The organism is Pseudoxanthomonas sp. PXM02 (assembly GCF_014851805.1).
Lineage (GTDB): Bacteria > Pseudomonadota > Gammaproteobacteria > Xanthomonadales > Xanthomonadaceae > Pseudoxanthomonas_A.
The window spans coordinates 455,614-568,573 of sequence record NZ_JACVAK010000001.1 but is presented as its reverse complement, the minus strand read 5'-3'; the positions used below and the strand labels follow the sequence as shown (position 1 = coordinate 568,573).

At 67.5% G+C, this 112,960-nt stretch carries 107 protein-coding genes, 2 tRNA genes and 1 pseudogene (2 of these 110 running past the window's edge); 69 read left to right on the top strand and 41 right to left on the bottom strand.

Annotated elements, in window-relative coordinates; all coding sequences use genetic code 11:
• The 3 genes in view from IB225_RS02580 to IB225_RS02570 are tightly spaced (at most 37 nt apart) and all read left to right on the top strand, a layout consistent with a single transcriptional unit that may run on beyond the window.
• Nucleotides 1-518: the 3' portion of a hypothetical protein gene (locus IB225_RS02580; protein WP_192309489.1), read on the top strand. It extends 283 nt beyond the left edge of the window; 518 of the gene's 801 nt are visible here — the last part of the coding sequence; its start codon lies beyond the left edge, outside the window; the stop codon is at nucleotides 516-518.
• Nucleotide 519: 1 nt separating this feature from the next.
• Nucleotides 520-825, top strand: a complete 306-nt coding sequence (locus IB225_RS02575) for a hypothetical protein (protein WP_192309487.1) — start codon at nucleotides 520-522, stop codon at nucleotides 823-825.
• A 37-nt stretch (nucleotides 826-862) separates the two neighbouring features.
• A complete protein-coding gene (locus IB225_RS02570) occupies nucleotides 863-1,282 on the top strand; it encodes a hypothetical protein (RefSeq protein WP_192309485.1) in 420 nt (139 codons plus the stop codon).
• Nucleotides 1,283-1,409: 127 nt separating this feature from the next.
• On the opposite strand, the gene IB225_RS02565 is transcribed toward IB225_RS02570, so the two are convergent.
• The 4 genes from IB225_RS02565 to IB225_RS02550 form a co-directional block, all read right to left on the bottom strand.
• A complete protein-coding gene (locus tag IB225_RS02565; RefSeq protein ID WP_192309483.1) occupies nucleotides 1,410-1,976 on the bottom strand; it encodes an ATP/GTP-binding protein in 567 nt (188 codons plus the stop codon).
• Nucleotides 1,969-2,946, bottom strand: coding sequence for a hypothetical protein (locus IB225_RS02560; protein ID WP_192309481.1), 978 nt, complete (start codon nucleotides 2,944-2,946; stop codon nucleotides 1,969-1,971). The genes IB225_RS02565 and IB225_RS02560 overlap by 8 nt, the downstream gene beginning before the upstream one ends.
• A gap of 83 nt (nucleotides 2,947-3,029) precedes the next feature.
• A complete protein-coding gene (locus IB225_RS02555) occupies nucleotides 3,030-3,389 on the bottom strand; it encodes a roadblock/LC7 domain-containing protein (RefSeq protein ID WP_192309480.1) in 360 nt (119 codons plus the stop codon).
• Nucleotides 3,390-3,457: 68 nt separating this feature from the next.
• On the bottom strand, nucleotides 3,458-3,898 hold the full coding sequence (locus tag IB225_RS02550) for a roadblock/LC7 domain-containing protein (protein WP_225583214.1): 441 nt from the start codon (nucleotides 3,896-3,898) through the stop codon (nucleotides 3,458-3,460).
• Between the two features lie 309 nt (nucleotides 3,899-4,207).
• Here IB225_RS02550 and IB225_RS02545 point away from each other — a divergent pair, with 309 nt between their 5' ends.
• The 3 genes from IB225_RS02545 (at nucleotide 4,208) to IB225_RS02535 (ending at nucleotide 6,876) form a co-directional block, all read left to right on the top strand.
• The gene (locus tag IB225_RS02545) at nucleotides 4,208-4,462 is read left to right on the top strand and encodes a hypothetical protein (protein ID WP_192309478.1); all 255 of its coding nucleotides are present in this window, start codon (nucleotides 4,208-4,210) and stop codon (nucleotides 4,460-4,462) included.
• A gap of 97 nt (nucleotides 4,463-4,559) precedes the next feature.
• The gene (locus IB225_RS02540; protein ID WP_192309476.1) at nucleotides 4,560-5,093 is read left to right on the top strand and encodes a GNAT family N-acetyltransferase; all 534 of its coding nucleotides are present in this window, start codon (nucleotides 4,560-4,562) and stop codon (nucleotides 5,091-5,093) included.
• 91 nt (nucleotides 5,094-5,184) lie between these two features.
• Entirely contained in the window at nucleotides 5,185-6,876 is a 1,692-nt protein-coding gene (locus IB225_RS02535; protein WP_192309474.1) for a hypothetical protein, read from the top strand.
• Between the two features lie 22 nt (nucleotides 6,877-6,898).
• On the opposite strand, the gene IB225_RS02530 is transcribed toward IB225_RS02535, so the two are convergent.
• Entirely contained in the window at nucleotides 6,899-8,962 is a 2,064-nt protein-coding gene (locus IB225_RS02530; RefSeq protein ID WP_192309473.1) for a 3-hydroxyacyl-CoA dehydrogenase NAD-binding domain-containing protein, read from the bottom strand.
• Between the two features lie 240 nt (nucleotides 8,963-9,202).
• On the opposite strand from IB225_RS02530, the gene rpoE reads away from it, so the two are divergent.
• The 9 genes from rpoE to recO all read left to right on the top strand — a co-directional run bounded on the left by rpoE (nucleotide 9,203) and on the right by recO (nucleotide 17,933).
• Nucleotides 9,203-9,823 (top strand): RNA polymerase sigma factor RpoE, encoded by a 621-nt coding sequence (gene rpoE / locus IB225_RS02525; RefSeq protein WP_192309471.1) that lies wholly within the window; start codon nucleotides 9,203-9,205, stop codon nucleotides 9,821-9,823.
• A complete protein-coding gene (locus tag IB225_RS02520; protein ID WP_192309469.1) occupies nucleotides 9,820-10,722 on the top strand; it encodes a sigma-E factor negative regulatory protein in 903 nt (300 codons plus the stop codon). Before rpoE ends, IB225_RS02520 begins: the two co-directional genes overlap by 4 nt.
• A gap of 72 nt (nucleotides 10,723-10,794) precedes the next feature.
• A complete protein-coding gene (locus tag IB225_RS02515; RefSeq protein ID WP_192309467.1) occupies nucleotides 10,795-12,303 on the top strand; it encodes a Do family serine endopeptidase in 1,509 nt (502 codons plus the stop codon).
• Nucleotides 12,304-12,450: 147 nt separating this feature from the next.
• The gene (gene lepA / locus IB225_RS02510) at nucleotides 12,451-14,259 is read left to right on the top strand and encodes a translation elongation factor 4 (RefSeq protein ID WP_225583211.1); all 1,809 of its coding nucleotides are present in this window, start codon (nucleotides 12,451-12,453) and stop codon (nucleotides 14,257-14,259) included.
• Between the two features lie 84 nt (nucleotides 14,260-14,343).
• Complete coding sequence (gene lepB, locus IB225_RS02505) at nucleotides 14,344-15,144, top strand: signal peptidase I (protein ID WP_192310825.1); 801 nt, start codon at nucleotides 14,344-14,346, stop codon at nucleotides 15,142-15,144.
• A gap of 37 nt (nucleotides 15,145-15,181) precedes the next feature.
• Nucleotides 15,182-15,559, top strand: a complete 378-nt coding sequence (locus IB225_RS02500; protein ID WP_192309465.1) for a DUF4845 domain-containing protein — start codon at nucleotides 15,182-15,184, stop codon at nucleotides 15,557-15,559.
• A gap of 4 nt (nucleotides 15,560-15,563) precedes the next feature.
• Nucleotides 15,564-16,226, top strand: a complete 663-nt coding sequence (rnc, locus tag IB225_RS02495) for a ribonuclease III (protein WP_192309463.1) — start codon at nucleotides 15,564-15,566, stop codon at nucleotides 16,224-16,226.
• A gap of 8 nt (nucleotides 16,227-16,234) precedes the next feature.
• Nucleotides 16,235-17,173, top strand: coding sequence for a GTPase Era (era, locus tag IB225_RS02490; protein ID WP_192309461.1), 939 nt, complete (start codon nucleotides 16,235-16,237; stop codon nucleotides 17,171-17,173).
• Between the two features lie 22 nt (nucleotides 17,174-17,195).
• Nucleotides 17,196-17,933, top strand: a complete 738-nt coding sequence (recO, locus tag IB225_RS02485) for a DNA repair protein RecO (protein WP_192309459.1) — start codon at nucleotides 17,196-17,198, stop codon at nucleotides 17,931-17,933.
• Between the two features lie 5 nt (nucleotides 17,934-17,938).
• On the opposite strand, the gene IB225_RS02480 is transcribed toward recO, so the two are convergent.
• Complete coding sequence (locus tag IB225_RS02480; protein ID WP_192309457.1) at nucleotides 17,939-18,643, bottom strand: response regulator; 705 nt, start codon at nucleotides 18,641-18,643, stop codon at nucleotides 17,939-17,941.
• 101 nt (nucleotides 18,644-18,744) lie between these two features.
• Between IB225_RS02480 and rlmD the strand changes: the two genes are divergently transcribed.
• The 9 genes from rlmD (at nucleotide 18,745) to IB225_RS02435 (ending at nucleotide 26,747) form a co-directional block, all read left to right on the top strand.
• Nucleotides 18,745-20,088: a 23S rRNA (uracil(1939)-C(5))-methyltransferase RlmD gene (gene rlmD, locus IB225_RS02475; RefSeq protein ID WP_192309455.1), complete on the top strand. Its 1,344-nt coding sequence runs from the start codon at nucleotides 18,745-18,747 to the stop codon at nucleotides 20,086-20,088.
• Nucleotides 20,088-20,606, top strand: a complete 519-nt coding sequence (locus IB225_RS02470) for a CYTH domain-containing protein (RefSeq protein WP_192309448.1) — start codon at nucleotides 20,088-20,090, stop codon at nucleotides 20,604-20,606. The genes rlmD and IB225_RS02470 overlap by 1 nt, the downstream gene beginning before the upstream one ends.
• 12 nt (nucleotides 20,607-20,618) lie before the next feature.
• A complete protein-coding gene (gene nagZ / locus IB225_RS02465) occupies nucleotides 20,619-21,626 on the top strand; it encodes a beta-N-acetylhexosaminidase (RefSeq protein WP_192309446.1) in 1,008 nt (335 codons plus the stop codon).
• Nucleotides 21,626-22,195 (top strand): hypoxanthine-guanine phosphoribosyltransferase, encoded by a 570-nt coding sequence (locus tag IB225_RS02460; protein WP_192309444.1) that lies wholly within the window; start codon nucleotides 21,626-21,628, stop codon nucleotides 22,193-22,195. The genes nagZ and IB225_RS02460 overlap by 1 nt, the downstream gene beginning before the upstream one ends.
• The gene (locus IB225_RS02455; RefSeq protein WP_192309442.1) at nucleotides 22,192-22,944 is read left to right on the top strand and encodes an S-methyl-5'-thioinosine phosphorylase; all 753 of its coding nucleotides are present in this window, start codon (nucleotides 22,192-22,194) and stop codon (nucleotides 22,942-22,944) included. Before IB225_RS02460 ends, IB225_RS02455 begins: the two co-directional genes overlap by 4 nt.
• A gap of 90 nt (nucleotides 22,945-23,034) precedes the next feature.
• Nucleotides 23,035-23,241 carry a cold-shock protein gene (locus IB225_RS02450; RefSeq protein ID WP_055942196.1) on the top strand — a complete coding sequence of 69 codons (207 nt, stop codon included), beginning with the start codon at nucleotides 23,035-23,037 and terminating at the stop codon, nucleotides 23,239-23,241.
• A gap of 98 nt (nucleotides 23,242-23,339) precedes the next feature.
• A complete protein-coding gene (locus tag IB225_RS02445) occupies nucleotides 23,340-24,554 on the top strand; it encodes an NAD(P)/FAD-dependent oxidoreductase (protein ID WP_192309440.1) in 1,215 nt (404 codons plus the stop codon).
• Between the two features lie 61 nt (nucleotides 24,555-24,615).
• Nucleotides 24,616-26,244: an acyl-CoA dehydrogenase family protein gene (locus IB225_RS02440; RefSeq protein ID WP_192309438.1), complete on the top strand. Its 1,629-nt coding sequence runs from the start codon at nucleotides 24,616-24,618 to the stop codon at nucleotides 26,242-26,244.
• A complete protein-coding gene (locus IB225_RS02435; RefSeq protein ID WP_192309436.1) occupies nucleotides 26,241-26,747 on the top strand; it encodes a L,D-transpeptidase family protein in 507 nt (168 codons plus the stop codon). Before IB225_RS02440 ends, IB225_RS02435 begins: the two co-directional genes overlap by 4 nt.
• A gap of 12 nt (nucleotides 26,748-26,759) precedes the next feature.
• On the opposite strand, the gene fabR is transcribed toward IB225_RS02435, so the two are convergent.
• Nucleotides 26,760-27,416 (bottom strand): HTH-type transcriptional repressor FabR, encoded by a 657-nt coding sequence (gene fabR, locus IB225_RS02430; protein WP_345776588.1) that lies wholly within the window; start codon nucleotides 27,414-27,416, stop codon nucleotides 26,760-26,762.
• A 102-nt stretch (nucleotides 27,417-27,518) separates the two neighbouring features.
• On the opposite strand from fabR, the gene IB225_RS02425 reads away from it, so the two are divergent.
• Both IB225_RS02425 and IB225_RS02420 read left to right on the top strand, forming a co-directional pair.
• On the top strand, nucleotides 27,519-28,622 hold the full coding sequence (locus IB225_RS02425; RefSeq protein ID WP_192309434.1) for a ferredoxin reductase: 1,104 nt from the start codon (nucleotides 27,519-27,521) through the stop codon (nucleotides 28,620-28,622).
• Nucleotides 28,622-29,773 carry an acyl-CoA desaturase gene (locus IB225_RS02420; RefSeq protein WP_192309432.1) on the top strand — a complete coding sequence of 384 codons (1,152 nt, stop codon included), beginning with the start codon at nucleotides 28,622-28,624 and terminating at the stop codon, nucleotides 29,771-29,773. The genes IB225_RS02425 and IB225_RS02420 overlap by 1 nt, the downstream gene beginning before the upstream one ends.
• A gap of 4 nt (nucleotides 29,774-29,777) precedes the next feature.
• Here the strand turns inward: IB225_RS02420 and IB225_RS02415 are convergent, their stop codons facing one another.
• The 5 genes from IB225_RS02415 to IB225_RS02400 all read right to left on the bottom strand — a co-directional run bounded on the left by IB225_RS02415 (nucleotide 29,778) and on the right by IB225_RS02400 (nucleotide 34,409).
• A complete protein-coding gene (locus IB225_RS02415; RefSeq protein ID WP_192309430.1) occupies nucleotides 29,778-30,158 on the bottom strand; it encodes a hypothetical protein in 381 nt (126 codons plus the stop codon).
• A gap of 77 nt (nucleotides 30,159-30,235) precedes the next feature.
• On the bottom strand, nucleotides 30,236-32,014 hold the full coding sequence (locus IB225_RS02410; RefSeq protein ID WP_192309428.1) for an ABC transporter transmembrane domain-containing protein: 1,779 nt from the start codon (nucleotides 32,012-32,014) through the stop codon (nucleotides 30,236-30,238).
• Between the two features lie 111 nt (nucleotides 32,015-32,125).
• A complete protein-coding gene (locus tag IB225_RS02405; RefSeq protein WP_345776560.1) occupies nucleotides 32,126-32,713 on the bottom strand; it encodes a YigZ family protein in 588 nt (195 codons plus the stop codon).
• Complete coding sequence (locus IB225_RS20295) at nucleotides 32,710-33,852, bottom strand: hypothetical protein (RefSeq protein WP_225583208.1); 1,143 nt, start codon at nucleotides 33,850-33,852, stop codon at nucleotides 32,710-32,712. The genes IB225_RS02405 and IB225_RS20295 overlap by 4 nt, the downstream gene beginning before the upstream one ends.
• A gap of 2 nt (nucleotides 33,853-33,854) precedes the next feature.
• Nucleotides 33,855-34,409, bottom strand: a complete 555-nt coding sequence (locus IB225_RS02400) for an RNA polymerase sigma factor (protein WP_192310823.1) — start codon at nucleotides 34,407-34,409, stop codon at nucleotides 33,855-33,857.
• A gap of 264 nt (nucleotides 34,410-34,673) precedes the next feature.
• Here IB225_RS02400 and IB225_RS02395 point away from each other — a divergent pair, with 264 nt between their 5' ends.
• Nucleotides 34,674-37,580, top strand: a complete 2,907-nt coding sequence (locus tag IB225_RS02395) for an EAL domain-containing protein (protein ID WP_192309420.1) — start codon at nucleotides 34,674-34,676, stop codon at nucleotides 37,578-37,580.
• Between the two features lie 21 nt (nucleotides 37,581-37,601).
• Here the strand turns inward: IB225_RS02395 and IB225_RS02390 are convergent, their stop codons facing one another.
• The 4 genes from IB225_RS02390 to xseA all read right to left on the bottom strand — a co-directional run bounded on the left by IB225_RS02390 (nucleotide 37,602) and on the right by xseA (nucleotide 41,670).
• A complete protein-coding gene (locus IB225_RS02390; RefSeq protein ID WP_192309418.1) occupies nucleotides 37,602-37,985 on the bottom strand; it encodes a hypothetical protein in 384 nt (127 codons plus the stop codon).
• A 69-nt stretch (nucleotides 37,986-38,054) separates the two neighbouring features.
• Entirely contained in the window at nucleotides 38,055-39,836 is a 1,782-nt protein-coding gene (locus tag IB225_RS02385) for a VWA domain-containing protein (RefSeq protein WP_192309416.1), read from the bottom strand.
• Nucleotides 39,837-39,932: 96 nt separating this feature from the next.
• Nucleotides 39,933-40,277: a ribonuclease E inhibitor RraB gene (locus IB225_RS02380; RefSeq protein ID WP_192309414.1), complete on the bottom strand. Its 345-nt coding sequence runs from the start codon at nucleotides 40,275-40,277 to the stop codon at nucleotides 39,933-39,935.
• A gap of 64 nt (nucleotides 40,278-40,341) precedes the next feature.
• On the bottom strand, nucleotides 40,342-41,670 hold the full coding sequence (gene xseA, locus IB225_RS02375) for an exodeoxyribonuclease VII large subunit (protein ID WP_192309412.1): 1,329 nt from the start codon (nucleotides 41,668-41,670) through the stop codon (nucleotides 40,342-40,344).
• A 161-nt stretch (nucleotides 41,671-41,831) separates the two neighbouring features.
• Between xseA and IB225_RS02370 the strand changes: the two genes are divergently transcribed.
• The 4 genes from IB225_RS02370 (at nucleotide 41,832) to IB225_RS02355 (ending at nucleotide 46,594) form a co-directional block, all read left to right on the top strand.
• Nucleotides 41,832-43,103, top strand: a complete 1,272-nt coding sequence (locus IB225_RS02370) for a hypothetical protein (RefSeq protein ID WP_192309410.1) — start codon at nucleotides 41,832-41,834, stop codon at nucleotides 43,101-43,103.
• Nucleotides 43,104-43,166: 63 nt separating this feature from the next.
• Entirely contained in the window at nucleotides 43,167-43,568 is a 402-nt protein-coding gene (locus IB225_RS02365) for a DUF2946 family protein (RefSeq protein WP_192309408.1), read from the top strand.
• A gap of 62 nt (nucleotides 43,569-43,630) precedes the next feature.
• Entirely contained in the window at nucleotides 43,631-45,832 is a 2,202-nt protein-coding gene (locus IB225_RS02360; RefSeq protein ID WP_225583203.1) for a TonB-dependent receptor, read from the top strand.
• Nucleotides 45,833-45,901: 69 nt separating this feature from the next.
• Nucleotides 45,902-46,594, top strand: a complete 693-nt coding sequence (locus IB225_RS02355; RefSeq protein ID WP_192309406.1) for a hypothetical protein — start codon at nucleotides 45,902-45,904, stop codon at nucleotides 46,592-46,594.
• 3 nt (nucleotides 46,595-46,597) lie between these two features.
• On the opposite strand, the gene IB225_RS02350 is transcribed toward IB225_RS02355, so the two are convergent.
• Together IB225_RS02350 and IB225_RS02345 are read right to left on the bottom strand one after the other, a co-directional pair.
• The gene (locus IB225_RS02350; protein ID WP_192309404.1) at nucleotides 46,598-47,149 is read right to left on the bottom strand and encodes a response regulator transcription factor; all 552 of its coding nucleotides are present in this window, start codon (nucleotides 47,147-47,149) and stop codon (nucleotides 46,598-46,600) included.
• Between the two features lie 13 nt (nucleotides 47,150-47,162).
• Nucleotides 47,163-48,398, bottom strand: coding sequence for an ATP-binding protein (locus tag IB225_RS02345; protein WP_192309402.1), 1,236 nt, complete (start codon nucleotides 48,396-48,398; stop codon nucleotides 47,163-47,165).
• Nucleotides 48,399-48,482: 84 nt separating this feature from the next.
• Here IB225_RS02345 and ispG point away from each other — a divergent pair, with 84 nt between their 5' ends.
• On the top strand, nucleotides 48,483-49,748 hold the full coding sequence (gene ispG / locus IB225_RS02340; protein WP_192309400.1) for a flavodoxin-dependent (E)-4-hydroxy-3-methylbut-2-enyl-diphosphate synthase: 1,266 nt from the start codon (nucleotides 48,483-48,485) through the stop codon (nucleotides 49,746-49,748).
• A gap of 22 nt (nucleotides 49,749-49,770) precedes the next feature.
• Complete coding sequence (locus IB225_RS02335; protein WP_225583202.1) at nucleotides 49,771-50,427, top strand: phosphatase PAP2 family protein; 657 nt, start codon at nucleotides 49,771-49,773, stop codon at nucleotides 50,425-50,427.
• Nucleotides 50,428-50,526: 99 nt separating this feature from the next.
• Here the strand turns inward: IB225_RS02335 and IB225_RS02330 are convergent, their stop codons facing one another.
• Nucleotides 50,527-51,135, bottom strand: coding sequence for a hypothetical protein (locus IB225_RS02330; RefSeq protein ID WP_192309398.1), 609 nt, complete (start codon nucleotides 51,133-51,135; stop codon nucleotides 50,527-50,529).
• Nucleotides 51,136-51,187: 52 nt separating this feature from the next.
• Nucleotides 51,188-52,603 carry a pectin acetylesterase-family hydrolase gene (locus tag IB225_RS02325; protein WP_192309396.1) on the bottom strand — a complete coding sequence of 472 codons (1,416 nt, stop codon included), beginning with the start codon at nucleotides 52,601-52,603 and terminating at the stop codon, nucleotides 51,188-51,190.
• A 384-nt stretch (nucleotides 52,604-52,987) separates the two neighbouring features.
• On the opposite strand from IB225_RS02325, the gene IB225_RS02320 reads away from it, so the two are divergent.
• Complete coding sequence (locus IB225_RS02320) at nucleotides 52,988-53,929, top strand: DedA family protein/thiosulfate sulfurtransferase GlpE (RefSeq protein WP_192309394.1); 942 nt, start codon at nucleotides 52,988-52,990, stop codon at nucleotides 53,927-53,929.
• A 12-nt stretch (nucleotides 53,930-53,941) separates the two neighbouring features.
• Here the strand turns inward: IB225_RS02320 and IB225_RS02315 are convergent, their stop codons facing one another.
• Nucleotides 53,942-54,838, bottom strand: a complete 897-nt coding sequence (locus IB225_RS02315; RefSeq protein WP_192309392.1) for a GGDEF domain-containing protein — start codon at nucleotides 54,836-54,838, stop codon at nucleotides 53,942-53,944.
• 95 nt (nucleotides 54,839-54,933) lie between these two features.
• Between IB225_RS02315 and IB225_RS02310 the strand changes: the two genes are divergently transcribed.
• A complete protein-coding gene (locus IB225_RS02310; RefSeq protein ID WP_192309390.1) occupies nucleotides 54,934-57,675 on the top strand; it encodes a serine/threonine-protein kinase in 2,742 nt (913 codons plus the stop codon).
• Nucleotides 57,676-57,690: 15 nt separating this feature from the next.
• Here IB225_RS02310 and IB225_RS02305 read toward each other — a convergent pair whose 3' ends face one another.
• The 6 genes from IB225_RS02305 to IB225_RS02280 form a co-directional block, all read right to left on the bottom strand.
• Nucleotides 57,691-58,599, bottom strand: a complete 909-nt coding sequence (locus IB225_RS02305; RefSeq protein ID WP_192309388.1) for a DMT family transporter — start codon at nucleotides 58,597-58,599, stop codon at nucleotides 57,691-57,693.
• 231 nt (nucleotides 58,600-58,830) lie between these two features.
• Nucleotides 58,831-59,871, bottom strand: coding sequence for a UDP-N-acetylmuramate dehydrogenase (gene murB, locus IB225_RS02300; protein WP_192309386.1), 1,041 nt, complete (start codon nucleotides 59,869-59,871; stop codon nucleotides 58,831-58,833).
• Nucleotides 59,868-60,923 carry a quinone-dependent dihydroorotate dehydrogenase gene (locus IB225_RS02295; protein ID WP_192309378.1) on the bottom strand — a complete coding sequence of 352 codons (1,056 nt, stop codon included), beginning with the start codon at nucleotides 60,921-60,923 and terminating at the stop codon, nucleotides 59,868-59,870. The genes murB and IB225_RS02295 overlap by 4 nt, the downstream gene beginning before the upstream one ends.
• A 14-nt stretch (nucleotides 60,924-60,937) precedes the next feature.
• Nucleotides 60,938-61,216, bottom strand: coding sequence for a DUF4190 domain-containing protein (locus IB225_RS02290; protein ID WP_192309376.1), 279 nt, complete (start codon nucleotides 61,214-61,216; stop codon nucleotides 60,938-60,940).
• Nucleotides 61,217-61,363: 147 nt separating this feature from the next.
• Nucleotides 61,364-62,896 carry an aldehyde dehydrogenase family protein gene (locus IB225_RS02285; RefSeq protein WP_192309374.1) on the bottom strand — a complete coding sequence of 511 codons (1,533 nt, stop codon included), beginning with the start codon at nucleotides 62,894-62,896 and terminating at the stop codon, nucleotides 61,364-61,366.
• A gap of 258 nt (nucleotides 62,897-63,154) precedes the next feature.
• Nucleotides 63,155-63,231: transfer RNA gene (locus IB225_RS02280), tRNA-Arg, on the bottom strand.
• Nucleotides 63,232-63,425: 194 nt separating this feature from the next.
• On the opposite strand from IB225_RS02280, the gene IB225_RS02275 reads away from it, so the two are divergent.
• The 6 genes from IB225_RS02275 (at nucleotide 63,426) to IB225_RS02250 (ending at nucleotide 71,045) form a co-directional block, all read left to right on the top strand.
• Complete coding sequence (locus IB225_RS02275; RefSeq protein ID WP_192309372.1) at nucleotides 63,426-64,046, top strand: hypothetical protein; 621 nt, start codon at nucleotides 63,426-63,428, stop codon at nucleotides 64,044-64,046.
• 347 nt (nucleotides 64,047-64,393) lie between these two features.
• Nucleotides 64,394-66,886 (top strand): bifunctional aspartate kinase/homoserine dehydrogenase I, encoded by a 2,493-nt coding sequence (gene thrA, locus IB225_RS02270; RefSeq protein WP_192309370.1) that lies wholly within the window; start codon nucleotides 64,394-64,396, stop codon nucleotides 66,884-66,886.
• A 31-nt stretch (nucleotides 66,887-66,917) separates the two neighbouring features.
• Nucleotides 66,918-67,847 (top strand): homoserine kinase, encoded by a 930-nt coding sequence (locus IB225_RS02265; RefSeq protein WP_192309368.1) that lies wholly within the window; start codon nucleotides 66,918-66,920, stop codon nucleotides 67,845-67,847.
• 55 nt (nucleotides 67,848-67,902) lie between these two features.
• Nucleotides 67,903-69,198, top strand: a complete 1,296-nt coding sequence (gene thrC / locus IB225_RS02260; RefSeq protein ID WP_192309366.1) for a threonine synthase — start codon at nucleotides 67,903-67,905, stop codon at nucleotides 69,196-69,198.
• 9 nt (nucleotides 69,199-69,207) lie between these two features.
• Complete coding sequence (locus IB225_RS02255) at nucleotides 69,208-70,245, top strand: L,D-transpeptidase (RefSeq protein ID WP_192309364.1); 1,038 nt, start codon at nucleotides 69,208-69,210, stop codon at nucleotides 70,243-70,245.
• Between the two features lie 113 nt (nucleotides 70,246-70,358).
• Nucleotides 70,359-71,045 carry a murein L,D-transpeptidase catalytic domain family protein gene (locus IB225_RS02250; protein ID WP_192309362.1) on the top strand — a complete coding sequence of 229 codons (687 nt, stop codon included), beginning with the start codon at nucleotides 70,359-70,361 and terminating at the stop codon, nucleotides 71,043-71,045.
• A 7-nt stretch (nucleotides 71,046-71,052) separates the two neighbouring features.
• Here IB225_RS02250 and IB225_RS02245 read toward each other — a convergent pair whose 3' ends face one another.
• Nucleotides 71,053-71,913, bottom strand: a complete 861-nt coding sequence (locus IB225_RS02245) for an MBL fold metallo-hydrolase (RefSeq protein WP_192309360.1) — start codon at nucleotides 71,911-71,913, stop codon at nucleotides 71,053-71,055.
• A gap of 109 nt (nucleotides 71,914-72,022) precedes the next feature.
• Between IB225_RS02245 and IB225_RS02240 the strand changes: the two genes are divergently transcribed.
• The 7 genes from IB225_RS02240 (at nucleotide 72,023) to IB225_RS02210 (ending at nucleotide 79,447) form a co-directional block, all read left to right on the top strand.
• Nucleotides 72,023-72,505 (top strand): OsmC family protein, encoded by a 483-nt coding sequence (locus IB225_RS02240; RefSeq protein WP_192309358.1) that lies wholly within the window; start codon nucleotides 72,023-72,025, stop codon nucleotides 72,503-72,505.
• Nucleotides 72,506-72,691: 186 nt separating this feature from the next.
• Nucleotides 72,692-73,726, top strand: coding sequence for a LacI family DNA-binding transcriptional regulator (locus tag IB225_RS02235; RefSeq protein ID WP_345776587.1), 1,035 nt, complete (start codon nucleotides 72,692-72,694; stop codon nucleotides 73,724-73,726).
• Between the two features lie 129 nt (nucleotides 73,727-73,855).
• Entirely contained in the window at nucleotides 73,856-75,961 is a 2,106-nt protein-coding gene (locus IB225_RS02230; RefSeq protein WP_192309356.1) for a TonB-dependent siderophore receptor, read from the top strand.
• Nucleotides 75,962-76,014: 53 nt separating this feature from the next.
• Nucleotides 76,015-77,280, top strand: coding sequence for an MFS transporter (locus IB225_RS02225; protein ID WP_192309354.1), 1,266 nt, complete (start codon nucleotides 76,015-76,017; stop codon nucleotides 77,278-77,280).
• 28 nt (nucleotides 77,281-77,308) lie between these two features.
• Nucleotides 77,309-77,593, top strand: coding sequence for a hypothetical protein (locus tag IB225_RS02220; protein WP_192309351.1), 285 nt, complete (start codon nucleotides 77,309-77,311; stop codon nucleotides 77,591-77,593).
• Nucleotides 77,593-77,856: a hypothetical protein gene (locus tag IB225_RS02215; protein WP_192309349.1), complete on the top strand. Its 264-nt coding sequence runs from the start codon at nucleotides 77,593-77,595 to the stop codon at nucleotides 77,854-77,856. The genes IB225_RS02220 and IB225_RS02215 overlap by 1 nt, the downstream gene beginning before the upstream one ends.
• A 10-nt stretch (nucleotides 77,857-77,866) precedes the next feature.
• Complete coding sequence (locus IB225_RS02210) at nucleotides 77,867-79,447, top strand: PepSY-associated TM helix domain-containing protein (protein WP_192309347.1); 1,581 nt, start codon at nucleotides 77,867-77,869, stop codon at nucleotides 79,445-79,447.
• 3 nt (nucleotides 79,448-79,450) lie between these two features.
• Here IB225_RS02210 and IB225_RS02205 read toward each other — a convergent pair whose 3' ends face one another.
• Both IB225_RS02205 and IB225_RS02200 read right to left on the bottom strand, forming a co-directional pair.
• Nucleotides 79,451-81,130 carry an alpha-amylase family glycosyl hydrolase gene (locus IB225_RS02205; RefSeq protein ID WP_192309345.1) on the bottom strand — a complete coding sequence of 560 codons (1,680 nt, stop codon included), beginning with the start codon at nucleotides 81,128-81,130 and terminating at the stop codon, nucleotides 79,451-79,453.
• Nucleotides 81,130-82,515: an MFS transporter gene (locus IB225_RS02200; protein WP_192309343.1), complete on the bottom strand. Its 1,386-nt coding sequence runs from the start codon at nucleotides 82,513-82,515 to the stop codon at nucleotides 81,130-81,132. Before IB225_RS02200 ends, IB225_RS02205 begins: the two co-directional genes overlap by 1 nt.
• Before the next feature lie 373 nt (nucleotides 82,516-82,888).
• On the opposite strand from IB225_RS02200, the gene IB225_RS02195 reads away from it, so the two are divergent.
• Nucleotides 82,889-84,505: an alpha-glucosidase family protein gene (locus IB225_RS02195; RefSeq protein WP_192309341.1), complete on the top strand. Its 1,617-nt coding sequence runs from the start codon at nucleotides 82,889-82,891 to the stop codon at nucleotides 84,503-84,505.
• Nucleotides 84,506-84,825: 320 nt separating this feature from the next.
• Nucleotides 84,826-87,585, top strand: a complete 2,760-nt coding sequence (locus tag IB225_RS02190) for a TonB-dependent receptor (RefSeq protein ID WP_192309340.1) — start codon at nucleotides 84,826-84,828, stop codon at nucleotides 87,583-87,585.
• Nucleotides 87,586-87,705: 120 nt separating this feature from the next.
• Here IB225_RS02190 and IB225_RS02185 read toward each other — a convergent pair.
• A tRNA-Ala gene (locus IB225_RS02185) sits at nucleotides 87,706-87,781 on the bottom strand.
• 17 nt (nucleotides 87,782-87,798) lie between these two features.
• Nucleotides 87,799-88,908, bottom strand: coding sequence for a ribonuclease D (gene rnd / locus IB225_RS02180; RefSeq protein ID WP_192309338.1), 1,110 nt, complete (start codon nucleotides 88,906-88,908; stop codon nucleotides 87,799-87,801).
• Between the two features lie 217 nt (nucleotides 88,909-89,125).
• Here rnd and IB225_RS02175 point away from each other — a divergent pair, with 217 nt between their 5' ends.
• From IB225_RS02175 to IB225_RS02135, 9 genes are all read left to right on the top strand, one after another.
• Nucleotides 89,126-90,856, top strand: coding sequence for a formylglycine-generating enzyme family protein (locus IB225_RS02175; protein ID WP_192310819.1), 1,731 nt, complete (start codon nucleotides 89,126-89,128; stop codon nucleotides 90,854-90,856).
• 17 nt (nucleotides 90,857-90,873) lie between these two features.
• Nucleotides 90,874-91,788, top strand: coding sequence for a M48 family metallopeptidase (locus tag IB225_RS02170; RefSeq protein ID WP_192309336.1), 915 nt, complete (start codon nucleotides 90,874-90,876; stop codon nucleotides 91,786-91,788).
• On the top strand, nucleotides 91,785-92,330 hold the full coding sequence (locus IB225_RS02165; RefSeq protein ID WP_192309334.1) for an SRPBCC domain-containing protein: 546 nt from the start codon (nucleotides 91,785-91,787) through the stop codon (nucleotides 92,328-92,330). Before IB225_RS02170 ends, IB225_RS02165 begins: the two co-directional genes overlap by 4 nt.
• A 34-nt stretch (nucleotides 92,331-92,364) precedes the next feature.
• Nucleotides 92,365-92,604 carry a hypothetical protein gene (locus IB225_RS02160; protein WP_192268770.1) on the top strand — a complete coding sequence of 80 codons (240 nt, stop codon included), beginning with the start codon at nucleotides 92,365-92,367 and terminating at the stop codon, nucleotides 92,602-92,604.
• Between the two features lie 226 nt (nucleotides 92,605-92,830).
• Nucleotides 92,831-93,202 (top strand): hypothetical protein, encoded by a 372-nt coding sequence (locus tag IB225_RS02155; RefSeq protein ID WP_192309332.1) that lies wholly within the window; start codon nucleotides 92,831-92,833, stop codon nucleotides 93,200-93,202.
• Between the two features lie 178 nt (nucleotides 93,203-93,380).
• Nucleotides 93,381-93,743, top strand: a complete 363-nt coding sequence (locus IB225_RS02150) for a hypothetical protein (protein ID WP_192309330.1) — start codon at nucleotides 93,381-93,383, stop codon at nucleotides 93,741-93,743.
• A gap of 21 nt (nucleotides 93,744-93,764) precedes the next feature.
• Nucleotides 93,765-94,247, top strand: coding sequence for a hypothetical protein (locus IB225_RS02145; protein WP_192309328.1), 483 nt, complete (start codon nucleotides 93,765-93,767; stop codon nucleotides 94,245-94,247).
• A 6-nt stretch (nucleotides 94,248-94,253) separates the two neighbouring features.
• Nucleotides 94,254-94,604: a VOC family protein gene (locus IB225_RS02140; protein ID WP_192309326.1), complete on the top strand. Its 351-nt coding sequence runs from the start codon at nucleotides 94,254-94,256 to the stop codon at nucleotides 94,602-94,604.
• A 583-nt stretch (nucleotides 94,605-95,187) separates the two neighbouring features.
• Nucleotides 95,188-95,637, top strand: a complete 450-nt coding sequence (locus IB225_RS02135) for a phage tail protein (protein ID WP_192309325.1) — start codon at nucleotides 95,188-95,190, stop codon at nucleotides 95,635-95,637.
• Nucleotides 95,638-95,711: 74 nt separating this feature from the next.
• Here the strand turns inward: IB225_RS02135 and IB225_RS02130 are convergent, their stop codons facing one another.
• The 5 genes from IB225_RS02130 to gluQRS all read right to left on the bottom strand — a co-directional run bounded on the left by IB225_RS02130 (nucleotide 95,712) and on the right by gluQRS (nucleotide 99,124).
• Entirely contained in the window at nucleotides 95,712-95,882 is a 171-nt protein-coding gene (locus IB225_RS02130) for a hypothetical protein (RefSeq protein WP_192309323.1), read from the bottom strand.
• Between the two features lie 44 nt (nucleotides 95,883-95,926).
• Nucleotides 95,927-96,667: an acetoacetyl-CoA reductase gene (gene phbB / locus IB225_RS02125; RefSeq protein ID WP_192309321.1), complete on the bottom strand. Its 741-nt coding sequence runs from the start codon at nucleotides 96,665-96,667 to the stop codon at nucleotides 95,927-95,929.
• Between the two features lie 74 nt (nucleotides 96,668-96,741).
• Nucleotides 96,742-97,245, bottom strand: coding sequence for a polyhydroxyalkanoate synthesis repressor PhaR (gene phaR, locus IB225_RS02120; RefSeq protein WP_192309319.1), 504 nt, complete (start codon nucleotides 97,243-97,245; stop codon nucleotides 96,742-96,744).
• 175 nt (nucleotides 97,246-97,420) lie between these two features.
• Nucleotides 97,421-98,161, bottom strand: coding sequence for a beta-ketoacyl-ACP reductase (locus tag IB225_RS02115; RefSeq protein WP_192268750.1), 741 nt, complete (start codon nucleotides 98,159-98,161; stop codon nucleotides 97,421-97,423).
• A gap of 45 nt (nucleotides 98,162-98,206) precedes the next feature.
• The gene (gluQRS, locus tag IB225_RS02110; protein ID WP_192309317.1) at nucleotides 98,207-99,124 is read right to left on the bottom strand and encodes a tRNA glutamyl-Q(34) synthetase GluQRS; all 918 of its coding nucleotides are present in this window, start codon (nucleotides 99,122-99,124) and stop codon (nucleotides 98,207-98,209) included.
• 122 nt (nucleotides 99,125-99,246) lie between these two features.
• Here gluQRS and htpX point away from each other — a divergent pair, with 122 nt between their 5' ends.
• Nucleotides 99,247-100,128 carry a protease HtpX gene (htpX, locus tag IB225_RS02105; RefSeq protein ID WP_192309315.1) on the top strand — a complete coding sequence of 294 codons (882 nt, stop codon included), beginning with the start codon at nucleotides 99,247-99,249 and terminating at the stop codon, nucleotides 100,126-100,128.
• Between the two features lie 73 nt (nucleotides 100,129-100,201).
• Here htpX and IB225_RS02100 read toward each other — a convergent pair whose 3' ends face one another.
• Nucleotides 100,202-102,277, bottom strand: a complete 2,076-nt coding sequence (locus tag IB225_RS02100) for an EAL domain-containing protein (protein WP_192309314.1) — start codon at nucleotides 102,275-102,277, stop codon at nucleotides 100,202-100,204.
• 97 nt (nucleotides 102,278-102,374) lie between these two features.
• On the bottom strand, nucleotides 102,375-103,394 hold the full coding sequence (gene epmB / locus IB225_RS02095) for an EF-P beta-lysylation protein EpmB (protein WP_192309312.1): 1,020 nt from the start codon (nucleotides 103,392-103,394) through the stop codon (nucleotides 102,375-102,377).
• A 103-nt stretch (nucleotides 103,395-103,497) separates the two neighbouring features.
• Between epmB and efp the strand changes: the two genes are divergently transcribed.
• The 9 genes from efp (at nucleotide 103,498) to IB225_RS02050 (ending at nucleotide 111,686) form a co-directional block, all read left to right on the top strand.
• Nucleotides 103,498-104,064 carry an elongation factor P gene (efp, locus tag IB225_RS02090; protein ID WP_192309310.1) on the top strand — a complete coding sequence of 189 codons (567 nt, stop codon included), beginning with the start codon at nucleotides 103,498-103,500 and terminating at the stop codon, nucleotides 104,062-104,064.
• Entirely contained in the window at nucleotides 104,064-104,273 is a 210-nt protein-coding gene (locus tag IB225_RS02085) for a hypothetical protein (protein WP_192309308.1), read from the top strand. The genes efp and IB225_RS02085 overlap by 1 nt, the downstream gene beginning before the upstream one ends.
• A gap of 11 nt (nucleotides 104,274-104,284) precedes the next feature.
• Complete coding sequence (locus tag IB225_RS02080; RefSeq protein WP_192309306.1) at nucleotides 104,285-105,625, top strand: TRZ/ATZ family hydrolase; 1,341 nt, start codon at nucleotides 104,285-104,287, stop codon at nucleotides 105,623-105,625.
• Between the two features lie 147 nt (nucleotides 105,626-105,772).
• Entirely contained in the window at nucleotides 105,773-106,492 is a 720-nt protein-coding gene (ubiG, locus tag IB225_RS02075) for a bifunctional 2-polyprenyl-6-hydroxyphenol methylase/3-demethylubiquinol 3-O-methyltransferase UbiG (RefSeq protein WP_192309304.1), read from the top strand.
• The gene (locus IB225_RS02070) at nucleotides 106,489-107,184 is read left to right on the top strand and encodes a phosphoglycolate phosphatase (protein ID WP_192309302.1); all 696 of its coding nucleotides are present in this window, start codon (nucleotides 106,489-106,491) and stop codon (nucleotides 107,182-107,184) included. The genes ubiG and IB225_RS02070 overlap by 4 nt, the downstream gene beginning before the upstream one ends.
• 102 nt (nucleotides 107,185-107,286) lie before the next feature.
• A complete protein-coding gene (locus tag IB225_RS02065) occupies nucleotides 107,287-107,988 on the top strand; it encodes a squalene/phytoene synthase family protein (RefSeq protein ID WP_192309300.1) in 702 nt (233 codons plus the stop codon).
• A gap of 112 nt (nucleotides 107,989-108,100) precedes the next feature.
• A complete protein-coding gene (gene folE2 / locus IB225_RS02060) occupies nucleotides 108,101-109,033 on the top strand; it encodes a GTP cyclohydrolase FolE2 (protein ID WP_225583201.1) in 933 nt (310 codons plus the stop codon).
• 133 nt (nucleotides 109,034-109,166) lie between these two features.
• Nucleotides 109,167-110,771: a diguanylate cyclase gene (locus IB225_RS02055; RefSeq protein WP_192309296.1), complete on the top strand. Its 1,605-nt coding sequence runs from the start codon at nucleotides 109,167-109,169 to the stop codon at nucleotides 110,769-110,771.
• Nucleotides 110,772-111,686: a hypothetical protein gene (locus IB225_RS02050; protein WP_192309294.1), complete on the top strand. Its 915-nt coding sequence runs from the start codon at nucleotides 110,772-110,774 to the stop codon at nucleotides 111,684-111,686.
• 133 nt (nucleotides 111,687-111,819) lie between these two features.
• On the opposite strand, the pseudogene IB225_RS02045 reads toward IB225_RS02050, so the two are convergent.
• Nucleotides 111,820-112,566 (bottom strand): annotated as a pseudogene (locus IB225_RS02045) (M23 family metallopeptidase); the annotation flags it as partial.
• 104 nt (nucleotides 112,567-112,670) lie between these two features.
• Nucleotides 112,671-112,960: the 3' portion of a dihydroorotase gene (locus tag IB225_RS02040; RefSeq protein ID WP_192309292.1), read on the bottom strand. The gene runs 1,057 nt beyond the window's last position; 290 of the gene's 1,347 nt are visible here — the last part of the coding sequence; its start codon lies beyond the right edge, outside the window; its stop codon occupies nucleotides 112,671-112,673.

Here is a 112,960-nt window from a genome sequence, read left to right as displayed (position 1 = left end):
CGCCCATCGCCACATGGGCGGGCCAGCAGTCGCGGGTGGTCTATGCCGACGAGTTCCAGCGCCCCGCACTGTTGCAGGACGAACGGGGGCGCCTGCAGGCGATCCATGACGGCACTGCCGACGTCGGACGGTTGCGCCTGAACGTCAACGCGCGGTTCGGCGAGTACGACAGTGCACGCGGCGGCTACTACCTGGATGCCTTCATGCCGGGCAGCGTGTTCCATTTCAACGCGCAGCCGTCGCCCGCCGAACGCCAGCAACGCGTCAGCCTGCAGATCGACAACCCGGAAGAGCTCAACTTCTGGCCGCTCGATGCGGCCGCCGCGCAGGACGTACTGGCGCGAAACAGCGGACTGCGCGACGTCACGCTGGACAGCCGCCTGCGCATCACCGGCGTCAACCGCCGCAGCGATGGTCCGGTGATCACCGCGCGCCTGGAGGGCTACAGCATCGGCAGCGACCGCTACGGGAGACCGGTGTCGCTGGGCGATCGGCAGTTCGGCGCAGGAGGACCATGACATGGCGATCGCGCGAATCGTCCCGCTGGCGTGCCTGGTGTTGCTGCTGGCCGCCTGCGGCAGCGGCATGCAGGGCACCTACGAAGATGCGATGGGACTGAGCCAGCTGCGATTCGACCGCGACGGCTCGGTGGTGCAGTCCGCGGCGCTGGGCGGCGTGGAGGTGCGGTTGCGCTACGAGGTGGATGACGACCGCGTGCGTCTGTCCCATCCCGAAGTCGACGGCGCGGCGCTGGTGCTCACGCGCGTGGACGACAACACGCTGTCCGGTCCGATGGGCGTCATCTACCGGCGGGTGGCGGACTGAGCGTCGACGACCGGATCAGGATCCAGCCAGGCGCGACATGCCTGCCGGGATCGAACGCTTCGCCGTTGCCGGAGCCGTCGCGGCGCTACCGGGAGGCATGCGTGGAGGAGCGAGCAGTGCGCTGGGCATCAACAGTGGCGTTGGAAAACAACCGGGTTCAATCAGAAACAGGGGGTTCATCGTGGGCGCATGGATATTTCTGATCTTCTGCATCCTGCTAATGGCTGTCGGATTTCGATTCGTCGTCAAGGCATCGAAAGCGAAGCGCGATCTGATGAAGTACGAGTTCGACAACAGGACGGATGGCGGCGTGGTGAGGTTCGCTGATCATGAAGCCAGCCTTGTCCATGGGAGAAGGCACTTCTTCATAGGATGGCTCCTCAAGACGGGCGCGTTCATGGTGGGCATAGGCGCCATCCTGCTGCCGTTCGCCTTGATCGGGATTTTCTCCACGTGACGACCCTGGGGCGTTCCGTCCAAGGTCGAACAGACCTGCAGGAAGTACGCAGGCAACAGATCGCTCGATCGCAGTGCATCTCCCGCTGTGTGCGTCGCCGTCACCGCAGGGATGCGGTGCGGCGGTGTCAGCGTGCGCCGGTGGTTGCCAGGTTCAGCTGTGAGCCTGCGTGCTGGTAGGACAGGAGCGTCCTGATCAGGAACTCGACCTGGGTGGTCACGCGTGCGTCGACCTTCATGACCGGCACCTGGTAGCCGCTGGCGTTGAGCGCATCGCGGAACACGGGCAGCTGGAACTCAGGGGCCAGGTCGCTCTTGGTCACGCCGACTACGAAGCTTGCCTCCGGCGCGAGCTCGCCGAAATCGCGGAGCAGTTCGGCGGTGCTGTCGACCGCATCGTTCTGGCAGGCATTGACCAGCACGATGATGCCGATCGCGCCGGTGCAGACCATCGGCCACATGAAGTTGAGGTACTTCTGTCCGGGCACGCCGTACACGTGCAGCAGCTCGCCTTCGTCCAGATCCACGCTGCTGTAGTCCAGCGCCACCGTGGTGAGGGACTTCTCTTCCGTGGCATCGGTGCTCAGCGGCATGTCGGTGCTCACCGGCTCAGTATCGGAGATGGCGCGGATGGCGGTGGTCTTGCCCGCGCCCATGCCACCGACGAAGACGAGTTTGTTGCCGTAGTTATCCATGGGCCTTCCCCAACAGTGTCAGGCCGAAGCGCTTGGCCATTCTCAACAGCGTGCCGGCATGCTGCGCGGCGGTCGCCCGCACGCTGGCAGGCGATTGTGACGGTGCGGCTTCCAGACCGCTCAGGCGGACCAGGGCCATCACGCGCTGGACCTCGTGCGCAGACACGCCGGTGGCGGACGCCAGCTCGTGTGCGCGCCACGATCTGCCCCCGAGATGGGCCAGCACCAACGGCCACGCGGCCGGCGTGGCGGCTACATCGAGATCGGGCCATGCGCGCAGGCGCTGGGTATCGGTCACGCGCGGCAGTTCGTCACCCGCAAGATGCGGCAGCAGTCGCCACCACAGGCTCTCGATCGCGTGGCTGCCGGTGACATCGGGCAGGAAGGTGGTCTGCCAGTCTTTCTCCGAAAGCTCGGTGATGCGCCAGTCCGGCTTCAGCGCGCGCTCCAGCAGGTCGTCCAGTGGCATCCGCCGCAGCATGTGCAGCCGGCCGGCGAGCGGTTCGCTGATCACGCGGAACAGGCCGAGTTCGATCAATACCCGTCCCGGTCGACGACGGTCCAGGCGGAGCTGTTCCAGCAAGGGCTGCGCGAGAGGCACATCCCATCCCGAGGGCGTGTCGGTCGGCGGAGCGTTCGTGCCGGCTTGCAGGCAGGCTTTCAGCGCGTCGACGAAATCGCGGACGGTCGCCAGCTTCGGCAGGGCCGGCATCGGATCGGTCGCGCGTGGCACACCGTTGAGACGGATAGCCGGCACCTGGTCGTGTCGCGCGGAATCGATCGCGTGGCGGCCCGCGTAACTGGTCTCGTCCGCCACCAGCAGGGACGCCGGTTCGGCGCCCCATTCGACCAGGCGGACCGTCACGCGGTCAGCGGCCAGCAGCGAGCACGCGACTTTCAGGCGCGTGACCGGCAGCAGGTCGAGGCCGGCCATCGCGACGGTGACATCGGAGGGAGAGGAAGGCTGCATCAGGCGACGGGGGAGCGGGGGAGGTGGTCGACAGTCGTATGCCGCCGGTCGCGGCGACGACCGGCGGGCGACGGTAGGCAGGATCAGCTGAAGTCGAGCGTCTTCTCGAAGCTCTTCAGTTCGTGGCGCGCCATGGCCAGGTTCGCGCGCGCGCGGTCCAGCACCACGTAGAGGAACAGCGCGGGGTTGCTCTCCAGCGGGCGGATGATGTGGTACTGCTTGCTCAGCGAGATCAGGATGTCCTCGATGGTGTCGTCCAGCGACAGCTGCTGCGCGACGCGACGCTTGCTGCGCACGACATCGCTGTTGCCGGCAGCCGCCACTTCCAGATCCATGCCGCCGCCGCCCAGCGTGGCCATGGCCATGCCGCTGTCGCTGTCGACCAGCGCAACGCCCACAAAACCGGTGATCTGATTCAGACCTTCAAGATTCAGCTTCGACATCGTTCTTCTTTCCTTGGGGTGATGAGAGGTGTTGCCGCGTGCGGGCGCGATCGTGCGGTGGAAGGGGACTAGCGCTGCAGCTGGGCGGCGATGCGCTGGGCGCATTCGCGTGCGGCGAACAGCACCACCGCGACATTGGTGTCGAAGGTGCCCAGGGCCGCCAGCGTCATCGGCTTGGCGCTGTCCATGCGGATCAGCACCATGTTTCCCTGGCGCGTGGCGATGGTGGCGTAGTCGGCCGACGCCAGGCCGAGCTCCTTCACCACGGTTTCGCCCAGGGTGAGGAACGAGTTGGTCATGGCGGCCAGACGGCGCGGATCGCAGTCGACGTCGCTCAATTCGGCGAGCGCGCGGCCATCGGCGGTCGTCAGCAGCAGCATCGAGATGCCGGGCGTGCGTTCCTTGGCGCGCCGGAACTCTGCCAGCAACGCGTCCTGATCCATCTGCAGGGCTTCACGGCTTCGGTCGCCCATGACGCTCAGAACCTTCTCTACGGTGGCGGTATGCAAGGCGCACTCTCCTGATGATTCCCAGGTCAGTAGGAACCATGCCAAGTAATTGGATTTACATTTCTAGGGTGCCGCGGCGGTGTGACAGTGATGCAGCACGGCCTCGAATGACGCTCTGCGTCACATTTCCGCCCTCAGTTCACACAATGGACCTGCGGCCGTCACCCGGGGTGGGCGGTCTGGTGGGGAGCGCCACCCACGGTCCCACGGCCCCGCCGCACCGTAACCGGGTTCACAGAACCGGACCGGTCGTCGGAAATGGAGGCTTGATGTCACACATGCGGCACATGCGCGGCTTAGGCTCGTGGCATGGACTCCTTGGCTGACATCCGGGCCGTCCTGGCCGCCGCGGGGCAGCGCATCGAACTCGGTGCGCTGCGGGAGGATCCGCGTGTGTTCATGGACACGTTGTGGCGGCAGGTCTACGACCGGGCGCCCGACGACCTGCAGCCCTATGTCTGGGCGCGGCTCACCGATTTCTCCGCGCAGCTCGGGGTGCGGGGCGACATCGCCGCCGATCGCAGCCCGGTGCGTGCACCGCCGGATGTGTACGCGCGCCGCTGACGGCAGTCTGCTCATCTCACTTTGACTGGCGCCATGACCTGCGCACGGCGCGGGCTGCGTTGTGTCGATCAGGAACACGAGACCCTCCGATCACCGCATGAGCTCTGGCACCACGATCCGTCCCGCCCGCCTGTCCGAGGCGGCCGCCCTGTCCGACCTGATGCGCCGCACCTTCGTGGCGGCCAACGGCCACTGCAGCACGCCTGCGAACGTGGCCGCGTTCCTCGATACGGTCTACACCCCCGAACGGCAGGCGCAGGAAATCCGCGACCCCGACACGCTGACGTTGATCGTCGAACAGGACGGGGCCTGGGCCGGCTTCGCGCAGCTGCGCTGGGGCACGGTGCCACCGGCCGAGGTGACGTTGCGGCCGGCGGTGGAGCTGGGTCGCATCTATCTGGACGCCGCCTTCCACGGCAAAGGCATCGCGGCGTTGCTGGTGACGCACCTGCTGGCGGCGGCGCGATTGCGCCATTCGCGTTCGGTCTGGCTCAACGTCTGGCAGGAGTCGGAGCAGGCCATCCGCTTCTACCGCAAGCACGGGTTCCAGATCGTCGGACGCTCGGTGTTCCGCGTCGGCGACGATCCCAAGGACGACTGGGTGATGACGCAGGCTTTGCCCGCCGACTGACGGCGACGCGCCTGCCGTCGGCGGGTGTCCCCGGTTGGCCGCTGTCCGCGCACCGCCGCGTTGGCGTGGGTGTCCACACCGGGAGACCGCCATGCGCATTCGGCACCTCGTCGCCTTGTCGTTCGGCATCACGGTCCTGGCCTGTGGAGGATGCCGGCAACCCGCGCCGCCACCGGAGGCGGCCGTTTCCCCGCCGGAAATGGCCCTGGTGGGCGCGCACCTGCTCGATGGCCTGGGCAGCTACCGTTTCCCGGTGACCTCGAAACACCCCGACGTCCAACGCTGGTTCGACCAAGGGCTGATGCTGGCGTACGGCTTCAACCACGATGCCGCGGAGCGCTCGTTCCTCAAGGCGACCGAACTCGATCCCGACTGCGCCATGTGCTGGTGGGGCGCGTCGCTGGTGCTGGGGCCGCACGTGAACGCGGGCATGGATCCCGCCGACAACGCGGACGCCTGGCAGCGTCTGCAGCGCGCGCGTGCGCTGGCGTCGAAGGCGACGCCGCGCGAGCAGGCGTTCATCACGGCGCTGTCGGCGCGGTATGCGGAGCAGCCACCGGAAAATCGCCGTCCGCTGGATGAAGCCTATGCGGACGCCACGCGCGCGATGGTGAAGCAGCTTCCTGGGGATCCCGATGCGGCGGTGCTGCATGCCGAAGCGATGATGGACCTGCAGCCGTGGGACTACTACGACGCTGACCTACGTCCGAAGGGCCATACCGCCGACGTCGTGTCGGTGCTGGAGTCGGTGATGGCGAAGAACCCGGACCATGCCGGCGCGCTGCATCTGTACGTGCATGCGGTCGAGGCATCGGCGGATCCGCAACGCGGCGTGGCCGCGGCGGACCGGTTGCGCGAACTGATTCCCGGATCGGGACACCTGGTCCACATGCCGGCGCATATCTATGCGCGGGTCGGGCGCTGGCATGACGCGGTGATCGCCAACCAGCGCGCGGTCGAGGCAGACGATGCCTATCTCGCCGTCTGCCGCGGCAACACGCAGGGCGTGTATCCGTTGGGCTACGTGCCGCATAACCACCATTTCCTGTGGTTCGCCGCCAGCATGCAGGGCAGCGGCGCGCTGGCGCACGACGCGGCGCTTAAGACCGCCGAGCGCACCGACCTGCCGGAGCTGATGCGGCAACCGGGCTTCGCCGGCCTGCAGCACTACTGGATGACGCCGTGGTTCGAGCGCGTGCGTTTCGGGCGGTGGGACGAGATCGTCGCGGGCAAGAATCCCGCGGAGGATCTGCCTTACGTCACCGCGATCTGGCACTACGCGCAGGGCATGGCCGCGATCCGCCAGTCCCGGCTGGAGGATGCCGAGCGCCACCTTGCGGCGCTGCGTCCGATCGCCGCCGATCCGAAGATGGATACGTTGATGGTGTGGGACCGGTATCCGCTCACGCACGCGACGAAGATCGCCGAACGCACCGTCACGGCGGAGCTGGCATCCGCCCGCGGCGATCACGATGCCGCGGTGGCGGCGTTGCGCGAGGCAGTGAAGATCGAGGACGGCATTCCCTATGACGAGCCACCCGGCTGGCACGCGCCGGTCCGCCATTCACTGGGCGCGATCCTGCTGGCGGCGAATCGGTCGGCGGAAGCGGAGCAGGCTTACCGCGAGGAACTGCAGCGCAATCCCGACAACGGCTGGTCGCTGTATGGTCTGGCGCAGAGCCTGAAAGTGCAGGGCAAGGCGCGTGACGCGGCGGAGGTGGAACGTCGCTTCACCGCCGCCTGGGAGAACGCCGACATCACGCTGTCGGCGTCACGCCTGTAACGTCGCCGCGGGGACGCCGCGGTTACACCGTCGCCTGGCGCAGCACCGGGTTGTCCCAGCCCGGGCGCGGCGCGAAGCGGTCGCCGTGGCGGGCCTGCAGCGCTTTGAGTTTTTCCAGCAGCGCGTCGGGGCCGACGGCCTTGACGTGTTCGATCGGGCCGCCCCGGAACGGCGCGAAGCCGGTGCCGAAAATCACGCCGGCATCCAGCAGATCGCTGTCGGCGACCACGCCATCGTGCAGGCAGGCGACGGCTTCGTTGAGCAGCGGCAGGATCAGGCGGTCTTCCAGATCGTCGGGCGCCTTGTAGTCGGACGGCACCTGCGGTTTCACCGGCTTGCCGTTCTCCCACTTGTACAGGCCCTGGCCGTCCTTCTTGCCGCGCTTGCCGGGTTCCACCGTCGCCAGTGCGGCGGGCAGCGTCAGGCCGAGGAAGGGCGAGAGTTCCGCCCCAACACCTTGCGCGACGTCGAGGCCGACGGTGTCGATCAGTTCAATCGGACCCATCGGCATGCCGAACTTCACCGCCGCCTTGTCAATCATCGGGCCGGGGATGCCTTCGGCGTAGGCCGTCGCGGCTTCCAGCATGTACGGGAACAGCACGCGGTTGACCAGGAAGCCCGGCGTGCCGGCCACCGGCACCGGGAACTTGTCCAGCGCCTTGCAGAACGCGGCCAGGCGACGGACGTTGGCGTCATCCAGCGCGTCGTGCTGCACGATCTCCACCAGCGGCATCAGTGCGACCGGGTTGAAGTAGTGCAGGCCGGCAAACTGGGCGGGACGCTGGATGTGTTCGCGCAGTTCGGTCAGCGGGATCGACGAGGTATTGGTGGTCAGCAGCGCGTCGGCCTTCAGGCGCGGCTCGACGGTCTGGTAGAGATCGCGCTTGGCTTCCGGGTTCTCGATGATCGCTTCGATCACCAGGTCGGCCTGCGGCACGCCATCACCGGCCAGGTCGCCCTTCAGGCGCGCGGCCACGGCCGGGCGCTTGCTTTCGTCTCTCACCTTCTTGGCGAACAGCTCCTGCGCGCGCGTCAAAGCGCCGTCGATGAACCGCTGCTCACGGTCCTGCAGGGTGACGTTGAAGCCCTTGTAGGCGGACCATGCGGCGATGTCGCCACCCATCACGCCGGCGCCGACGACATGCACGTTCGCAATGCCATGGTCCTTGCCGCCGAGACCCTTCAGCCGCTCGGTCAGGAAGAAGATGCGGATCAGATTGCGCGCGGTCGGCGTGCCGGCGAGTTTCACCACCGCCTTGCGTTCGGCGTCCAGGCGGCCCTGGATGCCCTTGCCGCCGGCGGTCTTCCACACGTTGATCAGTGCGTACGGTGCGGGGTAGTGCGCCTTCGGCGCCTTGCGCACGACCTGCTTGGTCATCTGTGGCGCCAGCAGCTGGCGGGCGAGCCAGCTGTTGCTGATCCAGCCGGTGAAGCGTTGCTTGAAGGCGCGCTTCGTGCGCGAGGCGATCAGGGCAACCGCGGCGTCGACCAGCACGGCCGGCTCAGCGATCTTGTCGACCAGGCCCATGGCCTTGGCCGAACTGGCCGACAGCGTGCGGCCGGTCAACATCATGTCCATCGCCTTCGGCGCGCCGACCAGGCGCGGCAGGCGCGCGCTGCCGCCCCAGCCGGGGAAGATGCCCAGCTTCACTTCCGGCAGGCCGATGCGGGTGGACGGGTCGCTGCTGGCCACGCGGTAGTCGCAGGCCAGCGAAATCTCGGTACCGCCGCCCATGCAGAAGCCGTGGATCGCCGAGACCGTGGGGCAGGGCAGTTCGGCCAGCTTCTGGAACACGGCCTGGCCGCGACGGATCGCGTCGTTGACGGTGCCCTTGCGGTCGAACTCCTGGAATTCCTTCAGATCGGCGCCGGCAATGAAGCCGCTGGCCTTGGCCGAGCGCAGCACCACGCCCTTCGGCGGATCGATGGCCAGGCGTTCGATGATGTCGGCCAGTTCGATCAGCACGTCCTGGGAGAACGCGTTGACGCTGGCGCCCTGGCGATCGAACGACAGCACGACGATGCCGTCGTCGCGTACCTCGGTCTGCCAGTGGCTGAATCTCAGCCCATCGAAGTTTGCGGCCATGCGGGGGACCATCCGTTCACGTATGGATAAGGCCGCTATCATCCCGAGGTTGTTTCATCCCCGTCAAATCCACATATGAGTGGGAACGTCGTCACGGGCGTGACCGGCAGCAGGGGGATGTTCCCGTTGCGCCGGTTAAATTCTTGATAGGGCAACGGTTTGGACAAGGCGTTGAACTTTCCCCCGCTAGCGCGGTCACAGGGCCCGGCCACCGCCGAGCCGACAGGAGTGCGGCCCGGCATGGCCGAAGTAGATCCAACCCAGGAGCTGGACCTCGAGCTGGTCAGACGCGTGCAACGCGGCGACAGCGCGGCCTTCGACCTGCTGGTGCGCAAGTACCAGCATCGCGTGGTGGCACTGATCGGGCGTTACATCCATGACTGGAGCGAGTGCCAGGACGTGGCCCAGGAAACCTTCCTGCGTGCATATCGCGCGCTGGGCAACTTCCGGGGCGATTCCCAGTTCTATACGTGGCTGCACCGTATCGCCGTGAACACCGCCAAGAACCACCTGGTCGCGCACAACCGTCGTCCGCCCACCGCGGACGTCGATGCCGCCGACGCCGAGCAGTACGACATCGGCACGCGGCTGCGCGACACCGACACCCCCGAGCGCGAACTGATGCGCCAGGAGATGGAGGCGACGGTGATGAAGGCGGTTGACGGCCTGCCCGAGGAACTGCGGACCGCGATCACCCTGCGCGAGGTCGATGGCCTCAGCTACGAGGAGATCGCGCAGAAGATGGACTGCCCGATCGGCACCGTGCGTTCCCGAATTTTCCGGGCGCGTGAGGCGATCGACGAACAACTGCGTCCCCTGCTGGACGTGGACAGCAAACCCCGGGAGCGTGCCCGCTCATGACCGCCCGCAACGAGACACCGATCATCGACAAGCTCGACATCCACCATCGCCAGCAGCTCTCCGCCCTGATGGACGGTGACCTGGCGGCCGACGAGGCGCGCTTCCTGCTACGCCGCGTGCAGCACGATCAGGAACTGGCCGGCTGCTGGGAGCGCTGGCAGCTGTGTGGCGACGTGCTGCGCGGCCAGGGTCGAGCACCGGCACCTGCCGGCTTTGCCGAGCGCGTGGCGCAGGCGATCGCGGCCGAAGCTACCCCTTCCGCAACGGCAGCGCCGCAGGCGTCGCGTCCGCGCAGTCTGCTCGCACGCTGGGGTGGCGGGGCGCTGGCAGCCTCGGTCGCACTGGTCGCCTTGTTCATGGCGCGCCAGCAGTCGCCGCAGGACGTGCCGGTGGGAGAAGGCGCGCAGGTGGCATCGGCCCAGGCGACATCGCCTGCCGTGTTGCCGGAATCTCCGTCTGCGCCAGCGCCCGACGCCGAAGCGTATGCAGCAGCGGCGGTTGCCGTGGCGGCATCCGTGCCGCGGCGGCAGGATAGTGCGCGCCGCAGCGCGACCCGTAGCCAGCAGGCCGCGCGCAGTGCGCAGCGTGTGGCGAGGGCTGAGGCGCCCGTGCGTGCGAACGGCACGACACAGGGCACGCCGTTGGAAGCGGTTGCCACGATGACGGCCTCCGCGAATATGCATGCGGCGTCCAATCCGTTCTCGCACCGCGCGCAGGATGCGGGTGCCGTTGCATCACGCCCTTGGCCACGCTCCGCACTGTCGGCGTATCCCTCGGCCAGCGGCGGCCTGACTACGGGCTACAGTTCGGATGCAGCGGCGAGCACGTTCTATCCGTTCGATCCCCGACTGCCGTCCAGTGCGCCGGTAGCGGCCCCCGTCGACGCCCCGCGCGACTGACACTCTCCGCGTCCGGACGCGTTCCGGGCGAAGGCGACATCCTGGTTCCCTTCTTATCGAGGCATGCATTCGATGACCCCACACGCCCGTCATAACCTGCTGGCCCTGCTGATGCTCACCGCGCCGCTGGCCGCGTGCGCACAGCAGGCGGATGCACCACCGGCACCGGTCGCCGCTGCAGCCCCCGCCGTGGCGCAGTCGGCCGCGCCGCAACTCGTCACCGGACTGCCGGACTTCACCCAATTGGTGGAGCAGGTGGGGCCGGGCGTGGTGAACGTCGAGGCCACGGTGGGCTCGCGCCGTACGGCACAGGCAGAGGAGGAGGCCGATATCCCCGAGATCTTCCGGCGCATGTTGCCGCCGGGCTTCCAGATTCCGGGCGGCCCCGGCCAGCAGGGCCCGCAGCGCCGCGGCACCTCGATGGGCTCGGGTTTCATCATTTCGGCCGATGGTTACGTGCTGACCAACCACCACGTCGTGGACGGTGCCGACGAGGTCAAGGTGACTCTCCCGGACCGCCGCGAGCTGACCGCCAAGGTGGTCGGTAGCGACCAGCAGTACGACGTGGCGTTGCTGAAGGTGGAGGCCAAGGGCTTGCCGACGGTGCGTATCGGCAACTCGGCCACGCTGAAGCCGGGCCAGTGGGTCGTGGCGATCGGCTCGCCGCTGGGGCTGGACCATTCGGTCACCGCCGGCATCGTCAGTGCCGTTGGCCGCAGCGCGTCGGCGGAACAGCGCTACGTGCCGTTCATCCAGACCGACGTGGCGATCAACCAGGGCAACTCCGGCGGTCCTCTGCTCAACACGCGGGGCGAAGTGGTCGGCATCAATTCGCAGATCTTTTCGGTGTCCGGTGGCTACATGGGCATCAGCTTCGCGATCCCGATCGACCTGGCGATGGGCGCGGTGGACCAGTTGAAGGCGACCGGTCGCGTCAGCCGCGGACAGTTGGGCGTCCAGGTCGGTGCGGTGACGTCCGACGCGGTGAAGGGCTTTGGTCTTCCCGACAATCGCGGTGCGCTGGTCAATGACGTGGTCAGTGGCAGTCCCGCCGCCAAGGCCGGCATCGGCCCAGGCGACGTGATCCGCTCGGTCAACGGCCGTGCGATCAATGATTCGAGCGACCTGCCGCCGATCATCGGTGCGATGGCGCCCGGCAGCAAAGTGACGCTGAACCTGCTGCGCGACGGCAGGGCCCGCGATGTGTCGGTGACGTTGAGCGAACTGGACGAAGGCGAGTCCGTGGCGCGCAGCGCGCCAGCGGCACCCGATGCCCCGGCGGCTCCGGCCGGTCGCAACGTGCTGGGCATCCAGACTCAGGCGTTGGACGCGAACAGCCGCAAGCAGCTGGGCCTGGAATCCGGCGACGGCGTGCTCGTCAGCCGGGTGGAAAACGCGGCCGCCCGCGAGGCCGGCCTGTCTCCCGGCATGGTCATCCTGCAGGTCGGCCGCAACAAGGTGAACAGTCCGGCGGCGCTGGACCGCGAACTGGCGGCCGCCAAGCCCGGCGATACCGTCATGCTGCTGGTCCGCAACCGCGGCGTGACGCGCTTCCTGGCAGTCACCGTCGAAAAGGGCTGATCCGCCCAGGCTCCATGCCCGACATCGCCCCGCAGAGCCGGGGCGATGTCGTTTCCGACCCATCGGCCGGCCGGGTGGGCGAGGCCGGCCCCCGGCCGTGCGATAATCGCCCGTTACCCCTGACGACGGCACAGGCCGCCGCCCCCCATGTCTTCTGATTCCATGCGGAACATCCGCAACTTCTCCATCATCGCGCACGTCGACCACGGCAAGTCCACGCTGGCCGACCGCATCATCCAGCTTTGCGGTGGCCTCGAGGCCCGCGAGATGGAAGCGCAGGTGCTCGACTCCAATCCGATCGAGCGCGAGCGCGGCATCACGATCAAGGCACAGTCCGTGTCCCTGCCGTACAAGGCGAAGGACGGGCAGGTCTATCAGCTCAACTTCATCGACACTCCCGGCCACGTCGACTTCTCCTACGAAGTCAGCCGCTCGCTGGCCGCCTGCGAGGGCGCGCTGCTGGTGGTGGACGCCGCCCAGGGCGTCGAGGCGCAGTCCGTCGCCAACTGCTACACCGCAGTGGAGCAAGGGCTGGAAGTGGTGCCGGTGCTGAACAAGATCGACCTGCCGACCGCCGACACCGATCGCGCCAAGGCCGAGATCGAGGCCGTCATCGGCATCGACGCCGACGACGCCGTCGCGGTCAGCGCCAAGACCGGCCTTAACGTCGATCTGGTGCTGGAAGCCATCGTCCAGCGCATTCCGCCGCCGAAGCCGCGTGACACCGACAAGCTGCAGGCGCTGATCATCGACTCGTGGTTCGACAACTACCTGGGCGTGGTTTCGCTGGTGCGCGTGATGCAGGGCGAGATCGGCCCGAAGAGCAAGATCCTGGTGATGTCCACCGGCCGCACCCACGAGGTGGACAAGGTCGGCGTGTTCACCCCCAAGCGCAAGGAGCTGAAGAAGCTCGGTGCGGGCGAGGTGGGCTGGATCACCGCGTCGATCAAGGACGTCCACGGCGCCCCGGTCGGCGACACGCTGACCCTGGCCGGCGATCCCGCCCCGGGTCCTCTGCCCGGCTTCCAGGAGATGCAGCCGCGCGTGTTCGCCGGTCTGTTCCCGGTCAATGCCGAGGACTACCCGGCACTGCGCGAGGCGCTGGAGAAGCTGCGCCTGAACGATGCCGCGTTGCGTTTCGAACCGGAAAGCTCCGAGGCGATGGGCTTCGGTTTCCGCTGCGGCTTCCTCGGCATGCTGCACATGGAGATCGTGCAGGAGCGCCTGGAGCGCGAGTACGACCTGGACCTGATCACCACCGCGCCGACCGTTGTGTATGAAGTCCTCAAGACCGATGGCACGGTGCTTACGCTGGACAATCCGGCCAAACTGCCGCAGTCCAACCTGATCGACGAGGTGCGCGAACCGATCATCCGCGCCAACATCCTGACGCCCGAGGCCTACATCGGCGCGATCATCAAGCTGTGCGAGGAGAAGCGCGGCGTGCAGATCGGCATCCAGTACCTGGCCAGCCAGGTGCAGATCAGCTACGAGCTACCGATGGCTGAAGTGGTGCTGGATTTCTTCGACAAGTTGAAGTCGGTCAGCCGCGGCTACGCCTCGCTTGACTATTCGTTCCTCCGCTTCCAGCCGGGTCCGTTCGTCCGGTTGGATACGCTGATCAACGGCGACAAGGTCGACGCACTCAGCCTGATCGTGCACCGCAGTCACGCCGACCGGCGCGGACGCGAACTGTGCGAGAAGATGAAGGACCTGATCCCCCGGCAGATGTTCGACGTCGCCATCCAGGCCGCGGTCGGCTCGCAGATCATCGCGCGCAGCACGGTCAAGGCCATGCGCAAGAACGTGTTGGCCAAGTGCTATGGTGGCGACATCACCCGCAAGAAGAAGCTCCTCGAGAAACAGAAAGAGGGCAAGAAGCGGATGAAGCAGGTCGGCCGCGTGGAGATCCCGCAGGAGGCCTTCCTCGCGGTGCTGCAGGTGGACAGCAAGTAATCCAGTGACACGTAGTAGAGGCATGGCTGCGGTGGCGACGCCACCGGCAGCCCGACGCAATCCAAAGGATGCTCAATGAGTTTGATGACCTGGTTCGAAACGCTGCTCGTGACGGCCACCCTGGCCAGCGGCTTCATCTGGCTGGTGGACGCGCTGTTCTTCGCCAAGCGCCGCAAGGCCAAGGGCGGTCTGCTCGACGAGGAGCCGGTGCTGGTCGATTACTCGCGGGCGTTCTTCCCGGTGCTGGCCGTGGTGCTGATCCTGCGCAGCTTCATCGCCGAGCCGTACAAGATCCCGTCCAGCTCGATGATGCCGAACCTGCTGATCGGCGATTTCATCCTGGTCAACAAGTTCTCCTACGGCCTGCGCCTGCCGATCACCAACCAGAAGTTCCTGGCCATCGGCGAGCCCAAGCGCGGCGACGTGGTGGTGTTCAAACCGCCGCACGATCCCGAGAACAACTGGATCAAGCGCGTGATCGGCCTGCCGGGCGACAAGGTGGGCTTCCACGGCGATACCGTCTATCTGAATGGCCAGCCGCTGAAGTACCAGACCCTGGGTGAGTACCCCGGTGCGGGCGACAATGCCGAGGCATTCGGCGCCACCCTGCTGCGCGAGGACCTGCCGGGCCGGCCGCACACCATCCTGGAAGGCGTGGGCCTGACCCCGAACGGAGGGGGCGAGGGTGATTGGGTCGTGCCGCCGGGGCACTATTTCGTGATGGGCGACAATCGCGACAACAGCCTGGACGGCCGCTTCTGGGACTACCATTTCCTGCCGGAGCAGAATCTGCGCGGGAAGGCCTTCCTGGTCTGGCTGAACTGCAAGGGCTGGGTCTGCAAGAATGGCTTCGATGGCTCGCGCATCGGCAACGGCATCGAGTGATCAACCAACGCTAACGGGGACGGACGGGGGAATGGCAATGAAGCGCAATCAGAGTGGCATGACGTTGTTGAGCTTTGTGATCGTGCTGGCCGTGGTCGGCTTTGCCGCCTACATCGCCATGCGTCTGTTCCCGATGTACCAGGAGTTCTACGCGGTCAAGTCCTCGATGAAGGGACTGGCCAACGAGGCGGGCGTGGGCGACATGGATCCCGGTCGCATCAACGAGCTGTTCTTCCGCCGCCTGGACATCAACTACGCCACCAACATCAAGCCGACGCACGTGAAGATCGAGCGCATGGAAGGTGGCTGGAACATGAAGGTGAACTACGAAGTGCGCCGTCCGCTGGTGGGCAACCTCGATGTGGTCGGCAACTTCAACGCCGAGCAGGCGCTGACGCGCCACGGCGCGGACTAAGGATTTGGCGGTTGACCGCATCGGCCATGCCTTTGCCGACCAGGGCCTGCTCGCGCAGGCCCTGACGCATCGGAGCGCAGGCGCGCCGCATAACGAGCGGCTCGAATTCCTGGGCGACAGCGTGGTCAACCTGCTGGTCGCCGAGACGCTGTTCCAGCGCTGGCCCAAGGCCGACGAAGGTGCACTGACGCGTGCCCGCGCCGAACTGGTACGCGAAGCCTCGCTCGCGACCATCGCGCGCGACCTGCAACTGGGCGAACGCCTGACCATGGGGCCGGGCGAGATGAAGTCCGGTGGCCACCGTCGCGACTCCATCCTCGCCGATGCGCTGGAAGCCGTGGTCGCGGCCATCTACCTGGATTCGGGCTTCGAATCCTGCCGTACCGTGGTGCTGCCATGGTTCGAGACGTCGCTCGCGGCGTTGCCGGTGGGGCGTCCCGAGAAGGATCCGAAGACGCGGCTGCAGGAATGGCTGCAGGGACGGCAACGCCCGCTTCCCGTCTACGAACTGGTCTCTGAAAGCGGCGACGACCACGCCAAACTCTTCCTTGCGCGCTGTACCACGCTGGATCCGCCGCTGACGGCGGACGGCGAAGGTACGTCGCGCCGTAACGCCGAGCAGGTCGCCGCGGCAGCGTTGCTCGACAGGCTCGACATTTCGAAGTGAGTACCCCGGTGAGTGCATCCTCCTCCTACCGCAGCGGCAGTGTTGCCGTCATCGGTCGCCCCAACGTGGGCAAGTCCACCCTGACCAATGCCCTGGTGGGTGCCAAGGTCAGCATTACCTCCAACCGTCCGCAGACCACGCGGCACCGTCTGCTCGGCATCGCGACGTTTACGGCGGGCAAGGACCGGCCGGCGGGCCAGATCGTGCTGGTGGATACGCCCGGCCTGCACAAGCAGCAGGGCAAGTTCTCGGCCTCGGCGATGAGCCGGGTGATGAACCGTGCGGCGCGCGGTGCGCTGGAGGAAGTCGACGCCGCGCTGATGGTGATCGAGGCCGGTCGCTGGGACGAGGAAGACTCGCTGGCCTACAACGTGCTGCGCGATGCCGGCATCCCGGTGGTGCTGGTGGTCAACAAGATCGATCGGATCAAGGAGAAGGCGGCCATGCTGCCCTTCCTGGCCGAGGTCGGGCAGGAGCGCGAGTTCGCGGCCGTGCATCTGGTGTCGGCCTTGAAACGCAATGGCCTCGACGTGCTGGTGAAGGATGTCCTCGCCCTGCTGCCGGAGCAGCCGCCCATGTTCGGCGAGGACGAGATCACCGATCGCAGCGAGCGCTTCCTTGCGGCCGAGCTGATCCGCGAGCAACTGATGCGCCAGCTCGGTGCGGAGCTGCCGTACGCCACGACCGTCGAGATCGAGAACTTCACCACCGAGGACTCGCCGAAGGGCGAGCTGGCCCGCATCGGTGCGGTGATCTGGGTGGAACGCGAGAGCCAGAAGGCCATCGTGATCGGCAAGGGCGGCGCACGGTTGAAGGACATCGGCAGCAAGTCGCGCCAGCAGATGGAGCACCTGTTCGGCCGCAAGGTGTTCCTGGAAACATGGGTGCGCGTGCGCGAAGGCTGGTCCGACGACGAGACCGCGCTGAAGGCCTTCGGTTACGAGTGAGGCGCCGGCGACGTCCGGTTCCATGCGACTGAGCGACACCGCCTTCGTCCTGCATACACGCCCGTGGCGCGAAACCAGCCTGCTGGTCGAAGTGCTGGGTCGCGAACAGGGCCGGCTCGGCCTGATCGCACGCGGTGTGCAGGGGCCGAAGAAGCACGTGCTGCGTGCGGCGCTGCAGCCGCTGCAACTCATCCGCATCGAGGGCGATCAGCGGGGCGAACTGGCAAGGCTGGTGAGCGCGGAAGCGCTCGACGCAGCGCCGCAGCCTGCGGGCGATGCGATGCTGGCGGCGTTCTACCTCAACGAACTGGTGCTGCGGTTGGCGCCCCGCCACGACCCGTTGCCCGACCTGTTCGACGCCTACGCCCGCACGCGGGAACAACTCCGCCAGCGCGAGGGACTGACGTGGGCGTTGCGGCGCTTCGAACGCGACCTGGTGGAGGCACTGGGTTTCGGCTTCGCGCTTGACTGCGATGGCGATGGCGAGCCCATCGATCCCGCGGCGCGCTACCGGCTGGATCCTGAGCACGGACCGCGTCGCCTGCTGAGTGACCGAGGTCATGGCGAGCGCAATCAGGCGGCCACCGGCCGCGCGCTGCTGGCATTGGCGGAAGATGCCGTGCCCTCTCCTGACGATCTGGCCAGCCTGCGCCTGCCGATGCGCTCGGTGTTGGCGCACCACCTGGGCCCCCGCGGGCTGAAATCCTGGGAAATGATCGGTGAGCTGGGACGGCTGAAGCGCGGCGCCGCCGTCGACTGACGTCGTCAGTACGTCGTCGCGAGCAGGCGTTCGCTGGTCGCCAAGAACGCATCGCGGAAACCGACATCGGCAGGCGCGGCATGCCAGCGCGAGGCGATGTCCGCCAGTGCGGCAGCCCCTGCGAAACCGCAGCTGGCCTGCAGCCGGTGGAGGTGGGCGCGCAGTGCCGCTTCATCGGCACGGGCGAATGCCTCCAGGCAGGCCTTGCGCGCGGCCGGCAGTTCGGAGAGGAACAGCTGCCGCAACGTCGCGACATGCTCTCGGTTGCCGGCAAGGGCGGCGAGGGCGCGCGCGTCGTCCCAGTCCTGGTATGTCGACGCCGTGGCGCTGCTCCCTGCATTCCCCAGCACCGTGCGAACGGTGTCCAGCAGCGTCTGTGCCGACAGCGGCTTGATCAGGACATCCGTAAAGCCAGACTGCAGAAGACGGTCTCGCATCGCCGGCGTCGTATCGGCCGTATGCGCCAGCGCAAGCGCGAGGTTGTCGCGCATGCGCAGATGCTGCAGCAGGACGGTGCCGCTGCCGTCGGGCAGGTTGGCGTCGATCAGCCACACATCGAACGGGCCGCCGGCGGCCAGCGCCTGCGCGCAGTCCTCGGCGACCCGCACGTGGGCGGGCAGTGTTTCCAGTGCCGCACTCAGGAACAGGGCACTGACGGGGTCGTCTTCCACCAGCAATATCGAGGGCATCGTGCCTGGGGGGAGGGGCATGGCCGGGCTTCCTGCGGACTCGCCCCATCTTAGCCCCGCCGGGCGCGTCGGGCGGCCATGCGACAATGCCGCCCCGCCAAACACACGCAGCCTGACGCCACGTGGCCCGTACCCGCTCTCCCCGCATCGACAAGACCCCCTTTGAAGCCTCCATCACCGACCTGACCCACGACGGGCGCGGTGTCGCCCGCCGTGACGGCAAGGCGGTATTCGTGTCGGGGGCGCTGCCCGGTGAGCGCGTGATGGCGGAACAGACGGCGAAGAACCGTCATTTCGACGAGGCCCGGACGCTGGACGTCCTGGAGGCCTCGTCCGATCGCGTCGCACCCCGTTGCCCCCATTTCGGCACCTGCGGCGGCTGCGTGCTGCAGCACCTGGACGAGAACCGCCAGATCGAGGCCAAGCAGCGCGTGTTGCTGGAGAACCTGGAGCGCATCGGCCACGTCTCGCCCGGCATGGTGCTGCCGTCGCTGACCGGCGCCAACTGGGGCTACCGCCGCAAGGGACGCTTCTCGGTGCGCCGGGTCAACAAGAAGGACAAGACGCTGGTCGGATTCCGCGAACAGGACCCGCGCTTCGTCGCCGACCTGTCCGAGTGCCATACCGTCATTCCCGAGATCGGTGGCAAGGTCGCCGACTTCGCCGCGCTCGTTGAAAGCCTGGACGTGCGTGAGCACATTCCGCAGATCGAATTCATTGCCGGCGACGCGACGGCCGATTTCGACGGCGTCGCGCTGGTATTCCGGCACCTGCAGCCGCTCGGCGATGCCGACCTTGCCCGTCTGGTGGCGTTCGGTGAGGCGCACCGCTTCGCGATCTTCCTGCAGCCCGCGGGCGTGGAGAGCGTGCATCCCCTGTGGCCGGAGGCGCCGCAACTGGCGTTCGGACTGTCGCCGTGGGACATCTCGCTCGCGTTCCGACCGCTGGATTTCATCCAGGTCAATGCGGCGCTCAACGAGAAGATGATCGCGCATACCTTCAGCCTGCTCGACCTGCAGGCGACGGACCGCGTGCTCGACCTGTTCTGCGGCCTCGGCAATTTCACCCTGCCGATGGCGCGCCTGGTGCGCGAGGTGGTCGGCGTGGAAGGCGACGCCGGGCTCGTGGCGCGTGCCCGCGAGAATGCGGGGCGCAACGCGCTGGGAAATGCGCAGTTCCACGCGGCCGACCTGACCCAGGACCAGCGCAATGCGCCATGGATGCGGCAGGGCTTCGACAAGCTGCTGCTGGATCCGCCGCGCTCGGGCGCGATCGAGGTGTTGCAGCAGCTGCCGCTGAAACAGTTCGATCGCATCGTCTACGTGAGCTGTCATCCCGGTTCGCTGGCGCGTGACGCCGGCTATCTGGTCAATGAGCAGGGCTACACGCTGGTGTCGGCGGGCGCCATGGACATGTTCCCGCATACGGCACACGTCGAATCGATCGCCCTGTTCGAGAAGCGCTGATGGGCATCGAGATCGAGCGCAAATTCCTGGTCGCCGGCGATAGCTGGCGCGAGGCTGCGCACGAGGTCGTGCCGATGGCGCAGGGCTACATCAACGACATGGGCGCGATGGACCGCGGAGAACAGAAGGCCTCGGTGCGCGTGCGCATCCAGGGCGATGCGGCATACCTCAACCTGAAATCGCGCGAGCTGGGCGCCACCCGGCAGGAATTCGACTACGCCATCCCCGTCGCCGATGCGCGAGCGCTGCTGGCGCTGTGCGTGGGCGGGGTGATCGACAAGCGCCGGCACTACGTCCGCCACGAGGGCCATCTGTGGGAAGTCGACGAGTTCCTCGGCGACAACGCCGGCCTGGTGGTGGCGGAGATCGAACTGGACCACGCCGATGAAGCCTTCGTGAAACCGGCCTGGGCCGGCAAACAGGTCACCGACGCCGCGCGCTATTACAATCTGGCCCTGGCGTCGCGGCCGTACACGCAGTGGTCGGACGACGAACGCGCCGCCACCGATATCTCCTGAGGACTTTCCGAAATGCTCGTCATCGGCATCGCCGGCACCGAACTCACCGCGCAGGAGCGCGACTGGCTGCAGCATGACGCCGTCGCCGGCGTCATCCTGTTCACCCGCAACTTCGCCTCGCGCGCCCAGGTGGCGGAACTGTCGCAAGCCATCCGTGCCGCCGCGCCGCGCCCGCAGCTGGTCTGCGTGGACCAGGAAGGCGGCCGGGTGCAGCGCTTTCGCGACGGCTACAGCGACCTGCCGGCGCTGGAGGTGTTCGGCAAGCTGTATGCGCAGGACCCGCAGGCCGCGCTGCCGCGTGCCGAAGAACACGCCTGGCTGATGGCCAGCGAGATCATTGCCAGCGGCGTCGACCTGAGCTTCGCTCCCGTCGTTGACCTGGCGCGTGGCAACCGCGCCATCGGCAACCGCGCCTTCGATGCCGATCCGCAGATCGTGGCGGAGTTCACCCGTGCCTACGTGCGCGGCATGCACAGCGCCGGCATGGCGGCCACGCTGAAGCATTTCCCCGGCCACGGCACCGTGCTGGAAGACACGCACTTCGACGATGCCGTCGATCCGCGTTCGCTGGACGTGCTGCGCGCCGAGGACCTGATTCCGTTCGTCGCCGGCATCGAGGCCAAGGCCGATGCGGTGATGATGGGGCACGTGAAGTATCCCGCCGTCGCGCCCGAACCGGCGGGCTACTCGCCGTTCTGGATCCAGAAGATCCTGCGAGAGGAAATGGGCTTCCGTGGCGTGGTGTTCTCCGACGACATCGGCATGGCGGCGGCGTTCTCGGCCGGTGGCGTGAAGCAGCGCATCCACGATCACCTGGACGCCGGCTGCGACGTGGTGCTGGTCTGCTCGCCGAAGCTGGTGGACGAGTCGCTGAAGGCGGTGGAAGGCCGTGCCTTGAACACCGCTGCCGTGCTCGGCGTGCTGGGCCGCGGCGCGCTGGGATGGGATGGCCTGATCGCCGATGCGCGCTACGGCGACGCACAGACGCACGTGATCGACAACTTGAAGGGAGTGGTTTGATGGAATCGCTGGGCAATCCGCGACCGAAGCTGGCCGATGCGCTGGCCAATGCCGACCTGCTGGTCGACCGCGCGACGATCGATCGCGCCATCGCGCAGATGGCGGCGCCGATCGCGCGCGACTATGCCGGGGAAGTGCCTGTCTACCTCACCATCATGCACGGCGCGCTGCCGTTCGCCGGCCAGCTGTCGCTGGAACTGGGGGCGCTGGGGCTGGATCTGGAATTCGACTATCTGCACGCCACCCGCTACCGCGGCGAGACCACCGGCGGCGAACTGGTGTGGAAGCACCGGCCGGCGACGGCGCTGTACGGCCGTCGTGTGCTGCTGGTGGACGACATCCTGGACGAGGGCCACACGCTGCTCGCCGTGAAGCAATGGTGCCTGGAACAGGGCGCCACCGACGTGCGTATCGCCGCGCTGACCATCAAGCAGCACGACCGCTGCGTGGCGGGCATCTGCGCCGACTACGTGGGCCTGGAGGTGGCGGACCGCTACGTGTTCGGCTTCGGCATGGACTACCACGAGCAGGGGCGCAACCTGCCGGGCATCTACGCACTGAAGGAATGACGATGTCCGATATCGCGCTCGCCGTCATCGGCGGCACCGGCGTCTACAAGCTGGCCGACCTGCAGGATGTGGAAGCCCGCGAACTGGATACGCGCTTCGGTGCGCCCTCGGGTCCCGTCCGTATCGGCACCCTCGGCGGCCGGCGCGTGGCCTTCCTCGCGCGCCATGGCGAGGGCCACTCGGTGCCGCCGCACCAGGTCAATTACCGCGCCAACCTGCAGGCGCTGAAGGACCTGGGTGCCACCCGTGTGCTGGCGCTCAACACCGTCGGCGGCATCACCGACGCCTGCGGTCCACGCGTGCTGGCCTGCCCGGACCAGCTGATCGACTACACCTGGGGTCGCATCTCGACGATCTGCGAAGAGCCGGGTACTGAGGTGCTGCATGTCGACTTCGGCGACCCGTACACGCATTTACTTCGCCAGCAGATCCTCGCGGCGGCCCGCGAGGCGAACGTCGAGGTGCTCGATGGCGGGTGCTATGGCGCCACCCAAGGGCCACGACTCGAGACGCGTGCGGAGATTCGCCGGATGCGCCGTGACGGCTGCGATCTGGTCGGCATGACCGGCATGCCGGAAGCGGGCCTGGCGCGGGAAATGGGCCTGGAATATGCCTGCCTGGCCATCGTCGCCAACTGGGCGGCGGGCTGCGGTACCGACGAGGAGATCACCATGGACGAAGTGCTGGCCAATGTGGCTGCCGCCTCTTCCGGGATCCCGTCCCTCGTGGCCGCGTTGGCGCGAGGGTGATTGTCAACGCGCGTCAGGCTTTGCATACTCGGCGGGTGTGACGTCACGCCACACATTCCACCCGCATCCAGAAAAGGAAATACAAGCGCTATGCCGTACGGTACCGTGAAATGGTTCAACGATGCCAAGGGCTTCGGATTCATCGCGCCAGAAGATGGCAGCGCCGATGTCTTTGCGCACCACACCGCCATCAACAGCAAGGGCTTCCGCAGCCTGCAGGAAGGCCAGCGCGTCAGCTATGAGCTGACCCAGGGCCCGAAGGGTGCACAGGCGTCCAACATCACGCCGGCAGCCTAATCCAAGACGATTTTCTTGAACCCCGCTCCGGCGGGGTTTTTTAACGCCTGTCGTTTCCGCTACACCGGTTTACGCACCCCGAAGGACCGCCACGCGCCATGGATGCCCAGCACATCGCGATCATCGGCTACGGCACCGCCGGGCAGGCGGCGGCACTGCTGCTGTCGCGCGACGGGCACCGGGTGGAGGTGTTCGAACGTGCGCCGGAACTCGGTCCGGTCGGTGCCGGCTTCCTGCTGCAGCCGACGGGCTTGCAGGTGTTGTGGGAACTGGGCCTGCTGCGCGACGTGCTGACGCATGGCCGTCGCGTCAACCGTCTGTACGGCGAGACGCCTTGCGGTCGTGCAGTGATGGACATGCGCTATGCGGGCCTGGATGCGCGCCTGTTCGGCCTGGGCATGCAGCGCGGCGCCCTGTTCTCGCTGCTGGCGGAGGCCTGGGCCGAGCACGGTGAGGTGCATCGTGGCCACACCATCGAGGAAGTCAGCGAAGACACACGCCGCATCCGCGACCAGCATGGGCGCTGGCATGGTCCGTTCGATCTGGTGATCGCGGCGGACGGGTCAGCGTCGAAGCTGCGCGGTGCCACCGGCGCGGTGAAGCGCGAGGCTGTCTATCCGTGGGGCGCGCTGTGGCGACTGGTACCGCAGGACGACTGGGCGTGGGGCGACGAACTGCGCCAGCGCTATGTGGCCGCGCGCAAGATGATCGGATTGCTGCCGGTCGGGACGCGACCCGGCGACGACACGCCGCGGCTCAGCTTCTTCTGGAGCCTGCCCATCGCCGATTTCGATGCATGGCGGCAGCGTGGTCTTCCGGCGTGGCGCGATGAGGTCGCCCGCCTGTGGCCCGAGGCGGATGCCTGCCTGGCCGATACCCTCGATGCGGACCAGCTGGCGCGCGCCAGCTATCGTGACGTCACGTTGCGTCACTGGCATCGCGATCGGCTCGTCGTGCTGGGCGATGCAGCGCATGGCATGAGTCCGCAGCTGGGGCAGGGCGTCAACATGGCGTTGATGGACGCGATGGCGCTGCGCGACGCACTCCGCGCGCAGTCCGATGTCGCGATCTCACTGAATGCCTACCAGCGCGAGCGCCAAGCGCATGTCGGGGTCTACCAGTTCTGGAGCCGCTGGCTGACGCCGATCTTCCAGTCCGATCTCGACTGGGTCGCCTACGCACGCGATGTCGGTTTCCTGCCCGCGGGTCGCCTGCCCGGTGGGCGCGGTCACATGCTGCGGGTACTCAGCGGCACGCAGCACGGATTCTTCGGGACGTTGAAGCTGAAGCCCGATTTCCTCTCGGCGCTCTAGTCCCGGCGCACCCCGATCCTCGGGCACAATCGGCATCGACAGCCTGTTGCGGGAGCCGGTGATGGACGACCTTCCTCCATTCGAAACGCATCGCGTGGACAACCAGCCGCCACCGTTCGAGCCGCGCGACCTGTGGGGCGACGATGTCGTATTGCGCGACGCCGTCGAGCGGGAAGGGGCGGCTGCGTTCGTATCGCGGGTGGCGACCTATGGCGCACTGGCCGGCGATGAGCTTTACCGGTTCGGCTTCGACGCCAACCGTGACCGCCCGCGGCTGCGCACGCATGACCGCACGGGGCAGCGCATCGACCTGGTCGAGTTCCATCCCGCCTATCACCGGTTGATGGACGTGGCGAAGTCGCACGGCGTCGCCGGGCTGTCATGGCACGAGCCCGCACCGGGCGCGCATGTCGCGCGCGCGGCGTTGAGCTATCTGCACCATCAGGCGGAGGCGGGCACCAGCTGCCCGCTGACGATGACACACGCCGCCGTACCCGTCCTGCAACGCGAACCCGGCCTCCGCGCATGGGCGGCGAAAGCCTCCGCGCCGCACTACGATCCGCGCGATGTGCCCATCGCCGACAAGGCTGGCATCACGCTGGGCATGGGCATGACGGAGAAGCAGGGCGGCTCCGACGTGCGCGCCAACGCCACCACCGCAACGCCGCACGGTGACGGCACGTACGCGCTGGTCGGCCACAAGTGGTTCTTCTCGGCACCGATGTGCGATGGCTTCCTGGTGCTGGCGCAGGCGGAAGGTGGCCTGACCTGCTTCCTGATGCCGCGCCGCCTGGATGACGGCGGAAAGAATGCTCTCCGGCTGATGCGGCTGAAGGACAAGCTGGGCGACTGGGCGAACGCCTCCAGCGAAGTCGAGTTCATCGGTGCGCACGCCTGGCGCGTGGGCGAGGAAGGGCGCGGCGTGGCGAGCATCATCGAGATGGTGATGTTGACGCGGCTGGACTGCATGCTGGGGTCCGCTGCGGAAATGCGCATGGCACTCGCGCAGGCGCTGCACCATGCGCGCCATCGCATGACGTTCGGCAAGCCGCTGGTCGACCATGCCTTGATGCGCAATGTGCTGGCCGATCTCGCGCTGGAATCCGAAGCGGCCACCGCGTTTGCTTTGAGGGTGGCGCGGGCGGTGGATGCAGCGTCGCGCGATCCGCACGAAGCGACGTTCGCGCGGATCGCCACGGCGGTGGGCAAGTACTGGATCTGCAAGCGCGCACCGACGTTCGTCAACGAAGCGCAGGAATGCCTGGGCGGCGCCGGTTATGTGGAGGAATCGATCCTGCCGCGGCTGTACCGGCAGGCGCCACTCAACTCGATCTGGGAAGGCAGCGGCAACATCCAGTGCCTCGATGTGTTGCGGGCGCTGTCGCGTGAGTCCGGCACGCGCGAGTCGGTGGCTGTCGAACTCGCGTCGGCCTCGGGCAGGGATGCGATCTACGACGCGTTCGTCGATCGCCTGCGGACGGACTTGTCGTCGGCGAGCGAGGCCGGTACGCGCATGCTGGTCGAACGGCTGGCGTTGGCACTGCAGGCAGCGGTGCTGCTGCGTGCAGGCAGTCCGGCAGCCGCGCTGTTCGTGCGCAGCCGGCTGGGCGGCGAGCATGGGCTTGCATTCGGCACACTGCCCGATGATGCGGACGTCGGTGCATTGCTGTCACGGGCGTTGCCGGCATGAGCCGCTGGCGCTGGCCGATCCTGCTGCTCGCCGCCCTCGGCCTGTCGTCGCAGGCGCGCGAACCGACACGATGGCCGCCGCCCTTGCTGCCTGCCGCTCAGCAGGCGGACGCGATCCATGTCTACAAGACGCAGCGGAAGATGGATCTGTTGCGCGGTGGCCGCGTCATCGCAACCTACCGCATCGTGCTGGGCGGTGCGCCGATAGGGCACAAGCGGCAGCAGGGCGACCAGCGCACGCCGGAAGGCGACTACCGCATCACGTATCGCAACGACCGCAGCCGCTTCCACCTGTCATTGCGTGTGTCCTATCCGAATGAGGCCGATCGCCGGCAGGCCGTGGCGCGAGGCGTCGACCCGGGCGGTGACATCATGATCCATGGCGCCACGCCGCCGGGATCGCAATCGGACTGGACGGAAGGCTGCATCGCCGTGACCAACGCCGAGATCGAGGCGATCTGGCAGCGCGTGCCGGTGGGCACGCCGATCCGCATCACGCCCTGACGGAATCGCCGGTCAGCGGCCGCCGCCGCGCGAGGCGAGGGCACGCGAGCCGGTGATGATCAGGCGGACCATTTCCGAGAGCTGTTCGATCAGTTCCGGATCCTTTTCCGGAGGCAGGTCCATTGCGGTGGCGCCCATCGCGAACACCAGGCGGGTGATCGCCTTGGAGACCAGTGCAGGTTCGTGCAGCGGCGCGTTGTCGCGCGCGGCCAGCCGGATGAGGTCGATGCACAGCTCTTCCTCGAAGAACTGCAGTTCGCGTTCCACCGCATGCTTGAACGCGTCCGAGCCGACGTTGCCTTCGCGCAGCAGCACGTGCAGCAGCTTGTCGTCGGCGCGCAGCTGCTCCATGAACGCTTCCACCGAGCCGCGCACCACGCTGCGGTCGCTGCTGGTGGCGCGGTGTCGCGCTTCACCGATGATCTTGCGCAGCGAGCGGCCGGCCAGGTCGATCAGCGCCACCGCCAGTTCGTCCATGTCGCGGAACTGGCGGTAGAAACTGTTGGGTGCGATGCCAGCCTCTCGGGCCACTTCGCGCAGGCTCAGGGTCGAGACGCTGCGGTGCGGGCCCACCAGTTTCAGGGCGGCCGCCATCAGGTCTTCGCGTGAAATGGACGCCTTGCGGCCGGGGCCGTGGTCGTCCTGGAGCTGCGGTTGCGGGTTGGGAATCACGCGGAGAGACCGGGCATACGGGGTGGTAGGGGCATCATAGCCCCGTAAATTAATATACAAGTGTATACACAAGCGTCTTCACGGCGGTATAGTGAGGCCATGAACGCCCAGATCCGTCCGACCCCCCGCCGGCCCGGTCCCCTGAAACGCCTCATCCGGCCGTTGGTGAAGCCGGATATCTTCGATTTCTGGGCCACCCGTTTCCACCGCACCTGGACCTGGGAGCGGCCGCTGGCCCGCCTGGTCGCTCGCGAAACCGCGTCGACCGACGCCGTGACCCTGCTGTTCAAGCCGAACCGGCACTGGGCCGGCCATCGCGCCGGCCAGCATGTGAACCTGGGCGTCGAGATTGATGGCGCCCGCGTGACCCGCAGCTACAGCCTGACCGAGCCGCCGCGTGCCGACGGCCTGCTGCCGATCACCGTCAAGGCGATCGAGGGCGGCAAGGTCAGCCGCTACCTGTGCGAAGGCGCCCGCATCGGCGACATCGTCGAACTGGGCCAGGCCTTCGGCGAGATGACGCTTCCCGCGTCCCCGGATAACGCGCTGCTGTTGCTGGCCGCCGGCAGCGGCATCACCCCGCTGATGGCGCTGGTCCGCGAACTGGCCGGGCAGGGCATGCCGGTCGATCTGACCCTACTGTACTGGGTGCGTCGCCGCGAGGAAGCCTGCTTCCTCGACGAACTGCGCGCGCTCGCATCCGCACATCCGCGGTTCCGCTTCCGCCTACTGCTGACGCGCGAAGCCGCCTCCGCCGGCGACGAAGCCGCAGGTCGCATCGACGATGCGCTGCTGGCCGCGCATGCGGGTGACTTGTCCGTGCAGCAGGTGATGGCCTGCGGTCCGGGTGGCTTCGTCGAAACCGCCCGCGGGTTGCTCGCGTCACGTGTCGCTGCCTTCCAGGCCGAAGCGTTCACTGCGCCGCCGGTGACGGTGGTGGACGAAGGCGAAGTCGACATCCGCCTGCAACGCAGCGGGCGCACCCTGCGTGTGGCGCGCGGAACGTCGTTGCTGGACGCGCTGGAGGCGCAGGGTCTGAAGCCGCCGTCGGGCTGCCGCATGGGCATCTGCAACACCTGCGCCTGCGGCAAGTCCGCGGGCAGCACCCGCCACCTGCCCAGTGGCGACCTTGCGCACGAACCCACCCAGGCGCTGAAGCTGTGCATCCACAGCGCCGCCACCGACCTCGAGCTGGATCTCTGATGGCCTCTTCCCGCAACCGCAAGCTCAGCACCGACGAACTGGACCGTTTCGGCGAGGAACTCGACGCCCTGCGCGCGCAGACCGTCGCCACGCTGGGCGCCCGCGACGCACGCTACATCCGCAACGTGGTGAAGGCGGTGCGCTACACCAACCTGATCGGCCGCGTGCTGCTGTTCTCCGCCGCGGTCGCCGGCGGCCTGTGGCTGGCCGACAGCGCGGTGGGCTGGCTGTTCTGGGTGCTGTGGGCGCTGGGTGCGTTCTCGCTGGGCCTGGGCAAGATCCTGGACAACATGGAGCTGGGCCACAACGTCATCCACGGCCAGTACGACTTCCTGGGTGATCCGCAGCTCAACGGCAAGACCTACGACTGGGACATCGTCGCCACCAGCGACAACTGGCGGCACACCCACAATTTCCGCCACCACACCTATACCAACGTGCGCGGGCTGGACGACGACATCGGCTACGGCCTGCTGCGCATCTTCCCCGAGCAGAAGTGGCGCCCGTTCTACCTGGTGCAGCCGTTCGTCGCGGTGGTGTTCGCGCTGCTGTTCCAGTGGGGCATCGCCATCCAGGACCTGAAACTGGGCCGCTGGTGGAGCGGCAAGATGACCAACAAGCAGCTGCGCCGCAAATCCGCGCCGGTGGTGCGCAAGATGGGCAGGCAGCTGGCGAAGGATTACGTGATCTATCCGGCGTTGGCCGGTCCGTTCTTCCTGCCGGTCCTGCTCGGCAACATGGTCGCCAACGGCCTGCGCAACGTGTGGACCTACGTGATCATCTTCTGCGGCCACTTCACCGCCAACGCGGAGACGTTCCCGAAGGAATGCATCAAGAACGAGTCGCGCGGCCACTGGTACCTGCGCCAGCTGCGTGGCTCGTCGAACCTGCGTGGCGGCTTCCTGATGAACGTGATGTCGGGCAACCTGAGCCACCAGATCGAGCACCACTTCTTCCCCGATATCCCTGCCAACCGCTATGCAGAAATGGCCAAGGAAGTCCGTGCCATCTGCGCCCGCTACGGCCAGCACTACAACACCGGCACGCTGTTCACGCAGTTCGGCCAGGTCTGCTGGCGCATCGTGCGGCATGCCTTCCCCAGCCGTCCGCGCCGCGTGCCGGCGCTGGTGCAGGCCGACGCGGTGGCCTGATCCGTCAGGGCGCGTTGGGCGCCACCGCCCGCGCTGCGCGGGCGACCTCGCGCTTGAGTCGCCACTCGGCGAAGAACGATGCCGCGATCAGGCCGGTGCCGAGCAGGCCCAGCCACTGGAACCACGGGTTCTCGAAGACATCGTCGGCCAGGTCGTTGCCCTGCAGTTGCAGGCGAAGCAGGCGGACTTCGGTGGCGAGCGCGTCGGCGCCGGTTTCGCCGTGGTGCATGGCTTCTTCCGCCTTGACCGCCAGTTGCGTCATCGCGGCGAGTGCGACGGCATCGTCATCCGCTCTCCGCTCCACCACGACCACCAGCGCGCTGGTCAGCAGGATCAGGGCGGTACCGAGTCCGCGCAGCAGCGGCGGCAACGAGTCGGGAATCATGCACGGACTCCGGCGGGCAACCGCCGCATCCTAGACCACGGGATGCGCGGCCGTCATCGGTGCGCCCAGGCGGCGGATCAGTCGAGGAACTGCAGCCGCGCCAGTTCGGCGTACAGGCCGTCCTGCGCCAGCAGTTCCGCATGGGTGCCCTGCGCGACGATGCGGCCGCGATCCATGACCACGATGCGGTCGGCCTTCTGCACGGTCGCCAAGCGGTGTGCGATGACCAGCGTGGTACGCCCGTCCATGAGTCGCTCCAGTGCGTTCTGCACGGCCCGCTCGCTCTGCGCATCCAGCGCGCTGGTGGCTTCGTCGAGCAGCAGGATGGGGGCATCCTTCAACAGGGCGCGCGCGATGGCGATGCGCTGCTGCTGGCCACCGGACAGGCGAGCGCCGCGCTCGCCCAGTTGGCTGTCGAAGCCGCCAGGCAGTTCGCGGATGAAGTCGTCGGCTTCTGCGGCTTCCGCGGCGGCCTGCAACTCGGCGTCGGTGGCGTCCAGCTTGCCGTAGCGGATGTTCTCGGCCGCGCTGGCGGCGAAGATCGTCGGCTGCTGCGGCACCAGCGCAATGTGCTCGCGCAGGTCGGACGGTGCCAGTTCGCGCAGGTCGACGCCATCGACGCGCACGCTGCCGGTCTGCGCGTCGTGGAAGCGCAGCAGCATCGAGAACACGGTGCTCTTGCCGGCGCCGGACGGGCCGACGAGCGCGACGGTCTCGCCCGGATGCACGGTCAGGTCGAAGTCGTCGAGCGCGGGCAGGTCGGGGCGGGACGGATAGTGGAAGGAGACGTTGTCGAAACGGATCTCACCCTTCACCGGTGCGGCCAGCGCGTGCGGCGTGGCAGGTGCGCGGATCGCCGGGGTTTCGCCCAGCAGTTCGGCGATGCGGCCCATGCCGCCGGCCGCGCGCTGCAGTTCGTTCCAGACCTCGGCCAGGGCGCCGACGGAGCCACCGCCGATCAGGGCATACAGGACGAACTGGCCGAGGGTGCCTGCGCTCATCGTGCCGTCGATGACGTCATGCGCGCCGGACCACAGCACCAGTGTGATGGCGCCGAAGATCAGCGTGATCGCGGCAGCAGTGACCCATGCCTGCGCGCGGATGCGGCGACGCGCGGTCTCCACGGCGGTCGCGATGGCAGCGCCGAAGCGACCTCGCTCGTACGGTTCACGCGCATGCGCCTGCACGGTGCGCACGGCGCCGAGGGTTTCGCTGGCCAGCGTATTGGCGTCGGCCACACGGTCCTGGCTGGCGCGCGATGCTTTTTCCAGCCGGCGTGCCCCCAGCACGATCGGCAATACGGCCAGCGGGATGCCGATCAGCGCGAACGCCGCCAGGCGCGGGCTGGTGACGAACAGCATGGCCAGGCTGCCGATGACGGTGACGCTGCTGCGCAGTGCGACCGACATGCTGGTGGCCACCACGGTGCGCAGCAGTTCGCTGTCTGCCGACAGTCGCGACACCAGTTCGCCGCTGCGGGTGCGGTCGTGGAATTCCGCATCCAGTCCGATCAGATGGCCATACAACTGGCCGCGCAGGTCGGCAACGACCTTCTCGCCCAGCAACGACACGAAGTAGAAGCGTGCCGCGCTCGCCAATGCCAGCACCACGGCCACCACGAACAGGAACAGGAAGGCGCGATTGATATTGGCGCCGTCGGTGAACCCGTTGTCGATCATCTGACGGAACGCGACCGGCAGGCTCAGTGTCGCCGCCGAGGCCAGTGCCAGCGCCAGCAACCAGGCGGTGAACAGACCGCCGTGCATGCGCACGAACGGCCACAAGGCGCGCAGGGTGCCCAGCTTGGCCTTGGGTTTTGCGGCAGCGTCGGCCGGCGTCTCGATCTGGGCGCTCATGCGGAATCCATGTTCAAAGCGGTTGTGGAAGAGGCTTCAGCCCCGACCAGGCCGCCATGCTTCCGTCGTACCGGAAGCCCCTTCCACAAACACCTGCCGGTTTCCGGACGACTATGCCGGCTCGATGAAGCGCACCCGGTTACGGGTGGCGTCGCGCAGCTGCGATTTCAAGGCATCCACGCGATCCGCGGGCAGTTGCACGCGCAGGTGTGCTCCGGTCTCGTCGAAGCCTTCGTCCAGCTTTACCGCCTTGTGGGCGGTCAGGGCGGCATGCACGTGCCCAAGATCGTCGAACGGGCAGGTCAGCGCCAGCGTCGCCAGGGCTATCAGCGGCTCACGGGGCGCCAGCCGCAGGCACTCCGCAGCAGCGCCGCCATAGGCCCTCACCAGTCCGCCCGCGCCCAGCTTGATGCCGCCGTACCAGCGCGTCACCACCACCATCACGCGATCGAAGCCCTGGCCGTCGATCGCGGCCAGGATCGGCCTGCCGGCCGTTCCCGCAGGCTCGCCATCGTCGCTGGAGCGGTAGTCCTGGCCGATCCGGTACGCCCAGCAATTGTGGGTCGCCGCGGGATCGCCGATCTCGCGCAGGAACGCGAGCGCTTCGTCGGCGTTGCCGACGGGCGCTGCCTGGGCGAGGAAACGGCTGTGCTTCACCTCCAGCAACTGCGAGGCGCGTGCGGCGAGGGTGTCGCTCACGGGTTGCCGAGCAGGGGGCGCAAGTCGTCCGGCACGCGCTGGAAAGGATGTTCCTGCACGAACAGCTGAAGGCTGCGCAGCGCATTGGCGTCGTCGCCCAGGTCGCGGCGCAACCGGATGCGCTCCAGCCATTCGTCGGGTGTCAGCCGCGTGTCCGCATCGACCGGTACCTGCAGATCGGTGCGGCGCAACGCATTGCGTGCAGCACTGGGCTGGACACTGCCTGCACTCGCGGCAGGCGGTGGCGGGGGAGGCGGGGCCATGGCGGGCGCCGGCGCGGGTGCCGAGACGACGTCCTGTGCCTTGGAGCGGCGTTCCCGCGACTTCACCCGGTTGCCGGTGACGGCGATGGTGTCGAGCGTTCGGTTGTCTTCGGCTTTGGCCGCTGCTTCAGCCGCTGCTTCCCGCCGGTACTCGACCTGCCGCGCCCGTTGCTCCTGCTCCTGCTGGGCGCCGATACGCTGCTGTACCTGTTCGCGCAACGCGGCCTCCGACGCCGCTGTCGCGGCCGGGGCAGGTGCCGAATACGAATAGCTGTCGGCCTCCGCGGGAAACGCCTGTGGTGCTGGCTCGGGCGCGGGAGGCGCAGGCGGGCTCGCGGGCACCGGGATCAGCGCCAGGGGACCGCGTTTCGGCGCGGGTTCCTGCCGGGCGGCCGCTTCCGCATTCTGGCGGGCAGGTCCGGGTGTCGGGGGCGTCTGTGCGACAGCGGGCGGCGGCGATATCTTGGCCGCCATCGGGGTGGGCGCTTCTTCCACCGCGATGGCGGCGGGCGGCGGCACATCGGCGATCGGCATCGCAGCGGCGGCGGCGTCGGCAGCCTGGGGTTCCGCGTCCACGCCGGCTGACCGCTCCGCGTCCATCGGTGCTTCGCTGGCGATCGGCATTTCGTGCATCGGACGAAGCTGCCAGGCGATACCGGCCGCGAGCAGCATCGACGCCGCCACCCCCATGCCCAGGGGCCAGCGACGGCGTGCAGGCCGCACCTGTTCCGTCGTCGCCGTGGACGGCTGCACGGCAGCACGCGCCGCGCCGAGGATGCGTGCATCCAGGTCGGGCGACGGGCCGCCGTGCGGTCCCAGCCGGGACAGCGACTGCGCGAGGGCGCGCTCTTCGGGGGTCAGGGGCTCGTGGGGCATGCTCATTCGTTCAATCTCGTCCGCAACCGGTCCATCGCATACCGCAGGCGCGACTTCACGGTTTCCCGGCCCACGCCGGTGATCTCGCCGATCTCCTCCAGGGTCAGTTCCTGCTCCAGCCGCAGCAGCAGCACTTCGCGCTGCTCGGCTGGCAATTCGTCCATGGCCAGTTGCAACCGCCGACGCTGCTCGAACTCGGACAGCTGCCGCTCCGGCGTGTCCGGATCCGGCACGCGTGCCGTGCGTTCATCCGCATCGTCCGGTGCGGCGGGGCGATGCTTCGATGCGCGCCAGTGGTCGTTCAGGCGATTGTGCGCGATCCGGTACAGCCAGGTCCCGAACGCCGCTTCCGGTTTCCAGCCCTGGCGCGCGCTGATCACGCGCTGCCAGGTGTCCTGGAAGAACTCGTCGGCCAGCGCGGCGTCGCGCAGGTGCCGCAGCAGGAACCGGTACAGCGGGCCGCGGTGGCGCGCATAGAGCTGCTCGAAGGCCGACGCGTCGCCCGCGGCGTAAGCCAGCATCAGGGTCTCGTCGGCGGGTTCGGCAAGGTCGTTCACCAGCGCCAGCGTAAGCGCTCGCTGCGCGCCCGTGAAGCTGGGGCAAGGGCCGGAGCCCGTCATGTTCATCCTCGGCCGGGCTTGCGGAAGCACGGCCGGGGCAGCGAGAGCGGCGGGAGCAGGGAAAGCAGGCACATGCATGGCAAACGGCCGAAGACCGGCGGCGGGGTTGTGTACGCGGTTTCCGTTCAGGGGGTGGCAGGCGGTATGCTCGCCGCCGGGGGACTTCCAGATACTGCACACCGACTCGGTCGGACCACGGGCATGCCTACGCCATCGATCAGCGCCGACAACCCAGCCAGCGCGGACGCCTCCCCGGCGGAACGGATCGCGAGGGTCCTGCGTGGGTTGCTGCCGGAGGGCGCTGAACTGGCGGTCTGCTGGCGCGACTGGGCTTTGGGCAACGGCAGCGGTGCCACACCGGGCGCGTCCAGCGCACTGCGGCGACGCGCCGAACATGCCCTGGCCGAAGCCATCGTCGAGCACGACGGGCCCGAATCACGCGCGTATGCCTGGGACAACGCCGACGGCAATGCCCGCGTTGCGCTGGCGCTGGCGCTGCCGGCGCCGTTGGCGGAGGCCGAGGAGGCCTCGTGGGTCCTGCTGGCGCGCACGCTGCTGGTGACGTCGCTGGATGCCTCGCGGGCGCAGGCCCGCGTGGTGTCGCTGGAAAAGTCCAAGCGCCTGCAGCAGGCGCTCTACGAGATCGCCGACCTCGCCGGCGCCGACCTCGAAATGCCGGAGATGCTCCGCCGCATCCATGCGGTGGTGAACTCGCTGATGTACGCGGAGAACTGCTACATCGTCCTGTACGACGACCAGCGCCGGACCGTTCGCTTCCTCTACTTCGCCGACCAGCGCGACCCCTATATCGCCGAACCCGAGCGGGAGTTTGGCGAGGAGGAAATGGTCAACAGCATGACGTTCGCGCTGTTGCGTCACGGACAACCGCTGCGCGGACCCTCGGCGGTGATCCGGCAGAAGCTGGGCGTGGTCCGCGATCCTTCGCATGGCCCGGACAGCCTGGACTGGCTAGGCGTACCGATGCGTCGCGACGACCATGTCTGCGGCGCCATCGTCGTGCAGAGCTACGACGCCCCGGCCAGTTACGCGGACGAAGACCGCGCGCTGCTGGGCTACGTCGCCCAGCACATCCTCACCGCGCTCGACCGCAAGCACGCCCATGTCGAACTGGAACACCGCGTGGCGGTGCGCACGCATGAGTTGCAGCGCGCCAACCGCGAGCTGCAGGCCGAGATCATGGAACGCAAACGCGCGGAGAAGCTGCAGCGTGCGCTGTTCCGCATCACCGACCTGGCCATCACGTCGGAGAGCCTGGAACGCTTCTATGCCGACGTGCACACGGTCGTCGACGAACTGATCAATGCGCGCAACTTCTATATCGCGCTGGTCTCCGACGACGGCGGGCAGTTGAACTTCCCGTACTCGATCGACGAGCGCGACCCCATGCGCAAGTCGCGCCGCATGACCAATGGCCTGACCGAGTACGTCATCGAAACCGGCCGGCCGCTGCTGGCCGACCGCGAGGTGATCGGCCAGCTGGCGGAAGCCGGCAAGGTGCTGCAGCACGGACCGCCCGCCCACAGCTGGCTGGGCGTGCCGCTGTTCCGCGGCGAAGACGTCGTGGGGACGGTGGTGGTGCAGAGCTACTCCGACGACGTGAAGTTCACCCCGCACGACCAGAACCTGCTGACCTTCGTGGCCCACCATATTGGCAACGGTCTGGATCGCCAGCGCGCGCAGGAGCGCCTGCGCAGTGCGCATGCCGAGCTGGAGCGCCGCGTCGACGAACGTACGCGCGAGCTGGCCGAGGCGAACCACCAGTTGCGGTCCCAGATCGGCGAGCGCCTGCGCGTCGAACAGCAGCTGACCCACCAGGCCACGCATGACGCGCTGACCGGGTTGCCGAATCGCCCGCATCTTCTGGATCGCCTGTCGGCCGCGATCGAGCGCGCGCGGCATGGCGATGGTCAGGCCTTCGCCGTGCTGTTCCTCGACCTGGACCGGTTCAAGCTGGTCAACGACAGCATGGGTCACGCCGCTGGCGACGAACTGCTGGTGGAGGTCGCGCGCCGCATCACCATGAGCGTGCGCGACGAGGACGTGGTGTCGCGCCTGGGCGGCGACGAATTCGCGCTGCTGGTGGAATACGCTGAAGGCGTCGAGAACGTGCGCGACTTCGCCCAGCGCCTGCTCGCCGTGCTCGGCCTGCCGATGTGGGTGGCCGGGCGCGAACTGTTCCCGTCGGCTAGTCTCGGCATCGCGGTCTGGCACCCCCGTTACCGCAATGGCGAAGAACTGCTGCGCGACGCGGACGCGGCGATGTACCGCGCGAAGGAGCAGGGGCGCGACCGCTGCGCGATGTTCGACGAGGCCATGCGCGAAGCCGCCGTGCAGAGCCTGGATCTCGAAGCCGACCTACGCCGCGCGATCAACCATCGCGATTTCCTGCCGTTCTACCAGCCGATCCGGCGCATGGACGACGGTCGCGTCATCGGCCACGAAGCGCTGCTGCGCTGGCAGCACGAGCGACGTGGCCTGCTGCTGCCGGCAGAGTTCATCGGCCTGGGCGAGCACAGCGGCCTGATCGAACAGGTCGACTGGCTGCTGTACGAACAGGTGGTGAGGCAGATCGCGCGTGGCGTCGAAGGCTATATCTCCGTCAACGTCTCGCCGCGGCATTTCCGTTCGCCCGATTTCGGCGACCGCCTGCTGGCGATGTTCGAGGCGCAGGGCGCCGATCCGTCGCGCCTGCGTCTGGAAATCACCGAGGTCGCGCTGCTCGACGACGCGCCGCGGACGCTGCGCATCCTGCGCACGCTGCGCCAGCACGGCATCCTCGCGCAGCTGGACGATTTCGGTACGGGATTCTCGGCGCTGTCCTACCTGCACCGGTTCCCGATCTCGGTACTGAAGATCGACCGCAGTTTCGTGTCAGGCCTGGGCAACGAGGCACGTCCGGAAAGCCTGGCACTGGTACGGGCCATCCTGGCGCTCGCCAGCACGCTGGGCATCGAGACGATCGCCGAAGGCGTGGAGACGGAAGAGCAGCGCCAGTCGTTGATCGAACTGGGCTGCCATCTCGGCCAGGGCTACCTGTTGGGCCGGCCTGCGGCGCAGATGGAAACGGTGGTGGTCGACGCCGCCTGAGCGTGCGCCACGCCTGCCGCGCTAACGGATGTCGATGGACTGTCCGTCGTGGGGCCGCAGTTGCCCCGACCTCGTGGCTTCACCCGCGACGGGAACGGTCCGCCAGTTGAGCCAGAAGTCGCCCACGCAGAGCCGGCGGAATCGCACCTCGACGGCTTCGCCAGCGGGAACATCGACCTGTTCCAGTGACGAGAGATAAGGCGGTACGTCGTCGCCGTAGACAGGCGTATCGAAGTCCTCTGGCGATGGCGCCGGAAGCATCCGATCCATATGGAAACTCTTCAACTGCACCGTGATGCCGTGCGCACGATGATTGACGACCATGATGTGGATCCCGCAGCTTGTCGCGAACGACGAAGCGGGACAGAGCAGGGCGAGAAGCAAGGCAACTTTGCGAACCAACATGGCGGCTGAGCTACTGTGTCAGAGGGAAAACATGGCGGGGTCCATCCCTGGACCCGCGCCACGCCAGGTTCACTCGCCGGCAATGGCCGGCGCCTCGTCCTTCACGGCGACCAACCGGTGCGCCTGCTCGATCATGCCGACGAATTCCGCCTTCAGGCCGTAAGGATCACGCCCTGCCGATGCACGTGCGGTGCGGGCGACATCATTCCAGTTCCAGCCATCGATGCGCTGTCCGCCACGCAGCAGATCGGCATAGGCCGCCACGGCGCTGGCGAAGCGGAATGCGTCGCTGGGCTGTGTCGTCAGCGACGTCCGCGCGATCGGGGTTTCGATCAGGCGGCTGCTGTCCTGGCCCGGCAGCTTGTAGCGCAGGCGGACGTGGGCGACCTCGGTGGTGGAGGCACCCGCGGCGACCTGCTTGCTGCCATAGCGCAGCGCAGGCAGGCGATCGGCACCGCTGCCGACCGGCGTGATCTCGTACAGCGCGGTGACTTCGTGGCCCGCGCCGATGTCGCCGGCGTCGACCTTGTCGTTGGCGAAGTCCTCGTTGGCGAGCACGCGGTTCTCATAGCCGATCAGGCGGTACTCCGACACGACGGCGGGATTGAACTCCACCTGGATCTTCACGTCGCGGGCGATGGTCATCAGCGTGGACTGCATCTCGTCCACCAGCACCTTGCGGCCTTCCTGCAGCGTATCGATGTAGGCATGGTTGCCGTCGCCGACATCGGCCAGCTTCTCGGCCAGTGCATCGTTGTAGTTGCCGGTGCCGAAGCCCAGCGTGGTCAGCGCGATGCCCGACGCCCGCTGGTCGGCCACCATCGTTTCCAGTGCGTCCTGGCTGACGGTGCCGACGTTGAAGTCGCCGTCGGTGGCCAGGATCACCCGGTTCACGCCCTCCTTGACGAAGGCCTGCCTGGCCATCGCGTACGCCAGCCGGATGCCGTCGCCGCCATTCGTACTGCCGCCCGCCTGCAGGCGGTCGAGTGCGGCAAGGATCTCGTCATGCCGGTCGCCGGGCGTTGGCGGCAACACCAGGCCTGCCGAGCCTGCGTAGACGACGATGCTGACGCGGTCCTGCGCACGCAGCTGCGGGATGAGCTGGGCGAACGACTGCTTTAACAGCGGCAGCTTGTCCGGCGACTCCATCGAGCCGGACGTGTCCAGCAGGAACACCAGGTTGGACGGCGGCAGTGTCGCTTTCGGCACGTCGTAGCCCTTGATGCCGACCATCAGCAACTGGCGCTTGGCGTTCCACGGCGCAGGCGCGAGTTCCGTGGTCACGGCGAACGGCCGACTGCGATCGGCCGGCACCGTATGGCCGTAGCGGAAGTAGTTGATGAATTCCTCCGCGCGCACCGCGTCGGCGGGCGGACGCTGGCCTTCGCGCAGCATGCGGCGCACGTTGCTGTAGCTGCCGGTGTCCACGTCGACGGAGAAAGTCGAGACCGGCTGGTCCAGCGTGCGATGCACCGGGTTGTCGTCGCGCTCGGCGTACTTCTCGGTGGTGGCCGGCGGCGCCTGCGGGGCGACGGCGATGTTGGCCGCCCGGTATTCCATCAGCATCGCGGGGGCGGCCGGGGGCGGCGGCGCGGGCGCGTAGGCGGCGCCCGTGGCCATCGCGGCCTTGGCCTGCTGGCTGCGCAAGCGGTTGCCGGTAACGACGACGCTGTCGAGCGTGGCCTGCTCGCGCCGTGCTGCTTCCGCATCCTGGCGTGCGTAGGTATCGACGGCGGCGGCCGCATCGGCAGCGGTCGAGTCGGCTTCGGGCGAAGTCTGGGCGGTGGGGTTGGACTGGCAGGCGGCCAGCAGCGCGGCGGCCAGCAGGGTGACGGTCAGACGGTGCGACATGGCGTGACTCCGTGTGTGGGACAGGGAGTCGAACGCGCGGGCTGAAGGAATGGGGTTGGACGGCGTCAGATCCCGGATGCGGGACCGGGGGCGGGCTCAGTCGATGGCGCCGACATCCATGCCGTCATAGGCATCCAGGCCATGCTCGTCGGCGAAGCGGTACAGCGCCTGGTTGCGCTCGTGCAGGCTGTCCGGCGTATGCACTTCGGTTTTCTCGACATGCAGCCACCACAAGTCCGGATCCTTGCGGCTGTCCTTCTCTTCCAGGTACAGCGCGATCACCCGGTAGCCCTGGTCCTGCAGCAGCGGCACGACCGTTTCCAGCGGTGGTCGCGTGCTATGGGTGAAGAAGTAGCCCCACACTAGCGGCTTGCGCAGGTCCCAGGGCGTCTCCTTGGCCATGTTGTCGAACATCTCGACCAGTTGTTCGCGGGTGATCATGTCGTGCTCCGGAATAAGGCAATTGTCGTTCGGGTGCTGAGGTAAGTCGCTCGCTGTCGCGTCGCTATTCCGCCCGCAGTTTCAGTCGGCCATCGCCGATCTGGGCATCGACACGTTCGCCTGGCTGCACCTGCGCCACCGAGCGCACCAGCGTGCCGTCTTCCTTAGTCACCAGGGCGTAGCCGCGGGCGACGGTGGCGAGGGGGCTGACGGCTTCCAGTGAACGGGCGAGAGCGCGCAGGCGCAGGGCGTCGCGTTGCAGGGTGCGGGCGACGGCGGCTTGAGGGCGTGGCGCGAGCGCCAGCAGGCGGGCGCGCAGTTGTTCGAGGCGACGCTGCGGCGCGTGCGCACGCAGGATGGCATCGGCATGGCGAAGCGCGGCTGCACGCCGCGCCTGCTGGTCACGCCACAGGGCGTGCAGCCGGCGTGCCGCGTCTTCCTGGCGGCGTCGCAGCATCTCGAGGCGTGCCTGCGGTCGCAGCGCGTTGAGTCGCAGCGCAGCGCGGTCGGCGCGCTGCATGGCATTGCGCAACCGATGCGCCTGGGTGGTGGCCAGCCGACGCTGCAAGCCCTGCACGCGGGCCAGCAGGTCGCGGCGATCCGGCACCAGCAGTTCGGCCGCAACGGAGGGCGTGGGCGCGCGCAGGTCGGCAGCGAAGTCGGCGAGGGTGAAGTCGGTCTCGTGGCCGATAGCCGACACCACGGGAATCGGCGATGCCGCGATAGCGCGCGCCAAACGCTCGTCGTTGAAGGCCCAGAGATCTTCCAGCGAGCCGCCACCGCGGGCGACCAGCAGCACGTCGTAACGGCCACTGCGCGCTGCGCGCTGCAGCATGTCCACGATCTGCGCGGCGGCTGTTTCGCCCTGCACCTGCACGGGCAGTACGTCGACTTCGAGTAGCGGGAAGCGCCGCTGCAACACGCTCAGCACGTCGCGCACGGCGGCACCGGTCGGGGAGGTCAGCACGGCAAGCCGCTGCACGTGGGCGGGCAGGGGACGCTTGCGGGTTTCGTCGAACAGGCCTTCTGCGGCGAGCCTGGCGCGCAGCTCCTCGAACGCACGCCGTAACGCGCCTTCACCGGCTTCCTCCAGGCTGTCGATCACCAACTGGTAATCGCCACGCGCCTCGTACAGGGTCAGCCGGCCGCGTGCGAGCACACGCAGGCCTTCGCGCGGGGCGAACTTCAGCCACTGGCTCTTGGGCTTGAACATGGCGCAGCGCACCTGTGCGCGCGCGTCCTTGAGCGTGAAGTACAGATGCCCCGAGGCCGGACGGGTGACGTTGCCCAGCTCGCCTTCCACCCAGACCAGCGGGAAAGCACCTTCCAGCAGGTCGCGGGCCAGCGTGTTCAGCTGGGTAGGCGTGAGGATGTCGCGCGCGGTGTCCGTCATGGTGCAAGGATAAACGCTGGGGCTGATTCGCGCCGCGAAGACACCTGCGTCAGCCGGTCGCAGTCGGCCGGGTGGATTCCGTGATGGAATGTCGGCTCCCCGCGAACGGATATCCCGCGATGCCAGTGGCCTCTGTTTCCCGCGCGACGACATGCCGAAGCATGCTGGCGCTGCTCGCCATGGCCTCGATGGTCGCCTGCACGCCCTCGAACAAGGACGCGGGGGGAACGACACCTGCGACCGCGTCCCCGGTCGTCGAGACGTGGACGCTGCCGGCACCGGCGGGGGCAGCGCAACCGGATCTCGTCGCGACGCCGGAAGGAACGCTGCTGTTGAGCTGGCTGGAGCCTGCCGGCGAAGAAGCGTTGCGGTTCCGGCTGAGCCAGTGGAAGGCCAGCGCCGCGACGCCCGCCTGGTCGCCGCCCGTCACCATCGCCGAAGGCAAGGATTTCTTCCGCAACTGGGCGGACACGCCGCATGTGTATGCGCTGGAAGATGGTTCGCTGTGGGCGCACTGGCTGCGCAGCACGGGGCCTTCGCGGATGGACTACGGCATCGACCTGGTGCGTTCCGGTGACGGCGGCGCGACGTGGACGTCCCCGCAGCTGGTGCATCCCGCCGGCACGCCGGGTGACCATGGCTTCGTGACGTTCTGGCCGCAGTCGCGCGATCGACTCGGCATCGCCTGGCTCGACAGCCGGCAGAAAGCCGCCGCCGGGCATACGGGCCACGACGAAGGTGGGCACGACCACACAGGCGGCGCTGCGATGATGCTGCGCGCCGCGGTGTACGACCCGCAGGCGACGCAGGCGGGCGAGTGGCCGCTGGATGTGTCCACCTGCGACTGCTGCACCACGTCGTCCGCGGTCACGGATCGTGGCGTGGTCGTCGTCTATCGGGGGCGCGGTCACGGCGAGATCCGCGATACGCGCATCGTCCGCTTCGATGGCGAGCGGTGGACCGCGCCACGCGACGTGCATGCGGACGGCTGGCAGATCGCCGGATGTCCGGTCAACGGTCCGGTGGTGGTGGCCAGCGGTCGCCGCGTCTGGGTCGCCTGGTACACCGAGGCAGATGGCGAGCCGGAGCTGCGTGCTGCGCGCTCCGATGATGCAGGCGATACGTTCGGTGCGCCGGTGACGCTGGCGAGGGGCACGCAGGTGCTCGGTCGCCTGGGCCTGGCGTTGGCGGGCGATCATCTGCTGGCCAGCTGGCTGGAACAGGCGCCGGACGAACGCCAGACGCTGGTACTCGGCCGCTACGACGCCGCGTGGAAACAGGCGCAGCGTGTCGAGGTTGCAATGCTGTCCGCGCGTGGGCGTGCGAGCGGCATTCCACGGATGCAGTGGCAGGGCGATGCCGCGTGGCTGGCTTGGGTCGATGTGGAGGGCGAGGCGCCGCGCATCCTGGGTGCGCGCGTCGAGTTCCCGTGATGGGCCCGGGTGCGACACTCCGTCGCGCCTGATCATCGTGGGTCCACCGCTTAGAATCACCGCGTGATCCGCTCGTCCACCTTCCTGCGTCCGATGCTGCAGCTCGCCTTGCTGGCCGCGCTGCTGATGGCGTTCGCCCCGTCGGTCACGCGCTGGGTGGCCAGCGCCGGCGCGCAGGTGATGGCCGGCTGGACCGAGCTGTGTACGACCGACGGCATCAAGTGGGTCGATACCCGTGCGGAGTCGCCCGTGGGAAAGGAGTCGCCCGCACCCGCGGGCATGCCGATGGGGGCGGATTGCGCCTACTGCGTGCTCGCGGCGGCACTGCCGTTGCTGCTGCTCAGCATCGCCTTGCTGTTCCCGCGCGTTGCCGGTGGCGTCGTCGCGCGCGTCGTCCCGCTTCCACTCGCAAGGCGCCTGCGTCTGCGTGGCCTCGGCGGACAAGGACCGCCGCTCCTGCTCTGAACCACAAGACCCTTGATTGATCGTGCGGCCTGCGCGCCGCGTCCTTGTGCTTTGGAGTTTCCATGTCCCTGATGTTCCGGACGACGCTGCGTGCGTCGCGCCTGTCCGTGGCGGTTGCCGCGACCCTCTCGTTCCCCGTTCCGGCTCTTGCCGCCGAATCCGTCGTGCTGCCCGACGGTTCCCGCGCTACCCAGCTCGACACCGTCGAAGTCAAAGGTCACCGCGCCGGACTGGATCAATCCGCCGGCACCGGCACGCGTCTCGCGTTGAGCGTGTTGGAGACGCCCGCTTCCGTCACCGTCGTCGACCGCGCCACCCTCGACGCGCGCGGCGTGCGCACCACACAGGAAGCGCTGGCCGGCATCCCGGGGTTGACCGCCGCGTCACCGCCGGGCAACGGCAATGCGGTGACTTACCGCGGATTTTCCGGCAGCCAGATCACCCAGTTGTTCAACGGCATCGACGTGCAGTACGCCAGCATCGCCGCCCGGCCGGTGGATGCCTGGCAATACGAACGGGTCGAAGCCATCGGCGGCCCGTCGAGCTTCCTGTACGGCGCCGGTGCCGTCGGTGGCACGATCAACTACGTGACGCGGCTTGCGCGGCTGGATCGCGACGAGGCGGCGCTGCAGGCGTCGTGGGGGTCGTTCCGCGACGGTACGCTGGCGATGGGCACCAACCTGCGTATCGGCGGTCATGAGGCACGGCAGGCTATCCGCGTCGACGCGAGTGCGCGGGATGGCGAGAGCTGGGTTGACGGACAGCAGCGCGAAGCCGCCACGCTGGCCGCGTCCTGGCTGGTACAACTGGCGCCGTCGCTGCGCCACACCTTCGCGGTGGAACTGCAGCAGGAAGACAGCCGCCGTCCTTACTGGGGCACGCCCGTACGGCAGCCGGCAACGGGACGCCTGTCCGTGCTGCCGGAAACCATCGGCCGGAACTACAACGTCGCTGACGGCTATTACGGCCAGGATGTGCGCTGGGCGCGCTCGCTGCTGGAATGGACGCCGGGTGAGCGCGACACCGTGCGCAATACGATCTACCACTACGACGCGTTGCGCGACTACCGCAATGTCGAAAGCTACCGATTGACGGCCGACAATACCGGCGTCGTCCGCTCCGGCACGCTACTGCAGCGACACGACCAGCAGGTGTACGGCAACCGGATCGAATGGGCCCACACGGGCACGCTGTTCGGTCTCGCATCGCAATGGAACACCGGCCTCGATGTCAGCTATAACCGGCAGACACGGTTCCCGCTCTCGCTGTCGGCGACCGTCGACACCGTACCGCTGGATGCCGTCACGCCAGGGCACTTCCTCGATGTGCCCGGTGCGGCCCTCGTTCACACGCCGGACCGCACAAACCGGTTGCATGCACAGGCACTTTTCGTGGAGAACCTGACCGAACTGACACCGTCGCTGTCACTGCTGACCGGCCTGCGCCGCGATCGCATCGTGCTGGACGTGGTCAATCATCGCGCGGCATCGCCAACGAATCCTGCGCGCTTCGAGCGCGACTACACGCCGACCACCGGGCGCGTCGCACTCAACTGGGCCATCACGCCGCACGCCAGCGCCTACGTGCAGTACAGCACCGCAGCCGATCCGCCCGCCGGCATCCTCAGCACCGCCAACTTCGCCACGCTGCGCGACTTCGACCTGACCACCGGTCGCCAGGGCGAGATCGGTGCGAAGTTCCAGTCGCGCGACGGACGCAGCTTCGCCACGCTGGCCGCCTACCGCATCGTGCGTCGTGACCTCGCGATCACCGATCCCGACAATCCCGGCCAGACGCTGCCCGTAGGCCAGCAATCGTCGCGCGGTGTCGAAGCGACGTTCGGCTGGCGTCCGCTGGATGCGCTGCACGTGGAAGGCAACCTGGCCTGGGTCGATGCGACGCTGGACGACTTCTATGAAAACGTCGGCGGCGTCTCCGTGTCACGGGCGGGCAATCGTCCGACCAATACGCCGTCGAGCGTGGGCAATCTCTGGGTGGACTACACGTTCACGCCGCGCTGGTCGGCCGGTGTCGATCTGCGTGGCGTATCGTCGCGCTACGCCAATGCCGCGAATACGCTGTCCACGGCGGGTTACGCGACGTGGGGCGCGCATGTCGACCTTCGCTGGAACGACGCCACGACGTTGACGCTGCGCGGCCGCAATCTGGGTGACCAGACCCATGCCGTCTACGCGCTGGGCAGCACGATGGTCTACCTGGGCGATCCGCGCAGCTGGGAGCTGGTGCTGCGCAGGACCTTCTGATGCCGGCCGCGCACGGCGGCGACACGGATTTCGGTAAGGTAGCGACCGGACATCCGGAGGACTCCCGCCATGCGCGGTCTCGACTTCAGTTCGTGGCAGGGCCTGTTGACCACGCTGGCGGGGCTGGCGCTGATCACGCTGATCGGCGTCGGCATCCGCCTGGTGGTGATGCAGACGGTGCAGGAGCGACGGGCACGCGAGAACCGGCAGATCAACGAGCGCCTGCGTACGCTGATCGCCGCCTACAAGACGCTGGGCGGTTCGTTCACCGGTGATCTGGAAGTCGATCCCACCCATCTGCGCGAGCTGCGCCAGCGGGCCCGGGAGAGCGGCATCGACACTGCCGAGGACGGCAGCGACCGTGCGCGACGCATCCGCGATGCGGTCGAGGCGGCGCTGTCGGACATCATCCTGCTGGGCACCGACGAACAGGTGCGGCTGGCGGCGCAGGCAGCCGCCGATCTGGCCGCAGGCCGTCCCATCCATACCCACGATCTGGTGGTGTCGCTGCGCGATTTCATCCGCAGCGTGCTGGACCTAGAGCCGATCCCCGCCGGCCTGACGATTCCGCGTCAGGGCCCCGCGCGGCCGGCGCCGAACAAAGGCAAGGGCGAGGGCGGCAAGGGGGAAGGCCGCGGCGATGGCGAACGTGGTGGCGGCGGAGGTGGTGCAGGCGGTATGGGCGCCGGCATGGGGGCCGGTGCAGGCCTCGGGATGGGTGCGGGGCTGGCGATCGATCCGGAACGCGACGCCTCGCGCTGACCGCTATTCGTCGATCCAGCGACGCTCCGGACCGGGGCGCTTGGCCAGCTTGCGCTGCAACGAGCGCCGGTGCATGCCCAGCAACCTGGCGGCGGCGGAGATATTGCCTTCGGTCTCGGCCAGCGCCTGCTGGATGTGTTCCCACTCCAGCCGGCTCAGCGGCGTCATGGTGTCGTCGGTAGCGCTGGTGTCGTCGGGTGAGGCGGGCGCCTCCAGTCCGAGCGCGCGCAGGATGGTCGGCACCGTCGCCGGCTTCGGCAGGTAATCGTCGGCGCCGCGCTTGATCGATTCCACCGCGGTGGCGACGCTGGCGTAGCCGGTGACCAGCAGGATCTGCATGTCGGCACGCAACGCCCGCAGCGGCTCGATCAGCGTCAGGCCGGAATCGGCGCCCAGTTTCAGGTCGACCAGCGCGAAATCCGGCTGGTACTCGCGTGCACGCACCAGCGCGCTGGTGGCGTCCAGCGCGATCTCGGTCTCGATGCCCTTGCGCGCCAGGCTGCGCTGCAGCGTGCGCGCGTAGAGTTCGTCGTCGTCGACCAGCAGGCCTTTCATCGGTTGCCTCTCATCAGGGAGTTTCGTCGTTGCCCGCCACCGGCAGGCGGAACTGCACCTGCACGCCCTGCGGCGGCACGGCGCGCATGGTCATGCGCCCGCCCAGCCGCTCGATGGTGGCGTGTGACAGGGCCAGGCCCACGCCCATGCCCTCCGGCTTGCTGGTGCGGAAGAGTTGTTCGGACTGGAACGGCAGCGCTTCGTGGAAACCGTTGCCGTAATCGCGCACCGTGCCGACCAGTTCGTCGCCTTCGCAGCGCAGGTCCAGGTCCACGCGCTGCGAGCCGGCCTGGCGGCTGGCATCGGCGGCATTGTTGAGCAGCGCCTGCAGCAGGTGGCCGGTGGAGGCATCGGTCGCCAGCCAGGGCGGCAGCGCGCCGGTGCGCTGCAGCTCCACCGTCGGACGGATCAGCTGCCAGCGCTGCACCACGTCGTCCAGGTCCACGCGCTGGTGCACGCCCATGTCGGCGGAGGCGGCGAGGGCGCGCACGCGGTCGCGGCACACGTCGATCAGCTGGCGCATCGTGCCGGCGTCCTCGCGGATCTCGGGTTCCGAGGCGTGCTCGCGGATGTCCTCGGTCAGCAGGGTCATGGTGGCGAGCGGGGTGTTCAGTTCATGCGCGACGGCGGCCGCATGCGTGGCCAGCGCCACGATGCCCTCGTTGCGGGCGAAGCGTTCGCGCAGGCGTGCCAGTTCCTGTTCGCGCAGGCGCAGCGCGGCGACCAGGCGGGTGGAGAAGTACAGCACCACCGCGGCCGACAGGACGAAATTCACGCCCATGCCCCACAGGTGCACGTTGAAGTTGTTGCCATGCAGGTGCGGCAGCGGGCGCCCGAACACCGCGGTCAGCACGTAGCCGAGCAGGCAGGCCACACCCGTGGCGATCACCCAGCGCAGCGGCAGCGCCAGCGACGACACCGCGATCAGCAGCAGGAACATGGAACTGAACGGATTGCCGATGCCGCCGCTCCACGCCACCAGCCAGGACAGCACGGCCACGTCCACCAGCATGTGGGCGAAGGCCTCGGCGGCTGTTTCTTCACCGGGGCGGTGGCTGCGCCAGGTCGCGTAGACATTGAACAGCGCCAGCGCACCGATGCCGGCCCACAGGGGCCAGCGGGGCAGGTCGATACCGAGGGGACCCAGCGCTACCAGCACCGTCACCGCCTGGCCCACGATCGCGACCCAGCGCAGGTTGCACAGCGTGCGCAGGAACGACGGCGACAGGGTCAACAGGGTATTCGGCATGTTCACATGCTAGTGCAAGCCCGCGGGCAGGCGCCTGCGGCGTGATGTCGCAGGGCGGCAAGGCGCCCACGCTACAATGCCGCCATGCACGACGCCGTCACCCGCCCCACGCCCCCCACCGACGCCGCGCCCTGGCCGCGCCGCATCACCCAGGCCGTCCAGATCGGCAATGCCACCGTTGGCGGTGGCCGTCCGGTGGTGGTGCAGTCGATGACCAATACCGACACCGCCGACGTCGCCAGCAGCGTGAAGCAGGTGGCCGAACTCTGGCGCGCCGGCTCGGAAATGGTCCGGCTGACGGTCAACAACCCCGAGTCCGCTGCTGCCATCCCGCGTATCCGCGAGAAGCTGGAGATGATGGGCATCTCGGTGCCGCTGATCGGCGACTTCCACTACAACGGCCACCAGCTGCTGGCAGGCGAACCGGCCTGCGCCGAGGCGCTGGCCAAGTACCGCATCAACCCCGGCAACGTCGGCTTCGGCAAGAAGAAGGACACCCAGTTCGCCCAGCTGATCGAGTTCGCGATCCGCTACGGCAAGCCGGTGCGCATCGGCGCCAACTGGGGCTCGCTGGACCAGGCGCTGGCCGCGCAATTGATGGACGAGAACCACACGCGCGACGTGCCGTGGGATGCAGGCCGCGTGCTGCGCGAAGCGCTGATCCGATCGGCAGTGGATTCGGGTGAGCGCGCGGTCGAGCTCGGCCTGCCGCGCGATCGCATCGTGCTGTCGGCCAAGGTCAGCGGCGTGCAGGAACTGATCGCGGTCTACCGCGACATGGCCAGCCGCACCGACTTTGCGCTGCACCTGGGCCTGACCGAGGCCGGCATCGGCAGCAAGGGCATCGTCGCGTCCGCCGCCGCGTTGTCGGTGCTGCTGCAGGAAGGCATCGGCGACACCATCCGCATTTCGCTGACGCCGGAACCCGGCCAGTCGCGCACGCAGGAAGTGATTGTCGCGCAGGAACTCCTTCAGACCACCGGCCTGCGCGCCTTCACACCGATGGTCACCGCGTGCCCGGGCTGTGGCCGCACCACCTCGGAATTCTTCCAGGAACTGGCCAAGGTCGTGCAGGAGCATGTGCGCGGCAAGATGCCCGAGTGGAAAGTCACCCATCCGGGTGCGGAGACCATGACGCTGGCGGTGATGGGCTGCGTGGTCAACGGCCCCGGCGAATCGCGCCATGCCAACATCGGCATCTCGTTGCCGGGCACGGGCGAGGCACCGGCGGCGCCGGTGTTCGTCGATGGCGAGAAGAAGGTCACCCTGCGCGGCGAGAATATCGCGCACGAGTTCGTCGCACTGATCGACGACTACGTCGAGAGCAAGTACGCGCGTGTCGCCGGCTGAGAGGCTGGCACAAGGCAGTCGCTTGATCGCCAGCCTGCTGCGCGAGCATGGCGGCCGCCTGATCCTGCTGTTCCTTTGCCTGCTGGCGCCGCTGTGGGTCTTCGTCGAACTGGCCGATGAAGTCCACGAACTGGAAGTCTTCTATTTCGACGACCCGCTGCTGTGGCGCGCGCATGCGATGGCCGGGCCGGCGCTGGACCGCTTCTTCATCTTCATCTCCGCGATCGGCTACCAGTGGGGCGTGGTGCCGGTCGATATCGCGCTGACGATGGGCCTGCTGATCGCCAGGCGCTGGCGGGAGGCGACCTTCGCCGGCGTGTCGTTCGCCGGCTCGGCGCTGCTCAACATGGCGACCAAGCAGTTCTTCCAGCGCGATCGTCCCTCGTTGTGGGAATCCATCGCGCCGGAGCACACCTTCAGCTTCCCCAGTGGCCATGCGATGGGCTCGGCCACGCTGGCGATGGTGGTCGTGCTGCTGTGTTGGCATACGCGCTGGCGCTGGCTGGCGGTCGCGCTCGCCGGCAGCTTCGCACTGCTCGTCGGCGTATCGCGCATCTACCTGGGCGTGCATTACCCCTCGGACATCCTCGGCGGCTTCGCGGCCGGCCTCGCCTGGGTGTCGGGCGTCTACCTGGTGCTGTATCGCGTGCGAGGAAGGCCGTGGCGGGTGGGCAGCTAGGTTTCTTTGTTGTGGGAGCGACGTAAGTCGCGATAGACCACCTGTAACGCCTCATCGCGACTTACGTCGCTCCCACACCTGTTTCTGCCTGCATCTGTTTTAAGGCGCGTAGGCGCGCTCCCGCTCCTCCTGCAACCGCTGCCGCAGGTACTGGTCGCGGGTGAGCCCGGCCGGTATCGACGTCATCGCCATCACTTCCGCCACCACCTGCGCTTCGCGCGCCTTGTAGGACTGGAAGTGCGGGTCGTTCGCCTGCTGCGCGGCAAAGGCCGCCATGCGCTGGTCGGCATGCGTGCGGTAGCGGTCGGCGATCGCCGCCACTTCCTCCGCCTGCCGCGCCGGATCTTCGATGGTGGCTTGCACCAGCGCCGTGCGCAGCAGCACCGCCTCGCCGGCCGACAGGCCGCCCTCGGCTTCATAGCGGTCGATCTGGCGGGTCAGTGCATCGGCGCGCTCGCTGCGCTCCACCGCACGCAGCGACGGGGCGCGGGCAAAGAAGTCCTTCGCGTCGGCTTCGAAGCGCTGGCGGTCGCGATGCACCTGTGCCTGCGGCGTGGCCTGCAGTGCGTCCCGCGCTGCTGATGACGGTGCTGGCATAGCGCTGGCGGCGGGCGCGGAGGGCGGCGCGATCCATTTCGCGGGCCACAGGTACATGACCGCGACCGCCAGACCGGCCAGCACGACAAGGGCGACGAACATGGCTTTCATGCGTTCTCCTGCGAGAGGGGCGGCCATCCCGCGGCGGCCCCTGACGATGGCCTCAGCCCATCAGCTGGTCGACCAGCCAGTACAGCAGGTTGAACGGCTTGGCCTTGTCGGCCTTGTCGTCCTGCTCGCTGGCGTCGAGCACCTTGCCCTGGCCGTCGAGCACGCTGTCGATGAAGTGCTTCAGCTCCAGGTTCTGCGCCTGCACGTCGGCGTTCTTGAAGTCGACGATGGTAGTGCAGTGGCTCTCGTTGAGCGCGCGGTACTGCGGGAAGTAGCCGCCAAAATTGTTCAGTCCGTTCAGGCGATCGCGCAGGCGTGCCGTGTCGGTGTCCCAGCGCGCATGGATGCGGGCTTCCTTGGTGGCCTGGTCGGGCGCATTGGCGATGTCGGGATAGAAGCGCTCATACGAGTACGAGGAATAGTTGAGGTCCTTCCAGAAATGCGTGTGGCCGAGGCGGTCGCCGGCGTACTTGCTGGACAGCGCCGGGTACAGGCTGCCGAGTTCGTTGAGGTCGAACTGCGGCAGGCCACTGGCCAGGTAGGGCAATGGGCCATTGGGCTGGTCCAGACCCCAGGCGCTGCGGATCAGCGCCATCAGCGGCTGCGAGGGATAGTCGACCGGATTGCCGTTCTTCGGAGTGGGGAAGATCGGGCCGGAGTCGTCGATCAGGAAGCTGCGCGTCGGCGCCAGGTCGCGGCGCAGCGGGTGGTAGCTGGTCAGGCTGCCGGCGCCACCGGCGCTGCAGCCGGTGGACAGCATCTGCGTGGGACGCGGCAGGTTGTCCTTCAGCCAGCTGACGACCGCGCGCACGTTGCGCGCGCCGTTGTGGTGCCACACCAGCGGCGCGTTCTGCCTGCTCGGATCGTTGTACACGGCCACCTTGTCGCCGCTGTAGATGTCGCCGGTGCAGTAGGGCACGTAGACCATGTTCCAGCCCTGCGTCTTGACCCCGTCGAAGGGGCTTACGCGGGTGACGAACGGGCTGACCAGGCTGGCGCCGGGATTCAGCAGGCCCATGTAGTCGTCGGGGATGCCGTTCGGATTGCGCGCGCCGCGGATGCCGCTCTGGCCGCTGCAACTGGCGTAGTCCCAGCACGCGCCGCCGCCTTCCATGTAGATGATGGTGTTACGCGTATCGGCCACGCGGTTGACGAAGAACTTGAACGGCGAGCCGTCGCCGCAGACCGCGCCGGTGGACGGTGCCAGCTGGATCGTCTGCCAGGCGTCGTAGCGGCCGGGCTGGAAGCCGTCGTTGAAGCCGGACGGGTTCGACAGCAGCGGGTAGTTGCCGGTGCGTTGCGCCGGCGTGACCTTGTTGTCGGCCTTGGGCGGCGAGACCAGGTTCACCAGGGTCTGCCAGAAGCTGTAATCGCCTTCCTCGGCTTTCAGCGGGGCAGCGACCGCGAGGGTCAGCGTGGCCGCGGCCAGGACGAGGGGCAGGCGGGCGGGACGTACGGGTACGACCATGATCGGATCCTCCGGCGAGAGTCAGAGCGGACGTTCAACGGGATGGACTGCCTTGGCGTGCGGCACCCGTGGGGGCGGCGACCGTACAGCGGCGAATGGTGGTGGCTCCATCCGTCGGTGGGATTAAGTCCACGTGATGGCCTGGGCTTTGGCTGCCGTCGCCCCCGACATTGGCCGCGATGCCCCCCTTTGGGCGCCCCCGGGCAGGGCAGGTAAACGGAGCGATCCCGCGCCGCAGCACGCACCAGCTTTTTTGTATCGGCGTGCGCCATCGTGGCCCGGTAACGGATCGTTGCATGCCCGTGGCTTGCCGCACCGCCATCGCAGGCAGACCATGCGCACTCGCCGCCGCGTGTCGCGCCGGCTTCTGGCCTGGGGATCGGGATGCAGGAACTGGTCGACCGCTACGGCGTGCTGCTGGTGTTCGCCAACGTGCTGGCGCTGTCGCTGGGTTTGCCGGTGCCGGCGATGCCCACGCTGATCCTGGTCGGCGCCGGGCTGGCGTTGCAGCCGGAAGCGATGTGGTTGCCGCTGCTGGGCGTGCTGGCGGCGTCCGTCGCGGCCAGCCTGATCGGCGACAGCGTGTGGTTCTACGCCGGTCGCCGTTACGGCAACCGCACGCTGCAGTCGTTGTGCCGCCTGTCGCTGTCGCGCGATACCTGCATGAAGCGCACCGAGCGTTTCTACGGCCGGTTCGGCATCCGCATCCTGTCGGTGGCGAAGTTCATTCCCGGCCTGTCGATGGTCTCGGTGCCGCTGGCCGGCGCCATGCAGTCGCGACTGCCGCCGTTCCTGCGCTACGACGGGCTGGGCGCGACGCTCTGGGCGACGCTGGGCCTGGGACTGGGCGCGGTGTTCTCGCGGCAGGTGGAAACCGTCATCGACACGCTGTCGCAACTCGGTACGGGCGCAGGCGTGCTGGTGGGCATTGCGCTGGCCGCATACGTGGCCTGGCGCTGGTGGCGCCGCCGCACGCTGCTGAAATCGCTCGAGGCGGCGCGCATCGAACCGGCGGAACTGGATGCCCTGATACAGGCCGGTACGGCGCCGGTGCTGTTCGACATCCGCGCGCCGGGCTTCCGCGATGTGGATCCGTACGTCATCCCGGGCGCCGTGTTCGCCGACGAGCGCCAACTCGATGGCATCCTCACCGGCTATCCGCGCGAGGGGAAGATCGTGATCTACTGCGCCTGTCCAGATGAAGTCTCGGCCGCCTGGATGGCCGGCCGGTTGCGTGCGGCAGGTTTCCGCGACGTGCTGCCGCTGCGCGGCGGCATCGATGCATGGCGTGCACGGGGACTCGGCGTGGATCCGCTGGCGCGCTGACGTGCGCGGCCGTCAGTGTTCGATGCAGACCCGGTTGCGGCCTTCGCTCTTGGCGCGATACAGCGCGGCGTCGGCGGCCGCCATCATGCGGCTGACGGTGTCGCGTTCCGGCGTCAACGCGGCGATGCCGATGCTGACGGTGATCGTCTGCGGCTCGCCACCAGGGCGGAACACCACGCCCGCCACCGCTTCGCGCAGGCGCTCGGCAAACCCGTAGGCCGCGTCCGGCCCGCATTCCGGCAACAGCACCGCGAACTCCTCGCCACCGATCCTCGCCGCAGCATCGTCGTTGCGCACGTGCCGGCGCACCAGTCCGGCGATCTGCTTCAGCACGTGGTCGCCGGAGATGTGGCCGTAGCGGTCGTTGATCGGCTTGAACAGGTCCACGTCGATGATGCACATGGTCAGTTCGCGCTGGTGCCGCATCGCGCGCGCGATCTCCTTCTCCACCGTCTCGATGAAATGCCGGCGGTTGTACATCTCCGTCAGCGCATCGTGGGTGGCGAGCTGGTAGATCTCCTCGTGGTAGCGCGCTTCCACGCTGCTGTGGCTGATGAACTTGAGGATGCTTTCGCCCAGCGTGATGTGGTCGCCATCGGCGAGCGCCACTTCGGAGACCACCGCATCGTTGACGCGGGTGGTGTTGGTGGCGCCCAGGTCGCGGACCCGGTAGCTGTCGCCCTCGCGCCAGATCTCGCAGTGCAGGCGCGAGACGCTGTTGTGCGGGATGTGCAGGTCGGCTTCCTGCGAGCGGCCGACGCGCACGCGGGCGGTGTCGATGTCGGCGCGCCGGCCCAGGCCTTCGCCATGGATCACCACCACGCACGCGGACCGGTGCGAGGCCGGCCGGGGGCCGTCGCTCAGGATGGTCCGTTGCGTGGTCGGTGGATTGAGGAAGTCCCGGGACATGCGTGCGCGACAGGCAGGTGCGGGACCGAGTGTAACGGATCGATCGGTCAACTCACGCTTCCGCTACCATGGCCGGGCGCACCGGGGACAGTGGCATGACATCGCAACCTTACGACGACCTCGCACCCACCGAGAGCCTGGCCACGCGCCTGCAGGATGCGCCCACGGCGGCGGACGGCACGCTCGCGCCCGGCGCGCGGCTGGGGCACTACCGCATCGAGGGCCTGCTGGGCCGGGGCGGCATGGGCGAGGTCTACCGCGCCGCGCAGCTGGAGCCGGTCCGCCGCGAGGTGGCGCTGAAGCTGATGCGCGTCCAGCGCCTGCAGGCGCGCCACCTGGCCTGGTTCGAGGTGGAACGGCAGGTGCTGGCGCAGATGCGCCACCCGGCGATCGCCCAGATCTACGACGCCGGCACCACCGGGGAGGGCTATCCGTTCTTCGCGATGGAGCTGATCGACGGCAGCCCGATCACCCGGTACTGCCGTGACCAGCGCCTGTCGCTCGACGCGCGCGTGGCGCTTTTCATCCGCGTCTGCGAAGGCGTGCAGCACGCGCACCACAAGGGTGTGGTGCACCGCGACCTCAAGCCGGGCAACCTGCTGGTGGACACGCTGGACGGCCGCCCCGCGCCGAAGATCATCGACTTCGGCATCGCCATGGCCGCATCGCTGGCGGGCGATGCTGCGCTGGAGCGCGCCGGCACGCCCGAATACATGAGCCCCGAACAGGCGCACGGCGGCGCGGGCCAGGTGGACACGCGCAGCGATGTCTATTCGCTGGGCGTGGTGCTGTGCGAACTGGTCACCGGTGTGCGTCCCGAAGCGGCTGGCGAGACCTGGTCGGCCGACACGCCCACCGCTGTCGCGCCGTCGTCGAGGCTGGCGGCGTTGCCCGCCGATCAGGCGGCGCAGATGGCGCAGGAACGCGGCCTGTCGCTGGGGCGGATGCGCGAGCGCCTGCGCAGCGACCTGGACTGGATCGTGCTGAAGGCCATGCAGCACGACCGCGACGCGCGCTACGACTCGGCCGCCGCGCTGGCCGACGACCTGCAGCGCTACCTGGATGGCCGCGTGGTATCGGCCGTGCCGGCAAGCCGCGGTTACGTGTGGCGCAAGTTCCTGCGACGCCATCGCGCGGCGGCCGTCGCGGCGGGCTTTGCGTTGCTGGCGTTGCTGGGCGGGCTGGGCCTGTCGTTGTACGGCCTGCAGCAGGCGCGCACGCAGCGCAGCCTGGCCGAGGCGCGTAGCGCGGAACTGGAGAAAGTGGCCGCGTTCCAGCAATCGATGCTGGAAGGCATCGACATCGAGACGATGGGCGTCGGCTTGTCGGAAGGCCTCGTGCGCCAGGTCAGCAGCCTGGATCCGTCGGCCGCCGATGCCTTCGGCATCACCCTGGCCAAGACCAGCACCAACGATCTGGCGCGCGATCTGGTCGACCAGCAGCTGCTGGCGAATGCCGAGGACGCCATCGCGCGCGACTTCGCCGACCAGCCGGAAGTGGCCGCCAGCCTGCGCGAATCGGTCGGCCATGTGTACTCGGCGATCGGGCGGTACGACAAGGCGGCTGCGCACTTCGGACAGGTCGCCGACTACCGCAGTCGCGTCCATGGCGAAGGCGCACAGGAAACGTTGCGCGCGCGCGACGACCAGGTACAGGCGCTGCTGGAGGGCGCGCACATCGACCAGGCGGAGGCGGTGCTGCAGAAGGCGCTGCCGCGTGCGTTCGCGTTGCCTGACAACGACCGCGTGCGGGTGAAGCTGGAACTGGCGCAGGCGCAGGTGATTTCCGCGCGCGGCGACCGGCCGCGCGCCAAGGGTGTGATCGAAGCCGTGCAGGCGCGGTTGCTGGCCACGGCCGGCGAGCGGGATCCGGCGACGCTGGAAGCGACCAACGACCTGGCCGCCGTGCAGCGCAACCTCGGCGAATTGCCCGAGGCGCGCGCGAACATGGAGAAGGTGGTCGCGCTGCGCACCGCCACGCTGGGTCCCGACAACGAGGAGACGCTGTCGGCCATGGGCAACCTGGCGGTGCTGCGCATCATGAACCGCGAGAAGGATGCCGCGATCACCCTGCAGCGCGACCTGACCGATCGCTACGTGCGCAAGCTGGGCAGCGAACACCCGGTTACGCTGCAGGCACGCAGCACGCTGGCGACGATGATGATCGACGGCGGCGACGTGGCATCGGTGAAGACCGCACTGCCGCTGCTGCAGGACGTGCTGGCCGCGCGCGAACGCGTGCTGGGTCGTGAGCACCCGCAGACGATCCGCACGCGCCTGAATCTTGCGACCGCGCACGCCCGGCTCAAGGACTTTGCGGCGGCCCTGCCGCTGGAAGAGCAGGTCATCACCGCGCGCAGCCGCGTGCTCGGTCCCACTCATCCGGACACGCTGTCGATCCTGGTCAACCATGCCGGCACGCTGCTCAACGCCGGCCAGGCGGAAGCCGCGTTGCGCCTGCTCGGCGACGTGCAGCCGCTGGCACTGAAGACGCTGGGCGAGAAGCATCCGCAGGCACAGATCACGATGGTCATCCGCGCCGAAGCGCTGCGCGTGCTGGGCCGTGCTCCCGAAGCGCTGCCGGAATACCTGCGGCTGTTCGAGCTGCGGCGACGCCTGCTGGGCGAGACCGACATGGAAACGCGGGTCGCGGCCTGGAACCTGATCGATACCTACAACGAGCTGGGACGCAAGGCGGACGCCGAGCCGCTGTACCGTCAGTATGTGGCGCCGCTGCTGACGGCGGATCCCAAGACACTGGACGACGATGACGCCCGCTTCGTCGAGCTCTACCGCGAAGGCAAGCGACCCGGCAAGCAACCGACCCGTCGCGGCTGAGTCAGCGGGGCTGCTTCATTCGCCCGGTTTGGCGCCGGCGCTCGGTGCTTCCGATGCGGCGCGACGCGACAGCACGGCTTCGCGGTGCGCGATGTAGGCGTTCGCGCCGAAGATGATGCCGGCGCCGACCAGCGTCCAGGCATCCAGCGTCTCGTCGAACAGCATCCAGCCGAACAGCGCGACGACCGGCAGCTGCATGAAGCTGATCGGCGTGAGCGCGGACACTTCGCCCAGCTTCAATGCGCGCGTCCACAGCATGTGGCCGCCGGTACCGAGCACGCCGGCGGCGATCACCCAGACCCAGGTGATGCCTTGCGGCCATTCCCACACGGCCAGTGCCGGCAGCAGCGACATCGGTACCCACAGCAGGGTGGTGTAGATGACGATGCGGTCGGCAGGCTCGGTGTTCGAGAGCTGCTTGATCTGGATCGCGACCAGGGCGCTCATCACCGCCGCCAGCACGGCGATCATCGCGTCGACGGTGAACTGCGACGTGCCCGGACGCACGATGATCAGCACGCCGATGAAACCCAGCACCACGGCCGTCCAGCGGCGCGCGCGGACCTGCTCGTTGAGCATCGCCGCGGCGGCGAGGGTGACGAACAGCGGGGTGGAGTACGACAGCGAGACCGCCTGCGCGAGCGGCAGGTGGCCGATGGCCCAGAACCCGGCCAGCATCGAGCAGATGCCGATGACGCAGCGGAACAGGTAGCGCGGGAACTGGGTGGTCTTCAGGAAGCCAGGGCCGTGGCGCAGGATCAGCGGCGCGGCGGCGAGCAGGCCGAAGAAGTTGCGGAAGAAGGCGATCTCGAAGGTATGCAGCGTGGCGGAAGCCAATCGGATCGCCACCACCATCAGCGCGAAGAACACCGTGCTGCCCAGCATCAGCACGGCGGCGCGATAGTGGGCGGGCAGGGTGGGCATCAGTGTTCCGGATCAGCCCCTTCCCCCGCCTGCGGGGGAAGGTTGGGATGGGGGTGGACAGCATCGCGGAGGTCGACCGTACCGCCGATCCTTGTCGGCATGGCGAGGCGTAGCGGTCGAGTTCGTCTCGCAAGCGGGCGGCGATTGGCTCCGGTCGGCCCCCACCCCAGCCCTCCCCCGTGAACGGGGGAGGGGGCGGCACGCTGGGCACGGATGCACGTCATCGCAGGACTACCAGGTCGCTCCGATGATCTTCGGTTCCGGCTCGATGTGGACACCGAAGCGTGCGTGAACCGATGCGGCGATCTTCCGCGCCAGCGCCAGCAACTGCGCACCGGTCGCCTCGCCGTGGTTGACCAGCACCAGCGCATGCGCGGCCGACACGCCGGCGTCGCCGTCGCGATGTCCCTTCCAGCCGCAGGCCTCGATCATCCAGGCCGCCGACAGCTTGCGGTTGTGCACGGCATCGCCGCGGAACACCGGCAGGGTGGGGTAATCGACCAGCAGCGCGTCGGCCTGCGCCTGCGAGACGATCGGATTCTTGAAGAAGCTGCCTGCATTGCCGACTACCGCCGGATCGGGGAGCTTGCGCTGGCGGATGCGGATGACGGCTTCGCCGACATCGCGCGCGGTCGGCGCATCGATGCCCATGGCGCCCAGTTCCTCGCGGATGCCGGCGTAGTCCAGCCGCAGCGTGGGCGTGCGCGGCAGCACGAACTCCACCGCGGTCACCAGATAGCGGTCGACGTCGTGCTTGAACACGCTGTCGCGGTACGCGAACGCGCAGGCGTCCCGATCAAGCCGCACGCGCACACCGGTGCGGCGGTCCAGCGCCTCGACGACGTGGATGAATTCGCCCACTTCGGTGCCGTACGCGCCGATGTTCTGGATCGGCGATGCCCCCACGGTGCCCGGGATCAGTGCCAGGTTCTCCAGCCCGCACAGGCCCTGTTCCAGCGTCCACATCACCAGCGGGTGCCAGGCGACACCGGCATCGGCGCGGACGAGGGCCTGCTGGCCGTCGTCGGACAGCACGCGCAGGTCGTGCGTCGCCATCGCGATCACCGCGCCCGGCGCGTCGCCGGCGAACAGCAGGTTGCTGCCGCCGCCGATCACCAGCGATTCGCTGCCGGTCACGACTGGCAGTGCCAGCACGTCGTCCAGCGCGGCGACGTCATCAACCTCGATCAGCCACGGCGCCCGCGCGGGCACGCCGAACGTGGTCCGCTCGCGCAACGACGCGTTCTCGGTCACGCGGTAGCCCGTTGTCATTCCGGGGCTACCGGACCGCCGCTGCGGGCCTCGCGGCGGCGGCGGATGGCTTCCACGCATTCGCGGACCAGTTCGGGGCCGCGGTAGACCAGGCCGGTGTAGCACTGCACCAGGGAGGCGCCAGCGGACATCTTCGCCACCGCATCGGCGCCCGACAGGATGCCGCCCACACCGATCAGCGGGATCGAATCCGGCAGGCGCGTACGCAGCCGGCGCAGCACCAGCGTGGACTGGCCCATCAGTGGCGCCCCGGACAGGCCGCCGGTTTCGCGTGCGTGCGCATGCTCCTGCACGCTGATGCGGGATACCGTGGTGTTGGTGGCGATGACGCCATCCACCTGCATGTCGCCGAGTACACGCGCGACCGCATCGATGTCGCTGTCGGACAGGTCGGGTGCGATCTTCACCAGCATCGGCACGCGCTTGCCGTGCTGGGCCGCCAGGTCTTCCTGTGCCTCGCGCAGCGTGCCGATCAGCTGGCGCAGGGCCTGCTCTTCCTGCAGCTCGCGCAGGCCGGCGGTGTTGGGCGAGGAGATATTGACGGTGATGTAGTCCGCCAACGGATACACGCGTTCCAGACAGTAGAGGTAGTCGGCGGCGGCGCGCTCGTTGGAGGTGTCCTTATTCTTGCCGATGTTGATGCCGAGCAGGCCACGGTCCCGGCGAGCGGACTCGACGTTGCGGATCAGCGCATCGACGCCTTCGTTGTTGAAGCCGAGGCGGTTGATGACGGCCTGATGCTGCGGCAGGCGGAACATGCGCGGCTTCGGGTTGCCCGGCTGCGGCTTCGGCGTGACCGTGCCGATCTCGACGAAGCCGAAGCCCAGCGCGAACAGCGCATCGATGTGTGCACCGTTCTTGTCCAGGCCGGCGGCCAGGCCGACGGGGTTGGGGAAGGTCAGGCCCATGACCTTGGTGGGCATCGGCGTGATCGGGCGCGCCATCAACGGCGTCGTGCCGGTGCGGTAGGCCAGGTCGAGCGCCTTCAGGCCCATGCCATGGGCGGTTTCGGCATCGAGGCCGAAGAGGAAGGGGCGGGCGAACGAATACATGGAGGCGCGCGGGCTCAGCTCAGCGTCGCCAGCCAGGCCAGGCCGCCCAGGAACAGGAAGAACACCAGGATGCCGACGATCCACAGCAGCGCCGATACCCAGCCCAGTACCAGTCCGCCGATGGCCAGGCCGTCGCCGTCCATCGTGCCGGCGCTGCGACGGATCTCCGCGCGCGCCATGTGCCCGGTGATGATGGCCACGATCGTGCCGATGAAGGGCAACAGGGTCCAACCGAGGATGCCGGACACGAGGCTGGCGATGGCGAGACTGCTGGTGGTGCGGACTGGGTTCATCAGGGGCTCCGTGCAGGGGTCAGGGAGGCGCGATGGCGCTCGTTCGGGCGCACAAAAAAATGCGCCACCCGTTGGGGTGGCGCGATTATCCCAGATGAAAGCCCGTTCAGGGCGGCCGGCATGCAGGCATGCCGGCCTTGCCTCCGGTCAGAGGTCGAACTTGATGCCCTGCGCCAGCGGCAGCGAGTCGGAGTAGTTGATGGTGTTGGTCTGGCGGCGCATGTAGACCTTCCAGGCATCCGAGCCGGACTCGCGGCCGCCGCCGGTTTCCTTCTCGCCACCGAACGCGCCGCCGATCTCAGCGCCGCTGGTGCCGATGTTGACGTTGGCGATGCCGCAGTCGCTGCCGGCCGCCGACAGGAACTGTTCGGCCGCCTTGAGGTTCTGCGTGAAGATCGACGACGACAGGCCCTGCGGCACGGCGTTCTGCATGTCGATGGCTTCGTCGAGGGTCTTGTACTTCATGACGTACAGGATCGGCGCGAAGGTCTCGTGCTGGACGACCTCATCGGAATTCTTCAGACCGGTGACGATCGCCGGCAGGACGAAGTTGCCCGGACGGTCGATCGCGGTACCGCCGGTCTCGACGGTGCCGCCGCTGGCCTTGGCCTTGGCGACGGAGTCCAGGAACTGCTGCACCGCGCCCTGGCTGTTGAGCGGGCCCATCAGGTTGGCCGGGTCGGTCGGGTCGCCGATCTTGCCTTCCACCTGCTTGTACGCCTTGATCAGCGTGGCCAGCACGTTGTCGTAGATGGATTCGTGCACGATCAGGCGGCGCGTGGTGGTGCAGCGCTGGCCGGCCGTGCCGACGGCGCCGAACACGATGCCCGGCACGGCCAGCTTCAGGTCGGCGGTTTCGTCCAGGATGATGGCATTGTTGCCGCCCAGCTCCAGCAGGCTGCGACCCATGCGGCGTGCGACGCGCTCACCGACCGTGCGGCCGACCTGGGTGGAGCCGGTGAAGCTGATCAGCGGGATGCGCTTGTCGTCGACGAACTGCTGCGCCAGCTCGACGCCGGCGTCGTTGATCAGGAAGAAGATGTCCGGGAAGCCGCCGGCTTTCAGCGCGTCGTTGCAGATCTTCATGCTGGCGATCGCGGTCAGCGGCGTCTTGTTGGACGGCTTCCAGATGCAGATGTCGCCACAGATGCCGGCCAGGAACGAGTTCCATGCCCACACCGCAACCGGGAAGTTGAACGCGCTGATGATGCCGACCAGGCCGAGCGGCTGGTACTGCTCGTACATGCGGTGGCCGGGGCGCTCGGAGTGCATGGTGTAGCCGTACAGCATGCGGCTCTGGCCCACGGCGAAGTCGGCGATGTCGATCATCTCCTGCACTTCACCATCGCCCTCGGGCTTGCTCTTGCCCATTTCCAGGGCGACCAGCGAACCCAGCGCGTCCTTGTGCTTGCGCAGCGCTTCGCCGCACAGGCGGATGGCTTCACCACGACGCGGGGCCGGGGTGGTGCGCCAGATCTTGAACGCGGCCTGCGCGCGGGCGACGACCTTTTCGTAGTCGGCCTGGCTGCTGGCGTGGACCTCGGCGATCAGCTCGTTGGTGGTCGGGTTGATCGACTGCAGCAGGCCGGCGTCGGTGGTGGTGGACCACTCGCCGCTACCGAGGTAGGTGCCGGAGTTGGTGCTGGCAAGGCCGAGGGCCTTGAGGAGGTCTGCGGGCATGAAGTGCTCCAGGGGATCGGATACGGAGGACGCCAGCGGAAACCGTGGCGTCGCAGGGGGCACGATTCTATCAGAGCGACGTGCGTCGGCCGCGCGTAACTCCGTGTTTTTCAAGTGGTTCTTGCGCAACAAGCGCTTGCGTGCGCGAGCGTTGATCCGCTGCCGGGTTTTTTTCGGTTCGCCGACGGGCGATGACGGCGTTCGGCGATTCGCCGAGCGGGTCCGGGCAGGCGCGCTGCGCCGTCGGACGAAGAAAGATGGTGACCCCGGCGCGATTCGAACGCACGACCTGTCCCTTAGGAGGGGACCGCTCTATCCAGCTGAGCTACGGGGCCATCGGCGGCGCCAAGAATAGCGCAGTCCCTCAAGGGCCCCAAGCGCGCTGCGCGACCAGGGATCGCGGGGCGTGCCGCATGTTTCGATCGGTTCGGATGGCATCGGGGCACTTTGACGGCGGTGCGGAGAAATCCGATATCCGGCTGCCGCATCGCAAGGCAAACTCGCGTCACGGATCACTTCGGGAGCTCGCATGGCTTGCAGGAACCATCAGTCGGCAACATCCACGCACCGTCCAACAGCATTTGCGGCGATGTGTTGTCTCGGTTTGCTCGCATTCGGTCTCGTTCCGTTTGTTCACGCGGCTCCGGGTGAGGAGTCCAATGGGCAGCTGGACGAGAATGTTTACGACATCACCTTTCAATGCTCATCCGAGCGATCGAGCCTCATCCTCTCGGATCAGCCTCCTAGCCCATTGCGCGGGTACGAAACACGGAATGTCGATCTGGGTGCGCTGATCACGTATGAAAAGGACGATCTGAGAGATGAGGTCCGACGCACGGGAGCGAAGTCCATAAGTTCGGAGTGCGGGGCGCTGACCGTCGTCATACAGGGCGCCTACTTCAATGCAAACCCGCAAGGCGAACTTGGAGCGGCTGAGGATTACGCCGTCGTCACCATCCGGCAGGGAGCGCGCGTACTTATCGGGCCGATTGCCTTGGGGAGGTGTTCGAAGGGCAACCCCCGCTACGACATCCACGCCAAGTGCCCTGGACAGTGGGCGACACGTGTGGCGATGCGCGCTGGACCGGACGGCGTCTACTCGGTTGCGCTGGAGCGCGCTTATGACGAATGGCTGACGGTGACGCCGTAACGGCACGTGCAGCCAAGGCGGCAGGATTGGTTTCAGTTGCATCCATCTGAAATCATTGGCTTTGTTGCGTCGCAACGCTTGACAGCCCCCCGGGGTGGCGTGTTTCTCTTTCGCCATGCGCTCCCATGCACACCACGCGACGTCCCCGACAACGGCTCTTCAGCCGGCGGTGTCGCGTGCAGGCGCCGGGCGCACGGGTATTACCACCACCATTACCACCCTGACTCGTCGGGTGCGGTTGGTTGTGTTCGCGTAGTTCGCAGACCACGGCCCCGCACCCGGATCAGGATGCAGGGCCAACCCACTTCCTGATGCGTGCCGGGCCTCCTTACCGAGGTTCCTGACCCATGTCGTCCCGCAACGCCGAAGTCGAACAATCCAAACACCGCACCGTCGTCCACAAGTTCGGCGGTACCTCCGTCGCCGATGCCGAGCGTTACCGCCATGTCGCGCAGCTGCTGCTCGCACGCGACGAGGAGGTGCAGGTCACCGTCGTGTCCGCGATGAAGGGCGTGACCGATGCCCTGATCGAACTCTGTGAACTGGCGGCGGCCAATCGGCCGGAATGGCATGAAAGCTGGCATGACCTGCGCGCACGCCATCGTGGCGCCGCCGTGGCGCTGCTGGGCGAAGCGGCGGGGCCGGTCATCGAATGGGTGGATGAGCGCTTCAAGAAGCTGGAGGACATCCTCAACGCGCTGATCGTCATTGGCGGCCTGCCGGAGCTCGTCCTGCAACGGGTGCAAGGACTGGGTGAAGTGTGTTCGGCGCGGTTGCTGGGCGAGTACCTGACCCTGCAGGGCGAGGAATGCGCGGTGCTGGATGCGCGCGATGTGCTGCGCGTCGACCACGGTGATCTCGGCGTGGTGGTCGACTGGGAAGTCAGTGCGCAACGATTGGCCGACTGGAAGGTGGCCCATCCCCAGCGCCGTGTGGTGGCCACCGGTTTCGTGGCGCGCGATCGCGAGGGTCGCTTCACCACGCTGGGCCGCAACGGCAGCGACTATTCCGGAGCGATCTTCGCGGCGCTGTACGATGCCGACGAGCTGCACATCTGGACGGACGTCGACGGCGTGCTCTCCGCCGACCCACGCGTGGTGCCGGAGGCGGTGCAACTGGGCGCGCTGAGCTACGACGAGGCCTGCGAGCTGGCCTACTTCGGTGCCAAGGTCGTGCACCCGCAGACCATGTCGCCGGCGATGGAGCGCGGCTTGCCCATCATCATCCGCAACACCTTCCACCCGGAGCATCCGGGTACGCGCATCACTGCCGAGCGCGATGCCGTGGGGCCGGTGAAGGGGCTGACGCTCAGCGCCGACCTGGCGCTGCTGAATCTGGAAGGCACTGGGCTGATCGGTGTGCCCGGCACGGCGGAACGCGTGTTCGCGGCGTTGCGCAACGCACATGTGTCCGTGGTGATGATCTCGCAGGGTTCCTCGGAGCACTCGATCTGTTGCGTGGTCCGGGCCAGCGAAGCGGCCAAGGGACAGGCGGCGCTGCTGGAGGCGTTCGCACACGAACTGGATACCCGCCAGATCCAGCGCGTGCAGCGCCGCGATGGGGTCAGCGTGCTCGCCGCGGTCGGCGACGGCATGGCGGGCACGCCGGGCGTGTCGGCACGCCTGTTCGGTGCGTTGGCGCGCGCCCAGGTCAACATCCTGGCGATCGCGCAGGGCTCGTCCGAACGCAACATCTCCGTGGCCATCGACGGGGCCGACGCGACCAAGGCGCTGCGCGCCGCGCACGCCGGCTTCTGGCTGTCGCCGCAGACCTTCGCGGTCGGCGTGATCGGGCCGGGTAATGTTGGTGGTGCGCTGATCGAACAGCTGCGCGCCGCGCAACCGCAACTGCTGGGCAAGGCCAACCTCGATCTGCGTCTGCGTGCGATCGCGTCCAGCAAACGCATGTTGCTGGACGAGCGCAGCATCGGCGCCGACTGGCGCGCGCGTTTCGACGCCAGCACGCAGTCCGCCGACCTCGAGCGCTTCACCCAGCACCTGCTGTCGGCACACATGCCGCATGCGGTGATCGTGGACTGCAGTGCCAGCCCTGCGGTTGCCGAGCGCTACGCCGAATGGCTGGCTGCCGGCATCCATGTGATCACACCGAACAAGCAGGCCGGTGCCGGTCCGCTGGCGCGCTATCACGCGATCCGTGATGCGGCCGCGGCCAGCGGTGCACGCTTCCGCTACGAAGCGACCGTCGGCGCCGGCCTGCCGGTGATCTCCACACTGCGCGACCTGCTGGATACGGGCGACACGGTGGTGTCGGTGGAAGGCATCTTCTCCGGCACGCTGGCGTGGCTGTTCAACAAGTTCGATGGCAGCGTGCCGTTCTCGCAGCTGGTCACCGAAGCGCGTGGGCTGGGTTACACCGAACCGGATCCGCGCGATGACCTGTCCGGTACCGACGTCGCGCGCAAGCTCGTGATCCTGGCGCGTGAGGCCGGGCGTGAGCTGGCGCTGGAAGACGTGCAGGTGGAAAGCCTGGTCCCCGAAACGCTGCGCCAGGCCAGTGTCGACGACTTCATGTCGCGACTCGGCGAAGTCGATGCGGTGTTCGCCGAGCGGCTGGCCAAGGCGCGCGCGGCAGGCAATGTGCTGCGCTACGTCGCCAGGCTGGACGCGGAAGGCCGCGCGAGCGTCGGACTGGTCGAAGTACCCGCGGCGCATGCCTTCGGCAACCTGCGGCTGACCGACAACATCGTGCAGTTCACCACGCGCCGTTACTGCGACAATCCGCTGATCGTGCAGGGACCGGGCGCCGGCCCGGAGGTGACCGCGGCGGGTGTGTTTGCCGACGTGCTGCGCGTGGCCGCAGGGCAGGGCGCAAAGCTGTGAGATATCCGATGACGAAGGACGTGGAGTGGGCATGAGGCAGCAGGCAAGTGCGTTTTCGCCGGCATCGGTGGGCAACGTCGGCGTGGGATTCGACATCCTGGGCCATGTGATCGAAGGCGTCGGCGATACCGTCGCCGTTCGCCGGATCGAGGCGCCCGAGGTGCGCATCGCCGCCATTCGCGGGGCCACCGTCGATCTTCCGCTGGATGCGCCGGGCAACACGGCGGGTGCGGCGTTGATCTCGTTGCGCGAATCGCTGGCGCTGCCGTTCGGCTTCGAGGTGGAGATCGAGAAGGGCATTCCGCTCGGTTCCGGCATGGGCGGTTCCGCCGCCTCGTGCGTGGCCGCGCTGGTCGCGGCGAACGGGTTGCTCGATGCGCCGGTGTCGCGCGAGGCGCTGTATCCGCACGCCCTGGTCGGCGAGGCCGTCGCCAGTGGAGGCAAGCACGGCGACAACCTTGGCCCGATGCTGCTGGGCGGCTTGGTGCTGTCCACCGCGGACCGGCTGGTGCGCGTGCCGGTGCCGGAGCACTGGCACAGCGTGCTGGTGCATCCGGAGGCGATCCTGGAAACCCGTCGTGCTCGCGCGGCGTTGCAAGGTACCTATGAATTGAAGGAGTTCGTGGCGCAGAGTGCGAACCTGGCGCTGGTGCTCGCTGGCTGCCATGCCGGTGATGCGTCGCTGGTGCGCGACGGACTTCGCGATGTGCTGGTCGAACCCCGTCGCGCTCCGTTGATCGTCGGCTTCGATGCAGCCAAGCAGGCGGCACTCGATGCAGGTGCGATGGGCGCGAGCATTTCCGGCGCCGGTCCCAGCGTCTTCGCCTGGTTCGAATCGCGCAGCGAGGCGGAAGCGGCCGCGCCCGCGGTGCGGGCAGCATTCGCAGTCGCCGGCTTCGACAGTCAGGCCTGGGTATCGCCGATCAACGCCACGGGCGCGGAACTGCTGTCAGCGAATTGAGCTTCCTTCCTCCTGGCGCCCGGCTTCGTGCGTGGCGCCTTTCCGAACACAGACCATGAACTTCATCTCCACTCGCAATGCCGCACCCGCCGCGACGCTGAGCCAGGCCATCGCCGCCGGGCTGGCCTCTGATGGTGGCCTGTATGTGCCCGAGGCGCTGCCGGCGCCGCGCAGGCTCGCGCCGGGCCGTGATGTCGCCGACACCGCCGCGACTCTGCTGGCGCCCCTGTTCGCGGGAGACGGACTGGCGCCCGAACTGCCTGCGATCTGCCGCGAGGCATTCGACTTCCCGGTTCCGCTGCGCCCGCTGGGCACGCCGGGCGATCACGTGCTGGAGCTGTTCCATGGCCCCACCGCGGCATTCAAGGATTTCGGTGCACGTTTCCTTGCGGCCTGCATGGCGCGCCTTCGTCGCAGCGAGACCAAGCCGCTGACGATCCTCGTAGCGACCTCCGGCGATACCGGCGCGGCCGTGGCAGCGGCTTTCCATCGCCAGCCCGGGTTGCGCGTGGTGGTGCTGTATCCCGATGGCCGGGTGTCGCCACGCCAGGCGCACCAGCTGGGCTGTTTCGGCGACAACATCACCGCGCTGCGCGTGGCTGGATCGTTCGACGACTGCCAGGCGCTGGTGAAGCGCGCGCTCAGCGATGCCGATCTGCAGGCGCAGGCGCCGTTGAGCTCGGCGAACAGCATCAGCTTGGGAAGGCTCCTGCCGCAGATGAGCTACTACGCGCATGCGGCGCTAACGCATCACGCGGACACCGGTCATGTGCTGAACTTCGTCATTCCCACAGGCAATCTCGGGAATGCGATGGCCGCGATCCTGGCGCGCGCCCTCGGCGTGCCACTGGGCCGCATCGTGCTGGCGACCAATGCCAACCGGGTACTGCCTGATTTCTTTGCCGGTGGCGACTACGCACCTACCGCCAGCGTGGCCACGCTGGCCAATGCGATGGATGTCGGTGCACCCAGCAACTTCGAACGCCTGCGCTGGCTTTACGCGGGTGATGACAAGGCATTGCGCGCAGCGTTCAGCTCGATCAGCGTGGATGACGCCACGATCCGCGAAGTGATCGCGCGTCGCTATCGTGATCATGGCGAAGTGCATTGCCCGCACACGGCAACAGCGGTGAAGGTACTGGAAGACCTGCGTGCACAGGGCGAAGGCGGCGACTGGGCGGTCGCCGCGACGGCACATCCGGCCAAGTTCGAGAGCGTAGTCGAGCCGCTGATCGGGCGTGCCGTCGACGTGCCGCCCGCGCTTGCCGATCTGCTGGCACGGCCGGCCCACGCCGAGCCGGTCGCCAACGAGTACGACGCCCTGCGACGCGTCGTCCTCGCGGGACTGTAAGCTGCGTCGATGACACGTCTCCTGCCTGCGCTCGCCCTCTCGATCCTGCTGGCCGTCGTGCCCGCAACCCGTGCGCAGACCGCGGCGGCGGTCTCGCCGCCCGATGTCCGTGCGCTGAAGCCTGGGGAATATCTCTGGTATCCGCAGATCGCGCCCGAAGGGCCGGTGGTGCTGGTAGTTAGCCTCGACGAGCAGCGCGCCTACGTCTACCGCAACGGCATCGCCATCGGCGTGTCGACGATCAGTTCGGGCAAAGCCGGCAAGGACACGCCGACCGGCGTGTTCACCATCCTGCAGAAGAACAAGGACCACCGGTCCAACCTCTACAACAACGCGCCGATGCCGTACATGCAGCGGCTTACCTGGGACGGCATCGCGCTGCACGGCGGTCACCTGCCGGGCTATCCCGCGTCGCACGGCTGCGTGCGCCTGCCGCAGGCGTTCGCCGAGAAGCTGTTCGGGATCACCCGCTTCGGCGATTCGGTGGTGGTGGCGAACGCGAAGGCATCGCCGGCCAGTCTGGTCCATCCCGCCGTGCTGGCGCCGGTCACCACGGGCGGTCAGGCGGCCCACCCCGAACTGTCGGCCTACGAGGTCTACTGGAACGAGGCGGCATCGCCGGAGGGCCCGGTCAGCATCCTGGTCAGCCTGTACGACCAGCGCGTATCGGTGCTGCGCAACGGCGTACTGATCGGTGCGGCGCCGCTGCAGATGGTGCGCGACTTTGCGCTCAATGGCACCGTGCTGCTGGTGATGACCACCGAGATGGAAGACATCCCCAGCCTGCTGGATCCGCAACAGAAGGAACACCGCTGGGTCGCGCACCGCGTGCTGGGCGAGGCCGGCGCACCGATGCCGCCGCTGCGTGCGCTGGGGGATTCGTTCTGGATTCCGCAGGATTTCGCGCGCCGCCTGTACGGCGTGCTGAAGCCGGGCACCACGGTGTTGCTGTCCGATCTGCCGGGCGTCCGCGCAACGCCGGGTGACCAGCCGTCCGTCCCGGTCTTGGAATCGGACGAAGCCAGCCCCACAACCTCCGTGCGCTGAGCCTTGCGGACGGAATCGGGACGCCGGCGCATGCCCCCCGATATCCGCCCGTTGCCATGAATCGATTCCGCTCTCTGCTGCCGATATTCGCTGCCCTCACGGCAGCCTTGCAGATGGGTTCCGCCTTCGCGGAGCCTGCCTCGTCACCCGCACCGTCACCCGATCGGCTGGTCGAGCGTCTGCATCGCGCCGCGCCATCGCTGGACCGTGACGTGCTGTCGATGGCGGCGCGGGCGATGACCTGTTCGATCCGACGCGGCGAACCGGTGCCGATGCGCCGGCTCAGCGTGATCGACTATTCGCTGCCTTCAACGCAGCCGCGGTTGTGGGTATTCGATCTGGAGAAGGCGCGCCTGTTGTTCGAGGAGCGGGTCGCGCACGGACGCAACACCGGCGAGAACCTGGCCACGCGGTTCTCCAATGCGACCGGCAGCTACATGTCCAGCCTGGGCGCCTTCGTCACCCAGGAGTCCTACCGGGGTGCCAACGGCTATTCGCTGCGCCTGCAGGGATTGGAACCGGGCTTCAACGACAGGGCGCGCGAACGCGCCATCGTCATCCATGGTGCGCCCTACGTCAGCGATGCGCTGGTGCGCGCGCAGGGACGCCTTGGCCGCAGCCTCGGGTGCCCGGCGGTGCGCTCGGCGGTGGCGCAGCCGTTGATCGACAGCATCCGCGGGGGATCGTTCCTGTTCGCCTACTACCCCGATCCAGGCTGGCTCAAGCAGTCGCGCCTGCTCGAAGCGGACTGCGGCACTGGTGTTGCGGCCCACCCCGTCATGCCCGCGACGGGCGGCTGACCGGCCCTCAGAGCTTCAGCGGAATCTTCAGGTAGCGACGCCCGTTGTCTTCCGGTTCCGGCAGGCGACCGGCGCGGATGTTGACCTGCAGCGACGGCAGCAGCAGCGCGGGTGCCGACAGTGTCGCGTCGCGCGCTTCCCTCATCGCCACGAAGCTGTCCTCGTCCACGCCACCGCCCACGTGCACGTTGCCGGTCTTCTCGTCGGCGACTGTGGTTTCCCACGCGTAGTGATCGCGGCCGGGCGCCTTGTAGTCGTGGCAGAGGTAGAGGCGCGTATCGGCGGGCAACGCCAGCAGTTTCTGGATCGAGCGGTACAGTGTGCGCGCGTCGCCACCGGGGAAATCGGCGCGTGCGGTGCCGTAGTCCGGCATGAAGAGCGTGTCGCCGACGAACGCCGCGTCGCCGATGCGGTAGGACACGCAGGCCGGCGTATGCCCGGGCGTGTGCAGCACCTCGACCTGCAGGTCCCCCAGCGGGAACACGTCGCCATCGCGGAACAGGCGGTCGAACTCGCGGCCGTCGCCGGAGACGTCGTCCAGGCCGAATACCGGCGCGAACGTGCGCTGCACGTCGGTGATGTGTTCGCCGATGCCGATGGGTGCGCCGGTCCTGTCTTTCAGGTACGGCGCGGCGCTCAGATGGTCGGCGTGCGCATGCGTTTCCAGGATCCAGTCCACCGTCAGGTCGTGATCGGCGACGAAGCCCAGCAAGGTGTCGGCGGCGCGATGCGATGCGCGGCCGGAACGGTGGTCGTAGTCCAGCACCGGATCGATGATCGCTGCTTTCCGGGTAGAGGCATCCCAGATCACGTAGGTGATGGTGTTGGTCGCCTCGTCGAACCAGGCATGCAGGGCAGGGGTGGCCATGGGGCTTCCGGCTACGATGTCGATGGGCATTCTAAGGCTTCGCACGTAAAGCCAAGCCGCGGTCGCCGGGCGATGCGATGATGGCGTCGGGACCAATCGGGGAATCGCCATGAGCGACACGCAGACCATCCGCCTGACACTGGAGCAGGAAGACGACTACGCCTTTCGCATCCGTTTCGACGAAACCACCATCGCCGACCTGATGACCGACGAGTCCGAGCCGCTGGGCAAGGGCGAGGGGCCGAATCCGACCCGCCTGCTGCTCTCGGCCGTAGCCAACTGCCTGTCGGCGAGCCTGCTGTTCGCATTGCGCAAGTTCAAGAACGGCCCGGGCAAGCTGGTCACCCACGCGAGCGCCGAGCTGGTGCGCAACGAGCAGGGGCGGCTGCGCGTGGGGCACATCCATGCCGACATCCGGCTTGCCGAGGCCGGGACGGCGCATGCGTCGCTGGAGCGGATCCTGGCCCAGTTCGAGAACTTCTGCGTGGTGACCGAAAGCGTTCGACATGGCATCGATGTTTCCGTGAGTATTACTGACGCCGAGGGCGTGCAACTGCATGGGGCTACGCGGACGGAGCAAGGCGGCACCTGACCGCGAGGCTGTCGTGGGAGCGACGCCAGTCGCGACAGGCCTGAGGTAAAGCCTCATCGCGATTTACGTCGCTCCTACCGACGAACCTGGCTCGCCTCGCACACCTGCTCGTGGCCTCGGATCGCCGCCGATGGTTGGGCATGTCATCATCGGCCCTCCTGCCCACCGTTTCCGACGCCGCCCGTGATCGCGCCCATCAAAGGGAAGGCCACTTCGCTGGATATCGCCCACCTGGCGGGCGTATCGCAGCCCACCGTGTCGCGCGCATTGCGCGGCAGCCCGATGGTCAACGAAGAGACGCGCAAGCGCATCCTCGCCATCGCCGAGCAGCTGAACTACAAGGTGGACAAGAACGCCTCCAACCTGCGCCGGCAGCACTCCGGCACGCTGGCGCTGCTGTTCTTCGAGGACCCCACGCCGGACGAGTCGGCGATCAATCCCTTCTTCCTGTCCATGCTCGGCAGCATCACGCGCGCCTGCGCGTTGCGTGGCTACGACCTGCTGATCTCTTTCCAGCAGCTGTCCAACGACTGGCAGGCGGATTACGAGGACAGCAAGAAGGCGGATGGCATCATCCTGCTGGGCTACGGCGACTACCTGGAATCACGCAGCCGGCTTGAGCGGCTGGTCGAGCAGGGCACGCACTTCGTCCGCTGGGGCGCCGTGCAGCCCGATACGCCGGGCGTGTCGATCGGCTGCGACAACACCCAGGGCGGGCACGACATCACGGCGCACCTGATCGATCGGGGGCGCCGGCGCATCGCGTTCCTCGGCCATGCATCCAATCACTATCCCGAGTTCTTCGAGCGCTATCTCGGTCATCGGCAGGCACTGGAAGCCGCGGGGCTGGCGGCCGACCCTGCGCTGCAGGTGGACGCGATCACCACCGAGCAGTCCGGACACGACGCGGCCTGCGAGCTTCTGGCGCGGGGCGTCGCCTTCGATGCGGTCTTCGGCGCCAGCGACCTGATCGCCGTCGGTGCGATGAAGGCCTTGCTGGAGCGGGGGCTGCGCGTGCCGGAGGATGTGGCGGTGGCCGGCTTCGACGACATCCCGCTGGCGAGTTTCGTCAATCCTGGCCTGTCCACGGTGCAGCAGGACACCAAGCGGGCGGGCGCGCTGCTGGTGGAGAGCCTGTTGGCCCTCATCAACGGCGAGCCGGCCGACAGCCAGACCATCCCCGTAAGGCTGGCCCTGCGGGGGTCAACAGGTTCCAAGTGATTGCCTGAACAGGGGTGCCGGCCATAAAATAAGAATGATTCTTATTTTGGCTGGTGGCGGGCGGTGCCCGCGGCTCGATGTCGACCGGTAGGCGGCGACACGGGCACCGGCCGTCTCCGAGCCGACCCCATGACCCGCACCACCTCCTTCCGTTCCCTCAGCCTGGCCATTGCCGTCGCGCTGGCGACCCCCGGGCTTGCGTTGGCCCAGGCGGCCACCGATGACGCCACCACGCTGGATGCGGTCCAGGTGCAGGCACCGATTCCCAAGGACACCGGCACTGCGACCAAGACGGCGACATCGCTGAAGGAGATTCCGCAATCCATCTCGGTGGTCACTTCGCGCGACATCCAGGATCGTGGCATCCATGGCGTTGAGGAGGCCGTGTGGTTCACTGCCGGCGCCCAGGGCGGCGCTTACGGCAGCGATAGCCGCAGCGACTGGCTGCTTGTCCGTGGCTTCACGCCGGCGCGCTACATGGACGGCCTGGCACTGCCGGAAGGCTCGGGAACAGGCATCACCCGCATCGAACCCTACGGTCTGGAACAGATCGAGGTCCTGAAGGGGCCGGCATCGGTGAACTACGGCGCGATGCCCCCGGGCGGCCTGGTCAACTACGTCAGCAAGCGTCCGACCGAAGACATGCTGCGCGAAGTGGAAGTGCAGTTGGGTAGCGACGACCTGCGACAGGTTGCGGTCGACTTCGGTGGCAAGCTCAATGAAAGCGGCACGCTGCTGTATCGACTGACCGCGCTGGGTCGCAACAGCGATACGCCGGTCGACTACATCCATGACGACCGCTACTACTTCGCGCCCGCCATCACCTGGAAACCGGACGAAGCCAATGAGTTGACGGTGCTGGCGCGCTACCAGAAGGCCGACACCAAGGCCGGTGCCGGCTTCCTGCCCGCAGCAGGCACATTGCTGCCGAACCCGAACGGCAGGATCAGCCCCAGCCTCTACACGGGCGAGCCGAACGCAAACGACTACATCAAGACGCTGAAGTCGCTGGGCTACGAGTTCCGCCACGATTTCGGCGGTGGCGTGGAGTTCAACCAGAGCGCACGCCTGATGGATTCGGAAGTCGAACCCGCCGTTACCGTGGGTACGTTCGGCCTGCTTGCCGACCAGCGCACGCTGTTCCGTTACCTGTGGTCCACCCGCGAAGACGAAAAGACGTTCGGCCTGGACAACAACCTGCAGTGGAAATTCAGCACCGGTCGCGCGGAACACACGCTGCTGGCCGGCTTGGACTACCGTCGTGCCGAGTGGAACTACGATTCCAACTTCGTTTTTGCTGCGACGGGTCTCGACGCCTATAACCCGGTGTACGGCTCGATGCCGAACCTGGCGCCGAACTTCGATCCTCTCACCACCGCCAGCACTCGCCAGACGCAGTCGCAGTTGGGCCTGTATGTGCAGGACCAGATCAAGCTGGATCGCTGGGTGTTCACGGTAGGCGGACGCCAGGACTGGGTCGGCACCGACACCAATGGCGGCCATCAGAGCGACGACAAGTTCTCCGCTCGCGTCGGCGTGAACTATGTGTTCGACAATGGCCTGGCGCCGTACGTGGGTTGGTCGCAGTCGTTCCAGCCCACCGTGGGTGCGGACTGGTTCGGCAATGCCTTCGTGCCGACGACGGGCGAACAGATCGAGGCTGGCCTCAAGTACCAGCCGGCGAATGGCAAGGTACTGGCCACCCTGGCGCTGTACGAGGTGACGCAGGAGAACACGCTGACCGTCGACCCGGACCCGACCCATCCGCTGGCGTCGATCCAGCAGGGCGAGACCAAGGTGCGCGGCGTGGAGCTGGAGGGCCGCTGGAACGTGGGGCGAGGCCTCAGCGTGTATGGCGCATACGCGTACATCGACTCGGAAGTCACGAAGAGTAACGATCCGGCCACGCTGGGCAAGCAGATCGCGCTGCAGCCCAAGCATTCGGCCTCCGCCGGCGGTGATTACACCATCACCAGTGGCGCACTCTCCGGGCTGGGCTTCGGTGCAGGCGTGCGCTACACCGGCAAGCACTACGGCGATGCGCCGAACCTGTGGGAAACCCCGTCGTACACCCTGTTCGACGCGGCCGTGCACTACGACTTCTCCAACTGGCGCTTCCAGCTGAACGTGCAGAATGTCGGCGACAAGGAATACATCAGTGCGTGCAACGCCGTGTACTGGTGCTACTACGGTTATGAGCGTTCGGTGACGGCTACCGCCCGGTACGTCTGGTAAGCGGCCTCAAGCGCCGTCACACGTAGCTCGCCGCCATGAATGAAGCCCTCGCCATGCCGACCCGGTCCCGGGTGGCATGGCCTTGGGCTGGTTTGGCCACGGTCGGCTTCCTCGGCATCACCGCTGGGGTGCAGATGAGCGACCGTGGGCTGCAGTCGATTCTGTCGCCGGCGATCCGCGACACGTTCGGTGTCGGCGATGCCGTCATCGGTGCTCTGCACGGCATTGCCGGCATCCTGATCGCCAGCGCGCTCGCCGTGCCGCTGGCGCGGTTGGCGGACCGCTATTCGCGCAAGATGATCCTGCTGGCGCTGATCGGCACGTGGGCCGCATTGACGCTGCTGGGTGCGCTGGCACCGAACTTCCCGCTGTTCTTCACCGGTCGTGCGGCCGCGGGCATCACCGAGTTCGCGATGATTCCCATCGTCTACTCGCTGATCCCCGACCTGGTCGGCGAACGATGGCGCGTGGGCGCAAACCTCGGTTTCGCGGCGTTGATGGCGACGGGTGCCAGTGCGGGCTTCTACCTCGGTGGTGACCTGCTGCATCTGGCGACGGAACTGGGCGATGCTGTCGGGCTGGGGCACCTCGAACCCTGGCGGCGCGCGATGTTGTTGCTGGCGCTGGCCGGTGTGCCGCTAGTGCTGCTGGGTGCGTTTACCCGGGATCCCCGGCGAAAGTTGCCTGTTGCCAGCGACGTCCACTCCTCGTCGCTCGCCGGCTTCGTGCGCGAACGCCTCTGGCAGGTATTGCTCTTCGTCGGTGCCGCGGGCGGGGTAGCGGTGGCCGTGCAGGCGGTCACGCCGATGATCGCCATGGCGGTCGCACGACGCTTCGCCGTCGACATCAACGGGGTGGGGCATACCCTCGGCGTGCTGATCCTGGTCGGCAACATGGCGAGCCTGCCGATCGCATGGATCATCGATCGTTCGCTGCGCGAACGTCTGGGGCCGCGCGTACGGCCCGCCATCATGGGCGTGGCGACGGCGGTCGCGCTGCCGTGTGCCGGACTGCTGGCATTCGCGCCCTCGGCCTCCACGGCCTTGGCACTGACGGGTGCATTCCTGCTGGCGACCTGCGTGGCGAATGCCTTGCTGCCCACCATGCTGCAGGACCTGGCCCCAGCCGATATGCGTGCACGCGCGTTCGCGGGCTACAGCTTCATGATCGCGGCATTCTGCGCAGTGGGTCCGGTATTATCCGGCGGCCTCTCGCAGTACCTGCTGGCAGACGATCTGCTGACGGCCATCTCGTTGGCAGCGGTGCCCGTGATGGGTCTTACGTTGGTCTGCACCTTCCTGTGGTGCTACCGGCGTTGAAGAGAATCATGTTCTGGATGGGAATCTGATGGACGGATGGTTGAGCATGGCGGCCGCGCTGACGGCGGCGCTGTCGGCAGCAGGGCTTTATGCGGGCTCGCGCCATTGCCGCTGGGCCGCCCTGCGTCGGCTGGGACGTATTGGCATCTGGAGTGGCGCGGTGCTGGCTATCGCATCGCTGCTGCTGTGGACGCGGGTACTCGGCGCCGGTTCCGGTTTCTGCGCCATGCTCGGCAGCTGGATGTTCTCGATGATCGCGCTGCCGTACATCGCGGGTATGCGGGTTGATGACGGCAAGCGGGGTGAAGCCTGATGTGGGCACGTGCGACGGCCGGCATCGTGCCGGGCTTTTTTCTTTCCGCCGCCATCGTCGGCTTGGTCAGCTGGCTGCTGCCGGGGCCGTGGCAATCCACGCTGGTGGCGGGCGGTCTGGTGTTCTTCCCGGTCTGGGTCGGCGTGTTCTGCGCAGGCTTCCAGTTCCGCAGCGGCGCGCGTGCCTGGGTGGTCTACACCCTGGCCTCGATAGCAGGGCTGGCGGCGTTGGCACTGCTGCGCCACCTGCACTGGGTGCAGTAGGAGTCGTCCGTTGAAGCTGAAGTCGTCCACGCTGCGCACCTTCACCACTCTGCACACCTGGGTCGGGCTGGTCGCCGGCTTTGCGTTGTTCGTCGCCTTCTATGCGGGTGCGATCACCGTCTTCCATCACGACCTGATGGTCTGGCAGTCGCCGCATGCGGTGGAGCAGCCCGTGGGTACGCTGGACGACGCGCAACGCCTGCTGGACGAAACACTGACGCGCCACCCCGATGCCCGCAACTGGATCGGCATGATGTTCCCGGGGGAAGAGTCGGCGCAGCCGCTGGTCTACTGGCCGGACGCCAAGGGCACCTGGTACTACGCCACGCCCGGTGACCTCGACGGCAGCACGGAACCGCCTGCGGCGGCGCTGGCCGAACTGGTCAACGCGCTGCATTACTCGCTGGGCATTCCGGTGGCCGGCATCTACCTGATGGGCATCGTCAGTCTGTTGTACGGCGTGGCGCTGGTGTCCGGTGTCGTGATCCACCTGCCCAAGCTGGTCGAGGACCTGTTCGCGCTGCGGCCGGGCCGCAACCTCAAGCGATTCTGGCAGGACGCGCACAACCTCATCGGTGTGCTCGGCCTGCCCATGCACATCATGTTCGCCGCCACCGGCGCGCTGCTGTGCCTGGCGCTGGTGGTGGCCCTGGCGCTCAATCCGCTGATCTACGGCGGCAAGCTGATGGAAGCGATGCCGGCCGCGCTGGATACCGCGCCGCAGATGGCCGCGGCGGGCAAGTCGCAGACGCTGGGCGGCCTGGCGATGTGGCATGCGCGCGCGCAGGAAGAAGCCAGGAAGCAGGGTCTGGCCGCGTTCGAACCCGCCTACCTGAAGCTCACGCACGCCGGCGATGCGAATGCCGTGGTCGAAATCACCGGCGAGGCGCCGCGCACGCTGGGCGCCCTGGGTGCCGTGGCGCTCAACGCGAATACCGGCGAACTGGTCGCCAGCCAGTTGCCGGGCAATCGCGACGTCAACCACGCCACGCTGTCGATCGCCTACCTGCTGCACTTCGGCGAATACGGTAATGCGTGGCTCCAGTGGCTCTACTTCCTGCTGGGTGTCGGCGGGGCGTTCCTGTTCTATTCCGGCAACCTGCTGTGGATCGAGTCGCGCCGCAAGAAGCGCCAGTCGGAGCAGGGCACCGCGCAGGTATGGATGGCGAAGGCGACGGTCGGCTTCTGCATCGGTGTCTGCGTGGCGATTTCCGCGGCATTCGTCGCGTCGCAGCTGCTCGAGGCACACGGCGCTGCGTGGGGCATCGACGTGGCGACCGGCATCAAGGCCGCGTGCTTCGGTACCTGGGCAGCGTGCCTCGCCTGGGCGGCGCTGCGTCCACCAATCCGCGCTGCCGTGGAACTGCTCTGTGTCGCTGCCGTGGTCACCGCGTTGATTCCGGTGGTGCACGGTGCGATGACCGATGCCTGGCTGTGGCAAAGCACCGCGGCCGGCCACACCGCGCTGTTCGCGATCGATGCGGGCGCCCTGGCGATGGCGGCCGGATTCGCATGGTTGGCGCGGGTCACCCGCAAGCGCGCGGACATCGGCGAGCCCAACAGCGTGTGGGCGTCGCCGCGCCGCGGCTGAGGTTTACTTCGGGTCCGTCGTCTTGCGCGCCATCAGGTCCGCAAGGCGGGCGCGTGTATCGGCACGGGTGACCGGTGCGTCGAGCAGGAACACGCGTACGCCATGCGCCGGTACCTCCGCCTGCAGGCGGTTGCGCACGCGCTGGGTCTTGCCGGTGAACGCATCACGCCACGTTCCGGCTTCCAGGTATTCGGACACCGACAGCCTGGCCGGCGCGTCCCCCTTGTTCAGCAGCACCAGCGCCGTCTGGGTGACGCCTTCGTGCTGGAGCACGCGGTAGAAGATCGCCTGGTTGCCTTTCAGGCGGACGTTGAGCTGAAGGCCGCGCTGTAGCGCCGGCGTGTCGCGGCGCAGGGTGGCGATGCGCTTGAGCGGGCCGAAGATGGGGCTCTGCGGCGCGGCGTCGATGCGGTCCTGGCCGAAGTAGTTGCGGTTGCCGGCGTGTTCGGCATGGCCGCGTTCGAAACCCGTCTCCGAGCCGTAGTAGATGACCGGGATGCCGCGTGCGGTGAACAGCCAGTTGTGCGCATCGATGAAGCCTTCATCGCTGGCCTTCATGCGCGCCATGTCGTGGTTGTCGTAGAAAGTCATCAGGTCGTACGGATTGGCGTACGGGCCGTCCTCCAGATACAGCGCCTTGCCGATTTCCTCGTAGCTGGTGCCGGGCTTCTCGAAGACGTCGGTGAGTTTGGCCTTCAGCGGGAAGTCCAGCACGCTGTAGCTGCCGTTGCGCGTCCAGGTATGGCCGGCGATGCTGGCGGCGTCGTAGTTGAAGTTCTCGCCGAACATGAAGAAGCCCGGCTTCTTCGCGCGGATGCGGTCGGCGAACTCTTTCCAGAACGCATGCGGCATCCAGGCGATGGTATCCACGCGGAACGCGGCCGCGCCCTGGTCGATCCACTGTTCGTAGGCGCCGATCAGGTACTCCATCACCGCCGGGTTGTTCTCGTTGAAGTCGGACAGCTGCGCCAGTCCGCCACCGGTGTTGTAGAACGCATGCATCGGCTTGCGACGCGGGTCGAGCTTGTCAGGGTCGAGGTTCTGATGGTCCGCGATCAGCTTGCCGTCCTTGTCCCAGACCTTGCCGTACTGCGGCTGCATCGTCGGCATGGAGTAGGCCGGCGAGCCGTGGTTGCCGACGATGTCCAGCACCACATCCAGCTTCTGTTCCTTCATCGCGGCGGTGAAGCCGGCGAAATCCAGGCCATCGCTGGGCAGGTGCTCGTCCAGTTTGTAGAAGTTGATGCCCCAGTAGCCGTGGTAGCCGGTCTTGCCGCGGTCGGTGAACATGCCTGCCCACTTCACTTCCTCGCCGCCGGTGAAGGCTTCGTCCGGGTTGTCGATGATCGGTGTGACCCAGACCGAGGTGAAACCGAGGTCGCGGATGTAACCGGCGTTGTCCAGCACGCCCTTGAAGTCGCCACCGAGGTAGCCGACGTTGTCGGTCTGGCCCGCCGGTGCGCCGGGCGTGGGGCGGTCGAAGGTCGGGTTCTTCCCGCCCTGGTCGCGATGATCGTTGGACGGATCGCCGTTGACGAAGCGGTCGGTCAGCACGAAGTACACCGCTTCCTTCGCGAAGGGTTCGGTGGTGCCGTAGAACTCGTCAGCGGCGAAGGCGGGACCTGCCGCGCACGCCGCGACGAGCAGGGCGGCGGTGAGGGGACGAATCAGTGGACGGTTCATCAATGCACCTGCGGCATAACGGGATCGGGAGCGTCGGCGGTCTCATGCACGGCGGCCAGGGCCAGCGCGGCCAGCAGCAGGCTGACGCCGCTGATGACCAGCGCGAAGATGGCGTCGTTGCCGAAGAAATTGCGCAGCGCCGGGCCGAGCAGCGTCGCGGCGGCGAGTTGTGGGACCACGATGAACATGTTGAAGATGCCCATGTAGATGCCCATCTTGTCGGCCGGCACGTGGCTGGACAGCAGGGCGTACGGCATCGACAGGATGCTGGCCCACGCTACGCCGACCAGCGCGAACGAGCCGATCAGCCAGGACGGATGCGGCACAAACCACATGGACAGGAAGCCGATGCCGCCCAGCACCAGCGAGCCCGCATGGACGGCCTTGCGGTTCAGCGGGAACCGCGCCGCGTAGAAGCTCAGCAGCAAGGCCACCAGCATCGACGACAGACCGTAGTAGCCCATGTACGAACCGACCAGGTCGGCGGCGTTCTGGAAGGCCGCGTTCGCGCTCGTGAACGCCGCGGCCTGTGCGGGCACGGCCATGTCGAAAGCGGCCGGATCGGGCGCAGGCGCCTTGAATACGTGCTCGGTCAGCGCAGGCGTCGCCATGCTCCACATCGCGAAGAACGCCAGCCAGCTGAAGAACTGCACCACGCCCAGCCGGCGCATCTGCGCAGGCATATGGATCACATGGCGGAAGATCTCGCTGGCGACATTGCCCTGCGCCTGCTTCTCCGCCCGGAACCGTTCCATGTCTTCCGGCGGGTACTCGCGCGTGGTCAGGATGGTCACCAGGATGCTGGCCATGAACACGAACGCGCCGATGGCGAACGCGATCTTCACCGACGGCGGCACGATGCCAGGTCCGGCCTCGTTGGACACGCCCAGCTGGGTGATGAACCACGGCAGGTTGCTGGCGACCCAGGTGCCGATGCCGATGATCAGCGTCTGCAGGATGAAACCGTAGGAGCGCTGGCTTTCCGGCAACTTGTCCGCCACCAGCGCGCGGAACGGTTCCATGCTGATGTTGATGCTGGCATCGAGCACCCACAGCAGGCCGGCCGCGATCCACAGGGTCGGCGAGTGCGGCATGAACACCAGCGCGATCGAACTGAGGATCGCACCCGCAAGGAAGTAGGGGCGACGGCGTCCCAGTCGCGGGTGCCACGTGCGATCACTGAAGTAGCCGATCACCGGCTGCACCAGCAGGCCGGTCAGCGGCGCGGCGATCCACAGCAGCGGCAGCGCATCCTTCTCCGCACCCAGCGTCTGGAAGATGCGCGACATGAAGCCGCCCTGCAGCGCGAAACCGAACTGGATGCCCAGGAAGCCGAACGACATGTTCCATATCTGCCAGAAGGACAGGCGGGGCTTGGCGGTCATGCGGTTTCCCTGGCGGTGCGGTGCGGACGGAATGCGCGCACGCGGTTGTGAGCGTCGCGGCATCTTGCCGACAAGCGCGGCCGATTCCATGCTGCACCGCAAACAATGCACGCGTGCTCATGCGGCTGCGCCGATGCGTCTCCATCACGCGCAGCCATCCAGAAAACCCTTGCTGCACCTACGTTTCAGGCGGATCAGTACGACGCCGCTCCAGTGCTCGGTGATCGTTGCGGTGATTTCGCCAGCCGTCATCTGCATACGTATTCATGCCCGCCGATGACGAACAGCCTGCGCGCATCCCGACAGCCCATGGAATAGTGGCGCCCGCCGAGCGCACCGGAGGGGTGCGTTACGCATTGCGACGGGTGCATCGATGAAGAACAACAACTGGTGGCGCGGCGCGGTGATCTACCAGATCTACCCCCGCAGCTTCCTGGACACCAACGGGGACGGCGTAGGGGATCTGCCGGGCATCGTCGAGAAGCTCGACTACATCGCCGGCCTGGGCGTGGACGCCATCTGGATCTCGCCGTTCTTCAAGTCGCCGATGGCCGACTTCGGCTACGACATCGCCGACTACCGCGATGTCGATCCACTGTTCGGCACGCTGGCCGATTTCGATCGCCTGCTCGCCAAGGCGCATTCGCTGGGCGTCAAGGTGATGATCGACCAGGTGCTGAGCCACTGTTCGGTGGAGCACGCGTGGTTCAAGGAAAGCCGCGAGAGCCGCGACAATCCCAAGGCCGACTGGTACGTGTGGGCCGATCCGAAGGAAGACGGCACGCCCCCCAACAACTGGATGTCGCTGTTCGGCGGCATCGCGTGGCGCTGGGAGCCGCGCCGCGAGCAGTACTACCTGCACAACTTCCTCGCCAGCCAGCCGGACCTGAATTTCCACAACCCGGCCGTGCAGCAGGCCACGCTGGACAACGTGCAGTTCTGGCTGGATCGCGGCGTAGATGGCCTGCGCCTGGACGCGATCAACTTCTGCTTCCACGACGCGCAGCTGCGCGACAATCCGCCCAAGCCGAAGGAGAAGCGCGTGGGCCGCGGCTTCAGCCCCGACAATCCCTACGCGTATCAGTACCACTACTACAACAACACGCAGCCGGAGAACGTGCCGTTCCTAGAACGCCTGCGCGGCCTGCTGGACCGGTATCCGGACGCGGCGGCACTGGGCGAGATCTCGTCGGAGGACTCGCTGGCGACCACCGCCGAGTACGTCACCGACCAGCGCCTGCACATGGGCTACAGCTTCGAGCTGCTCACCGAAGACGGCAGCGCGGCCTACATCCGCGCCACGGTCGAGCGGCTGGAAACAGCGATGGTCGAAGGCTGGCCCTGCTGGGCCGTGTCCAACCATGACGTGCAGCGCGCCGTGACCCGCTGGGGCGATGGCGAATCCTCGCCCGCGCATGCGGCGCAGCTGGTGGCGCTCGTGTGCTCGCTGCGGGGCTCCGTCTGCCTGTACCAGGGCGAGGAACTGGGGTTGCCCGAAGCCGATGTGCCTTACGAGGCACTGCAGGATCCCTACGGCAAGACGTTCTGGCCGAACTTCAAGGGTCGCGACGGCTGCCGCACGCCGATGCCCTGGAATGACGAGGCGCAGGCCGGTTTCAGCAACGGGAATCCCTGGCTGCCGATCCCCGCGGAACATCGCGCCATCAACGTGGCGAAGCAGGATGCCGATCCCTCGTCGGTGCTCAACACCGTGCGCGGCTTTCTTGCGTGGCGGCGTCTGCAACCGGCGCTGCGTAGCGGCAGCATCCGCTTTCTTGACGCGCCGGAGCCCGTGCTCGCGTTCGTGCGAGAGGCCGAAGGTCAACGCCTCCTGGTGGCGTTCAATCTGTCCGCAAAACCGGTGCAGTGGAGCGCGCCGGACGGGATGGTGGCCTCCGTGCTCGACGGCCATGGATTGTCGAGCGCAACGTCCGATGGCCGGACCGTGTCGCTGCCGCCGCGCGGCGTGCACTTCGCCTTGATGGTCTGACGCACCGACGCGACGGGCCGCATCGCGCATCGACCGTGCACCGTCGCCGGTGCGCGATGCGAAGCCGTTCTTCGACATTCATGAATCGTGCGCAGGCATGACGGCGAAGCCGTTCCGATGCCTGTTTTTCCGTATGGAACGCGTGTTACGGACGCCCTCGGAAATATGCATGAATACGTATGCAGCGCGAATTGTGCGACTGCGCACGCTACTACCATGGCCGCACATTCCGGGGCACCCGTCCCGGCATGGCAGACCCGGGCGATCGCAGCGTGCGACGCACCCGGTTCATCGCATACAACGTCCTTGGAGAGGGGAACATGCAACTCAAGCGCAACCTGCTTAGCGCGGCGTTGGCGTCCGCCATCGCGCTCACCGCGACGGGCGTAAACGCCCAGACCGCCGAGACCGCCACCGACCAGGCGCCCGCGACCGACGCGACCGAACTCGATACCGTCGTCGTCACCGGCATCCGTCGCGGCATCGAAAGCGCGATTTCCGTCAAGCGCGATTCCACCTCCATCGTCGAAGCGGTGTCTGCCGAAGACATCGGCAAGCTGCCCGACGTCAGCATCGGCGAATCCATCGGTCGTCTGCCGGGCGTGGCCGCCCAGCGCGTTGGTGGCCGTGCGCAGGTGATCAGCGTGCGTGGTCTTTCGCCCGACTTCTCCACCACGCTGCTCAACGGCCGCGAGATGGTCAGCACCGGCGACAACCGCAGCGTCGAGTTCGACCAGTACCCCTCGGAACTCGTCAGCGGCGTGACCGTCTACAAGACACCCGACGCCGGCCTGATCGGGCAGGGCCTGTCCGGCACGCTCGACATGCAGACCGTGCGTCCGCTCAGCTTCGACGCGCCGGTGGGCGCCATCGGTGTGCGGGGCCAGCGCAACTCGCTGGGCGCCGCGGCGGATTCCTCCGCCTACGGCGAACGCATCAACGCCAGCTACATCACCCAGAACGAAGCGCGCACCTTCGGCTTCTCGATCGGCTATTCGCACGCCACCACGCCGATCCAAGAAAACCAGGTGGGTCTGTACGAGCCGTGGCAGGCAATCGGCGACAACTGGCGCCCGGGTGTGCCGGCCGGCACGTTCTATTCCGACGGCATCAAGGCGCTCCGCCGTACCGGTGAGATCAAGCGCGATGGCGTGATGGCCACCCTGCAGTTCCGTCCTTCGAATGCCTGGACCAGCACGCTGGACCTGTTCCATTCGGAAGCCGAGCAGGTCGATACGGCCAACCAGTTCGAAGTGCACATCGGCGACTACAACGGTGGCTATGGCCGCCTGCAGGTCACCAATCCGGCCATCAACGGCAACAACACGTTCACCGGTGGCACGGTCGGCAACGTGTATCCGCTGGTGCGCGGCATGTACAACAAGCGCGAAGACGAGATCAACGCGTTCGGCTGGAATAACGAGTTCACCGCTGGCCAGGCGCGCATCATCGCCGACATCGGCTGGTCGCGCGCCAAGCGCGATGAGCTGAACCTCGAGAACAACACGCAGATGCTGCCGGCACCGCAGCTGGACACGCTGCAGCTGCAGATCCGCAACAACGGGTTCTCGCAGATCAATCCGGGCCGCGACTATTCCAATCCGGAATCGCTGTACCTGACCGGCACGATCTACGGCTCGGGCTACGGCAAGGTGCCGAACGTCGTCGACGAGCTCCGCACCGCGAAGCTGGCGGCCTCCTTCCCGTCGCCGGCTTTCTTCTCGGACATCGATGTCGGCCTCAACTACGCCGACCGCGAGAAGAACAAGCGCCAGCCCGAGGGCAACATCAACCTCGGCGCGCAGGGCATCACCGCGATCGGGTCGGACCTGCAGTACCGTCCGGTCGACCTGAGCTTCGCCGGCATCGGCTACATCCCGTCCTGGAACGTGCCCGCCGCCGTCGCGCGCTACATGACCTTCGAGCCGAGCGACAGCGCGTTCCCGTATCTCGTCGCCAAGGCGTGGGACGTACGCGAGAAGACCACCACCGCCTACGTGCGCGGCAACCTCGACACCGAGTGGGGCAACGTCAGCGTGCGCGGTAACGCCGGTGTACAGGTCCAGCGCGTCGACCAGTCCTCCGATGCGATCCGCCTCACGGGCGGCAGCGATCCGCGGCCGATCCACATGGGCAAGACCTTTACCGATGTGCTGCCGAGCATGAACCTGGCGTTCGGCTTCGACAACGAGCAGACCCTGCGCGTCGCGCTGGCCAAGCAGGTGGCGCGTCCGCGCGTCGACCAGCTGCGTGCTTCGCTGGAAGTGACCGCGTCCGACGGTCCGGACCAGAACAACGGCACCGGCCTGCGCAACAGCTATGCCAGCGGCGGTAACCCGCTGCTGGATCCGTGGCGCGCCTACGCGTTCGACGTGTCCTACGAGAAGTACTTCGGCACCAAGGCCTACGTCGCCGCGGCGTACTTCTACAAGGATCTGCAGACCTACATCTACACGCAGACCGATCCGTTCTACGACCTGTCCGCGTACACGTCTGACATTCCGCCGCATCCGAACTTCCCCGGTGTCGGCGTCAACCCGACCGGCAGTTATTCGCGTCCGGTGAACGGCGAGGGCGGTACGCTGCAGGGCCTGGAGCTGACGGCATCGCTGCCGTTCGACATGTTCAGTGATGCGCTGCAGGGTTTCGGTGCGATAGCCAGCGCCACCTTCAACGACAGCAACATCCAGATCCGGGATCCGGAAAGCGCGTCCAGCGTCGGCGCCGGTGACATCGATCTGCCGGGTCTGTCCAAGCGGGTCTACAACCTGACGGTGTACTTCGAGAAGAACGGCTTCGAGGCGCGCATCAACCAGCGTCGTCGCTCCGACTTCATCGGCGAGATCGGCAACTTCAACGGCAACCGCACGCTGCGCTACGTGGTCGGCGAGAACATCACCGACGCGCAGGTCAGCTACTCGTTCCCGGAAGGGCATGCGCTGGGTGGCCTGAGCGTGCTGCTCCAGGCCAGCAACCTGACCGACGAGGCGTACCAGACCTACGCCGGCAGCAAGGACCGTCCGCTCGAGTACGTCGAGTGGGGCCGCAGCTACCTGCTGGGTGTCAGCTACAAGTTCTGATCCATCGCGACACGCAAGTTCTCCCAGACCCGCCGGTGTCATGCCGGCGGGTTTTTCTTTGGGAGATGGGGGAGGGCATAAAGAAAAAGGCCAGGCATTCGCCTGGCCTTTCCTGTTGGATGGTGGAGCCAGGGAGGATCGAACTCCCGACCTCGTCATTGCGAACGACGCGCTCTCCCAGCTGAGCTATGGCCCCACAAGAGCGGCGCCATTCTAGCCCGCGGCAGGCGCCGGTGCCAAGCCTGAACGGGCAAGGATGGGGTCGAGCGTCGGGGCCAGTTCGCGGTGCCGCCAGCCGGACAGCGCGGCCGGCCACTGGCCGGATTCCTGCAGCGCTTCCAGGTAGCGGCGCGACGCCAGTACGCCATCGGGCAGGCCGAGTTCCGCGCTGCGCGCGGAGACCGCATCCTGCAGCCGCTTGAGCTGGGCCTTGTCGCTGTCGGTGGCATTGCGGGAGACCGGCATCGCCGCTTCGTCCTCCAGCGGCGTATCGAGCGCCTGCCAGATCGCGTCGGCCAGCTTGCGCGGTGCCTTCGGCTGGGTGTCGAACAGGCGCAGCAACGCGGCCTTGTCGATCGGCGGCGTGCGCGCCAGCGCGACCGCCAGTTCGTTGTCCAGGATCCAGCTGCGCGGCTTGTCGCTGGCACGCGCCTGCGTCTCGCGCCAGCGCAGCAGGCGCACCAGGCGCCGCTGTCCTTCCACGTCGAGGAACTGCGCGCTGCGCATCGACAGGTGCGGCCAGCGCTCGCCGTCATCGTGCGCGGCGTTCTCGACGAACCGCGCGCAGTCTTCTTCCACCCACGCCTGCCGTCCGGTGGCGGCCAGCTCCGCCTGTAACGCATCGTGGACCGCGAACAGATAGCGCACGTCGTCGGCGGCGTAATGCAGCTGCGATTCGCTCAGCGGCCGGCGCAGCCAGTCCGAGCGCGTCTCGCCCTTGGCCAGCGTCACGCCGGTGACGCGCTCTACCAGCTTCTGGTAACCCATGCCGGCCGCGATGCCGGCAATGGCGGCCGCCATCTGGGTGTCGAACAGCGGCGTGGGCAGCGCGTCGCAGGCGACCTTGAACGCCACCAGGTCCTCGCTGGCGCTGTGCATGACCTTGGTGATCGAGGTGTCCAGCAGCCACGGTCGCAGCGCGTCGGTCATGCCCGGGGCCAGCGGATCGACCAGCAGCACATCGTCGTCGAGGGCGATCTGTACCAGGGCGAGCTGCGGCCAGAAGGTGCGCTCGCGGACGAATTCGGTATCCAGGCCGATGCGCGTCGGCCGGCGTTGCAGGTGCGCGTCCAGCGCGGCGGGGGTGTCGATCCAATGGGGCACGTAATCTCCGCGTGATGCGTCGTTTGCTCAGTCAGGGGACAATAACCTAAGGTCCCGTCTCCGCCGGCATTCTCTCATGGGGGCCGGTTGCTCCCATCACGGAGGGTGTTTGCGCGCGATTCTCGCCGCCTTGTTGTTGTCGCTGCCGTGGCTCGTCGGCTGTTCGCGCGATGCGGCGAATGTGGATGACGCCAGCACGGACGCCGATGCGATCCGCATGCCCAGCGTCACCGTCACCGGCGATGACAGCGCCGTGGACGAATTGAACTGGCGCCCGCCTGCGGTGGCGCTCGCGGCCGATGGCGTCGCCGACGCACACCAGCGCGCCACACAGGCGCTGTCCGAAGGACGCCTGTTCGAAGGCCCCGACGATGCCATTCCCCTGTACCTCGCGCTGCTGCGCGTCGATGCCGGCGATGCGCGGGCGAAAGCCGGACTGGGCCGCAGCCTCGACCGCCTGCTGGACCAGGGCGCGCAGGCGGTGCGGCACGCCGAAGACCGCACCGAGGCGCTGCGCCGCGCGCGCCAGATTGCGGCGGTGGCGCGCACGGTGGCGCCGGGCGATCCCGCGGTCACCGCGTATCTGGCCAAGGTGGACGAAGCCGACCAGCTCACCCGCCTGAACGTTGCCAGCGAGCGCGCCCTGCGCGAAGGCCGGCTGGGCGAGGCCGGGGGCGGGGCACTGGCCGGCTTCCGCGAAGTGCTCAAGTGGAAGCCCGGCCAGCCACGCGCGATGCAGGGCGTCGCGGCGGTGGAGAGCGCGATGATCCGTTACGCCGAGGACGCGGCGGTCGCCAGCGATTTCCCCACCGCGTTGCGCTGGCTGAACCACGCTGCCGAGGTCCGTGAAGACGCGCAGACCGTCGCCGATGCGCGCGTACGCGTGGAAGCCGTCCGGCTGGCGCGGATCGTCGAACTGCGCGATGCCGGCGTGCGCGACATGGCGACGCCACTGGGCCTGAAGGATGCCCGCATCAAACTGACCGAAGTGCTGCGCATTGCCGAACCCGGCAACCGCGTGGCCGCCGATTTCCGCCAGCGCATCGACCTGGCCACGTACTACGGCCAGTTCCGTCCCGGCCAGGCCTTCACCGATGGCCTGCACTACGGCGGTCGTGGCCCGGAGATGGTGGTGGTGCCGCACGGCGGTTTCCTGATGGGCGCCGCCGACGACGAGAACGGCGCGGCCGACGCCGAGAAGCCCGCGCATTACGTGCGCTTCGATCGCGGTTTCGCGATGGCGCGGCATGCGGTGACGGTGGGCGAATTCCGCCGCTTCGTCGAAGCCACCCAGTACCGCCCGCGCGCGACGCGTCGCGGGCACTCCGTGGTCTACGACGAGCGCAGCGGCAACTTCGTCCGCCGCAGCGGGGTGGACTGGCGCTCCGACTACGCCGGTCAGCCCGCGAGCGAGGACATGCCGGTGCTGCACGTCAGCGTGTACGACGCCGAAGCCTATGCCGAATGGCTGGCCGGGCAGACCGGCCACGGTTACCGCCTGCCCAGCGAGGCCGAGTTCGAGTACGCGCTGCGCGCCGGTGAACAGGGCCGCTACCCGTGGGGCAACGGCCAGCCACCGCGCGGGGTCGGCAACCTGACCGGCGGCAACGACACCTCGCCCAGCGGGCGCACCTGGAACAACGCCTTCGTCGGCTACGGCGACGGCTACTGGGGACCGGCACCGGTGGGCCGCTTCCGCGCCAACGCCTTCGGCCTGAAGGACCTGGGTGGCAACACCAGCGAATGGGTCGGCGACTGCTGGCATGCCAGCTACCGGCGTGCACCGGCCGACGGCGCGGCGTGGTTCAATCCCGGCTGCCGTTCGCGGGTGGTGCGGGGCGGCTCCTGGGCCAGTTCCCCGGCGCAGGCTCGGGCCGCATGGCGTTCGTCCTCGGATTCGGATATGACTAATGCGCGGGTGGGCTTCCGCGTCGTGCGCGGCATCTAGCCGCCAGGGAGAGGGTGATGAGGCAAGATCCTTACGGTCGCTCGCAGTACGGGCAGGGCGGCGGCGGACGCCGTGGTGGCGGACTGGGCAACCTGCGCTGGCTGATCCTGCTGGGCTTCCTGGTCTACGGCGGCTGCTACTACTTCAGCAACCGCGTCGTCGATCCCTACACCGGCGAGAAGGTGCTGATCGACAACTCGATCGGCGTGGAAGAGGAAAAGGCCCTCGGCCTGCAGGCTTACCAGGAGATCCTGCAGCAGGAGCGCCCGGTCGATCCCAACTCGCAGATCGCCCAGCAGGTGCGCACCATCGCGCAGCGCCTGATCGCGAAGATCCCCGAAGTCGAAGCCGCCATCGCGGCGGAGAAGGGCACCCAGCCCAGCGGCAACTGGAAGACCTTCGACTGGGACGTCAACGTCATCGAGTCCGAACAGGCCAACGCGTTCTGCCTGCCCGGCGGCAAGATGGCCGTCTACACCGGGCTGATTCCCGTCGCGCAGAACGCCGACGCCGTGGCCGTGGTGATGGGCCATGAGATCGCCCACGCGCTGCTGCGTCACGGTGCGCAGCGCATGTCGCAGCAGAAGCTCACCCAGATCGGCCAGATGGCCGGCGCGATGAGCGGCATGGATCCGCAACAACAGCAGATGGTGATGGCCGCCATGGGCTACGGCTACCTGCTGCCGTATGCGCGCGAGCACGAGACGCAGGCCGACGAAGTGGGCCTGATGCTCGCCGCCGCGGCCTGCTTCAATCCCGAGGAAGCCGTGCCGCTGTGGCAGCGCATGAGCGAAGCCAGCGGCGGACAGGCGCCGCCGGAGTTCTCGTCCACGCACCCGAATCCGGGCACGCGCATCCAGAACCTCACCGCGCTGATGCCGAAGGCGAAGGAATACCGCCAGAAGTTCTGCGCACAGGCGGCGGCGCAGTGAAGCAGCGGCTGCGCAACGCGCTGCTGCTGGTGGCGCTGGTGGCAACACCGGCTTACGCCGAGATCAAGGACGCGAAGCCGGAGGGTTTCACCATTGAAAACTCGGTGTGGGTGCCGGCAACGCCGCAGGTCGCCTACGCCGCGCTGGTGAACGATGTCGGCCGCTGGTGGCCGGCCGACCACACGTGGTGGGGCGACGCGTCGAAGCTGTCGATCAGCGACAAGGCCGGCGGCTGCTTCTGCGAAATCAACGGCGCGCAGCAGGCCTGGCACATGACGGTGACCTTCACCGATCCCGGCAAGCTGATGCGCATGACCGGCGGCCTGGGCCCGTTGCAGGGCATGGGGCTGAGCGGTGCGCTGGAATGGCGCTTCGCCGAGGAGAACACCGGCACCCGCATCACGCTGTGGTATCGCGCCGGCGGCTATACACCGGATGACATCGGCAAGTTCGCACCCGTCGTGGACAAGGTGCAGGGCCTGCAACTGGGCGGCCTCGCGACGTTCCTCGGCGCACCGCTGGCATCACCCCCTTCGCAATAAGCTTCATTCCATCCTTCAAGGAGAGCAGGACCGCATGAGCATTCGTCTGACGGAAAAAGACACCGGCCGCACGCTGGGCACCATCTCGCAGGAAGACTTCCAGCTGCTGGTCGACCACATGGAAGAGGAGTCCTCGACGGACCAGGATTACTACGTCGAACACACCGCCATCGACGCGCTGGAGAGCCTCGGCGCGAGCGCCGGCTTCATCGCGCTGCTGCGTGGCGCGGTGGGCGAGTCGGAAGGCATTGATGTGGTGTGGGCGGAGGCGTAATCCGCGCGCCCTTTCGTAGGATGGGTGGAGCGGAGCGATACCCATCATGTGGCCAATGAGCGTCGAGAGCGATGGATAGACCGGCTTCTCCGTTGAATGTCGCTCCGTTCCACCCATCCTGCGTTCCTGCATATAGATCGGTCATCGACGTAAACGGATTGCCATGATCCGACTTTCAGCCGTTCGCGGCATTGCGTTCGCCACACTCACAGCATCGACCATGCTCATGAGTTGTGGGCTCGTCGATTCCGATGTGCGCTGGCATGACGATCGCTTCGCCGTGCTCTGGATCGACATGCCTTCGACCGCCCATCTTGCCTACAAGATGGACAGGAATGCTTCCGCGCACGTGGTGGAGGCCTGCGTGTTCGCCGTCGCGTCCAACGCGCGCTACGTCACGCTGAAGCGCGTCGCGTCCGGAGGACCGGCTGAGATCGGTTACTTCATCGTGGACAAGAGGGCATACGTTCCGGATGGAAGAAAGCAGGATGGCGTGCAGGGACCGCTGGCGAAGCCCGCATTCGATGCGCTGCAGCAGCGACTGGCGTTGCCGGTTCCGCGCGACGTGATGCCGGAGCGGATGTGCCGTCCGGCCTGATGCGGGGGGGGGCGCCACTTGGGATGGATAGAGCCGAGAGGCTTCCAACGACGAAGCCGGTCTATGCATCTCTCTCGACGTCGAACGATCCGCGTGATGGGTAGACCGGCTTCACCGTTGAAAGCCGCTTCGCTCCACCCATCCTACGTTCCCATGGCCCACGGTGTTGAGGCGCCGGATGAGATTCTCAGCAAGCGAACTCGACATCCGCCGCCCCCTCTGGATCGCCCTGAGCGATCTCTACCTCGACACCGTGCCGGACTGGGATCGCATCGCCGGACACTGCGCACGCTCGCCCTTCAGCATCGCCGAGCTGCGGCGGATCCTGTTCGATGAAGTACATCCCGTCGTCCACGCGAACCTGTGGTCGGTGGCCGGGGTTTGGCAAGGCTTCGACGCGGACTGGCTGGTGGCGTCCATCGTGGCGCGCAAACGCAGGCCACTTTTCCGGCTTCCCTGGCCGGAGGACCGCCGATACCCTTGGCGTGAACTGAAACCCCTGATCATCGCGTTGCGTCAGGGCGACGAAACCGCAGGTTGACGCCACCAGGGAGGAGATCGCATGGACGCCGTACTCAGATCGAATCGCGGTGTATCGCAACTGACGATGCGATTGACGCCGCGCAGCGCTGCCGCATGGGATTGCACGCTCGTGCTGGTGGACGAGCACTGGAGCGGTGGCGGTGCCCGGCCGTTCACCGCGAGCGTGGGCGGTTTCGTGCTGACGGCGGAAGCGCTCGATGCCTTGCATCGCCACGTGGTGGCCTGGCTGGACAGCCCCTTGGCGGCCCTCGTGTCATCGCGCCTGGATGCGTCGTTCGAACTGGCAGAAGCCGGGCAGTCGTTCTGTCTCCGCTTCGGACCGGTCGAGCGCGTGATCGCGGATGCCGGCAAGCCCGTCGGCAGCCTCGGGTTCTCCATCGGCACGCTGTCGGGCAGCGCCCACTTCGTCACCGATCCCTCATGCCTGGCCTTGTTCGCAGACACGCTGGGGCAGGCCTTGAGCGTGGACTCGACCTCGCTCATGAAGGTTTTTCCGGAGTAAGCCCCCATGCCCCGCATCATTCCCATGCAACCCGTCCGCCATCTGCCGCGGGCGATCGACTTCTACGAAAAGCTCGGTTTCACCGTCGAGGACCGTCGCGACGACTGGGGCTGGGCAAAGCTGTGCTGGGGCGACTGCCGGGTGATGCTGGACCAGTCCATCAACGTCGTGGCCGACGCGCCGCGGGGCGCGGTGCTGTACCTGTATCCCGACGACCTGGTGGCGTTCCATCGGCAGGCGCGCGACAACGGCCTGGACGTGCCCGACCTGGACGACACGTTCTACGGCATGCGCGAATTCCGCATCGACGATCCGGACGGCAACCGTCTCTGGATCGGGCAGGCGGCAACGGCCTAGATCACCCGGGGCGGAAGTCCCGCCTCACATTCATCAGCCCGGATGGGATTCCGAGCGCCATCGCTGGCACTCGGAGCTCCATCGATGGCACTCGGAATGCCGCGAGTCTCACATTGAAAGCCAACGACGGGGCTCGGAAAGCCACGCGTCTCACATTGAAAGCCGACGATGGGGCTCGGAAAGCCAGCGATGGCTCGCAAGAGCCCCGCGCTTCTCACATTGAAAGCCAACGATGGCTTTCGGAAACCCGACGATGGCTTTCAATGTGCCAACGATGGGATTCGGAAAATCATCTGTCTCACAGTAAATCCCGACGATGGCATTCCCGAATGCCAGCGTTCGCTCTCGGAAAGCCAGCGCTGGCTCTCCGAGCCCGGCGTCTGGCATTCCGGGCCTTGCGCGTGGCACTCCGAGGGCCATCGATGGCACTTCGAGTGCCATCTCGCTTTGGTGACGCGCGCGGGCAGCGCGCACGCCGCACGGTGACATCACATGACTGACCTCTGGCACGGCGTCCCTGCGTTGGAATAAACGTCGGCTGCTGCTTTGCGGGCGACCTCCCTCCCTCACATGGAACCTGCCCATGGCCGTACTGCGTGATCGTCCCTATCCCGGCATGAACTTCCTCGTCGATCTCGGCGACGGCAACACCGATGGCCCGGAGGCGGGCGTGGCCGAGGTCGTGTTTCCCGATGCCCGGCTGCAGGTCAACGAATACCGCACCGGCAACGACCGCGTGAAAGAGGCCGAGAAGCTGATCACCTTGAGCCACTACGGCAACCTGGTGCTGCGCCGCGGCGCGATCGGTTCGCTGTCCTGGTACCGGTGGTGGGACGAAGCCCGCAACGGTGGCAACGCGCTGCGCGACATCCGCATCCAGCTGCTCGACGAGCAGCAGACCACGACGGTGATGACCTGGCGTTTCCTGCGGGCCCGGCCGGTGGCCTATCACTACTCGACGATGCAGGCGCAGGTGGCGGACACGCTGTTCGAAACCCTGGAACTCGGGTTCGAGCGATTGGAAATGGAGTAGGGCTCAGTCCGCGCGATTGCGCGGCGTGTCCCGGGCGTGCTCCCGGCAATGGATGCCGGGAGCCTGCGCCGGATTCAGAGCTTGCTGAAGAGCGTCGCGGCGACCAGCAGGCCGAAGCCGGCGACCACCAGCCAGAAGGCGTGCGGGGCGAGCACCGGGATGTAGCCGAACTTCGCGGCGATGCCGCCGCCGCCGAGCAGCAGCGCGATCAGCCAGACGCCGAAGGTGGGAGGAGTGAGTTTCATCGTGTGTCCTTGGGTCGTGTCGGGGAGCGTCGGCGATCCGGCGCTCAGAAGCTCATGAACAGGCCGCCGTTGACCGGCAGGTTGGCGCCGGTGATGTAACCGGCGTCGTCAGCGGTCAGGAAGGCGACCGCGCGCGCGATGTCGTCCGGCTGGCCGATGCGGCCCACCGGCACCGAGGCGACGGTGCGGTCGCGGACGTCGTCGGGCATCGCACGGGTCATCGGGGTTTCCACGTAGCCGGGCGAGACGCTGTTGACGGTGACGCCCTTGCGCGCGACTTCGCGCGCCAGCGACATCGAGAAGCCGTGCAGGCCGGCCTTCGCAGCGGCGTAGTTGACCTGGCCGAAGTTGCCGGTCTGGCCGCTGACCGAACTGATGTTGACGATGCGGCCGAAACCGCGCGCCTGCATGCCGTCCACCGCATGGCGGCAGAGGTTGAACACGCTGTCCAGGTTCACCCCGATCACCGCGTCCCACTGCGTCTTGTCCATCTTGCGCAGGGTGGCGTCACGGGTGATGCCGGCGTTGTTGACCAGGATGTCGAGCGCGCCGTGGCGGGCTTCGACGTCCTGCACGAAGGCCGCGCAGGCCTCGAAGTCGGCCACGTCGACGGCGGCGGTCTCGATGTCCAGCGACGCGGTCTGCGTGCGGAAGTGGTCCAGCCGCTCGGGCGAAGCGGGCAGGTCGGCGGCGATCACCTTGCGGCCGGCACGGGCCAGTGCCTGGCAGATCGCCAGTCCCAGCCCGCCCATGCCCCCGGTCACCACGGCGATGCGTTGCGTCATGCGGAATTCCTGTATCGCGGCTCAAAAAAAGGCCCGCGCAACGGGGCGCGGGCCGGGTTTCACTACAGTGGATATCAACGCGCTCGCGTCTTCGGCGTCTCGCGCGGGGTGTCCTTCGGCTTGACCGTGGTCGGGCGGCCCATGCCACCGGTCAGGTTGCGCTGGAATTCCTGCCACAGCTCCATGTTGCGCTCGGTGAGCTGGTTCATCATGGTCCACGGCGTCTGGCCGAGCAGGTTGCCCATCTGGCTGCGGAACTGCTGCTGCTGCTCCATGAAGAGCTGCATGCTGCGCTCCAGGTAGTTGCCCATGAAGCCCTGCAGCGAGTCGCCGTAGAAACGGATGATCTGGCTGAGCAGCTGCGTGGACAGGACCGGTTCGCCATCGTTTTCCTGCTCGCTGATGATCTGAAGCAGGACGGTGCGGGTCAGGTCGTTGCCGGTCTTGGCGTCGCGAACTTCGAAGTCCTCGCCGTCGACGATCAGCTGGCGGACGTCCTCGATGGTGATGTAGCTGGAGATCTCGGTGTCGTACAGCCGACGGTTGGGGTACTTCTTGATGATGCGGATCGCAGCCATTGAGTCTTCGCTCTAAACGCGTATGACGGCAGCATGACGCAGCGCAACAGCCCTTGCAACAGGCCACAAGGCAGGGCAGCCCTGTTCAGCGAAGGAAAAATGCTGCGCAGCATCGGAACGGACGACGCCCCTTGCGGGGCGTCGTGGGACACGGCAGCGGGTGGCAGCGCGGGCCTTACCAGCCCATGTGGTGGCCGCCGTTGATGTCCAGGTTGGAGCCGGTGATCCAGCTGGCCTGTTCGTCCACCAGGAAGGCCACCGCGTAGGCGATTTCCTCCGGCTTGCCGAGGCGGCCGGTGGGGATGTCGGCGGCGATCTTGGCACGCACTTCTTCCGGCACCGCCATCACCATGTCGGTGGCCACGTAGCCGGGCGAGACGGTGTTGACGGTGATGCCGAGCTTGGCGTTCTCGCGCGCCAGCGAAATGGTGAAGCCGTGCATGCCGGCCTTGGCGGCGGCGTAGTTGGCCTGGCCGTACTGGCCCTTCAGGCCGTTGATCGAACTGATCTGGATGATGCGGCCCCACTTGCGGTCGCGCATGCCGTCGATCACCGGGCGCGTCACGTTGAACACCGAGTTGAGGTTGGTGTTGATGACGTCGCCCCATTGCGTGGCGGACATCTTGTGGAAGGTGCCGTCGCGGGTGATGCCGGCGTTGTTGACCAGCACTTCGACCGGACCGAGCGTCTGTTCTACTTCCTTGACCATGGCCTGTGCTTCGTCCGGCGAGGTCACGTCGCCCTTGACCAGTGCGAAGTCGTAACCGTCGGCCTTCATCTGCGCCTGCCACGCACGCGCCTTCTCTTCGTTCCGGTAATTGGTGGCGACCTTGTGGCCCATGTCGGCCAGCTTCTTGCAGATGGCGGTACCGATACCTCCGGTGCCGCCGGTGACCAGGGCGACGCGCGATGTCATGTGGGGAATCTCCTTGGACCGTCGCAGCCCGACGGCCACCCGATTCTAGACAGCGCCTGCGACACCTTTGTTGTGCGCTGCAGCGAACGTCACGGAGCTCACTTTTGGCAGACGATCGGGGCGGAATTCCCGGGTCATCGCCTGCAGCACGGCATCGACCGTCGACAGGCCCGCGGTGGCGCCGGGCGGCTGTCCCAGCACCTCCCAGGCCGCGCGCAGGGCAGGCAGCGGTGCATCGTCGTCGATGGGCAGGGCCGCCATCGACTTGGACAGCTTCTCGCCCTGGGCATCGACGATCAGCGGCAGGTGCAGGTACTGCGGCGTCGGCACGCCCAGCGCGCGCTGCAGCAGGATCTGCCGGGGCGTGGAATCGAGCAGGTCGGCGCCACGCACGATGTCGGTGATGCCCTGCGCGGCATCGTCCACCACCACCGCCAACTGGTAGGCCCAGTAACCGTCGGCGCGGCGCAGCACCACGTCGCCGACCTCGCGGTCGACGTCCTGCACGACCTCGCCCTGCAGGCCGTCATGAAAGGCGATGCGTGTTCCGTCGGGCACGCGCAGACGGACGGCCGGCGGACGCGTGCGATCGCTGGCCACGCAGGTGCGATGGATACCGCCGACCGCCGCCAGATCGCTGCGGCTGCACCGGCATTCGAAGGCGCTGCCGTCATCCAGTAGGCGGGCGAGCGCATCGGCATACGCGTCGTGGCGCTTGCTCTGCCAGATCACGGGCTCGTCGGACACCAGCCCGAACGCAGCGAGTGTGGCGAGTTGCTGCTGCGCCACGCCGGGCACTTCGCGCGGCGGATCGAGGTCGTCCACCCGCACCAGCCACGTACCGTCGTGATGCCGCGCGAGCAACCAACTGCCGAGCGCGGCAACGAGTGATCCGGCATGCAATCGCCCGGTGGGCGAAGGCGCGAAACGACCGCGATAGAGGGAGGGAACGGTGTCGCTCATTCGTCAGAAAGAAAGGAAAGCTGAACCACGCAGTCAGGGAGTCGCTTGAATTCAAGCGGGCGCAGCCGCAATTCTGCGGTCGTAACCGTTTGCATACCACTCATCCCCCGGAGATCCCTGTCGTGTTTACGCGCGTCGCTTTGTTCCTCGCCACCAACCTGGCCGTGCTGGCCCTGGCCAGCGTCGTCATGTCCCTGCTGGGCGTCAATTCCAACCAGATGGGCGGACTGCTGGTGTTCGCGGCGATCTTCGGTTTCGGTGGCTCGCTGATCTCGCTGCTGACCTCCAAGTGGATGGCCAAGCGCGCGACCGGCGCCGTGGTCATCGAGCAGCCGCGCAACGACACCGAGCGCTGGCTGGTGGCCACCGTGCAGCGCCAGGCGCAGGCCGCCGGCATCGGCATGCCGGAAGTCGCCATCTATGACGCGCCGGAGATCAACGCCTTCGCCACCGGCGCCAATCGCAACAATGCGCTGGTCGCCGTGTCCACCGGCCTGCTGCGTTCGATGACGCAGGACGAGGCCGAGGCCGTGCTGGGCCACGAGGTCGCCCACGTCGCCAACGGCGACATGGTGACCATGGCGCTGCTGCAGGGCGTGCTGAACACCTTCGTCATCGTGCTGGCGCGCGTGGTGGGCGGCATCGTCGACAGCTTCCTGTCGGGTAACCGCGAAGGCGAAAGCCGCGGCTTCGCCTACTACATCATCGTGATGGCGCTGGAAGTGGTGTTCGGCCTGTTCGCGACGATGATCGCGATGTGGTTCTCGCGTCGCCGCGAGTTCCGCGCCGACCAGGGTGGCGCCACGTACGCGGGCCGCCAGAAGATGATCGCTGCGCTGGAGCGCCTCAACCAGCAGCAGCGCCCCAGCACGCTGCCGGCGCAGGTGGAAGCCTTCGGCATCGCCGGTGGCATCGGCCAGGGCATGAAGAAGCTGTTCCTGAGCCACCCGCCGCTGGAAGAACGCATTGCCGCATTGCGCGCGCAGCAGGGCACGTTCGCCTGATCGCGCCGAGTCTGGCCAACGAAAAACCCGCCTCACGGCGGGTTTTTCTTTTTGCGGAAGCGAACGGCAGGCGTCAGCTGAAGTCGTAATTCATCGCCGGACCGGGCGCGGCCAGGAAGTTGCCTTCCACGTAGTCGAGGCTGGCGGTGAACAGGAACGCCATCGTCGCCGCGTCCTGCACGTGTTCGGCGACGGTCAGAATGCCCAGCGCCTGCGCACGTTCGGAGATTTCGCGGATCTTCTGCTGGTGTTCGGTGTTCTTGCCCAGGTCCTCGCTGAAGACGCGGTCGATCTTGAGGAAGGTCGGCTGGAAGTGCGACAGCAGCTGGAACGAATCCAGGCCGGCGCCGAAATGCTCCAGGCCCACGTGGCAGCCCAGCTTGGCCGCGGCGGACTGGAAGGCCTGCGCCTGTCGCAGATGGGTGAAGACCTTGGCTTCCGGTGTCTGCAGCCACAGGCGGTCGCCGGGCACGTCGTGCGCGGCGAGCTGCCGGGCGATCAGATCAAGCAGGCGGTTGTCGGCGAAGGACGCCGGGCTGACCTTCACCACCAGGCGGGTATCGCGGCCGGCGCGCTTGCGCTCGGCCAGCACCTCGATGGCGCGGTTGACCACCCAGCGGTCGATCGCGTCCAGCAGGCCGTTGTCCTCGGCGATGCCGATGAACGACTGCGGCGGCACGACTTCGCCGTTGGACTCCAGGCGCAGCAGCGCTTCGTAGACTTCGCCCGGCTCGCCTTGCAGGTTGACCACGGGCTGGTAGTGCAGGCGGAAGCTGCCGTCCTGCAGCGCTTCCTGCAGGCGCTTGATCCAGTTCTGGACGCGTTCTTCCTCGGCGCGGTCCACCGCACCGGGATCGAATATCTCGATACGGTTGCCGCCCAGGTTGGTCGCGGTCTGCAGGCCGTCGGTCGCACGCGTCAGCACCGGGCCGACGCTGGCGATCTTCTCGCCGATCTGCACGCCACCGATGCTCGCGGTGACCGAGGCCGAGCGCTCGCCGACGTTGAACACGTGCGAGGCATAGGACGCCCGCAGCTTCTCCGCCAGCGTGGCGGTCTGCGCATGGTTGCCACGCAGCAGGACCGCGAAGGTGCGTTCGCCGAAACGGGCGGCGAGGGTGCCTTCGTCCAGTTTCTCGGACAGGCGTGCCGCCAGCGCGGCGGCCAGTGCGTCGGCCGAATCGATGCCGATGTCCTGCAGCAGGCGCTGGTAGTGATCGGGTTCGATCAGCAGCAGGGCGTACTGGTCTTCGCCGCGGGCCACCTGGGCCACGGCGTTCTCCAGTTCGCGCAGGAAGGTGGGACGGTTGAGCAGGCCGGTGACCATGTCGCGCTGGCGCAGGTCTTCTACCTCGCGGGCGAGTTCGGGATCGAACTCCTCGCGGCGGCGGAACACCACCTGCACGCAGGCTTCGCCCTCGTACGTGGCGGTGGCGAATTCCAGTGTGGCGGGGAAGCTGTCGCCATCGATGCTACGGGCTTCCAGTTCGAAGCGCGGCGGCGGCGGTTCGCCTTTGCTCAGCTTCTTCAGCAGGGCCTTGAAGTCGTTGACGTACTGCGAGCCCACCAGGTCCAGCAGCGACAGGCCTTCCACGTCCTCGAACGATTCGAACCCGAACATCTCCAGGTAGGCGTCGTTGGCACGGATGTGCATGCCTTCGTGGATGTAGGCGATCGGGTCGCGCGAGGACGAGATCAGCGCATCGCAACGGCGCTCGGTCTCGCGCATCTGGCTTTCCAGCCTGCGCTGCGAGCGGCGCGCATCCAGGTCGGCCCATTCACGGCGCAGGACGGTCAGCACGTGCTCCGGGCGGCCACGCAAGGCGATGGCGCGCGCACCGGCGGCCTGGTCGGCGAGCAGGTCGGCCTCGCTGATCGCATCTGCGAGCACGATGACCGGGATGTCCTTGCCGCTGGCATCGACCTGGCTCAGTACCGTGGCCAGCGGAATGCCCTTGGCACTGCGCGACGCCAGCAGCAGGTCCATCGGCTGGCCGGCCACCATCTGCCCCAGTTCGCCCGCGTCGACCGGTCGCAGGGGGCGTACGGCGATGCCGCCATTGCGCAGCGTGGAGACGATGGCTTCCGCGTCTTCCGCGCTGTCGTCCACCAGGGTCAGTCGTAGCGTGGTGTCTTTGCCGATCTGCATGCAGCGTGTCCGCGAGGGGTGCGCGTTTAATACCTGAACGCGTGTGACGAGTCCAATGCAGCCGTCGCAGATGCGCACACGGCCTGCGGCCGGCGCGTCAGAGCGGGCGCTTGCCGGTGTCGCCGGCGACTTCACGCACCAGGCGCGGAACGAGGTAGCCGGAGAGGCGCGCGGCCAGTGCGGCATGCAGCACCTTGGCCCGGGCGTCGTCCACTTCGAAATGGGCCGCGCCCGCCACCCGGTCGAGCTGGTGCAGGTAGTACGGCAACACGCCCGCCGCGAAGCCGCGTTCGCTGAGCGCGGCGAGGCTGTCGACATCGTCGTTCACGCCGCGCAGCAGCACCGCCTGGTTCAGCAGGTGCACCCCGGCGCCGCGCAGACGGCCGAGCACGGCATCGACCGTGCCGTCGAACTCGTTGGCGTGGTTGGCATGGATCACCAGGGTGACCGGCCAGGGCAGGCCGGTCAGCCAGGCCAGCAGGCCGTCGTCGATGCGCTCGGGCAGCACGACCGGCAGGCGGCTGTGGATGCGCAGGCGGCGCAGGTGGGGGGCCTCGACCAGGGCGTCGGTCAGTTCAGCCAGTTTGGTGTTCGACAGCGACAGCGGGTCGCCGCCGGACAGCAGCACTTCCTCTACGCTGCTGTCGTCGCGGATCAGGTCCACGGCCTCGCGCCAGCCCTCGCGCGCGGCGGTTTCGTCCGAATAGGGGAAGTGGCGGCGGAAGCAGTAGCGGCAGTTGATGGCGCAGCTGCCGGTGGCCACCAGCAGGGCGCGGCCGCGGTACTTCTGGATCACGCCGGTGCCGGTGCGGGCGGCGCCGTCGCCCACGGCGTCCAGGTCGTAGCCGGCCGCGGGCTGCATTTCGTCATCCAGCGGCAGCACCTGGCGCAGCAGGGGGTCGTGGGGATCACCGTGCCGCATGCGGGCCACGAAGCCGCGCGGTACTCGCAACGGAAACTGTGCCGCGGCCTCGTCGGATACCCGGCCAGCCAGCGCGTCCAGCCCCAGCAGCGACAGGAGCTCGCGCGGATCACGCACGGCATCGCGCCAGGCCTGCTGCCAGCGGGGCGCGGCCAGCGGGGCGGGCTGTCGGGGTTCGGGGGCTGCGGTTATCATGTCGGGTCTGAAAACAAGCACCCGCCGGGTCCGGCGGGTTCCCACATTCTATCCGGCCGGCCGCCTCGCGCGGCGGGTACGCCTTACCTCCAGGAGCAGCAGCATGGCCAGTTACGGCATGAACGACGTCAAGAACGGGATGAAGATCCTGATCAACAACGAACCGGCGGTCATCAACGACACCGAGTACGTCAAGCCGGGCAAGGGCCAGGCGTTCACCCGCGTGAAGTACCGCCTGATCAAGAGCGGCCGCGTGCAGGAAATCACCATGAAGAGCACCGACTCGGTCGAGGCGGCGGACGTGGTGGATACCGACATGCAGTACCTGTACACCGACGGCGAGTACTGGCATTTCATGCAGCAGGAGACCTTCGAACAGGTGCAGGCCGACAAGAACGGCATGGGCGGCGCCGAGAAGTGGCTGAAGGGCGAGGAAGACTGCGTGGTGACCCTGTGGAACGGCAATCCGATCCAGGTGACCCCGCCGAACTTCGTCGAACTGCAGATCACCGAGACCGACCCGGGCGTGAAGGGCGATACCGCCGGCACGGGCGGCAAGCCGGCCACGCTGGAAACCGGCGCCGTCGTGCGCGTGCCGCTGTTCGTGGCACAGGAAGAAGTCATCAAGGTCGACACCCGCACCGGCGAATACGTCAGCCGCGTGAAGTGATGGAACAGCTCGCGCTCTATCTCGGCGTCTGGGCCGTCGGCGTATTGATCGCCGGTCTGGGCGTGATGCTGTGCTGGAACGCGACCCTGCCGCGGCTGTTCCCCAGCGTGCCGCGGCTGGGCTACGGACGTGCCCTGGCCCTGATGCTGCTGTGCTGGCTGCTGTTCGGCGCCGGCGCCATCGGCCTGAGCTACTCGCTGGGATTCTGAGCCGAGGCCCCATGACTGACCGCATTCCCGAAGCCTGCGACCTGTTGATCGAAGCCGGCTTCGTGGTGCCGGTCGTCCCGCACGGCGTCGTGCTGGAAGACCACGCGGTCGCCGTGACCGGCGGCCGCATCGTCGCGATCCTGCCGGTGGCTGACGCGCGCCAGCGCTTCCTGCCGCGCGAAACCGTTTCGCGTCCCGACGCTGCGCTGATTCCCGGCCTGGTCAACGCGCATACGCACAACCCGATGACGCTGCTGCGCGGCGTGGCCGACGACCTGCCGCTCAAGGTCTGGCTGCAGGAGCACATCTGGCCGATCGAGGGTGCGGTGATCGGTCCCGACTTCGTCGCCGACGGTATCACCCTGGCGATTGCCGAGATGCTCCGCGGCGGTACCACCTGCGTCAACGAGAACTACTTCTTCCCGGACGTGCAGGCCGCGACCTACAAGCATTACGGCTTCCGTGCGCGCGTCGGCCTGCCGGTGATCGACTTCCCGACGGCATGGGCGTCCTCGGACGACGAGTACTTCGAGAAGGCCGGCGAAGTGCACGACCAGTGGCGCGACGACACGCTGATCGCCACCGCGTTCGCACCGCACGCGCCGTACACGGTGAACGACGCCAATTTCGAGCGCGTCCGCATGCTGTCCGACCAGCTCGACGTGCCGGTACACCTGCATCTGCACGAAACCGCGCAGGAAGTCGAACAGTCGCTGGAGAAATACGGTCAGCGCCCGATCGCGCGACTCGACCGCCTCGGACTGGTCAACGATCGCCTGATCGCCATCCACATGACCCAGCTCACTGAGGCGGAGATCCATCTCTGCGCCGAGCGGGGCGTCAGCGTGGTGCATTGCCCGGAATCGAACCTCAAGCTGGCGTCCGGCTTCTGTCCGGCCTGTGCCCTGGAGCGCGCGGGCGTGACGCTGGCGGTCGGCACGGACGGCTGCGCCAGCAACAACGATCTGGACATGTTCAGCGAAACCCGCACGGCGGCGTTGTTGGCCAAAGCGGTGGCGCAGGATGCCGCCGCGCTGGATGCCTTCAGCGCTCTGCGCGCAGCCACGCTGGGTGGCGCCAAGGCCATCGGGTTCGACGACCGTATCGGTTCCATCGAGCCGGGCAAGGACGCCGACCTGGTCTGCGTCGATCTGTCCGTGCTGGAAACCCAGCCGCTGCATCACGTGGTGTCGCAGCTGATCTATGCGACCGGCCGGCAGCAGGTCAGCGATGTCTGGATCGCCGGCCGGCAGAAGCTGCGCCAGCGCGTGCTGGTGGAGATCGACATCGATGGCGTCATCGCCAACGCGCGGCAGTGGCGCGAGCGGATCGCGGGTATCCGCCTGTCCTGACGGCATCATCCAGGCTAACGCCGGGATCCATGTGCATGTCGGGTTTATTGTTTCCGGCGCTGCCCCACGCAAGATCAAGATGGGTCCCAGCGTTCGCTGGGACGACCGAGTGGCGCCTCGCCGGGTCTGCCGCTCTACAATGGCGGCATGACGACCACGACTTCGCCCCTCGACGACAACTTCAGCCAGGCCGAACTCGACAAGTTCGGCGCGCTCGCCAATCGCTGGTGGGATCCGGACGGCCCGCAAAAGGCACTGCATGTCTTGAATCCGGTCCGCCTGGCGTACGTGCGCGACCGAGTGCGCCTGTCCGGTGCCACCGCACTGGATGTCGGCTGTGGCGGCGGCCTGCTCAGTGAGGCGCTGGCGCGTGAAGGTGCGCAGGTCACCGCGATCGACCTGGCGCCGGAACTGGTGAAGGTGGGGCGGCTGCACAAGCTGGAGTCCGGCGTGCAGGTCGACTACCAGTTGCGTTCGGTCGAATCACTGGCGGAAGAACGGCCGGGCAGCTTCGACGTGGTCACCTGCATGGAGATGCTGGAGCACGTGCCGGATCCGCTGTCGATCATCCGTGCCTGCCACACGCTGCTGAAGCCGGGTGGCCAGCTGTTCCTGTCCACGCTGAACCGCACGCCGGCCGCGTTTGCGCTGGCCATCGTCGGCGCCGAGTACATCGCCCGACTGCTGCCGAAGGGCACGCACCACTACAAGGAATTCATCCGCCCGTCGGAACTGGCTGCGTGGCTGCGCGAGGCGGGCTTCCAACTGCAGGACGTCACCGGCCTGGCCTACGAACCGTGGCGGCAGCGTGCGCGATTGACCTCGCGTACCGACGTGAACTACCTCGCCAGCGCGGTGAAGCCGTGACGGCTGCGACATTCCCGCGCGCCGCACTGTTTGATCTGGACGGCACGCTGCTGGACAGCGCGCCTGACATGCTGGCGACCGCCAACCGGATGCGCGCTTCGCGCGATATCGGACCGATGACGCTGGAGGTGCTGCGCCCGCACGTGTCCAAGGGCGCACGCGCGATGCTCGCCGCTGCGTTCCCCGAGATGGAGCAGGGCACGCGCGAAGCGCTGGTGCCGGAATTCCTGACGATCTACCAGGAAGAACTCGGCCGCCACAGCGTGCTGTTCGACGGGGTTGCCGAGATGCTCGAGGCTCTCGAATCGGCGGGTACCACGTGGGGCATCGTCACCAACAAGCCGGAATACCTTGCCCGCGACATCCTTCCTCAACTCGGGTGGGAGACGCGCTGCGCGGTGCTGATCGGTGGCGACACGCTGACCGAGAAGAAGCCGCATCCGCTGCCGCTGCAGGTCGCCGCCGAACGCATCGGCATCGCGATCGCCGACTGCGTCTACGTGGGCGACGACGAGCGCGACATCCAGGCCTCGCGCGCCGCAGGCATGCCGTCGATCGCCGCGCTGTGGGGTTATCGGCAGGCGCACGAGGATCCCGCCGAATGGGGCGCCGATGTGATCGCGGAACGGCCGGCGGAACTGCTTGACCCGGCGCTATGGCCCTCGCTTCGCCATCTTGTGGGAGCGACGTAAGTCGCGATCGGTCGACGATGGCGTTGATCCTGGCGCGTTCGTTTGGCATTCACCTGCAACTCCATCGCGACTTACGTCGCTCCCACATCGCCCCAGAACTTGATGTCCGATTCCGCCGCCCTCGACAGCTTCCTGCAGAAATGGCGCGCGCGCTGGCCCGAGTGGTCGGTGGCGGAGATTTTCGTGGCGCCCGCGCGCCGGGATATCGCCGTGGCGTGGTTCGCGCTGCTGCAGGAGTTCGATGACGTCCTGAACGTCAGTGGCGATCCGCTGCCGGCGGACGCCAAGCTGGCATGGTGGAGCGAAGAGCTGCGCGGCTGGGCGAACCAGCGCTCGCGCCATCCGTTGGGCAGGCGCCTTGAGCCGGAGCGCGCAGCCTGGGGACAGCTTGCGGACGCGTTGCCCACGCTCGTCGCTGCCCGGACGCAGCCGGTCGATGAGCAGGCGGCCTTCGCCGCACTCGCGGCGTACGGCGACGCCGTGGCTGCCGTGGAGGGCGCGGTCCTGGGACGGGCGCCGACGCCTCGTGCAGTGATCGCGCAGATGCTCGCGACGCGCCTGGCAGAAGCGGGTAGTGCGGCAGTACCTGGGCGTGACGCGGGCGCGGAAGCAGGTCTGCGCGGCTGGGCCATGACGTTGCAGCAGGCCTGGGGCAACCCGCGCCATGGCGCCCGTGAGCGCCGCATCCTGTCCGCCTATGCGCGGGCACGCCTGCATCGTCACGCCCGTCAGGGAGCGCCCGCGCCGCTACCCGGACAGGCGCGATTGCTGTTCACAGGCTGGCGCGCCGCCCGCGGCGACTGAAGCCTTGGCATATCGTTGCGATAGCCGCAGGAATCGGTCGTAACGGACTGTTTCATCTGGAGATTCGGGGCAAGGCGTACAATGCGCGGCATCCACTCCCCCGTGCATGACCATGGCTCCTTCGCTTCCCGTGGCGCCCCGCGCCGAACTCCCCGATGTCGCCTTCCAGCGCGTGCCGTTGGCGCGCCCTCTGGACTGGGTGGGCATGGAAAACATCGCGCTGCCCGTACGTATCGCCGACGGGCAGGGCGGGCAGCTGCAGGTGGCGGCCAGCATCGACCTCTCGGTGAACCTGGCCAATGCCGATGCGCGCGGCATCCACATGTCGCGCCTGTACCTGCAGCTGCAGGACGGACTGGCGCGAGAAGCGATCACGCCGGCGGGCCTGCGGCACCTGCTGCAGGACAGCGTGGCGTCGCAGTCCGGGCTGGCGACGAGTGCGCGCCTGAAGATCCGTTACGAAGCCCTGCTGCAGCGCAAGGCGCTGGAGAGCGACTACGCCGGCTGGAAGCGCTACCCGGTGGAGATCGAAGCGACGCTGGTCGACGGTCACCTGAATCTGGCGCTCTCGTTCGCGGTCGAGTATTCCAGCACCTGCCCGGCGTCCGCTGCGCTCTCGCGGCAGGCGAATGCCGAACGTTTCACCCGGGACTTCACCACGGCGCCAGCGCTGTCGGTCGATGCCGTGCACGACTGGCTGGCCTCCGAACGCGGCTTGGCCGCGACGCCGCATGCACAGCGCAGCCGCGCCAGCGTACGGGTGGAACTGCGTCCGCAGTTCGACGACCTGCCGCTCGTCGCACTGGTCGACGCCATCGAAGCCGCGCTGGGTACGCCCGTGCAGACGGCGGTGAAGCGTGTCGACGAACAGGCGTTCGCGCGTCTCAACGCCGAGAACCTGATGTTCTGCGAAGACGCCGCCCGCCGCGTGGCGTCCGTGCTCTCCACCGACGCGCGCGTGGCCCGTTACGACGCCACCGTGGCGCACTACGAAAGCCTGCATCCGCATGATGCCGTCGCACGCGTCAGTGGCAACAACGACTGATCTTTGCTCGATTAACATTTCCCCGCAGGGACGCGTTAAGCTCCGCCGCTGACTGCTCGGCGGAATGGATATGGGGAATCCACGGCGCCTGACCGGAGTCTGGTTGCTCTGGTGCTGCCTGATCGGGTGGGCGATGCCCACCCATGCTAAAACGCTTTCGCTGGCGCGGCTCACAGCCGATGCGCCCGCGCAGCAGGTCGTGTCCGGCGGACGTGATGCCGACTTCGCTGTCGCCAGGGACGGCGTGATCTTCGAACCCGATACCGCGCCGCGATGGTGGCGCGTGACCAGTCCTGTCGACGTGGATGCGGCATTGCAGCCGCATCTGGTGGTGCGCGCGCCGTACCAGAACCGGATCGAACTGTGGACCGGCCACGGCCAGCCGATCGTGCGCGGCCTGTTCGGCGAGAACGCCGATCTGGCGTTCTCCGCACGGGCGTTGGCGTTCCCGCTGCCGGACGGGCTCCGTGCCGGCCAGCCCCTTTATCTGCGCGTCACCTCCATCGGCGGTACGCCGATGCCGCTGTCGATCCAGCCGTTGCGCGAGGTCCATCGGCAGGATCTGGAACACGTGGCCTGGCGCGCGATGGTGCTGGGCGCGATGGGCGTGCTGGCGGTGCTGGCGCTGGGCTTCTGCGTGGGTCTGGGCGAACGCAGTTACGGCTTCCTGGCGCTGACGCTGTTGTCGCAGGCGCTGTTCCTCGCGCTGGCGGGCGGAGAGCTGCGCAGCTTCGAAGTCTTCGGCCATGTGCTGGGTTCGGATCCGCGCATGTCGCGGGTGGCGGGCATGCTGGCGGTGATCGCCAGCAATACTTTCCTGGCGTTCTACCTGGACCTGGCCCAGCGCGGTCCGGTGATCCTGCGCGTGCTGCGCGTATGCAACCTGCTGCTGGCGGGGCTGGTGCTGGCATCGCTGGTCAGCACCAGCACGCTCGTGGCGAAGATCGGCAATGTGGTGTTGCTGGTGGCGACCGCGAGTGTGCTGCTGGCCAGCGTGAGAGGGACCCTGCGCAACGAACGGCCTGCGTTCTTCCTGCTGCTGTCCTGGCTGCCGATGATGCTGTTGACGGCCGCACGGGTGGGCGAACTGCTTGGCTGGTGGGTGGGACCGCCATGGATGATCCACGCATTTCCGCTGGGCTTCGCGCTGGCGGGTCTGGTGCTGACCGTGGGTCTGGCCGACCGGATGCAGCAGCTGCGTCGCGACCGCGACCATGCCAGCCGGCTGGCGGCGCACGACACACTGACCGGCCTGCTGTCGCGCACTGCGATCATCGAGCAGCTGCAACGTGAAGTGGAACTTGCCCACGCGGAGGGATCGCCGTTGTCGGTGGTGTTCTTCGACATCGACCATTTCAAGCGGATCAACGACGAGCACGGCCACCCGGTGGGTGACCAGAGTCTGCGACTGGTGGCGACCCGTACGCGCGGGAAGCTGCGCAAGCGCGATTTCCTTGGCCGGTATGGTGGCGATGAAATGCTGGTGATCCTGCCGGACACGACATTCGACAACGCCCTGATCGTGGCGGAACACCTCCGTGCCGCCGTGAACAACCGGCCTTTGACCATCGACGGCCGCGTCATCGACACCAGCCTCAGCCTTGGCGTGGCGCAGCTAGCTTCCGGCGAAACCTTCGAGCGCCTGCTGGAGCGTGTCGACGTGGCGCTGTATTCCAGCAAATCGGCGGGGCGTGACCGCGTCACCGGCGACCTTTTCCCGCAACCAGGAGATGCCTGAGTGGATCCGCAGCCCGTCACCGCACGCTTTCCCGTCGAGCAGTTGCAGGTCGGCGACCTGCTGTTGATGCTCGGCAAGAGCCAGCTGTCCAAGCTGATCGCCTGGTTCGGCGACAGCACCTACAGCCATGTGTCGCTGGTGTCGGCGGATGGCCTGCTGATCGAGGGCATACGACCTGCCGTGAAGGAGAGTCCACTGGCGGATCGCCTGGCGCCGGACGGCCCGGTGGTGTTCGTGGACGCCTATCGCTCGCTCGCTGCGGACGGCGGCGAGTTGAGCGTGGATGATCGGGCGGCCGTGCTCCGTCACGCGCGCTCAATGATCGGCACGACATTCGCGCAGGACGACCTGGTGACGATCGGTCTGCTGGTCGCGCTGCGCGGCAAGCCGCGGCATCTGCCGGTCTGGCTGCGCTGGCTCATCCGTGAAGCCACCGAGCACGCGATCCGTGCCGATTCCGGCAGGATGCTCTGCAGCGAGTTCGCCTACCGTGCGTTCGCCGATGCGGACACGGTGCCTGCCCGTCGCCTCGCGCGCCCGATCGTGCTTGGCGAAGCCAGCGGCCTGCCGTTTCCCGATGTCGACTACGGCAAATTGCAGGAAGAAGTGCGCGAGATGCTGAAGCCCAAGCATAAGGTGCTGGAGCAGAACGCGGTCGGCGTCGAAGCGATTGTGGCTGGCGCGCCCGTGTGGGATACGGTCGACGCACTGGAACTCGACGATCCCGCATTGGATGCGTCGATCACCGCGCTGCGCGCGCAACTGGGACTGGACGCCGTCCACCCCGAAGGCGCGAACGCGGTGGATGGATTGATGGGCGTGGTGTGGCCCGACATCGGGCCGCCGAATCCCAAGCTGGTCCGGCCGCGGGACTTGGCCGACAGCCCCGCCAGCCATTTCTTGGGTCGACTCTAGGCCGCCACTTCCCGCGTTCGAGGATGAGCAGCGGATCGATGCGTGTATTGAACCGCGCCACCTGGAGCCTTCCGCGCCCGGGAACCAGAACGCGTCGCAACGCGCCCGGATGGTGAACTGTTGGCGGTTACTTCTACTTCCCGCGTTCCAGCACCAGCAGCGGATCGATACGCGTATCGAACCAGTTCATCCCCCAATGCAGATGCGGCCCCGTCGCACGCCCGGTCGCGCCGACCGCGCCGATGGTCTGGCCCGGTTCGACACGGTCGCCGACCTTCACGTCGATGCGCGACAGGTGGAGGAAGTTGGAGCTCACGCCGTGGCCGTGGTCGAGTAGCACGGTGCCGCCGGTGAGATAGAGATCCGGTGATGCGAACGTGACGATGCCGCCGGCAGGCGCCTTCACCGGCGTGCCGTTCGGTGCCGCGATGTCCATGCCCGAATGGCCGGCGCCGGGCTGGCCGTTGTAGACGCGGGCATTGCCGAAGCGGCCGCTGATGCGGCCCTGCACGGGCCACTGGAAGGGCAGGGCGAAGTCAGCGCGTTCGTCGTCGCGCACGCGCGCAGCGGTGACCAGGGCCTGTTCGCGCTGGATGCGCGCGGCAATCTCCGGTGGCGGATTGACGGTCTTCGGCGGCACGCCGTTGACATGCTCTGTCGGCCAGTCGCGCAGGGTCACTGCAAGGCTGACGGACTCCGTGCGCCCCGACGGCGTGGTGACATCGACCTTCAACGGGCCCGGCTCGTCACGGCCCACGCCGAACACGACGGTGCCGTACGCGGTGGTGCGCAGCAGGCGTTCGCGGTAACGCACCTGGCTGCCGGGCGGCACTTTGCCGAAGATCAGCGCGCCCTGGGACACGCTGGCCGGGAACACGACGCGTTCTTCCTGCGGCACTGGCGCCGCCGGGACCGTGTCCTGTGCGGCGACCAGCGGGATCCAGCCGGCACAGACAGCGGCGAACAGCGCCGCGACCGCCAACTTCAACGCGTGAACTCCAGGCGCTGGCCGTTGGGCGTGCCGACCAGGTGCTCGCCATTCCAGACCATGCGGCCATTGACCCAGGTGGCGCCGATGCGCGAGCGGAAGCTGCGGCCTTCGAACGGCGACCAGCCCACCTTCGACAGCACGTCCTCGCGCCTGACGGTGAACGGCTCGTCGTCGATCAGCACCAGGTCCGCGAAATAGCCTTCGCGCAGGTAGCCGCGCTCCTTCACGTCGAACAGCTGCGCCGGCGCATGGGCGAACTTCTGCACGACGCGGGTGACGTCCA

Coding starts and splice junctions, on each gene's coding strand:
- IB225_RS02575 (WP_192309487.1), top strand. CDS start 520: ATGGCGATCGCGCGAATCGTCCCGCTGGCGTGCCTGGTGTTGCTGCTG.
- IB225_RS02570 (WP_192309485.1), top strand. CDS start 863: ATGCCTGCCGGGATCGAACGCTTCGCCGTTGCCGGAGCCGTCGCGGCG.
- IB225_RS02565 (WP_192309483.1), bottom strand. CDS start 1,976: ATGGATAACTACGGCAACAAACTCGTCTTCGTCGGTGGCATGGGCGCG.
- IB225_RS02560 (WP_192309481.1), bottom strand. CDS start 2,946: ATGCAGCCTTCCTCTCCCTCCGATGTCACCGTCGCGATGGCCGGCCTC.
- IB225_RS02555 (WP_192309480.1), bottom strand. CDS start 3,389: ATGTCGAAGCTGAATCTTGAAGGTCTGAATCAGATCACCGGTTTTGTG.
- IB225_RS02545 (WP_192309478.1), top strand. CDS start 4,208: ATGGACTCCTTGGCTGACATCCGGGCCGTCCTGGCCGCCGCGGGGCAG.
- IB225_RS02540 (WP_192309476.1), top strand. CDS start 4,560: ATGAGCTCTGGCACCACGATCCGTCCCGCCCGCCTGTCCGAGGCGGCC.
- IB225_RS02535 (WP_192309474.1), top strand. CDS start 5,185: ATGCGCATTCGGCACCTCGTCGCCTTGTCGTTCGGCATCACGGTCCTG.
- IB225_RS02530 (WP_192309473.1), bottom strand. CDS start 8,962: ATGGCCGCAAACTTCGATGGGCTGAGATTCAGCCACTGGCAGACCGAG.
- rpoE (WP_192309471.1), top strand. CDS start 9,203: ATGGCCGAAGTAGATCCAACCCAGGAGCTGGACCTCGAGCTGGTCAGA.
- IB225_RS02520 (WP_192309469.1), top strand. CDS start 9,820: ATGACCGCCCGCAACGAGACACCGATCATCGACAAGCTCGACATCCAC.
- IB225_RS02515 (WP_192309467.1), top strand. CDS start 10,795: ATGACCCCACACGCCCGTCATAACCTGCTGGCCCTGCTGATGCTCACC.
- lepA (WP_225583211.1), top strand. CDS start 12,451: ATGTCTTCTGATTCCATGCGGAACATCCGCAACTTCTCCATCATCGCG.
- lepB (WP_192310825.1), top strand. CDS start 14,344: ATGACCTGGTTCGAAACGCTGCTCGTGACGGCCACCCTGGCCAGCGGC.
- IB225_RS02500 (WP_192309465.1), top strand. CDS start 15,182: ATGAAGCGCAATCAGAGTGGCATGACGTTGTTGAGCTTTGTGATCGTG.
- recO (WP_192309459.1), top strand. CDS start 17,196: ATGCGACTGAGCGACACCGCCTTCGTCCTGCATACACGCCCGTGGCGC.
- IB225_RS02480 (WP_192309457.1), bottom strand. CDS start 18,643: ATGCCCCTCCCCCCAGGCACGATGCCCTCGATATTGCTGGTGGAAGAC.
- IB225_RS02470 (WP_192309448.1), top strand. CDS start 20,088: ATGGGCATCGAGATCGAGCGCAAATTCCTGGTCGCCGGCGATAGCTGG.
- nagZ (WP_192309446.1), top strand. CDS start 20,619: ATGCTCGTCATCGGCATCGCCGGCACCGAACTCACCGCGCAGGAGCGC.
- IB225_RS02460 (WP_192309444.1), top strand. CDS start 21,626: ATGGAATCGCTGGGCAATCCGCGACCGAAGCTGGCCGATGCGCTGGCC.
- IB225_RS02455 (WP_192309442.1), top strand. CDS start 22,192: ATGACGATGTCCGATATCGCGCTCGCCGTCATCGGCGGCACCGGCGTC.
- IB225_RS02450 (WP_055942196.1), top strand. CDS start 23,035: ATGCCGTACGGTACCGTGAAATGGTTCAACGATGCCAAGGGCTTCGGA.
- IB225_RS02445 (WP_192309440.1), top strand. CDS start 23,340: ATGGATGCCCAGCACATCGCGATCATCGGCTACGGCACCGCCGGGCAG.
- IB225_RS02440 (WP_192309438.1), top strand. CDS start 24,616: ATGGACGACCTTCCTCCATTCGAAACGCATCGCGTGGACAACCAGCCG.
- IB225_RS02435 (WP_192309436.1), top strand. CDS start 26,241: ATGAGCCGCTGGCGCTGGCCGATCCTGCTGCTCGCCGCCCTCGGCCTG.
- IB225_RS02425 (WP_192309434.1), top strand. CDS start 27,519: ATGAACGCCCAGATCCGTCCGACCCCCCGCCGGCCCGGTCCCCTGAAA.
- IB225_RS02420 (WP_192309432.1), top strand. CDS start 28,622: ATGGCCTCTTCCCGCAACCGCAAGCTCAGCACCGACGAACTGGACCGT.
- IB225_RS02415 (WP_192309430.1), bottom strand. CDS start 30,158: ATGATTCCCGACTCGTTGCCGCCGCTGCTGCGCGGACTCGGTACCGCC.
- IB225_RS02410 (WP_192309428.1), bottom strand. CDS start 32,014: ATGAGCGCCCAGATCGAGACGCCGGCCGACGCTGCCGCAAAACCCAAG.
- IB225_RS20295 (WP_225583208.1), bottom strand. CDS start 33,852: ATGCCCCACGAGCCCCTGACCCCCGAAGAGCGCGCCCTCGCGCAGTCG.
- IB225_RS02395 (WP_192309420.1), top strand. CDS start 34,674: ATGCCTACGCCATCGATCAGCGCCGACAACCCAGCCAGCGCGGACGCC.
- IB225_RS02390 (WP_192309418.1), bottom strand. CDS start 37,985: ATGTTGGTTCGCAAAGTTGCCTTGCTTCTCGCCCTGCTCTGTCCCGCT.
- IB225_RS02385 (WP_192309416.1), bottom strand. CDS start 39,836: ATGTCGCACCGTCTGACCGTCACCCTGCTGGCCGCCGCGCTGCTGGCC.
- IB225_RS02380 (WP_192309414.1), bottom strand. CDS start 40,277: ATGATCACCCGCGAACAACTGGTCGAGATGTTCGACAACATGGCCAAG.
- xseA (WP_192309412.1), bottom strand. CDS start 41,670: ATGACGGACACCGCGCGCGACATCCTCACGCCTACCCAGCTGAACACG.
- IB225_RS02370 (WP_192309410.1), top strand. CDS start 41,832: ATGCTGGCGCTGCTCGCCATGGCCTCGATGGTCGCCTGCACGCCCTCG.
- IB225_RS02360 (WP_225583203.1), top strand. CDS start 43,631: ATGTCCCTGATGTTCCGGACGACGCTGCGTGCGTCGCGCCTGTCCGTG.
- IB225_RS02355 (WP_192309406.1), top strand. CDS start 45,902: ATGCGCGGTCTCGACTTCAGTTCGTGGCAGGGCCTGTTGACCACGCTG.
- IB225_RS02350 (WP_192309404.1), bottom strand. CDS start 47,149: ATGAAAGGCCTGCTGGTCGACGACGACGAACTCTACGCGCGCACGCTG.
- IB225_RS02345 (WP_192309402.1), bottom strand. CDS start 48,398: ATGCCGAATACCCTGTTGACCCTGTCGCCGTCGTTCCTGCGCACGCTG.
- ispG (WP_192309400.1), top strand. CDS start 48,483: ATGCACGACGCCGTCACCCGCCCCACGCCCCCCACCGACGCCGCGCCC.
- IB225_RS02330 (WP_192309398.1), bottom strand. CDS start 51,135: ATGAAAGCCATGTTCGTCGCCCTTGTCGTGCTGGCCGGTCTGGCGGTC.
- IB225_RS02325 (WP_192309396.1), bottom strand. CDS start 52,603: ATGGTCGTACCCGTACGTCCCGCCCGCCTGCCCCTCGTCCTGGCCGCG.
- IB225_RS02320 (WP_192309394.1), top strand. CDS start 52,988: ATGCAGGAACTGGTCGACCGCTACGGCGTGCTGCTGGTGTTCGCCAAC.
- IB225_RS02315 (WP_192309392.1), bottom strand. CDS start 54,838: ATGTCCCGGGACTTCCTCAATCCACCGACCACGCAACGGACCATCCTG.
- IB225_RS02310 (WP_192309390.1), top strand. CDS start 54,934: ATGACATCGCAACCTTACGACGACCTCGCACCCACCGAGAGCCTGGCC.
- IB225_RS02305 (WP_192309388.1), bottom strand. CDS start 58,599: ATGCCCACCCTGCCCGCCCACTATCGCGCCGCCGTGCTGATGCTGGGC.
- murB (WP_192309386.1), bottom strand. CDS start 59,871: ATGACAACGGGCTACCGCGTGACCGAGAACGCGTCGTTGCGCGAGCGG.
- IB225_RS02295 (WP_192309378.1), bottom strand. CDS start 60,923: ATGTATTCGTTCGCCCGCCCCTTCCTCTTCGGCCTCGATGCCGAAACC.
- IB225_RS02290 (WP_192309376.1), bottom strand. CDS start 61,216: ATGAACCCAGTCCGCACCACCAGCAGTCTCGCCATCGCCAGCCTCGTG.
- IB225_RS02285 (WP_192309374.1), bottom strand. CDS start 62,896: ATGCCCGCAGACCTCCTCAAGGCCCTCGGCCTTGCCAGCACCAACTCC.
- IB225_RS02275 (WP_192309372.1), top strand. CDS start 63,426: ATGGCTTGCAGGAACCATCAGTCGGCAACATCCACGCACCGTCCAACA.
- thrA (WP_192309370.1), top strand. CDS start 64,394: ATGTCGTCCCGCAACGCCGAAGTCGAACAATCCAAACACCGCACCGTC.
- IB225_RS02265 (WP_192309368.1), top strand. CDS start 66,918: ATGAGGCAGCAGGCAAGTGCGTTTTCGCCGGCATCGGTGGGCAACGTC.
- thrC (WP_192309366.1), top strand. CDS start 67,903: ATGAACTTCATCTCCACTCGCAATGCCGCACCCGCCGCGACGCTGAGC.
- IB225_RS02255 (WP_192309364.1), top strand. CDS start 69,208: ATGACACGTCTCCTGCCTGCGCTCGCCCTCTCGATCCTGCTGGCCGTC.
- IB225_RS02250 (WP_192309362.1), top strand. CDS start 70,359: ATGGGTTCCGCCTTCGCGGAGCCTGCCTCGTCACCCGCACCGTCACCC.
- IB225_RS02245 (WP_192309360.1), bottom strand. CDS start 71,913: ATGGCCACCCCTGCCCTGCATGCCTGGTTCGACGAGGCGACCAACACC.
- IB225_RS02240 (WP_192309358.1), top strand. CDS start 72,023: ATGAGCGACACGCAGACCATCCGCCTGACACTGGAGCAGGAAGACGAC.
- IB225_RS02230 (WP_192309356.1), top strand. CDS start 73,856: ATGACCCGCACCACCTCCTTCCGTTCCCTCAGCCTGGCCATTGCCGTC.
- IB225_RS02225 (WP_192309354.1), top strand. CDS start 76,015: ATGCCGACCCGGTCCCGGGTGGCATGGCCTTGGGCTGGTTTGGCCACG.
- IB225_RS02220 (WP_192309351.1), top strand. CDS start 77,309: ATGGACGGATGGTTGAGCATGGCGGCCGCGCTGACGGCGGCGCTGTCG.
- IB225_RS02215 (WP_192309349.1), top strand. CDS start 77,593: ATGTGGGCACGTGCGACGGCCGGCATCGTGCCGGGCTTTTTTCTTTCC.
- IB225_RS02205 (WP_192309345.1), bottom strand. CDS start 81,130: ATGAACCGTCCACTGATTCGTCCCCTCACCGCCGCCCTGCTCGTCGCG.
- IB225_RS02200 (WP_192309343.1), bottom strand. CDS start 82,515: ATGACCGCCAAGCCCCGCCTGTCCTTCTGGCAGATATGGAACATGTCG.
- IB225_RS02195 (WP_192309341.1), top strand. CDS start 82,889: ATGAAGAACAACAACTGGTGGCGCGGCGCGGTGATCTACCAGATCTAC.
- IB225_RS02190 (WP_192309340.1), top strand. CDS start 84,826: ATGCAACTCAAGCGCAACCTGCTTAGCGCGGCGTTGGCGTCCGCCATC.
- IB225_RS02175 (WP_192310819.1), top strand. CDS start 89,126: ATGCCCAGCGTCACCGTCACCGGCGATGACAGCGCCGTGGACGAATTG.
- IB225_RS02170 (WP_192309336.1), top strand. CDS start 90,874: ATGAGGCAAGATCCTTACGGTCGCTCGCAGTACGGGCAGGGCGGCGGC.
- IB225_RS02160 (WP_192268770.1), top strand. CDS start 92,365: ATGAGCATTCGTCTGACGGAAAAAGACACCGGCCGCACGCTGGGCACC.
- IB225_RS02155 (WP_192309332.1), top strand. CDS start 92,831: ATGAGTTGTGGGCTCGTCGATTCCGATGTGCGCTGGCATGACGATCGC.
- IB225_RS02150 (WP_192309330.1), top strand. CDS start 93,381: ATGAGATTCTCAGCAAGCGAACTCGACATCCGCCGCCCCCTCTGGATC.
- IB225_RS02145 (WP_192309328.1), top strand. CDS start 93,765: ATGGACGCCGTACTCAGATCGAATCGCGGTGTATCGCAACTGACGATG.
- IB225_RS02140 (WP_192309326.1), top strand. CDS start 94,254: ATGCCCCGCATCATTCCCATGCAACCCGTCCGCCATCTGCCGCGGGCG.
- IB225_RS02135 (WP_192309325.1), top strand. CDS start 95,188: ATGGCCGTACTGCGTGATCGTCCCTATCCCGGCATGAACTTCCTCGTC.
- IB225_RS02130 (WP_192309323.1), bottom strand. CDS start 95,882: ATGAAACTCACTCCTCCCACCTTCGGCGTCTGGCTGATCGCGCTGCTG.
- phbB (WP_192309321.1), bottom strand. CDS start 96,667: ATGACGCAACGCATCGCCGTGGTGACCGGGGGCATGGGCGGGCTGGGA.
- phaR (WP_192309319.1), bottom strand. CDS start 97,245: ATGGCTGCGATCCGCATCATCAAGAAGTACCCCAACCGTCGGCTGTAC.
- IB225_RS02115 (WP_192268750.1), bottom strand. CDS start 98,161: ATGACATCGCGCGTCGCCCTGGTCACCGGCGGCACCGGAGGTATCGGT.
- gluQRS (WP_192309317.1), bottom strand. CDS start 99,124: ATGAGCGACACCGTTCCCTCCCTCTATCGCGGTCGTTTCGCGCCTTCG.
- IB225_RS02100 (WP_192309314.1), bottom strand. CDS start 102,277: ATGCAGATCGGCAAAGACACCACGCTACGACTGACCCTGGTGGACGAC.
- epmB (WP_192309312.1), bottom strand. CDS start 103,394: ATGATAACCGCAGCCCCCGAACCCCGACAGCCCGCCCCGCTGGCCGCG.
- efp (WP_192309310.1), top strand. CDS start 103,498: ATGGCCAGTTACGGCATGAACGACGTCAAGAACGGGATGAAGATCCTG.
- IB225_RS02085 (WP_192309308.1), top strand. CDS start 104,064: ATGGAACAGCTCGCGCTCTATCTCGGCGTCTGGGCCGTCGGCGTATTG.
- IB225_RS02080 (WP_192309306.1), top strand. CDS start 104,285: ATGACTGACCGCATTCCCGAAGCCTGCGACCTGTTGATCGAAGCCGGC.
- ubiG (WP_192309304.1), top strand. CDS start 105,773: ATGACGACCACGACTTCGCCCCTCGACGACAACTTCAGCCAGGCCGAA.
- IB225_RS02065 (WP_192309300.1), top strand. CDS start 107,287: ATGTCCGATTCCGCCGCCCTCGACAGCTTCCTGCAGAAATGGCGCGCG.
- folE2 (WP_225583201.1), top strand. CDS start 108,101: ATGGCTCCTTCGCTTCCCGTGGCGCCCCGCGCCGAACTCCCCGATGTC.
- IB225_RS02055 (WP_192309296.1), top strand. CDS start 109,167: ATGCCCACCCATGCTAAAACGCTTTCGCTGGCGCGGCTCACAGCCGAT.